At 57.8% G+C, this 83,944-nt stretch carries 79 protein-coding genes and 1 pseudogene; 31 read left to right on the top strand and 49 right to left on the bottom strand.

The features are described from left to right. Together ACR0CA_RS18660 and ACR0CA_RS18655 are read right to left on the bottom strand one after the other, a co-directional pair. Positions 1-280 (bottom strand): annotated as a pseudogene (locus ACR0CA_RS18660) (2-hydroxyhepta-2,4-diene-1,7-dioate isomerase); the annotation flags it as partial. A 16-nt stretch (positions 281-296) separates the two neighbouring features. Further along, positions 297-1,061, bottom strand: a complete 765-nt coding sequence (locus tag ACR0CA_RS18655; RefSeq protein WP_214648077.1) for an SDR family oxidoreductase — start codon at positions 1,059-1,061, stop codon at positions 297-299. Between the two features lie 267 nt (positions 1,062-1,328). On the opposite strand from ACR0CA_RS18655, the gene ACR0CA_RS18650 reads away from it, so the two are divergent. Beyond that, positions 1,329-2,123 carry an IclR family transcriptional regulator gene (locus tag ACR0CA_RS18650; protein WP_170775035.1) on the top strand — a complete coding sequence of 265 codons (795 nt, stop codon included), beginning with the start codon at positions 1,329-1,331 and terminating at the stop codon, positions 2,121-2,123. Positions 2,124-2,269: 146 nt separating this feature from the next. Here ACR0CA_RS18650 and ACR0CA_RS18645 read toward each other — a convergent pair whose 3' ends face one another. The 6 genes from ACR0CA_RS18645 to ACR0CA_RS18620 all read right to left on the bottom strand — a co-directional run bounded on the left by ACR0CA_RS18645 (position 2,270) and on the right by ACR0CA_RS18620 (position 8,358). Beyond that, positions 2,270-3,541 (bottom strand): MFS transporter, encoded by a 1,272-nt coding sequence (locus ACR0CA_RS18645; protein ID WP_480900643.1) that lies wholly within the window; start codon positions 3,539-3,541, stop codon positions 2,270-2,272. Between the two features lie 52 nt (positions 3,542-3,593). Beyond that, on the bottom strand, positions 3,594-4,403 hold the full coding sequence (locus ACR0CA_RS18640) for a hypothetical protein (RefSeq protein ID WP_480900641.1): 810 nt from the start codon (positions 4,401-4,403) through the stop codon (positions 3,594-3,596). Positions 4,404-4,417: 14 nt separating this feature from the next. After that, positions 4,418-4,891: a DUF3300 domain-containing protein gene (locus ACR0CA_RS18635; protein ID WP_480900640.1), complete on the bottom strand. Its 474-nt coding sequence runs from the start codon at positions 4,889-4,891 to the stop codon at positions 4,418-4,420. 72 nt (positions 4,892-4,963) lie between these two features. Beyond that, positions 4,964-6,064: an alpha/beta hydrolase gene (locus tag ACR0CA_RS18630; protein ID WP_170787237.1), complete on the bottom strand. Its 1,101-nt coding sequence runs from the start codon at positions 6,062-6,064 to the stop codon at positions 4,964-4,966. Positions 6,065-6,128: 64 nt separating this feature from the next. Next, positions 6,129-6,611: a hypothetical protein gene (locus ACR0CA_RS18625; protein WP_170775044.1), complete on the bottom strand. Its 483-nt coding sequence runs from the start codon at positions 6,609-6,611 to the stop codon at positions 6,129-6,131. 49 nt (positions 6,612-6,660) lie between these two features. After that, on the bottom strand, positions 6,661-8,358 hold the full coding sequence (locus ACR0CA_RS18620) for a sulfatase-like hydrolase/transferase (protein ID WP_170787235.1): 1,698 nt from the start codon (positions 8,356-8,358) through the stop codon (positions 6,661-6,663). 173 nt (positions 8,359-8,531) lie between these two features. Between ACR0CA_RS18620 and ACR0CA_RS18615 the strand changes: the two genes are divergently transcribed. After that, the gene (locus tag ACR0CA_RS18615; protein ID WP_480900638.1) at positions 8,532-9,830 is read left to right on the top strand and encodes a tetratricopeptide repeat protein; all 1,299 of its coding nucleotides are present in this window, start codon (positions 8,532-8,534) and stop codon (positions 9,828-9,830) included. Between the two features lie 250 nt (positions 9,831-10,080). Here ACR0CA_RS18615 and ACR0CA_RS18610 read toward each other — a convergent pair whose 3' ends face one another. The 4 genes from ACR0CA_RS18610 to ACR0CA_RS18595 form a co-directional block, all read right to left on the bottom strand. Beyond that, the gene (locus ACR0CA_RS18610; RefSeq protein ID WP_480900636.1) at positions 10,081-10,737 is read right to left on the bottom strand and encodes a lipid-binding SYLF domain-containing protein; all 657 of its coding nucleotides are present in this window, start codon (positions 10,735-10,737) and stop codon (positions 10,081-10,083) included. Between the two features lie 75 nt (positions 10,738-10,812). After that, positions 10,813-11,673, bottom strand: a complete 861-nt coding sequence (locus ACR0CA_RS18605) for a tyrosine-protein phosphatase (RefSeq protein WP_480877932.1) — start codon at positions 11,671-11,673, stop codon at positions 10,813-10,815. Positions 11,674-11,761: 88 nt separating this feature from the next. Next, positions 11,762-12,478 carry a hypothetical protein gene (locus ACR0CA_RS18600; RefSeq protein WP_480900634.1) on the bottom strand — a complete coding sequence of 239 codons (717 nt, stop codon included), beginning with the start codon at positions 12,476-12,478 and terminating at the stop codon, positions 11,762-11,764. Between the two features lie 108 nt (positions 12,479-12,586). After that, positions 12,587-14,203: a sulfatase-like hydrolase/transferase gene (locus ACR0CA_RS18595; RefSeq protein WP_480900632.1), complete on the bottom strand. Its 1,617-nt coding sequence runs from the start codon at positions 14,201-14,203 to the stop codon at positions 12,587-12,589. A 307-nt stretch (positions 14,204-14,510) separates the two neighbouring features. Here ACR0CA_RS18595 and ACR0CA_RS18590 point away from each other — a divergent pair, with 307 nt between their 5' ends. After that, on the top strand, positions 14,511-15,491 hold the full coding sequence (locus ACR0CA_RS18590) for a helix-turn-helix domain-containing protein (RefSeq protein ID WP_480900630.1): 981 nt from the start codon (positions 14,511-14,513) through the stop codon (positions 15,489-15,491). Between the two features lie 169 nt (positions 15,492-15,660). Here ACR0CA_RS18590 and ACR0CA_RS18585 read toward each other — a convergent pair whose 3' ends face one another. The 9 genes from ACR0CA_RS18585 to ACR0CA_RS18545 all read right to left on the bottom strand — a co-directional run bounded on the left by ACR0CA_RS18585 (position 15,661) and on the right by ACR0CA_RS18545 (position 26,517). Further along, the gene (locus ACR0CA_RS18585; protein ID WP_480900628.1) at positions 15,661-17,610 is read right to left on the bottom strand and encodes a multiheme c-type cytochrome; all 1,950 of its coding nucleotides are present in this window, start codon (positions 17,608-17,610) and stop codon (positions 15,661-15,663) included. A gap of 17 nt (positions 17,611-17,627) precedes the next feature. Then, complete coding sequence (locus tag ACR0CA_RS18580) at positions 17,628-18,956, bottom strand: hypothetical protein (protein WP_480900626.1); 1,329 nt, start codon at positions 18,954-18,956, stop codon at positions 17,628-17,630. Next, positions 18,953-20,482 (bottom strand): VWA domain-containing protein, encoded by a 1,530-nt coding sequence (locus ACR0CA_RS18575; protein ID WP_480900624.1) that lies wholly within the window; start codon positions 20,480-20,482, stop codon positions 18,953-18,955. The genes ACR0CA_RS18580 and ACR0CA_RS18575 overlap by 4 nt, the downstream gene beginning before the upstream one ends. Further along, entirely contained in the window at positions 20,479-21,465 is a 987-nt protein-coding gene (locus ACR0CA_RS18570) for a VWA domain-containing protein (RefSeq protein WP_170791484.1), read from the bottom strand. Before ACR0CA_RS18570 ends, ACR0CA_RS18575 begins: the two co-directional genes overlap by 4 nt. Continuing rightward, a complete protein-coding gene (locus tag ACR0CA_RS18565) occupies positions 21,462-21,941 on the bottom strand; it encodes a DUF4381 domain-containing protein (RefSeq protein WP_170787217.1) in 480 nt (159 codons plus the stop codon). Before ACR0CA_RS18565 ends, ACR0CA_RS18570 begins: the two co-directional genes overlap by 4 nt. After that, entirely contained in the window at positions 21,938-22,912 is a 975-nt protein-coding gene (locus ACR0CA_RS18560; RefSeq protein ID WP_480900621.1) for a DUF58 domain-containing protein, read from the bottom strand. Before ACR0CA_RS18560 ends, ACR0CA_RS18565 begins: the two co-directional genes overlap by 4 nt. Positions 22,913-22,922: 10 nt before the next feature. Then, positions 22,923-23,921, bottom strand: coding sequence for an AAA family ATPase (locus ACR0CA_RS18555; protein WP_480552506.1), 999 nt, complete (start codon positions 23,919-23,921; stop codon positions 22,923-22,925). Continuing rightward, the gene (locus ACR0CA_RS18550; protein WP_480900619.1) at positions 23,909-24,880 is read right to left on the bottom strand and encodes an HAD family hydrolase; all 972 of its coding nucleotides are present in this window, start codon (positions 24,878-24,880) and stop codon (positions 23,909-23,911) included. The genes ACR0CA_RS18555 and ACR0CA_RS18550 overlap by 13 nt, the downstream gene beginning before the upstream one ends. A gap of 71 nt (positions 24,881-24,951) precedes the next feature. Next, complete coding sequence (locus tag ACR0CA_RS18545) at positions 24,952-26,517, bottom strand: arylsulfatase (protein ID WP_174819508.1); 1,566 nt, start codon at positions 26,515-26,517, stop codon at positions 24,952-24,954. Between the two features lie 252 nt (positions 26,518-26,769). Here ACR0CA_RS18545 and ACR0CA_RS18540 point away from each other — a divergent pair, with 252 nt between their 5' ends. Beyond that, on the top strand, positions 26,770-27,804 hold the full coding sequence (locus ACR0CA_RS18540; protein WP_480900617.1) for a helix-turn-helix domain-containing protein: 1,035 nt from the start codon (positions 26,770-26,772) through the stop codon (positions 27,802-27,804). A 206-nt stretch (positions 27,805-28,010) separates the two neighbouring features. Continuing rightward, entirely contained in the window at positions 28,011-29,351 is a 1,341-nt protein-coding gene (locus ACR0CA_RS18535) for a hypothetical protein (RefSeq protein ID WP_480900615.1), read from the top strand. A 62-nt stretch (positions 29,352-29,413) separates the two neighbouring features. On the opposite strand, the gene ACR0CA_RS18530 is transcribed toward ACR0CA_RS18535, so the two are convergent. From ACR0CA_RS18530 to ACR0CA_RS18475, 12 genes are all read right to left on the bottom strand, one after another. Continuing rightward, on the bottom strand, positions 29,414-29,620 hold the full coding sequence (locus tag ACR0CA_RS18530; protein ID WP_480877963.1) for a hypothetical protein: 207 nt from the start codon (positions 29,618-29,620) through the stop codon (positions 29,414-29,416). A gap of 287 nt (positions 29,621-29,907) precedes the next feature. After that, positions 29,908-32,538 (bottom strand): Ig-like domain-containing protein, encoded by a 2,631-nt coding sequence (locus ACR0CA_RS18525; RefSeq protein ID WP_480900612.1) that lies wholly within the window; start codon positions 32,536-32,538, stop codon positions 29,908-29,910. A gap of 538 nt (positions 32,539-33,076) precedes the next feature. Further along, positions 33,077-34,597, bottom strand: coding sequence for a histidine kinase dimerization/phospho-acceptor domain-containing protein (locus ACR0CA_RS18520; RefSeq protein WP_480900611.1), 1,521 nt, complete (start codon positions 34,595-34,597; stop codon positions 33,077-33,079). A 29-nt stretch (positions 34,598-34,626) separates the two neighbouring features. Then, a complete protein-coding gene (locus ACR0CA_RS18515; protein WP_480900609.1) occupies positions 34,627-35,361 on the bottom strand; it encodes a response regulator transcription factor in 735 nt (244 codons plus the stop codon). An 11-nt stretch (positions 35,362-35,372) separates the two neighbouring features. Next, positions 35,373-37,409 (bottom strand): VIT and vWA domain-containing protein, encoded by a 2,037-nt coding sequence (locus ACR0CA_RS18510; protein ID WP_480900607.1) that lies wholly within the window; start codon positions 37,407-37,409, stop codon positions 35,373-35,375. 20 nt (positions 37,410-37,429) lie between these two features. Continuing rightward, a complete protein-coding gene (gene xrtT, locus ACR0CA_RS18505) occupies positions 37,430-38,851 on the bottom strand; it encodes an exosortase T (protein WP_480900606.1) in 1,422 nt (473 codons plus the stop codon). Positions 38,852-38,941: 90 nt separating this feature from the next. Continuing rightward, the gene (locus ACR0CA_RS18500; RefSeq protein ID WP_480860460.1) at positions 38,942-39,382 is read right to left on the bottom strand and encodes a hypothetical protein; all 441 of its coding nucleotides are present in this window, start codon (positions 39,380-39,382) and stop codon (positions 38,942-38,944) included. A 111-nt stretch (positions 39,383-39,493) separates the two neighbouring features. Next, complete coding sequence (locus ACR0CA_RS18495) at positions 39,494-40,225, bottom strand: MbnP family protein (RefSeq protein WP_170775083.1); 732 nt, start codon at positions 40,223-40,225, stop codon at positions 39,494-39,496. Next, positions 40,225-41,346 (bottom strand): cytochrome-c peroxidase, encoded by a 1,122-nt coding sequence (locus ACR0CA_RS18490; RefSeq protein ID WP_170775085.1) that lies wholly within the window; start codon positions 41,344-41,346, stop codon positions 40,225-40,227. Before ACR0CA_RS18490 ends, ACR0CA_RS18495 begins: the two co-directional genes overlap by 1 nt. Before the next feature lie 15 nt (positions 41,347-41,361). Continuing rightward, positions 41,362-42,648 carry a hypothetical protein gene (locus tag ACR0CA_RS18485; RefSeq protein WP_480900603.1) on the bottom strand — a complete coding sequence of 429 codons (1,287 nt, stop codon included), beginning with the start codon at positions 42,646-42,648 and terminating at the stop codon, positions 41,362-41,364. A 207-nt stretch (positions 42,649-42,855) separates the two neighbouring features. After that, entirely contained in the window at positions 42,856-43,368 is a 513-nt protein-coding gene (locus ACR0CA_RS18480) for a TetR/AcrR family transcriptional regulator (protein WP_170787187.1), read from the bottom strand. Positions 43,369-43,577: 209 nt separating this feature from the next. After that, on the bottom strand, positions 43,578-44,447 hold the full coding sequence (locus tag ACR0CA_RS18475) for a LysR family transcriptional regulator (protein WP_170787185.1): 870 nt from the start codon (positions 44,445-44,447) through the stop codon (positions 43,578-43,580). Between the two features lie 47 nt (positions 44,448-44,494). Between ACR0CA_RS18475 and ACR0CA_RS18470 the strand changes: the two genes are divergently transcribed. From ACR0CA_RS18470 to ACR0CA_RS18450, 5 genes are read left to right on the top strand one after another with little or no spacing between them, the layout of a single operon-like run. Next, positions 44,495-45,994 (top strand): aldehyde dehydrogenase family protein, encoded by a 1,500-nt coding sequence (locus ACR0CA_RS18470; RefSeq protein ID WP_480900601.1) that lies wholly within the window; start codon positions 44,495-44,497, stop codon positions 45,992-45,994. Then, the gene (locus tag ACR0CA_RS18465; protein WP_480900599.1) at positions 45,994-46,968 is read left to right on the top strand and encodes a membrane dipeptidase; all 975 of its coding nucleotides are present in this window, start codon (positions 45,994-45,996) and stop codon (positions 46,966-46,968) included. Before ACR0CA_RS18470 ends, ACR0CA_RS18465 begins: the two co-directional genes overlap by 1 nt. Then, a complete protein-coding gene (locus ACR0CA_RS18460) occupies positions 46,965-48,650 on the top strand; it encodes a hypothetical protein (RefSeq protein WP_480900598.1) in 1,686 nt (561 codons plus the stop codon). The genes ACR0CA_RS18465 and ACR0CA_RS18460 overlap by 4 nt, the downstream gene beginning before the upstream one ends. Continuing rightward, positions 48,647-49,276, top strand: a complete 630-nt coding sequence (locus ACR0CA_RS18455) for a DUF3726 domain-containing protein (protein WP_480900596.1) — start codon at positions 48,647-48,649, stop codon at positions 49,274-49,276. The genes ACR0CA_RS18460 and ACR0CA_RS18455 overlap by 4 nt, the downstream gene beginning before the upstream one ends. 13 nt (positions 49,277-49,289) lie before the next feature. Further along, entirely contained in the window at positions 49,290-50,297 is a 1,008-nt protein-coding gene (locus ACR0CA_RS18450; RefSeq protein ID WP_480900594.1) for an Ldh family oxidoreductase, read from the top strand. 71 nt (positions 50,298-50,368) lie between these two features. Here the strand turns inward: ACR0CA_RS18450 and ACR0CA_RS18445 are convergent, their stop codons facing one another. The 5 genes from ACR0CA_RS18445 to ACR0CA_RS18425 form a co-directional block, all read right to left on the bottom strand. After that, positions 50,369-52,141 (bottom strand): pilus assembly protein TadG-related protein, encoded by a 1,773-nt coding sequence (locus ACR0CA_RS18445; RefSeq protein ID WP_480900592.1) that lies wholly within the window; start codon positions 52,139-52,141, stop codon positions 50,369-50,371. Positions 52,142-52,541: 400 nt separating this feature from the next. Next, on the bottom strand, positions 52,542-52,919 hold the full coding sequence (locus ACR0CA_RS18440) for a hypothetical protein (protein WP_170791446.1): 378 nt from the start codon (positions 52,917-52,919) through the stop codon (positions 52,542-52,544). 81 nt (positions 52,920-53,000) lie between these two features. Then, a complete protein-coding gene (locus tag ACR0CA_RS18435; protein ID WP_480877987.1) occupies positions 53,001-54,344 on the bottom strand; it encodes a sensor histidine kinase in 1,344 nt (447 codons plus the stop codon). Next, a complete protein-coding gene (locus ACR0CA_RS18430) occupies positions 54,344-55,003 on the bottom strand; it encodes a response regulator transcription factor (protein ID WP_170775109.1) in 660 nt (219 codons plus the stop codon). Before ACR0CA_RS18430 ends, ACR0CA_RS18435 begins: the two co-directional genes overlap by 1 nt. Before the next feature lie 35 nt (positions 55,004-55,038). Continuing rightward, positions 55,039-55,479 (bottom strand): PepSY domain-containing protein, encoded by a 441-nt coding sequence (locus ACR0CA_RS18425; protein ID WP_480900591.1) that lies wholly within the window; start codon positions 55,477-55,479, stop codon positions 55,039-55,041. 293 nt (positions 55,480-55,772) lie between these two features. On the opposite strand from ACR0CA_RS18425, the gene ACR0CA_RS18420 reads away from it, so the two are divergent. From ACR0CA_RS18420 to trmD, 10 genes are all read left to right on the top strand, one after another. After that, a complete protein-coding gene (locus ACR0CA_RS18420; protein ID WP_170787165.1) occupies positions 55,773-56,807 on the top strand; it encodes a hypothetical protein in 1,035 nt (344 codons plus the stop codon). Positions 56,808-57,710: 903 nt separating this feature from the next. Next, positions 57,711-59,216 (top strand): signal recognition particle protein, encoded by a 1,506-nt coding sequence (gene ffh, locus ACR0CA_RS18415; protein ID WP_480900588.1) that lies wholly within the window; start codon positions 57,711-57,713, stop codon positions 59,214-59,216. Then, complete coding sequence (locus tag ACR0CA_RS18410) at positions 59,213-59,767, top strand: GNAT family N-acetyltransferase (protein WP_480900586.1); 555 nt, start codon at positions 59,213-59,215, stop codon at positions 59,765-59,767. Before ffh ends, ACR0CA_RS18410 begins: the two co-directional genes overlap by 4 nt. Further along, positions 59,764-60,060, top strand: a complete 297-nt coding sequence (locus ACR0CA_RS18405) for a chorismate mutase (RefSeq protein ID WP_480552482.1) — start codon at positions 59,764-59,766, stop codon at positions 60,058-60,060. Before ACR0CA_RS18410 ends, ACR0CA_RS18405 begins: the two co-directional genes overlap by 4 nt. A 66-nt stretch (positions 60,061-60,126) precedes the next feature. Continuing rightward, on the top strand, positions 60,127-60,516 hold the full coding sequence (gene rpsP / locus ACR0CA_RS18400) for a 30S ribosomal protein S16 (RefSeq protein ID WP_010437590.1): 390 nt from the start codon (positions 60,127-60,129) through the stop codon (positions 60,514-60,516). Between the two features lie 12 nt (positions 60,517-60,528). Next, entirely contained in the window at positions 60,529-61,164 is a 636-nt protein-coding gene (gene bluB, locus ACR0CA_RS18395) for a 5,6-dimethylbenzimidazole synthase (protein WP_480900584.1), read from the top strand. 4 nt (positions 61,165-61,168) lie between these two features. After that, complete coding sequence (locus ACR0CA_RS18390) at positions 61,169-61,315, top strand: hypothetical protein (protein ID WP_170356104.1); 147 nt, start codon at positions 61,169-61,171, stop codon at positions 61,313-61,315. Then, positions 61,308-61,811, top strand: coding sequence for a ribosome maturation factor RimM (gene rimM / locus ACR0CA_RS18385; protein WP_170775128.1), 504 nt, complete (start codon positions 61,308-61,310; stop codon positions 61,809-61,811). The genes ACR0CA_RS18390 and rimM overlap by 8 nt, the downstream gene beginning before the upstream one ends. Next, positions 61,811-62,626, top strand: a complete 816-nt coding sequence (locus ACR0CA_RS18380; RefSeq protein ID WP_480900582.1) for a hypothetical protein — start codon at positions 61,811-61,813, stop codon at positions 62,624-62,626. The genes rimM and ACR0CA_RS18380 overlap by 1 nt, the downstream gene beginning before the upstream one ends. After that, positions 62,623-63,420 carry a tRNA (guanosine(37)-N1)-methyltransferase TrmD gene (gene trmD / locus ACR0CA_RS18375; protein ID WP_170791430.1) on the top strand — a complete coding sequence of 266 codons (798 nt, stop codon included), beginning with the start codon at positions 62,623-62,625 and terminating at the stop codon, positions 63,418-63,420. The genes ACR0CA_RS18380 and trmD overlap by 4 nt, the downstream gene beginning before the upstream one ends. Here trmD and ACR0CA_RS18370 read toward each other — a convergent pair. Further along, positions 63,417-64,214 carry a glycoside hydrolase family 25 protein gene (locus ACR0CA_RS18370; protein WP_480900580.1) on the bottom strand — a complete coding sequence of 266 codons (798 nt, stop codon included), beginning with the start codon at positions 64,212-64,214 and terminating at the stop codon, positions 63,417-63,419. The genes trmD and ACR0CA_RS18370 overlap by 4 nt on opposite strands. Positions 64,215-64,581: 367 nt before the next feature. Between ACR0CA_RS18370 and rplS the strand changes: the two genes are divergently transcribed. Beyond that, entirely contained in the window at positions 64,582-64,965 is a 384-nt protein-coding gene (gene rplS, locus ACR0CA_RS18365) for a 50S ribosomal protein L19 (protein WP_170328369.1), read from the top strand. 11 nt (positions 64,966-64,976) lie between these two features. Continuing rightward, positions 64,977-65,198: a 50S ribosomal protein L31 gene (gene rpmE, locus ACR0CA_RS18360; protein WP_170775136.1), complete on the top strand. Its 222-nt coding sequence runs from the start codon at positions 64,977-64,979 to the stop codon at positions 65,196-65,198. Between the two features lie 65 nt (positions 65,199-65,263). Here the strand turns inward: rpmE and ACR0CA_RS18355 are convergent, their stop codons facing one another. After that, positions 65,264-66,151: an AEC family transporter gene (locus ACR0CA_RS18355; protein ID WP_480900578.1), complete on the bottom strand. Its 888-nt coding sequence runs from the start codon at positions 66,149-66,151 to the stop codon at positions 65,264-65,266. Between the two features lie 200 nt (positions 66,152-66,351). Between ACR0CA_RS18355 and ACR0CA_RS18350 the strand changes: the two genes are divergently transcribed. Beyond that, positions 66,352-67,161, top strand: a complete 810-nt coding sequence (locus ACR0CA_RS18350) for a division plane positioning ATPase MipZ (RefSeq protein WP_170775140.1) — start codon at positions 66,352-66,354, stop codon at positions 67,159-67,161. Between the two features lie 100 nt (positions 67,162-67,261). On the opposite strand, the gene ACR0CA_RS18345 is transcribed toward ACR0CA_RS18350, so the two are convergent. From ACR0CA_RS18345 to ACR0CA_RS18335, 3 genes are all read right to left on the bottom strand, one after another. Then, a complete protein-coding gene (locus ACR0CA_RS18345) occupies positions 67,262-67,705 on the bottom strand; it encodes a GNAT family N-acetyltransferase (RefSeq protein ID WP_480900576.1) in 444 nt (147 codons plus the stop codon). 324 nt (positions 67,706-68,029) lie between these two features. After that, positions 68,030-69,265: an adenylate/guanylate cyclase domain-containing protein gene (locus tag ACR0CA_RS18340; RefSeq protein ID WP_170787151.1), complete on the bottom strand. Its 1,236-nt coding sequence runs from the start codon at positions 69,263-69,265 to the stop codon at positions 68,030-68,032. A gap of 62 nt (positions 69,266-69,327) precedes the next feature. Next, complete coding sequence (locus ACR0CA_RS18335; protein WP_170791422.1) at positions 69,328-69,780, bottom strand: MarR family winged helix-turn-helix transcriptional regulator; 453 nt, start codon at positions 69,778-69,780, stop codon at positions 69,328-69,330. Positions 69,781-69,839: 59 nt separating this feature from the next. Between ACR0CA_RS18335 and hmgA the strand changes: the two genes are divergently transcribed. The 7 genes from hmgA (at position 69,840) to ACR0CA_RS18300 (ending at position 76,579) form a co-directional block, all read left to right on the top strand. After that, a complete protein-coding gene (gene hmgA / locus ACR0CA_RS18330; protein WP_170787147.1) occupies positions 69,840-71,195 on the top strand; it encodes a homogentisate 1,2-dioxygenase in 1,356 nt (451 codons plus the stop codon). A gap of 65 nt (positions 71,196-71,260) precedes the next feature. Continuing rightward, entirely contained in the window at positions 71,261-72,517 is a 1,257-nt protein-coding gene (gene fahA / locus ACR0CA_RS18325; protein WP_480900571.1) for a fumarylacetoacetase, read from the top strand. Between the two features lie 87 nt (positions 72,518-72,604). Next, positions 72,605-73,555, top strand: coding sequence for an MBL fold metallo-hydrolase (locus tag ACR0CA_RS18320; protein WP_480552472.1), 951 nt, complete (start codon positions 72,605-72,607; stop codon positions 73,553-73,555). Positions 73,556-73,684: 129 nt separating this feature from the next. After that, a complete protein-coding gene (locus ACR0CA_RS18315; protein ID WP_480900569.1) occupies positions 73,685-75,295 on the top strand; it encodes an FAD-dependent oxidoreductase in 1,611 nt (536 codons plus the stop codon). A gap of 5 nt (positions 75,296-75,300) precedes the next feature. Beyond that, positions 75,301-75,498 carry a DUF2783 domain-containing protein gene (locus tag ACR0CA_RS18310; protein ID WP_480552470.1) on the top strand — a complete coding sequence of 66 codons (198 nt, stop codon included), beginning with the start codon at positions 75,301-75,303 and terminating at the stop codon, positions 75,496-75,498. Between the two features lie 18 nt (positions 75,499-75,516). After that, positions 75,517-76,152: a maleylacetoacetate isomerase gene (gene maiA, locus ACR0CA_RS18305; protein ID WP_170791412.1), complete on the top strand. Its 636-nt coding sequence runs from the start codon at positions 75,517-75,519 to the stop codon at positions 76,150-76,152. A gap of 85 nt (positions 76,153-76,237) precedes the next feature. Next, positions 76,238-76,579, top strand: coding sequence for a DOPA 4,5-dioxygenase family protein (locus ACR0CA_RS18300; protein WP_480900566.1), 342 nt, complete (start codon positions 76,238-76,240; stop codon positions 76,577-76,579). On the opposite strand, the gene ACR0CA_RS18295 is transcribed toward ACR0CA_RS18300, so the two are convergent. Beyond that, entirely contained in the window at positions 76,576-78,204 is a 1,629-nt protein-coding gene (locus tag ACR0CA_RS18295; RefSeq protein WP_480900564.1) for an acyl-CoA synthetase, read from the bottom strand. The genes ACR0CA_RS18300 and ACR0CA_RS18295 overlap by 4 nt on opposite strands. A gap of 215 nt (positions 78,205-78,419) precedes the next feature. Between ACR0CA_RS18295 and ACR0CA_RS18290 the strand changes: the two genes are divergently transcribed. Next, entirely contained in the window at positions 78,420-79,811 is a 1,392-nt protein-coding gene (locus tag ACR0CA_RS18290; protein WP_480900562.1) for an aminotransferase family protein, read from the top strand. Between the two features lie 52 nt (positions 79,812-79,863). On the opposite strand, the gene ACR0CA_RS18285 is transcribed toward ACR0CA_RS18290, so the two are convergent. The 5 genes from ACR0CA_RS18285 to ACR0CA_RS18265 all read right to left on the bottom strand — a co-directional run bounded on the left by ACR0CA_RS18285 (position 79,864) and on the right by ACR0CA_RS18265 (position 83,719). Further along, complete coding sequence (locus tag ACR0CA_RS18285; RefSeq protein WP_480900560.1) at positions 79,864-80,847, bottom strand: hypothetical protein; 984 nt, start codon at positions 80,845-80,847, stop codon at positions 79,864-79,866. Between the two features lie 106 nt (positions 80,848-80,953). After that, positions 80,954-81,319 carry a 50S ribosomal protein L20 gene (gene rplT, locus ACR0CA_RS18280; RefSeq protein ID WP_008756009.1) on the bottom strand — a complete coding sequence of 122 codons (366 nt, stop codon included), beginning with the start codon at positions 81,317-81,319 and terminating at the stop codon, positions 80,954-80,956. Positions 81,320-81,333: 14 nt separating this feature from the next. Further along, positions 81,334-81,534, bottom strand: coding sequence for a 50S ribosomal protein L35 (gene rpmI, locus ACR0CA_RS18275; RefSeq protein WP_010443552.1), 201 nt, complete (start codon positions 81,532-81,534; stop codon positions 81,334-81,336). 182 nt (positions 81,535-81,716) lie between these two features. Beyond that, positions 81,717-83,267 (bottom strand): alanine/glycine:cation symporter family protein, encoded by a 1,551-nt coding sequence (locus tag ACR0CA_RS18270; protein WP_480552464.1) that lies wholly within the window; start codon positions 83,265-83,267, stop codon positions 81,717-81,719. Between the two features lie 14 nt (positions 83,268-83,281). Further along, on the bottom strand, positions 83,282-83,719 hold the full coding sequence (locus ACR0CA_RS18265) for a universal stress protein (RefSeq protein WP_170775177.1): 438 nt from the start codon (positions 83,717-83,719) through the stop codon (positions 83,282-83,284). Between the last annotated feature and the right edge of the window lie 225 nt (positions 83,720-83,944).

Raw genomic sequence — 83,944 nt, 5'->3', positions numbered from 1 at the left:
CGGCGGGCAGCTCCATGCCGCTTTCGGCGGCGTGGTCGGCATAGTTCAGGCCGATGCAGATGAACTTGCCCACCTGGCCCACACAGGCCCCAATGCGCGGGTTGCCCTCGACCAACGGCAAGGTTGCCGTGTCGATCGCTCGCAAAGCATCAAGACCGGCATCGGACAACACCTCGCCCGAGATGTCTCCAATCGTGCCCGACAAATCACGGATCGCGCCGTTTCCATCCAGCAGCCCCGGCTTTTCCTGACCAGCCAGGCCATAACGCAGCAGTTTCATCTAAGTCTCTCCTTGCTTACACGGTCCAGCCGCCGTCGATGGCGAAAGTCTGTCCAGTGGTAAATCCACTTTCATCGCTGGCCAGATAGGTCGCCAGCGCTGCAATCTCGTCTGCGTGGCCAATCCGCCCCATCGGTTGCCGCGCGATAAAGTCTTTCAGTGCCTGATCGTAGTCACCAGTTGCCCGCAAACGGTCATGCAAACTGGGGCTGTCTACGGTTCCGGGGCAAATTGCGTTGCAGCGAATGCCCTGTGTTACGAAATCCGCTGCAATTGACTTTGTCAGCCCGATCACCGCAGCCTTGGACGTGCAATAAGAGAACCGGTTCGGCACACCCTTAATCGATGACGCAACCGAGGACATGTTGATGATCGACCCCCCGCCGGCCTCCAACATGCCCGGCAGCACCAGCTTGGCCAGCCGGTACATTGCCTTGACGTTCAGATCAAAACTGAAATCCCACTGGCCCTCGTCACAATCCAAGATCGAGCCCGCGCCCACAAAGCCTGCGCAGTTGAACAGAACATCCAGAGGACCGGTTTGCTCCACCGCTTCTGTCACTGCATCCGCGTCTGTGACATCCAGCTTCAACGCGGTGACACCTTCGAGTTCGGCCAGTTCAGCCAAGGTGTCGTCGTTGATGTCGCAAGCTATCACCTGAGCGCCCTCGGCCACGTACCTCTCGACGCTGGCGCGTCCGATGCCTTGCCCCGCAGCGGTAACCAAAGCTTTTTTTCCGGCCATTCGGCCCTGAGTTGGGTTCATATCGATCTCGATCATTAGTTCAGATGTTATGTGTTGGCCGATGTGAGCGATCAAAGCCAGCCGTCTTTAGCCTGGGTTTAACATTGGACTTCAGCCTCGCTCAGACCAGCAGTGCGTCAGCGCTCTGGAATTTGGCTTGGGCGGTCTTTTCTACCACGATTCCTCCCCACTATATTATTTAAATGCAAATCATACTTTCATTTATAAATCAACATTGACTTCTGATTACGACCCAAGCGATGATCGAACGCTCAGACTCATCGGCCTGACAAGGAGGGCAAAGTGGCAAATTCGTCCGAGAAATACCGCGCTCCAGCGTTAGAAAAAGGACTTGATATTATTGAGCTTCTTGCCCTACACGGCGACGGAATATCACAAGGTGAAATTGCGCGAGCCTTGCAACGTTCGCAAAGCGAAATTTACCGAATGCTATCCACCTTGGTGCGGCGGGGGTATGTCGTTCGATCGAAGGACGGTGATCTTTACTCCCTAAGCCTGAAAATGTTCGCAGTGTCCCAGGGGCATCCACCAATTGAACGCCTGATGGAGGTTGCCTCCCCCAAAATGCGCGCAGTCACCAGACTTGCCTGGCAGTCTTGTCACCTTGGTATGGAAAGCAATGGAGACATCGTCGTCGTTGCTTCGGTTTCGGCCCCAGGAAATTGGGTGTTTTCGTTGCGCGTAGGCACCGTCATTGGCCTAAGCAACACAGGTACTGGCCGCGTTTTGGCTGCGTTTCGAAGCGACCAGCAGATCGAAGAACTTCTGGATATGCATCGGTTGGCACAGGGAGAACCGGAAATCGACCGCAGTGAGTTCCTAGAGCATGTGAGCCGTATTCGGGAAGTTGGTTACGAGCGTATGCCATCTGCAACAGCAGTGGGCGTCACGAACCTTGCCTTTCCCGTCTTCGACCGTGAACGTGTGCCAATTTGTGTCGTGAACTGCCCCTATGTCGAGCGTATCGACAAGTTAGACGTGCCATCGTTGGATGAAGTACATCTGTTGTATCAGTCTTTGGCCGACGAGCTTACCAATTTCTACTCTGGCGAAAGCAGTTTACTGACCGAGCATTGACGGGAAAGGTTATGTGACCCCATTGAAGCTCCGCTGACCCAACAACGGACGCAGGGTACCCGGTGCAGTAATTGCGGCAGCCCTCGGCCGACTGCCGTTGACTTGTTACCGGCTTAAACCGACGCAAAGTTTCCTTCAGAAATCGCTTAGAAACGCGAATGCTCGGGCCTTTTTGTTTCTGGGGATATGGACACCGACGTCGGAGACGCGGCTACCCCACTGGCTGCTTCAGCGTGGGGGACGCTCTCGCGCATTTTGAGGCGGACAACGGTGAACATACCAGCGACCAGCATCAGCACCCAACACATCCATTGGACCGCTCTGTCACTGCCAAGAAGAGATCCGATACCCCCAAAAATTGGCCCGACCACGCTGCCGACGGTGTAAACAAACAACAAGGTGACAGCTGTGGCGCCTACATAAACAGGAACTGTACGGTCCATGGCATGCGCAACAAAGACCGAATAGAGCGGCATGATCAGTCCTCCCAGAAACACAGAGCCGATTATCATGACAACTTGCAGCACGAGCCCGCTTTCCCCGGCGATTGTAAATCCCTCGTTGCGTGAGGCAATTGACAGGATCATGACGGTCAAGGCGGCGCTCAGTGACATCGCTGCGATCATATAGCGGCGGTCCATTCGATCTGATGCGTGGCCGATTGGGAACTGAAACAGAATACGTCCCAAGTAGAAGGCTGCCACGACAAACGCGATCATATTTGCGCTCATCCCTGCGACCGAAGCCTGATAAGGCAAAACAGTCAGCAGCAGCGCCAACACGAAGCCGTTCACGAACACGCCGATGAACGCGGTTGGAGATTCCCGGAAGGACGCGATAAGGCGCAACTGCGCGTGCGCAGGCACACTGGGGGGAGAGGTTCGGGTCGGCACCAGAACGATGATCGCAATCGAATAAAGTGCGGACATCATCACAAACGCTTCGGACAAATCGCCCGAGAACAGTATGATAAAGGCCTGGCTTGCGACAGACGTCACACCCAAAACGATGTAGTAGATGGACAGGATGCGCCCTCTGCTATTTGCGGGTGCAGAGTCGTTGATCCACGCATCCCCAATGGAATACAGACTTGCCGTAGCCAATCCGGTCGCAAATCGCGCAGCAATCAGGACAAAGGTGTTTTCTGAAATCGACAACAACAGGGCGCACAGGCTGCACAATGCCGCCGAGGCTGCAAATGCCCGTATGTGACCAATCCGGGCCAAAGGCCGAAAGATAAAGAAACACCCAAGCAAGAAACCCATAGAATAGCTTGCAGCGACGAAAGACGCTGCCTCTTGGCTGCCACCGGAATCCGCAATGCGCAACGACACCAAGGTGCCCAAAGCCGCCGTCGACAGATGGATCATTCCAATGGACACAAACAACGAACGCAGAGACACAATGGATATCGTCATTTCAGCCTCATATTGGTTTGCAAGCTACGGACTCGACGACAGTTATCGTTGTCTACAGCTTGAATTTCACGCCGATAAGCAAACCGTGCTGTTCAACGTCATAGACGAAACCGTCTCCATCCTCGCGATCGACAGAGAAGTACCGGTAGCCACCGACCACATCCACGGTTTTACTTACTCGGTAGCCGAAACCGCCGAACACATCCGAGGTAAAATCCGATCCCCCGCCACCAACGTATGCCCAACCCGTCACATACCAGTCTTCTGAAACACTCGATCGACCGCGAAGGCCAAAGATACCGTCAAGCCATTCGTCCCCTCCGCTGACCTCACGGCCCGGAACTGTTCCGGCCCTTAGCGAGCCGTCAATGGATACGTCATAATACCGAAAGCCAACAGCCAGTTTCAATTCGGATGCTTGAGTTGCTAGTGCCACGTATTCTGTGCCAAGCGTTGCGATCAGAATATCCGTGTCGATAACGGCTGAGCTAAATGCCGGGCCAGGTGTTGAAGCGTCCGAGTCGAAATCGAAATATTGAAGATCACCGAAGATACCGAACCTGTCCTTTGTTGCTGATCCAGCAATCATGAAACCGATTTCCAGCTCGTCCAGCAAGTCACTGAAAGACGCATCGACACCCAATGTCGGCGCTCTCGGCCCCGGAGATACGTCGCCATTCAGACTAGGCATCCAAAGATATGGGGTCAGTCCGAAATCCCACTCGGATGCCGCCTCCTGAGCCTGTCCGGAAAGAGGTGCAAAAGTCAGCGCCAAGGCGACTGCAGGCTTCCATGCTGCGATCTGGGTACGTTTTCCCTGATGGCTACTCCGGTGTGTTTCGGACAAATTTTTCCGATGCATGTTTCAATTTCTCCTCAACCAGCGTCATTTTGCATGTGACGGACTATCTGCGCCGCGGGTCGTCTGCACCACGCGTTGGCCGGGGTTGTGGCCCCGATCGTTTCGGTCCACTCGGTATGTGCGGCCATTTTCTTCAGTGTTTCCGGGAATGCGGTGGCCAACACTGTCACGTTGCCATCCCAACCCTGTTCTTCGATCAGCGTCTTACGGGCGCCCGGCTCTTGGTCCGCGTGATCCTGAACAAACTGATCTGCCTTGGCCACTTCAAGCGGGTAGATCGCCGCGACAAGGATCTGAATCAGCAGCGTATCCGGATAAAGCGCAACCGGAGCGGTAAGTTTCTGAAGCTCTTCCGCCGTAAACTGGGCCTCGTCCGCTGTTTCTGCCGCTTGCTCGGTCGTTGTGTTCTGCGCCGTTGCTCCGACGGGTGCAACCAACACGGCAGCGATCCATAGAAATGCCAAAAGAACGGTCAATCTTGTGCGCATCTCAGGGATTCCTTTTCCGAAATTCGCTAAAGCCGAGGACAAGGCAGTTACTGGCGCGACTGGATGGTCTAATCATCCGCCCACTCTCACAACTTGCAGCAGCCCGTCGATGCCGGTGCCAATTTTGCGACCCACAGGGAAACTGACATCCGATTCAAAACTTGAGTTTTCACTCAGGGCAGTGCCGATCAACTGCGCGATTTCGGGCGAGTCCTTGAATTTCGAATGTGCCAATGAGCCCGTATTTTTGACTGCGCTAAGGTCGATTGCATTAACGCCCAGTTCGGCCAAATCCTCGGCTGGGATCTGTCCCAGACGCGAGACACCGCCGGCGACCCGTTGGCTGGCCCTGAGCGCCTTGTCATCCTGAGACACAAGCACGACGAACCGTCGATACTGTTCCGGAAACCTGCGAATTTGCGTCAGAAACAGATCTATATCTATATCGGGTGCGGCCAGAACGACGTTTTGGGCCTTCCCCGTCGGGTTCAGCCCGGTCGTCATTGAAATCTGCCGCCCGGCCTCCATGACCAGGAATGTGCCCATCGAATGAGCCACTAGATCGTATCCTTCAATGTTGCTGCTTTCCATGACGGAAAACATGCTGACCAGGTGATCTCGAGCGATCAGGGCGCTGTTTATGTCGTAGACATATTTGACGGTCTGCCCGCTTGAAGCCCAGGTGAACAAGATCGGGACCCCCTTATATCCGGAATCTTCGACGAATTGGGCCATCTGCAAAACCGCGCTGGTCAGGTTCGTGTTATAGCCATGCACGAACAACAGCACTTCGTGATCATTGCGGGGCAAAGCTCGCACCGAACGGCTGACTTCTTGCCGGAATTGGGTTCCGTCACTGAACAACTGCGGTGCTGTGATCACGAAATGCTTGCGTGGGTCGGCAGGCAGGGATGACGGTCGTTCAATATTCCCTTTCTGATGATCCGGGGGGATGGTGACGTCGACAGCAGCAAAGCTCATGTCAGAGGCGCGGTCGCCTGAAAAGAACTCGGTTGGGTCGTCAGACAGAGCGCGCGGCGTCGCAATGTAGATCCTATGGCGGGTGAGTTCCGGAACGCTGGAAACCGGTATTGCGGTTTCGACGCCCACAAGGTTTTGGGGCCCGCCGCACCCCGCGCAAACACTTAGCAGCATGACGATCAAAAAGCGCATTGAAACCAGTCCTGTTACAGGTCTGTCGAGTGGGGCCGCTATATTGGGCGCCCCCCCGGAGGCGTCATTGGAACTGAATCTTTATGGATTGTTCGACCGGGGCCGACAGCTTTACACCCGTGGATTTATGGCGCGCAACGATCACTACGCACGCAGCGTTGACCAGCGTAATATCACCAGCCGATTGAACCGGGACAACACCACCGGCCACTCCGAAATATTGCCCAACAAAATCCAGCGGGTCGGTCAGACCATATACCTCACCCTCAATCTCGCCCACGCGAGCACCCGACTCCAAGGCCTTCACGCCGTTGGCCGAGAAGGGGATCTCTTGCCCGTCATTCAAGGTCAGAACACCTTTGCCCCATCGAACCCCAACAAGGATCGAGAAGCTTTGGCCGTTAAAGGTGATCTTTCCGGAAAGCGGCAGGTTTTCTCCGCAGGGGGCATTGGCCGTCTGCGCTGTGGCCGCAGGTATCTGAGTAAAGGAAAGCGCCAGGATGGCAACGGTATTGAGTGCTGTTTTCTTAGAAATAAACGGGATCATTGCGGTCTCCTACTCGGAATAGGGTTTCAAAGGATGTGTCTCGGGGGACTTATTGTTCGGGTGTTTGCCGCATGAAGAAGAACTCCTCGACAACAGCCTTGGTTTCGGGACGTAGGTTGACGATCCCGTCATAAGGGACACCGGTGCCCGGAGGCGTATCGGGGTATTTCTGTTTGCGTAGGAAATGCCGCTGGATCATGTTGACGAATTTCGCGCTGCCCCAGGCACCGATCTCGGTCGAGACGGGATATTTTTCCTGTGGGTCGCGAAACAGGTCGTAGAAATCCGCGAGGATCGCGTTTTCGATGTTTCCGCCGGGGATCGCCAGCTTGTATTGCTCTTTAACCACGGCCTCCAACTTGTCGATGTTGTAGAGGAACACGTAGTCCCGGCGGCCATGCGCCTCGCCATTCAGCAGCAGGGACGTCTGGTCAATGCCGTCGATAACCCGATCCCGCGGAATTGCATCGGTGGCCCCAGCCACACGCGCTAGCGTTGTGAACAGATCGGTGACATGGACCATATCGCCAACAACCGATCCGGCCTGGATCATCTCGGGCCAGCGAACAAAGGCGTCCACGCGAACGCCACCCTCGGTCGTGGCACCCTTGCCGCCCCGGAAGATCATGGGCGTGTAACCTGACTGAGGCGCGTATTTTGTGAAATGCCCGTTGTCACCCATAATGATGACGATGGTGTTGTCGGCGACGCCCAACGTCTCCATCTCGGCCAAAAGGTCGCCGATCCAGGTGTCCACCAGCTTCATTTTCTCGACATAGTGACCGCCATTGGGCGTCGTGTATTCGCTGGTTGTCGTGCGCGGTCCGGTTAACGGATAAAGCGGCCAGTATTGCAAGAAGAACGGCTCGTCCTTGGCGGCAAGGCTACGTAGCTGTTCCATTGCCTGCTCTTGATATCGCACGTTCATTTCATGGTACTTGGCTTCGTTCCAACGTTCGCCCGGCTCCATATGGACCTCGCGCACGTCCTCGTTGCGCACGCCTTCAACTCCAGTGGCCAAACGCGAAGCGTCAGTGCGCAACCAACGATCCATCGTGTAGAGATCGTCATAGTTGTTGTCGCCGATCCCAATCGAGACCTCCTCGTCGGCTGCATCGTCGTGATAGATCGTCAACTGACCCTGCTGATGGATCGGAAAAGCCGCAAAATCGAAACCTTGGTAATTTGGCCAGGACTCGCGGATATCGCCCATGTGCCACTTTCCGATATGGGCGGTGTTGTATCCGGCATCTGACAACAGCTCGGCCAGTGTCACCTCATCTTCAGCTAGGCCGAAGCCCGCTAACTCGACCTGCGTGTTGCCCATCCCATTCCGATGCGGCTGTCGGCCGGTCATAAAAGCCACGCGGGTTGGTGTGCAGGAAGGTTCCGTATACATCCGCGCCAGCCGCATACCTTCGGCGGCAAATTGATTGATCGCAGGGGTTTTGTATCCACGGATCATGTTCAGGGTTTCACTGCCCAGATCGCCAAAGCCGATATCGTCAATCAAGATATACAGAACATTCGGCGGCTTGCCGTCATTGGCGTCCTGAAATTGGGCCAGTGCAGCGTCGATTTCCTGATCTTCGCGCGCCCATTCTTCGCCGTTCTGCGCTTCGAGAATGTAGTATTCGGCGTCCCTGACGATCGGCCCGCTCTGCGCGCCGACTTGCGTGCCGGTCAACACCGAAATACCTGCGATCAGCGCGGTTGCGAGGGTGTGGCTATTGCGCGGCTCTGTCATGCTATCATCCCGTTTTCTGATCCAAGAACCCTGATCGCCCTGCGGGTCGGAAACTTCCGAAACAGCCTGAACCATCAGATGGTTGTGCAGACAATTGGATGATGCAAAACGCCACCGAACAATGTAACTTGGGGCGTGTAACCGTTACAGATTGTCTGTGAGGCGACCCGCCTATGACCGAAACCGAAATTGACAGAGAGGAAAAGCAAGCCGCTCTGCGTCGCGTTGTTGAAAGCGACGAATTCGGCGGGGCCGAACGCCTGAGGGCTTTCCTGACCTACGTGGTCGAACAGGAACTGGCCGGGCGACCAGACATGATTTTGGGAAAAAGGATCCTGGAAGAGGTGTACCACAAAGGCCCATGTGCAGATGGTGCGCCAGAAAACGTGGTCAGGGTCGATGCCACCAGATTGCGCCAAAGGTTGGATCTTTACTATGGCACCGAAGGTCGAGAGGACCCGGTGCGTATTTTTATCGACAAGGGGGGCTACACCCCTCGTTTCGAACTGAGGTCTAAGACGACCGAGCCGGCCCCTCGGGCTCGTCCCGCATTTCGGGTAAGATGGGTTCTGGGAGGCACTCTTGTTGCAGGGCTTGCGGCAGCGGTCTATTTCAGCTTCTTGCGCACGGACACAACCCCTGAAGCGCTATCGCCTGAAGCACGATCCGCGTTGTTCGAAAATAATCCCACCAACCTTTTGGCCAGAAACATGACCCAAGAGGCGCGGGGCTTGCTGTTTCCTGCGCCCGAACTGGTACGCGTTTCAGCCGCGCTGGACATGTTCGAAGAGGCAATGCGACTGGACCCGAACTACTATGGCAGCTACGCGGGGGCTTCGCAGGCGTCGACCATTCTTGCCGGGCTGTCCCCCAACGCGGAGATGCGTCAGGCCTATATGCAATCAGCTAATGAATTGGCGGAACGCGCGCTCGAACTGGATTCGACCAAATCATGGAGCCATTCCGCCAGGGCCTTTTCGCAAATGGTACGTCGCGATTTTGCTTCAGCGCAAACCTCCAGTCGCCGTGCCTTAGAGCTTGAGCCCGATGACCTATACGCGCTTGAAATCGATGCCATAATTTCGGTGTTTTCGGGCGATTTCGAACGGGCGATAGCCAACGCAAACCCAAAACTTCATCAACATCGCCCCGGGCGGGGGCTGCCTTGGCGCAACACATTGGGGAATGCGTATTTTCACGCGGGTGAATACCAAAAGTCGATCACTCACCTGACGCAAGCGGTCCGTTCTGGAGGTCCAATAAGCGAGATCAACACCGCCCATCTTATCGCTGCCTATCAGGCATCTGGACAGCATGAAAAAGCTAGGGAAATGGTTGTTGCGTTTCAAACGTCGTGGCCGGAAAGCCGTGTTTCGCAGGTCCTAAAAGCCTTGTTCGAGGACATAGCCGATGCCGAACGTGTTTTGCGACAATTGGCGGCTGCTGGATGGATCGATCCGGTCTCGCGATAAGTCCATTCGATTGTAGTATTGTTTTCTTTTTTGATTGCGTGGGTTGAGCTAGCGAGCGGAGATGGGTCGCGGCCAGTTCCGATCACACGGACTGCGCCTACATGCTTCGGAGCTGTGTCGATCGCGCAAACATGGTTTGGGCTTCACATAGGCAACAGCGGGCACACTTTTTTGCCGAAGAACAAAAGGGATGACCGAGATCGGTAGAACAACCAGCATCCGCTGCAAACCCAAGGCTTTAACTCCGCCTTTACTTGTCGATCTTGCTGATCTTTGTCCCCTTAAGACTAGTTCCCGCCATCAAACCTTCCTGACCGAACACTATTGGAACGATATCTCCTTGAAGGTCATTGGTGCCCATGGAAGCAGACCAGCCTTGATCACCACCAACCAGTGTCGGTCCGGTGCCTGCCTCCCAGCCATTGTTGTTGCGAAAATATTCAAGGGCAGCGTGGTTCATGAAGAACATTGCATATGAGAATTGCTGAACACCCGCCTGAAACCCGTATGAGGCACCCGCAATATTGTAGTAGCCCGTTGTGACCCCATTCTCGCGCATAGCGCCTTCACCGAATTGACCTCCGACGACCAAACCACCTGCGGTGACTTTCGGAAAAATCAAAATGGCTATCGCTTCTTCGGACAAGTCTCTGGCTTCGGATGAGTTGCTGTACAATTGATCAAGTGCGGCACTTGCCCCATTGTCGATTTCGGACGCGGTCAAACCACTGGTGGTGTCCAAAACAGCCTCGCTTGCAGTTTCAGCGACATCACCTGCCTTTTTGGCCGCGTCGGAAACGCCTTTCGTCACCTTGTCCAGAAGGTTTTCCGCATATGCGGATTGCTCGGTGGGAAACCCTAAAATGCCAACAAACAAAAATGCGGCGAAAAATACGAAACGCAACATCTTATCCTCCCTGTTCATCCGAAGTGACTTGGCAAAAAAGCACATGCTGTCACAGATAGCACAGCTGACTTCGGATTAGTTCAAGTATCTATTGCGCAGCTTTTCCAGATCCTGATCTGTCAGCCCAAGGCCCTCATGCAGGTAATTGTCGACCGAACCGTAAGTCTCGTTCACACTGCTATAGAAGTTATTCAAATACTCCATTCGAACACCCAACGAGGGCCAGACCGCTTCAGGGGTCATGCTCGTGCCGCGTTCAGCGTTCACTTGATCCGCAATTTTCACGGATGCGTTGCGGGCATCCTTGAGAACGTTGCTCATCATGAAATCTGCCTCGATGTCTTCTTGGGTGACGCCCAACGCGCTCAACACCAAGGCAGTGGCAACACCGGTTCTGTCTTTTCCACCCGAGCAGTGATACAGCACAGCCTCCCCCTCCGGTTGCTCGATCAGGACGTCAAACAAAGCACGAAATTCTTTTGTGTAGTCAGTGGCGATATATCCGAAGGCCTCGAAAAAGAGAGTGTCCGTTTGCGTCTCGGTCGCCGTCCCTGACTTGATGCTTGCACGCATGTCTTCGATCATCTGAGCCTCTTGTTCCATGACCGGGAAATTGTAGCGTTCAGGCCCTTGTCCATCCGGCCACAAAACAGGGTCAGCGGTCGATTCCAACGTGGTTCTTAGATCCACTATGGAAGTAACCCCCAGATCCTCGACAAGAGCCATTCCGTCGGCACCCATACGATCAATTTCACCGGAACGAATAAGTTGCCCGGTTCGAATGCTGCGCCCGTCTTTGGTCTGCAATCCGCCTAAGTCCCTGGTATTGGCCACGCCTTCAATCGGGATGGCGCGATCCTCGGAGGCTTGCGTTTGCTCAGCATCCCCCAACCCGCATAAGGCGAGAGCTACGATTGCCGCGCGTACAATGGTCATTTGTTTCTCCTTCCGGGTGGTCTTAGGGTGATGATGGGAATGACCGTCAAGGGTTTGGTGAGCCTCAGGTTTGGGTCACGTTTCGACCTTAGAAATCAAACCGAGCGCCGACGAAGGGACCGTCAAAGGTCAAATGCGAAATCGCCTGCGAATTACCGATGTTCCAATCGAGATACCGATAGCCCAGCACCAGGTCCCAATTGTTGATCTTGTAATTTGCTGCCAAGCTAAGCTGAGTTGTCAGGTCACTTTCTCCGGCACCAATATCCGCATAGTAGGACATCCCCCAACGATCACTGAACTGGCGTGTTCCACGCAGACCGACCACAACGTCCCAGTTGTTGATCTTACCCGACACACGTTGCGAGCCGCCGGAGACTTCGATGTCAACAGTATTGTCTAGGTTCAGGCTTCTTACCCCGCCTAAAACTGTGAAAAGGGTTCCTGGCGCATCAACCAAATCGTATCCAACCGAGCCCGTAAATACGGTCCCTTCGACATCGACATCCGAAGAGGCAGGGATACCCGGACCGACAGCACTATTTTGATCGTTGCTCAGGTTGAGATACAGTGCATCGACAAAGACCGAAAGCTTTGCGCGTCGCGCTTCGACAGCGCCCATCAACCCGAAGTCGAGATTGTCCAGAATGTCGCTGAAACTTACATCTATGCTGTTCCCAGTGGTTGTTTCACCGCTTAATGCGGGCGCCCAGAGATACAGGTAGGCGGTAAAATCCCAGGTCGGGTTGTCTGCCTTCGCGGGCAGAGCAAATCCGGCCCAAAACGCGCAGGCAATCGCAGACAAGCGCCATCTCTTTCCGGCGAAAAAGGTACTGTTCATTTTCAGGGCCTTTGTGAAATTTCTAAGTGCGGAGGGGCGCAGAGGTGCACGCTCTGCGCCCGGCTGAGTGGTTTATTGCCAGCTCATGAACACGTCGCGTGTTTCCTCGCTTTCAGGACGCAAGTTCTCAATACCGCCGTAGGGAATGTCTTTACCAATTTCCGAGTTGGGATATTTGGCCATCATCTTTTGATGTCGCTTGACCATGTCCTGGAACGAGGCGCCGGCCCAAAGAGAATACCCAACTAGCGGATGTTCTTCGCGCGGGTCCCTATAGACATTGTAGGTCGGCGCAGCAGCCCCCGGAGCACCCGGCGCAGGCAGATGCATCTTGAATTCCTGTTTGACGATCGACCGCAGCACGGGGCCTTCGTAGACGTAAACATAATCACGCCGCCCATTACCTTCACCCTCCAGCAGCAACGCTGTTTGGTCGACCCCGTCAATTACTCGGTCCCGCGGAATGAATTCTGTCGCCCCGGCAATGCGCGCGATCGTGGTGTAAATATCCGAGACGTGGAAAATGTCCCCTGCAGCGCTGTCAGCTTCGATCACACCGGGCCAGCGAATAAACGCATCCGTGCGCACCCCGCCTTCCAGATGCTGAGTTTTGCCGCCGCGATAGATCAATTGGTTCAGGCCAGAGGTTCCTTCGTAGTGATACATCAGGCCATTGTCGGCCATGATCATGACGATGGTATTGTCGGCCTCACCTGTCTCCTCTAGCTTGGCCAGAACGTCTCCGATCCATTCGTCCAAAAGCTGCAACTTGTCCGCATGAAACCCGCCGTTGCGCGAGAGGGCTTGATCCGGGTAGACAAAGTTCAACGGGTAAAGCGGCCAGTATTGCAGAAAGAATGGCTCATCCAGCGCCGCAACGCGCTCAAGCTGCTCCATAGCTTGCGCCTGATAGCGCTCATTCATCTCTTCATATTTGGCCTGTGTCCACTCTTCGCCCGGGGCCATTTCAACCTCGCGCGCGGGCCCGCCTGCTTCGGCCTCAACCCCTGTCACCAAGCCGTAGGGTTTAAAGCGCTCGTCCAGCAAAAATTGGTTGTTCTGACCCGAGGCATGGTATCCCAACATATTGTTGGCCTGCATTGCCTCGCGGGTCATCAGGCTTAGCTGCACCTGTTGGTGCAGCGGAAAGGCTGCGTAGTCGAAACCCTGATTGTGGGGATAGGCCTCTTCGATATCGCCCTGATGCCACTTGCCAACGTGAGATGTGTTATACCCCACCTCTTTCAGAATCTCGGGAAGCGTCACTTCGCTGGCAGACAGACCCTCACCAACCAGAGCGACCTTGACCTCTTCAACCCCGGCCCGGATCGGATGCCGACCGGTCAACATAGCTGTACGTGTCGGCGTGCAGGACGGTTCAGTGTACATCCGCATCAGCGACATTCCTTCGCGGGCAAAACCGTTGATATTGGGTGTCTCGATCCCCATCACATAGTTCATCTTTCGCTCGCCCATCTGGCCGAAGCTGATGTCGTCAATCAGAATATACAAAAAATTCGGAGGCTTTCCCCCGTTAGCCTCACGAATTTCAGCAAGTTTGGCGTCGATCTCGAAATCCTGCGCGTCCCACTCCTCTCCAAACTGAGCACGCAAAAAGCTGAATTCGCCGTCGTGTACAATGGGGTCGCTTTGCGCAACAACCTGCCCCCCGGTTAGGAATGTAAACATGGTTGTGGCCAACGCCATATATCTCAAACTAGTCGTCACTGCAGGCTCTCCAGTTGATGGTTACGTCTTGCAACGCCGCCACAAGAAGGTCGTGGCATTGGGCCGATAATGATTGATTGGACTGATGTGCCAGCTCTGTTAGGCGTCGGTACTCGGGCGGGGTGACAAAGGTCACAACCCTTTTGGAACGGGCGTCGGCATTTGGCAGGCGTGGTCTGCCCATGCGCGACTTGGAAGCTTGACGCGACACTTGACTTGGCCCCCCTCCAGTTTGTTTTCTTTACCGGTAAACTGTCAGGATGCTGAAATGGACCACATCAAAAATCGGCCAAATCCTCAGGAATACGATGCCAAGGCCGCTGAAGCGACCCCTTCTGCGATCGTGCTAGATCTGATGCATCCCAATGACCTTGCCGCGATGACGCCCTGGGAAATGGATTTTCGCCAGCTTGACCCCGGCCCTTTGTCCACACAAATCGCGGTGCGCTCTAGCCCGACATGTTCTGTTTTGAACATCTCGCTCAGCGGTGCGGTTCACCAACGCGGCGTCTCACCCGACGGGTGGAGCACATTCGGCATTTCCCGCAGAGGTACAATAGATTCCTGGCAAGGATGTGCGCTCGACGACGACGCCTTTCTAACTTTTGGTAACAAAGATGGTTTCGACGGCGTGTCTACGGGACGTTTCTTTGGCAATGTCGTTTCTTTTGACACCCGGCGGTTCCAGAAGCTCGCCCAGTGTTGCGGATATTCTATCGCAAGCGAAGGCCCGGCGCTGCGACTACAGATTTCCGATGGTAATGCGCGCAGAATGGATTGGCTGGAACGAGAAATCGCAAATCTGTTGAAACACTCGGATGAGCCATGGAACGAAGATGTTGAAGAAGCTCTGATGATCAAAGTGTTAGCCATCCTGACCAGCAGCGCAGTTCATCAAGACAAGAGTTCAGCCCAAACCAGACGCCGCGCCCTTAACCGGGCTTTGGAGATGATGAACGACAATGCGCTGGAGCCCGTTTCCATCGAAGACCTGTGCGCAGCAACCGGCGCGTCATTGCGCACCCTGAACCGCGCTTTCAACGAACGCTTCGGGTATGGTCCAAAAGCATATTATATGCGACTGCGATTGGACGGTGTTCGCGAAGATCTACTGAACGGGGCTGGAGCGAAATCAATTGCCGATATAGCCAACAAACATGGGTTTTGGCACATGGGGCAATTCGCCCGAGACTATCGGCTGTTTTTTGGCGAATTGCCGTCAGAGACGCAGATGAGACGCAGAGCGTGACGGTCTTCAAGCACCTCGGAATAAATTGTCCTATAAGAGCTTGAACACACGGGCCCGGCGATACCCACCACCCGACATCCAGCCCGCGACGCTCTAAAAGGGACACCATGAACATGTTTCCGGTGGCAAGCACCAACAGAGGAATTCTGTGCGCTTTGAACCTGTCAACTTATTCGTCCGGCTCGGCGGGTGGGGGCAACAGGTTCATCTCGGTTCCGGTCAGTTGGGCGATCAGGCTTTCAAGAGCAAAGTCGCCTGGGTTGGCGCGACTGGCAGCCGCGATGAGTTCTTCGACCTTTTCCTGCTGCCCGGAAACCGCTGCGATGCGGATACGCATGATCCAGGCGTCGACCAGCATGGGGTCCATTTCAACGGCGCGGGCAAAGGCCTGATCGGCGGCGGGAAGGTTGCGGGTGGTCAACGCAAAACCGCCCAGTTGCAAATGGGTTTCGGGAAAGTCCAGCCGCGCAGCCATCGCGCTTTGCCACTCGCCAATCGCCGAACGGAACGCGGCCGCAATCTTGTCAGGCAAATGCGCGATGGGCGCATTATAGAGCCCACGCGCCGCCGCAATTCGGACATTGCGTCTGGGATCATCCAGCATGGGCAACACTCGCTGTACCCGCTCATGACCGGGCAGGCTGTGCATGGCTTCGACAGCGGCGGATCGGATCACGGGGTCTGCCGCGTTGACCATATCCGAAATGCGCCCGATCTGTTTGGGGTCGCCGGTCTGGCCGATCAGCCAGATGGCAGTCGCCCGGATCAGTGCCGGGCTGCTGGCACTAAGGGCCAGGTCCACCAGATCGTCCGAGGCCAATGTGGGATTGATCTGCGCCCGCGCCAAAACCTGCCCGAAATGCGGCCCGCGGTTGGAACTGTCTGGGAACCAGTCGCGCAGCCGTGCTGCGGCCCAGTCCGGGGTCTGATCGGTGTGGCAGCTGGTGCAGGCATCCGGCACGCCAGTCTCGGCGCTCAGATCCGGGCGGGGGATGCGGAAGGAATGATCGGCCCGCCAGTCATTGCCCATATAGACCTGCTCTGTCATGTGACAGGACCTACATTGCGCCCCGGCACTGTCTTCTGGGTGATGGTGATGGGCGGGGCTGTCGAATTCGACCGGCGGCAGGCTGGGAAAGCGCGGGTTGCCATCGGGGTTATGACACTGTGCGCAGACGGCGTTGCCATCAGCTATGACTTCGGCGCTATGGGCATCGTGGCAATCGGAACAGGTGACGCCCTTTTCATGCATTTTCGATTGCAGGAACGACCCGTATACATAGACCTCATCCCGGATCTGACCATCGGGGTAATAGAGGCCGGGCCGCAGCAGCGATAGGTTGTAGGCGTCGTGATAGGCGGTGCCCGGTTCAGGGTTGCCATCAAAGAACGCCTCGCGTCGGGAATGACATCCGGCGCATTGTTGGATCAGCCCTTGCGGTGTCGACAGGTCAGCCGACAATCCAAAGTTCAAGGGGGGCTCGCCAGCGCTCTGAGCCCATCCCACATGATCACGACCGGGGCCATGGCAGGCCTCGCAGCCGACGCCAATCTCGGCCTGAGTGGTCTGATATGTATCCGAGGCCGGGTCGTATCCGGTGTCGTACCCGGTGGCATGGCAGACGCCACAGCGCGCGTTCCAGCTTTTGTACGGCCCCGTCCAGTGCAGCGCGTCCGAGGGTGGCACGTTCTGATCCGGGTAAAGGTGGAACCATTCGGACTTTTCCGTATCCCAGACCACGTCGAAGCTCTGCAACCGGCCGGGCTCGGTTTCCAGCAAGTATTGCTGCAGAGGTTCGACACCGACAACTGAATGCACCGGGTAGTCGGTTGTAACACCGTCGCGCTCAGTCACGGTAACGTGGTGGGTGCCGTCTGCTTCAATCCGAAACCGCGCGGTCATGTCGCCCAACGTGAAAGTTGTCCCGTTGAAATCCGCGCGGATGTTGTCGGGTACGGCCTCAGTCCAGGCCCCCGCGTGGTGCGAGCCTTTCCAGGCATCAGCCTCGGCGCGGTGGCATTCGGTGCAGGCGTCCGAGCCGACATAATCTGCGCTTTGAGCGATAGCCGGCACAGCAGGGCCAGTAAGGGTTAACAGGGCAGAAATGAGCAGGCGCATCAGAGTCCTTCGGTCGGTCAGGCAGGGCCCGTGGGATTCAGCGCGGGCAAAGGCTGTGCCGCGCGGGTCAGAGTGCCCGAGTGCCGGGCGGCGGACAAGGCCCTTGCAAGCGCAGCCCAGGCTGCCCCCGGCTCGCTGTCTTGCGGGCCATAGGCGGCGGCACCGATATTGGTCAGGGCAAGCTGGACGTCTGTGTGTCGACGCGGGTCGGCACCCTGTGTCATCGCCGCCCATCGGTCCAATGCACCATAGAGGTTGTGAAGATCCCGTGCCTTGACGGTGTGCATCAGGTCGCGGAACAGGCTGGCCTCGGTCGGGGGTGGTAGGGACGTGTCGCGCTTGCGGGCTCTGTGGCGGATCAACCCGATGGCAGCCAGCGTTCCCAGAAGCACGGCGAAACCCATATAGATCAGAGTCGCCCGGTCGGAATCGGCGACGCTGCGCAAGATCGGGCCATCGACGTTATAGGGGATGGCCTCGACCGACGTGGTTTCGATCTGTCCCGTGTTTGTGTTGAACCAACGCAGCTTGATGACAGGCAGGCTGCTTTGAGCGCCGCTTTCCGCCAAATAAACCGTGCGTTCTGAGCGAGTACCGACGGTCTTTCCCCGATTCTCCCGGTCCTGCACCGTCGGGCTGTCAGGATAGGCCGCCAAACCGGGCAAAGCGCCCGTGGGCGCAAGCGCGGGCAGCAGAATAGCGCTGCTTCCCGTAATTTCAGCAGTGATATTGCGGGTCAGAGTATCGCCGGGTTCCAGAGCCTCGGCTGATCCCTCGACGGTCTGCGTCAGGCTCAGCGTTTCAGCGGCGATGAAAGGGTCAAGCGACTCGGACCCGTCCGGCACCGTGGCGGTGAAGCTCTGTGCAGCCAGGGAGAGCGTCGTTTCAACAGGCGCGTTGGTCTCGGGGTCGGCCCATGTAACCGTGATCTCCAGCGACGGAATCCCGAAATTTCCCGCCACCATCGGCGTCACCTTGTAGCGTCTGCTAACACCCGACCAGTTGCTGGCGCCCACACGCTCAGTCACGGGGCCCGACCCGCCTTCAGGCAACGAGATCATCAGGTTCGGCTGATCAAAGGTCGGAAACACCGGAGGGCTGGGCATGTAGGTCGGCACCAAAACGGTCACCCGCATATCCAGCGCCTGACCGGGCACGACGTCCATGGCCGACATTTCGACCCGCGCGACGGGCTCGGTTGGCGTGGCGGCTTCACTGCCGTCGCGGGCGTCTTCCTCGGCCTTGATCTCGGCGTTGGATTTGAAACCTGGAAACGGGTCTTGCGCCGCCGCGACATCGGGTACAATTGATGTGCAAAGAGCTGCTAAGACAGGCCAGAGTTTCATTGCTCGCCCTCCGCAGCCGCCTGCGTCGCTTCCAGCAAGAAGCGACTTTTCAGGAAATCCCCAGTCTCGGTATCAACAGAGTTCATCCATTGTTCGGCGCTCTGCAGCCCGACAGCGGCGTCCTCTTGCGGCAGGTCGACCTGAAGCTCCTGACCTTTGTTTTCCTCGTTGTCATAGGTCACGTCATCGGCGCGCAGCTCGGTCTGGTCCTGCGTATCCTGCGCCTCTTGCGCGGCTTCGACATACGCGACGATCTGTTTTGCGATCTCCAGATTTTCAGCAGCACCCGGATAGTCCGGGTCGCGCGTCAGAGCGGTTTCGAACGACCGAACCCCGTCACGGTAAGCCCGATTTCGGATGTTTGACAGACCCTGGATCATGGCAGCCTGTGCGGTATCCACACGGTCCAGCACCTGCACGGCTTCGGCATAGCGGCCCGCCCGGTACATGGCCCATCCGCGCCACAGCGGGTCACTGAACAGTTCAGAGGCGCGCGTATAATCCTTGCGATCATAGGCACGCTGCCCCTGCTGGTCAAGCGTCCAGAACCAGTCAGCCAGGCCGTCGGCGCGCGCCTGCCCGGGCGCCACCAGCATAAGTGCAAAGACCGCGGCACCCCAATGCATAGTCCAGCCCCGCCGGAACCACAAAAGCAGCAACAGTGCCGCAGGCCAAGTCAGCAGCGGCCCACGATCCAGCCACGGGTCATCAGAGTTTTCCAGCAGACTTTGCCGGTATGAGGCATTCAGCGTCCGGTCCAGACGCCGGATATCGCTGCCATCGGGCTGCACAGCGATCACCCGATTGCCGAGCGCATCAAGCCCCCGGTCGCGCGTGCCTTCGGGCAGCATGGACAGAACCGCAACCGGCATCGAGGCGGTTTCGACCGCACTCACATCCGCCGGATCAAGACCATCGGCCACCAGCAACAATGCACCACCGCCTTCGTCCTCGATCAGGGCTTGAGCGCGGCTCAGGGCTTGTGCAAAATCCGCGCCCTCCTTGGGCATCACGTCTGGCGAAAGCCCTTCGAGATAAGGCAGGATGATCGAGGCATCCTCGGTCATTGGAACCACCACATGCGCGCTGCCTGCATAGGCCACCAACCCCGATCGCCCCCCTGCCCTCAGGTCTAGAAAATCGCGGATCTTTTGCTTGCCGCGTTCCAGACGGCTGGGTGCAACATCGATGGCGTCCATCGATTTGGTGACTTTCAGAACCACTGCCACCGGCGCGGATTGGGCCACCAGAGGGTTGGGTTGCCGTGACCAAGTCGGTCCTGCAGCCGCCGCGGCGAGCAACAACAAAGTCAGCGCAACCCCATCTATGGGCCGAATGCGGTGCGCCTGATTGCGTCCGACTTCCATCGCAGCTTGCAGATGCGGTGCGATGCCCTGAGACAGGGTGTTACGCCCGGACCGACGTCGTCGGGTGAGCCACCATAATCCGACGATCACTGGCACCAGCAGCAGCCAGAGCGGCCGTAGAAAATGGAACACCGACATGGCCAGTAGCAGATCGCTCATGCCTGCGCCCTCCCACTACGGTGACCCAACGACAACCATCCCATCGCGGCGCAACCCAGCAGCGCAGCCAACCCCAGTGGTATCCACGCCAAAGACTGGCGCGGGCGATAGGACAGAGTTTCGACCTGACGCGGGCTTTGTTCGTCGATTCGGGCATAGATGGCGGTCAGGGCGGACTGGTCGGCGGCAAAGAAGTACTGACCACCGGTGCGGCGAGCGATGTCTTCAAGCGTTTTGACATCCACCTTGTCCTCGCCCGAAGCTTCGGGATCGCCAACGCCGATGGTCATGATGGTCACGCGGTTGTCTTTGGCAATCTCGGCTGCGTTCACTGGGTCCATCCGGCTGGAGGTGTCGCTGCCGTCGGACAGCAGGATCAAGACGCGTTCGTCAATCTCACTGGCTTCGAAGGTATGGATCGCCAGCCCGATAGCATCGCCAAGCGCCGTTTGGGGTCCGGCCATGCCAACCTGCGTGCGGTCCAAAAGATCGGTGATCGTCTGCAAATCCTCGGTCAGCGGCGCCTGCAAATACGCCTTGGACCCAAATACGATCAGCGCCACCCGGTCGCCCTCTCGCCCCTGCACAAAAGCGCGTACAACATCCTGAACGGCCGAGAAACGCTGCCGTTTCTCGCCTTGTGCATCCGTGAAATCCACAGTGTCCATCGAGCCAGACACGTCGATGGCAAGGATCATGTCGCGGGCTGATTTTTCGATCTCGATGGGGCGACCGACCCGTTCTGGCCCGGCCAGTGCGATCACGATCAACCCCCAGCAGAACGCTGCCGTGATCATCTGTATCCGCGTTCGGGCCAACACCACAGATCCGGTGCGTGGTTCCTGCCCCAGCGCATGCGAGACCTGACGGAAGAAGGGCACCCGCAGCGCCGTCACGCGTTCTCTGTGCGGTGGCGCGAAACGCCAGATCAACCAGGGCAGTGGCAGAAGCAGAATAGCCCATGGAAACGCCAATTGGATCATGAGGCCACCTCGCGCTTATGTGCCTTGATCCAGCGGGCGACGCGCGCGGTCAGATCCGGCGAGGCTCCGGTGTTGCCGTGATAGGGTGCATCAAGCAAAAGCGGGCGCAGAGCGTCATTCCACGATGCACCCTCGGTGCGTTCCAGAAAGGCGATCCAGTCCATTCCCTGTAATCCGGCTACCAAGCGCCGGTCATAAGCCACCAGCGCCGTGCGACGCAGGATTTCGGCGACCTGCGCGGGGTCATCCGCGGCCTGCGCCAGCTCTGCCAGCGCTGCGCGGCGATAGGCGTTGACGCGGTACCGGGTAATCATGCGCCACAGCACAAGTACCGCCATCGCTGCTAGAAGCGCGCCCACAACGGCCCAGCCGACCGTTTGCGGCATCATCGACACGGGCGGCGGCGGATCTGGCACAACCAGTTGATCCAGCAGGTCGACCAGCGAAGTGCCGGTGGGGATTTCCGTTTCGTTCATTTCGGTCCCAGCCCCATCAGATGCCGGATCTGCGGCAGGGTTTCCTCGGCCGCTGTCAGCGGCAGAACGGGCACGCCGAACCTGCGCTGCCAATCCAGAACCTGCGCCACGCGGGCGCTGGCGAATTCTCTCAGCGCCGCATGTTGTATTGAGTCGGATGTTTTGATTTCAGCCTGCAACGCTCCGTCCGAGATGATCAGTGACAGATCGCGAGGCAGGTCCTTGGCGAAGGGATCCGTAATCAGTCCCAAGATCAGGTCGTTGCGCCGTGACAGGCCTGAGACCAACCGTTCGGTTTCTGCATCAATCACATCGAAATCACTAAGCACCACAATCAGATGATCGCGCGGTGCGATCCGAGCGACGGCGCGCAGCACGTCGGTCAGGCGGATCGGATCGGTCTCGGGGGCCTCGGCGTGCAATTGTCCGTTCACCTCCGCCAGAATGGCCATAAAGCGCGACAGCGTGGCCCGGCTGCGCGCGGGTTTGATTTCGGCGATCTTGTCGTCGGTAAAGACGATGCCGCCCACCCGGTCGCCCTGATCGAAAATCCGATAGGCCGACAAGGCCGCAGCCTCAGCCGCGGTGACGGATTTCATGTTCAGGACCGAGCCGAAGAACATCGACATGCGCTGATCCACCACGATCAGCGTCGGACGGTCGCGTTCCTCGGTCATGACGCGGATATAGGGCTCACCGGCGCGGGCGGTTACTTTCCAGTCAATCGCGCGGATATCGTCGCCGGGCAGGTATCCGCGCAGCTCTTCGAAATTCAGCCCACGCCCGCGCAGACGTGAGGCATGGCGGCCATTCAGCACCGAGTGCGCAGGCTGGCGCGGTAAAAACCGCAGCGCCTTGGCACGTGTCTCAAGCGCCCGCAAATGCGCGATATCAACCCGCACGCGCGGGTCATCGGTTGCGGCAGGCGGGGGCTTGACGCGCCCCAGCCGAAGGGAAGCGTTTCGGTTCATCATCTACGCCTCACGGCAGGGCGACCTGCATCAGGATTTCGGCGATCACTTGATCTGCGCTGATGCCTTCGCCATGGGCCTCATAGCTCAACCCCAACCGGTGCCGCAGCACATCGGGGGTAATGGCGCGGACATCCTCAGGGTCGACATAGTCGCGCCCGTTCAGCCAGGCATGGGTGCGGCTGCATTTATCCAGCGCGATCGAAGCGCGCGGGCTTGCGCCCACCTCGATCCAGCGGCGCAGATCGTCGCTATAGGCCTCGGGCGTGCGGGTAGCCTGCACCAGATCGGCGAAATAGCGGTCGATAGCGTCCGAGACATGGATTCCACCGATCTGGGACCGGGCGTCAAAGATCGCCTGTTGCGGGATTGGGGCGGGTTTTTCGCCTTTTGCTTTGCTCTGGGCGGCGATCTCTTCTGCGCGGACCAGCCGCACGACCTCAACCTCATCCTCGACCGGAGGGTAAGTGATGAGCACATGCATCAAAAACCGGTCCAATTGCGCCTCAGGCAGGGCATAGGTGCCTTCCTGCTCCACCGGGTTCTGGGTCGCCATGACCATGAACAATGGGGCCATCTTGTGCGTGGTCCCGCCCACCGTGACTTGCCGTTCCTCCATTGCCTCAAGCAAGGCGGCCTGCACCTTGGCGGGGGCACGGTTGATCTCGTCGGCCAGCACGATATTGGCAAAGATAGGCCCGGCCTCGAACCGGAATTCGCCGCCCTTTTCGGTCTGGTAGTAGACATCCGTGCCAGTCACGTCCGAGGGCAACAGATCGGGTGTGAACTGGATGCGACTGAAATCGCTTTCCAGGTTCTTCGCCATCGCCTTGATCGCGCGGGTCTTGGCAAGCCCCGGCAAACCTTCGACCAGCAGATTGCCATTGGCCAGCAAACCAATCAACAGGCGCTCGATGACGTCGCGCTGACCAATTATGGCCTGACCCATGCGTTCGCGCAAGGCGTCGATATGCGCGCGGGGGTTGGGAGTGTCGCTCATTCCGGCCATACCTTCGCCCAATCCTCTTTCATGTCGATGATCACCCATCCACGAGCGTCGGCCTCATCCAATCCGCGGACCAGCCTACCGATGTGGCTGTCGCGGTCGTAGGCGTATTCGCGGTCGGCATCGGTGTGATGAACGATCACGCCTAGGGCAGGTCTGTCGCCAGCGGTGGCATATTCCAGCATTTGGAAATCACCGTCCGAGTTGCCACTCACAAAGATCGGACGCTGCCCGATATGCGAGTCGATCCCAACAGGCTTGCCTGCCTTGTCATCCACAAAAGCAATTCCGGGGCCCTTGATAATTTTGGGCACACCTTCCACCACCTCATAGCTGGTCGGCGTGACCGAGCCTACGATCCGGTTGATCGGGATACCGTAGGTTTCGTTGGCAAAGGCGCGCATGAAGTGGATGCCGCCACCCGACACAATCCACGTCTGAAACCCTTCGGCCTCGAGGTAATCCAGCAGTTCCAGCATGGGCGCATAGATCATCTCGTTGTATGGCCGGTTCGTGTCCGGGTGTCGGGCGGTGGCGATCCAGTCTGCGACATCGGCCTGAAACGCATCGACGGATATATCCGAATGCGAGACGTTCAGGATTTCCATTAAACCAGCCTCTCCCCCGTCGGCGACGGCGGCCATATCGCCTGCAGCGGCAGCCTTTAGGACATCCGAGGTCAGGATCGACGGGTCCGCCTCAGCCTTTTCCTTCAGGCGGTCGAGTGCGTAGATAAGCTGAAAATAAACCGGCTGTTCACCCCAGAGCGTGCCGTCATTGTCAAAGGTCGCAATGCGGGCCTCTTCGGGGACGAAATCGGAAGAGTTCGGATCGCTCACCCGTTCGACAAAGTCGATAATGGCGGCTTTGGTGGCGGTGTCGTTCCAGGACGCCAGCGGATCGGCCAGCGCGGGAAAAGAACCAAACGGCAAGGCAGCCACGGCAAAAACATAGCGTTTCATGAGAAATCTCTTTTGGTGCGAAAATGGCGCGGCATCGCTCCGCGCCATGAAGTTTTGTCCGGTCTGGGCCGTTACTGACTGCCGGCTGTTTGCAGGCTTCTCAGGACCTGATCAATTGAGAAGCTGGCCGGTTCCTGACGTGGCGGGTAGTCCTGGAACGTGCCAAGGAACTGCGCCACAATGGCCTGCGCGGGTACCAGCAGATAGGTCCGGTCCAGACGCCAGCGGGAATAGCCGATGGATTCGTCCTGCGCCCGCTCGAACGGGTCGGAATACAGGTCGATGATCTTGGGTAGACGCAAGAAAGTCAGCGGTTCCTGCCAGACGTCGAACCCATGGGCGCGCTGTTCGGCAAAGACCACTTTCCAGCGGTTGTAACGCAGGTTCACCAGATCGCCGCCATCCGAGAAATAGATGAACTCGCGCCGCGGGCCGACCTCAGTTTCCCCTCGGAAATACGGCATGAAGTCATAGCCATCCAGATGGACGGGCTCGTTTTCTTCGCCAAAGGGGGCCTCGGTGAGCATGCGCTCCTTCATGTCAGGATCGCCCAGCGCGGACATGAAGGTCGGGAACCAGTCCAAATGGCTGATGATCTGGTTTGACTTGCGACCGGGCTCAATAACGCCGGGCCATTTGATCATCATTGGAACGCGATAACCGCCTTCCCAGTTGTCGTTCTTTTCACCTCGGAACGGCGTAGTGCCACCATCGGGCCACGAGAACACCTCGGCCCCGTTGTCGGTTGAATACATTACGACGGTGTTGTCGGCGATGCCAAGCTCATCCAGCTTGTCCAGCATCTGGCCGACCATGCCGTCATGTTCGACCATGCCATCAGGATAGACGCCCAGCCCGGTCACGCCCTGACTTTCTTCCTTGAGATGCGTGTGGATATGCATCCGCGTGGTGTTGTACCACAGGAAGAACGGCTTACCCTGATCATGGGCGCGCTGCATGAAGTCCAGTGCCCCGGCTGTGACTTCCTCATCTATGGTCTCCATCCGTTTGCGGGTCAGCGGGCCGGTATCCTCGACCGAACCGTCCGCTGATGACCGGATCACACCGCGCGGGCCGAACTGTTCGCGGAAGGCCGGATCTTTGGGATAATCCTCGTTTTCAGGCTCTTCTTCGGCGTTCAGGTGATAGAGGTTGCCGAAGAACTCATCAAATCCGTGGTTGGTGGGCAGGTGTTCGTCCAGATCACCCAGATGGTTCTTGCCATATTGCCCGGTCATATACCCCTTGGAGCGCATGTATTCGGCAATGCTGGGATCTTTCGGCGACATGCCTTCCTTGGCCCCCGGCAGACCCACTTTCAGCAGACCTGTGCGAAACCCTGACTGACCCGTGACGAAGGCCGCACGCCCTGCTGTACAGGACTGTTCCCCGTAGCTGTGCGTGAACAACATCCCTTCATTGGCAATCCGGTCGATATTGGGGGTTTCATACCCCATCATGCCCTGATTATAGGCGCTGATGTTCCAATACCCGATATCGTCGCCCCAGATGACCAGGAAATTCGGCGTGTCGTTCGCGCCCTGGGCCAACACCGGCGCGCCCAGAGCGGCCAGCGCCAGAACCCCACCGCTGAGCGGACGGGCGGCCCGTTTGACTAATTGTCGGAATAAAAGCAATGTTTGTCTCCCTGAACTCGAAATAACCGGGGGTAGTGCCTTCGGCTTGTGGACATGGATACGATGTCACGCCCCCCCCCCCGGCTGCCCGAGACGCCTCGGGCTGTGTGATGACAACTTACATCCTGTCCACGCGTATCAAGTGATAGCACATTTCACTTGTCATTTCACGCCAGAGCCGTGCAAAAATTTATATACCTCAATATTTTGCTCCGTCTCAAAAGTAATACATAGATAAAATCAGCATTAACGATGTCAAAACTAAAAACCGCCACCACGACCGCAGCCGGGATGGGACATTTGCCGGACCGGCTGCAAAGCTGCGCCGGACCGGCAGCGGTTGAGCGAGTCTTTGAACGAGCCAACATTCCGATTGATGTGCTGAACGATCGGTTTGTCCGAATCCCGCTATCGGCAATGGTCGGTGTTTTTGCCGAGGCTGAACGCGTGTCGGGCCACCCGTTTTTCGGATTGCATGTCGGGCTTGGAATGTCCGGGGCGGAAATTGGTCCGTGGTTCGAATTTGCCGGTCAGGCCCCTACGTTGCGTCAAGGGATTCATCGTCTTGCGCGGGCCATGCCCCTGTTCCAGAACGGCCCCCGCGTTTGGTTGGTTGAAATGCGCAGCGGCGGAATCATGCGCTATTTCGTCCCGCGCGGTGATGACGTCCCCATCTGCGCCCACAGCGACCACAACATCCCATTGATGCTGGGATTTGTCCGACGCTTCCTTGGTCCTAGCTGGCGACCGCGGTGGATCGAAATTGACTACCCCGACCGAGGCCAAGGGGATGAATTACGCGATTTGTTGCAGTGTCAGCCGCTTTACGACCGCTCGGCGCTGTCCCTGCCGCTGACCGCTATTGAGTTGGATACGCCGCCATTGCCACACAGCATGGCTGGGGCGTCGATATGCTGGGCGGATGTTCAGGCAAAAATGACAGCGCCCGGCAGCGACTTCATTATCGCGTTGGAGGCCTGCATCCTGCTGGATATGTTTGAAGGCACCCCTGAACTGGACTCCGTTGCACGTCGCATGAGCATGAGTAAGCGCACTCTTCAACGGCGCCTGACGCTTGAAGGGCAGTCCTTTCGAAAATTGCTGAGCAAGGTCCGTCATCGCCGCGCCTTAAGCTTGTTGCGCGATACGGATTTGGGCTTGACCGAGATCGCCCACAGGCTGGGGTATAGCGACATGGCCAACTTTACCCGAGCGTTCAAAACTTGGGTGGGATACGCGCCATCCATTGCCCCGCGCACCAAGGCAACTACGGGCACCAATTCATAAACGACAAGGGGCAGTCGGGGCAGTCGGCACGGCTGATACAATTGATACAACATGCGACACAACCCGGACACCTAGACCACATAGCTTACCACTATTAAACGGCAGATCGACTCAGTGGCGGCCTCGTTTTGCACGCACCCGCAGGAGGATGGCGGGAAGATGCCCTCTGATCCCATTTTGCCAGCTGGTTTGGAGAGGAACGCTTCGTGATTTGGATTTCGCATAAGGCAAAGGACGGCGACACGCTGGCTTCGATCGTAAAGCAATATAAAATCAAGGATCAAAACGCGATCCTGAAATATTCCAAGAACAAGAAAGTCTCGGTGCGTCTGAAGAAAGGTGAAGCGCTCAAAAAGGGAGAAGTCGTTTGGGTTCTTAACCCGAAAACGAAGGCTTATGTGGTCTCGGACGGTAAGCGCAATGTTCTGCTGGATGAACGCGGTTACAAAGCTACGGTCAAAGAGGTCCATCGCGTAATGGACCGCGCGCTGGAACATCAGCGGATCAATTTTTATGCTGCCTGTGATCGTCACAATGCCCAGATCGAGATCAACAACCAACAGCGCTATGTCTACACGTTCATCAACGCGGTAAGCCGCGCCGAAGATCCGCGCCCCTACTACACCAAAGCAGCGGCGGCCTACAAAACATTGGCAAAAACCGTCAGCGGGCGCGACTACAAGGGGTTCAAGAAAGCCCTGGTCGCCTGCGACGCGGCTGTCGTGAACTACAACAATGCCGTCATCGCATGGGTTCATGGCCTGATTGATGCCACGGCGAAAAAGATCAAACAGGCGGGATATGTGCGAGCGGCGGGTGAATTCGCGACCTGCGCACTTATTCTGACCGCCTGCCCTCCGGCCGGGTTGGGCGCAGGGATCGTTCTGAACGCCACAGCCGCCACCGTTACAGGGTTGGCCTTTGACGGCTACGACGCCATTGGCCGTGAAATCGCAGGCGAAAAGCAGATGTCGACAAAAGAAATCAGCGAAAGAATGGTGAAGAATGCGATCACCGGGGCTGCTGCAGGGTTGATCGTGGGTGGGGTAGTCAAGCTTGCGCGCCCCTATATCACAACCAGTGCCCTTAGCCCGGCCTTTTTGAAAACGTGGTCGGAACGCGCGGCACCCAGACTCGTGCCCAAGGGCATAATCAACGCCGAATTGAAGATAGCGGCCAAGGTTCTGGAAAAACGCGGCGGGCAGCTTGGCCTTGAAGTCTATATCCGTTCGGTCGCGCCCGAGCGTCTGCTGCCTCTGGCATTGCGCCGTTTTGCAACCCAGCTTGGAACGTCAGCAATGCTGAAGGTTCTTAGCAAAATGGAACTTGAGAAACTGCTTCTGCCATGGCTCAAAAGCGGCCCCAAAGAGCTTATGGGCGAGGACAACGTCAAATTGGGCAAGGCTGCGGCGAAATTCTTAATGGACGCTGGCCTGGGTAGTTCGTTGATGGAAACCTTGCTCAAACGGAACATGGATAAGTTCCGCGAAATCCTGCGCGTGCTGATCATCAAGGAAATGGAAAAAGAGGAGAAAGCCGCGGCGTGATATTCGTACGTCCGTGACAAACCACTTAGGCTTGGCGACCAGCCCAAAGCGGGCTGGATGCATCACATCAGAACGGAAACGTAGTTTTCGACACTGGCTTTGTGCAGGCAATAGGCCAGCAACAGAAAGAAAACAGATGCAGGAACAGCCAGTTCCAGCCCTAGCCGGATGGACTTAGAAGAGCCGTCTCCGGTCGTTTTCAACCCCGGAATATAAGACTTCCATTCGACCGGAAACAGCTCTGTCAGATATTTGTTCAGCTTAACCATGCTCAACTCTTTAACAACTACACCTGCAATTTACCGGGGGCCAAATTAACCCAATGTTAATCCGTGAACATTCCCCGTTTTTGGCTGTTTTTTGATCCAAATCTGCGGATAATTTTTTGATAACGGCTTGCATTGTTCCGCTTGGCGCGACGATCAGCACCTTAAACACCGCAAATCACCCCCAAATTCCCGAATGCACGATTCAATAAAACTGTCGGCGGGACTTTTTCGTTAAATCGACGAGCAGAGGCGGCCAGTGTAAACTGACCGCCTCATTGGATTTTGTCTTAAACAATTGAGAAGACGGAATCTTCGTCGGTTCCATCCACGTATATCGTGAAGCTTGCCGGGCTTCCGTCTGCGACGTCACCGTCACCGGTTGGGTCAACGCCGTCCACGGCGTCTTCAGCGGCCGCCAAGGTAAAGTCCAGTTCGAAGTCGTCGATTTCGATTGTTGTCAGCGTCTGGAAATTGTTGATCCGCAGCTTGTCGTTATTGTCGACGCCATCAAACGCGAGGTAGAGCGTGTCATAGGTGCCGCTGGGCAGGATCAGAACATCTTCCACCGTCTTGTCGGTTGTGGTCATCTGGGTCAGGTCAATCCGCCCGCTGTCGATCAGGACAGGTGGAACGACGCTGGTATCCCAGGCCTCCCAAACCAGATCCAGTGGATCATTGCCCTGTACGCCACCGCCATTGCCGGTCACGTCCAGTTCGAACCCTGTGGTTGATGCCGAGTTGATGTTGGTGATCTCGATGACCTCGTTGATCTCGATATTGCCGTCACCCATGCCAAAGCCACCGCCGCTGTTCGGGTTCAAGCGATAGTCGCCATCGCCCGCTTCGGTATTGAAAGAGGCCCCCAGATTGTATGAGGTCTGGCCATTGGTCATACCTTCAACAACACTCCCGGAACCGCCGTCAAACGTGAGATTGCCGATATTGGTAAAGACAAACTCATCCTGTGGCGAACCCGCACTCACGGAGTCAAAATCGAGATCCAGAAGATCCGAAGGCGGATCAAGCAACATAGTAAGCTGGTAGGACCCGGTATTGGACCCTGCGCTTTCGTTCAGCACCAGAGTGTACAGGTCCTGATCATCCAGCGTTCCGCCGTCTATCGTCCCCGTTACGGTTTGTGTCATCGGATCATAGACCGAGTCGACATAAACCTCGCCGCCTGGCGCATCGGGATCGCTGTCATACAACATGAAACGCGCGGGGACCGCTGTCACCGACAACGTCGCCTCATCGGCTCCTTCGAAATAGTCGAACGTATCCGAAGTGGTGTTGTTTGTGTCCGACGAGAATGAGACCGGAGCACCCACTGTGTTGCCTTCGACGTCATTGTCACTGGCTTCATCCGCAACCGGGGAATTGCCCAGATAGGGGCTGTCATCCTTGACGTCAATTGTCACCGTCAGCGCCTTGGAGCCTCCATTTCCATCCAGCACATAGACGGTGAACATTTCCTGTTCGGTCACGCCGTCGGTGTCATGTTCGGCAGAGCCGGTCAGCGTATAGGTCACCGTTCCGTTATTGTTGATCGCCAATGTCCCATAGAGCCCCGCAATCTCGTCGCCGGGGGTATAGTTCATCGCGGTTGACGTGCTGGACAGAAACGGCATGTCATTTGCGTCCGGGTCACTGATGTTTAGGTCAATCGTTTGGACAATGTCTGAATTGCTCCCCGAGTCCGGTATTGTGTTCGGTTCGGGCTGTGTTCCGGTGGACAAGCCACGTTCATAAACCGTCGCCGACCCGTTCGAACCGTTCGGGCCGTCATTCTGCCCCTGAACCTCGATCGTGACGGTCGCAGAGTCCGAGGCGCCCTCTCCGTCATAGGCAATGTAGTCGAACTCGATATAGGCGGTTTCGCCAACACCCAGGCTTTCAAACTCACCATTGGGGTCATAGTCGAAGGTACCGTCTGCGTTGAAATCGACCAAAATACCGGTGTTGCCCGCAATGGGGGTGCCCATGTCATCCACACGGGTCAGGGCGCTGCCGATATCTGTAGACAATTCAGCAGCAATCAACGGCGCGTCATCGACATCTGTGTCATTGCCCAACACAGTTGCCAGACTGGTTTCACCTGCGTCTTCGCTGATGGTCCGCGTGTCGTCCACAGCGTCGGGCGCCTCATTGCCGGGCAGAACAGTGACGCGGACAACGCCGGTATCTTCGCCGCCATTGCCATCGCTGACCGTGTATTCAAACGTATCAATGCCAAAGAAGCCTTCGGCGGCGGTGTAGACCAACTCGCCAGTGCCCGCATCCAGTTGAACTGTGCCACCGGTATCGGTCGTGATCATCAACCCGTCGCCCAGTGAATTGTCCGAGCCACCTGCCGGGCCGCCTTCATCCGCGATGTCGGCAATTCCGATGACCTCAAGGTTATCCTTGTCAGCGGTCGGCCAGATATCCACATCCGTGTCGTTGAACACGACATCAATACTGACGTTGTCGGTCGTGTCCTGATCGAACTGGGCCGCGTCATCGACCGCGTCCGGGTCATCGTTTTCGCCGACGATCATGACGCTGACCGTCGCCTCGTCCCCGTCCTGGCCGTCATTGGCCTCGTAGGTGAAGGTGTCGTAGACGATAGCCCCTGCCCCCAACGAGTCGAACCCGTTGGTCAACGTGAAGTCACCATCGGCTGCGTCACTGAGCGTTGGGTCGGTGCCATCGGTGTCTATATACAAAACGCCATGATAGCGGGCGTCATAGGTGAACGTTCCATTCGTCTTAAAGTCGAACAGCGGGTTCTGAGGATTGCCGGTGATACTGGCCGCCAGGCCATCCCCATCGGCGTCAGTATCGTTTTTCAGAACACTGTTACTTGGATTGACCTTCAAAACATCGTCTTCGTTGACAGAGAATAAACCGATGTCGTCGATTGCATTAGGAATAGCCATTATTTTGCCCCCAAAATAAAAACAAAAGCAGTCTTGGCCGCACAAGCTACCAAGCCGTACAGCGCGCAATTCGCCAAACTCGTGACGCGCAAATTTTGTGACTGTGCCGTTCAACATCTGACGCGATGTCAATAAACTCCAGTAAACGGCACCCTGTTGGCTCTTTAGGTCTAATTACCCAGCCTCGCCCCGAGAGTATCAAAAAATCCATTTCAATTCAAATGATTGCAAGCGCAGGTCGAGTTGACAGGCCTTGCAAATAACGCTTGCTCTATACGTTACAAACCATTCAGGGTTCAAATAGGCCCAATCTGAATACCAAGCCAAATTAGGCGCTTACCCCAAACTTCCCGTATCAGACCATCTGCAATTTCGCGGTGCTTCTCAATCTATCCCCGGTTTAGGACTGCCGAACCTATAGCCTAATTATTGCCACAATTTTGCCCAATTTTTGCCGAATTTCTCGAGCCCATAGTCTCAAGTTGATTCGAAACACTGCGCGTTACTTTATGCCTTTCACACGTCGTGAAATGTCTGGTCAGTATTGCTGTAAGCCGGGCCTATTATTCGCGAATTCAATTCGGAATTCTGCCCCCATATCTGAAGGCTCAACCTTCAGCGTGGCCCTATAGCCTTCGAGGATCGCGGCAACGATCGCAAGACCCATTCCAGTGCCGCCTTCTTCGCGGCGCGTTGTGAAGAAGGGCTCGGTTAGCCTGTCCGCGTCGTTTTGTGAAATCCCTTCACCGTTATCCAGAACCCGCAGGACACTATTGGAATAAGACAAGATCACCTCGGTAGCACCGTGGGACCTTGCGTTCTGAGCCATGTGCAGTAAAACAACCCTCCCGTGTTCCTCTGACAACGGCAGCATCAAGTTCTGACCCTCGGCAATCCGGATTTCCAGCCCGTCTACAGCGGGCAGCATGGCAGGCAACAGGCCCGGACCCGATTTCGGGGCTTGCCGCAATTTACTCAGCTCACGCAGCCGGCCCAGCAGAGTGTTCATGCGCGCAGCTTCGGTCTGGATATTGTCCAGCAGCCCTGCGCGATCTTCAGGCGACAGCGCAGGTTCGGACAAAAGCTCGGCGGCTCCAGCGATCGAGGTGACTGGGGATTTCAGTTCGTGCGTCACGTGATCGGTATAAATCGCAATCTCACGTGATCGGGCCTGCAACGTATCGGCCATCGACAACATGCTTTCACCAAGATCGGCCAGTTCCCGCATCCCGTAATGTGCAAGCGGGTCCGAGACAGGGGTATCCCCCGAAGCCACTCGGCGCGCCTCATCCCGCAGGCCCCGAACCGGACGGGACATCAGTCGGTGCAAAAGCCATCCGATCAATGCAGCACCGCTAAGCGTGAACAGCGCCATTATGATCAGCGCGTCTCGTTCGCGGTACAGAAATTTGCTGAGGTTCAGCGGCGTGCGGGACAGCAGCACAACCCCGATCACACGATTCTGTGCCAGAACGGGATAGGCCACGAACACCCGAAACCCCGTATCCCTACTGATCGAGGTCAGCGGATGGCGGTCAAATTCATCTGCACGCGCCCGCAACGCCGTACCGACACGACCAGTCAATGCTTGCTGCACTTCGGCCAAATCGGCGAAAGCACGCAACCCCGCCTCGCCGGTGCCCTGCCCCTGATGGTCCAGAAAAATCACCCCGGCCAGTGTGCTCTTGCCCGCAGACCGGGCCAGATCGGCCATGCCCGGCAAAACTGTTTCATGACGCGGATCGGATATCGCCCCGACCTTTGGTCCCTCCGGCAGTGGCGGAAGAACCCGGTCGCGGCGCACGTTGATCTGGGCCCGGATGGGGCGGACCTCGGCGGCCCAAAACTCTTGCATTTCGGGCGCAAGTTCGGGGCCGATCTCGGGTCCGTCCATGGCCTGAAAGCGGGTGCGATAAATCTCGGCGTAGACTGCAGCCTGTTTCAGCAGCACCTGTTCGGTTTCCCGCACAAACTGGTTCGAGGTTAGCTGCACCGTCATCATGGCCGCCAGCGGTATTGAGACCAAAGCTACACAGACCAGCGCAACGACAAACGCCATCGACGGGCGCCATTTTCGGCGGATCGCGCCTATCCGTCGCACGTACATGCGCCCAGCTTGATACCGACGCCGTGGACCGTCTGGATGATATCGGCGCACCCGACCTGAGACGCTTTGGCCCGAATGTTACGCACGTGGCTATCAATCGTGCGCCCGGATAATTGCGTGCCCGTCCCATACAGTTTTTGGGCCAGCGCATTTCGGTCATGCACCTGATCGGGACGCTCTGCCAGAGAATACAGCAACTGAAATTCGGTCGCCGTCAGATCGACCGGCGTGGTCTCGATGCGGCAGGTGTGACCGGCCATGTCCAGCTCCAGCCCGCCGGTGCGCAATGGGCGCGAGGCCGAGCGGCGACCACGGGACAGGATTGCCTTGATCCGCAGCACCAGTTCGCGCGGGCTAAAGGGTTTGGCGACAAAATCATCGGCGCCCAGTTGAAATCCCAGAACCCGGTCGATTTCGTCATCTTGTGCGGTCAGGAACAGGATCGGCAGATCCGATCGCGCCCGAATGGCCTTGCAGCATTCAAACCCATCCATCTGAGGCATTCCGATATCCAGCAGCACCAGATCGATCGATTCACGTCCGACATGGGTCAGCGCAGCCTGCCCGTTCGCGGCTTCGGTTGTGCGCATACCCGCCCCTTTCAGGGCGATGCGGATCACATCGCGGATCTTGGGATCATCATCAACAATCAGGATATGCGCTTCCATAGGAAGGTTCTGACAAGCGATCCGGGCGATGTCCATATCAACCTGCATGATCAGCGACCTCATACCCGTCGCGCCCGCCGAGGACGCAGACCCAATGCGGTCATAGCTGCGACCATGATCAGACCCAGAATCGCCTGTGGCTCGGGCGAGGATGACCCGGCAAAGCCCTGCGACGGATAGGCCGCGGCCGTCACACCGGACACCACCGGCAGGGGCACATCAGCTTCGACAGCCTCTTGCCCGCTGTCATTGACGATTTGCTGCGACACGGCCACGAATGAGGTATTTCGAGTTTGCAGCGAATAGGCCAGCCCAAGACGCGTGATCTCGGCATCCGCCTGCCCGGCGCGGTCCCCGACCGCGATCTGTCGTTCCAGCACGCCGATCCGGTCGCGGGCCCAGATCAGCGGCAGCGCGGCATCGCCCTCGGTTTCGGTCAGTGACAGCTTGACCGGCATCTGCGCGGGGCGGCCCTGCACCAGTCCTTTCAAAGTGATTTCGCCCTCAAAAGCACCGTCGTAGCGCGCCATCAAGCGCAGGCCGTTGCCCGCAAACAGATCGGGCAGACGTGCTGGCGTAACATCCTGCACATCAAATCCGCCCCAGTCGATCTGCAAGTCGGTCAGCAGAGGGGACTTGAGGTTTGCAGCCAGAGTCTCTGCCACCTCAAGCGCGTCTTCGTCCAGCGCGACATAGCGGGAATAGCCGCGCCCCTCTTCCGCCATGGCATCCAGAAGATAGCGGTTCACGGCGTTGCCCACCCCGAAAGCATAGATACGGGCCTGACCGATTTGGCCGCGAATGGTTTTAAGAACCCGCGCCTCATTGCCGATATAGCCGTCGGACAGAAAGACCACGATGCGGATCGCGCCCTCGGGCGTGTCGGTCGCAAAGGCAGCGCGAACCGCAGTGTCGATTTCGGTCCCGCCCCCCGTAGACAGGCCGTGCACAAAATCGCGTCCCTTGCGGATATTCGACGGGGTTGCCGGGGTCGATGTGTTCGAAAAATGCCGCGCCGTGTTGGAAAACGGGATGATGCGGAAATGATCCCCCTTCCGCAGCCCTTGCAAGGCAGCATCCATGAAACGTTTACTGGCCTTCATCGGCTCCCCGCCCATCGAGCCGGAGGTGTCCAGCACAAAGACCAATTCGCGCTGGGTTGCTGTGGCCTCGTCCGGGACCGCCGGGGGTTCGATCAAAACCGAAAGGAAGCCACCGCGCTCGTCATGATGGGACAGGGTTGCCGCCTGCAACTCCGCCCCACCCAGCGTATAGCGCAGCACCAGATCGCGGTTGTCCATGACTTTGCCTTCGGCAAACCGGGCAGTCAGGCTGTCTTGCTCCTGATCGATCAGCAGCGGATGGGTCGGGCTGTGAAACCCCGAAAGCTCAACCCCGGCGATCAGAGAGACATTCAGCGCGACCCGCTCGGACGTCACAGTATCGGGCAGGTCTAGCCCCGCGACCGGAGGATAGGCAGGAACCAGACTGACGGACCACGTGGCATTTTTCAGCGGAATGTCCTCGGCACTGGCCAGTTCAGGCCGAGGAGCGTCCAGCGGGCTTTGATAGCGCGGGCCGACGATCAGAGGGATCACCATCTCATGCTGGCCGTCGATCTTGGGCACCATCTGGACGTAGCGCAACGTTACCTCGACCGGACGCCCCGGCATCAGGTTGGCAATCCTCTGCGTGAACATGTTGGGGCGGTGCTGGGTCAACAGCGCAGCCGCCTTGCCCTCGGACGCGGCCTGATCGAACTCTGCCTCGGCCTGTGCTTTTTCACGGATCACGGCGCGTACCAACTCATCGCCTACGCGCATCTCCATCCCGTAAACGGCGGCTTTTTGATTCAGGGGGAACAGGTATTCGGCCTCGACCGGAACCATCGCTGGGTTCTGGAACGTCTGCCGCAGTTCAACTGTCGCCATATCGCCCTGAACGGTGACATGCAGGGCGCTGTCCAGCAGGGGCAGATCAAACACCCGGTCGCCTGCGTGGGCGACAACGCGCCCGGCCACGTCGGCGGGGTCGGGTTTGGCCGTCGCGATCATCGGCCAGAAAAGTAGGATCATCACTGGGAAAAGGGCACGCATTTGGATCTCCTGAGCAAGGGTTACAAATCAAGGGCGGCCAGAACCGCAACCTCATAGGCGGCGCGGTCCGGATCTGACATGGATTTCGGGGTAATGCGCTGGATCGAGCGCCATTCGCGGGACGAGCCGTTCAGCCAACTCCAGACGGCTTCGCCCACACCTGCCGTGCGCTGACCATCGCCCGAGACAAAGCTGACTGCGACGGTCCAGACCTGCCCGTCTGGGCCCGTTGCTTCGTAAACCGAGCTGGGCAGAGGATCGAACCGGGTGCCTAGAAACCGCACTTGGTAGCCCATACCAAGCAGGCAGGTGGCCGGCGAATGCAGGTGGCGAAGTGGGGATGTAGTCCGCACTACATTCACCCCCATCGGGCCGAACTGCACCTTGCGCGCCGTGCCGCCATAGGTGGCGAAATAGGCGCGTTCAACGTCAGAGAGTGCGACCTCTTGCGCGGGATGCCCAAGCAATTGACCCGGCAGCTCGGTCGGGGGCACGGGTGCCGATTGATCGACGGGCGCACGCGGCGCGCTGATGATTGCCAGAGACAGACCCAACGCCGATACAACCGCTGGGAAATGCAGGACGCGCGGCAGGGAAAACGTCGTGATCCGCGCGGGGCTGAGCCGGGCCGGTTTCGGACGGTACAGCAGCACAATGGTCAAGGCGACCAGCGCCAGTGTCCCCAGCCCGATAAGGCTGTGCAACGTAGGAGCCATCGTGTCGATCCCTTGCGCCAGTCCCGCCGCCAGCAGGGTGATGCGCAGGCCATTGCCCAGCACCGTTGCCGCTGCGATCAACAGACCTCCGCCCAGCGCAGGCAAAAGTGCCGGACGGTAGAGCGCATTCAGGCAGGCCCAAAGGCTGACAAGCTGCAACAGCCCCACCGCGCCCGAGCAGGGCAGATCGACCAGAACATCCACGCCACCCACACGCAGCCGAACTCCTTCGCATAGCAGGTCCGGGAAAAAGGGCGACAGCATTGCGCACGCCACGTGGGCGGACATCACCTGCAACGGAAACCCTGCCACCCGCTCAAGGATCGGTCCAAGCGGCAGGCAGAACAGAAACAGCGCCGCCAACCACATGGGCGACAGCGCAATGCGTCGCTGATCCAGTCGCAGGAAAACGGCCAACGCAAAGACATCCAACGCCAGAGCCAATGCGCTGAGGATATTGACGGCCAGCACCTGCCCCCCCAAGCGAACGCAGGCCGCACCCAGGAAGACGGCAAAGACCCGCCCGCGCCGGTCCGGCCCCTGCGGGCGAGAACTTGTCAGAGACAGAAGCACCAGACCGGCCAGCAGCAGGCCGTACAGCGCGCCATAGGATTGGTAAGACGGATCGCGCCAGCTTTGGATCAGCCACAGGACGGGCTCGATCGCCAATACGGCGGATGCAAGGGCCAACCCGGCCCACAGTAGGTAAGATCGGTTATGTTCCATACCGCCTTGTCACACCTTGATGTGCAAACCAGCGGCGGATGTTGTGCAGGATTTGTGCAGATCAGGCGGGGGTGCCGCCTTGGGTCATGACTATGCCCGACGCTGGGCGCCAACCCAAACAGGAACTGGTTGATCGACCGCTGTAGCTGCCCGCATGGATTGAACCGCCAAGGTGGCCCAGCTACGCAGTTGCAACAAAACCATTGCACCTCCGATCACAATGGTCGCGCCGATCAAAGGTGAGGCCGCAACCTCGTAACTTTGCGTGCCGGCGACCCAAACGGCGAAACCCAGACGCGTTACTGCGACAGCATCTGTCACGCGGGCTAGTTTGGGCAGAAAATACGTGGACACAGCCGTCGCGAACACGATCATCGACATATATAGCAGCCCGGTGAACACCGGCAGGGGCATCCCGAAACGTGTCACCTCGATATGGGAGTACAGGACATATCCGGCAGCAAACGCCAGAAACGCAATCGCGTAGAGTCGCCTTTTCTGACTGTCGATATGTCCAATGATGCGCTTCACAGCAAAGACCCCCTGAACCTTCATGAAGATCTTTGTGCGCCCTGATTTTGCGGATCATCTGACCTAATAAGGGCGGAAATTTGGCTTTATGCCGCGAACCCTGCGAAACCGCTAATAGGATGCCGATATCATGTCCGCGTAGTTGTCTGCCAGCATTCGCGCATCGGTGCGGTCGAATTTCACCGTCGGCAGGGCTTGCATATCAATCAGCGCCGCGTTGTCGAACAGTTTGGCCAGATCGACATCAAGATTTATCTGCGTCTCCCCTGCCCGCGTCATGTCTGCCGGAACCAGCACCGAGACCTCGCGGGCATTCTCGGAAAACCCAACATGATAAACCAGCGGAGAAATGGCTCCATCCACATCCAATGCACCCTCGAAGAGAACGAATTTATACCCAACCTCCCAGTTCCACGCCATCTGGCTGTTGGGGTCCAGATCGCCCCGCGCAAGGATCGACCCGTTGGCGTCCGGGTCCACGCCGATCAAAAAGCGCAGTCCCTCGATCCGGCGCAGTGGCACATCGGACAGAGTGATCACATAAGATCTGTCCGCATTGTCGAACCGGGCAAGGTAATAGCTGTCGGGCTCCACGAACTCTTCATCGCCCGAGGTCAAAACCAGATTACTGAGGTAAAACCGAAAATCTCGTACCCGAAACGCGCCGGGTCCAGCGGGGTTGTCATACATGAACTGGTCGAAGGTCAGCGGGGCCCCATCCATGGTCGCCCGCAGCGTGACGGTGACATCGGTCGTGCGTTTGGGGCCAGGGACGAACACAATCCATCCGATGGCAAGCAACACCAACAGACCAAAACCGGACATGGCTTGCAGGCGGGACATCATGAGCCTCCTTCAAACGGATTGGAAAAGGCAGGGTCGGTCAGAAAAACTTCGTCGGTCAGCGTATGTAGAAAAGCGATGATTGCGTCGATTTCCTCGGGTGTCATGCGCAGGCCCACCGTATCCGACGGGGTGTCAGGGGCGTTATCGGCTTCAAGGATCAACGGGCTGAGCGTGTCGCTGACGACAATGCCGTCATTATAGTGATTCATGACATCTCGCAGCGTCTCGAACCGGCCGTCATGCATATAAGGAGCGGTCACGGCAATATTGCGCAGGGTTGGAACCTTGAAGAACCCTTTGTGAGCAGGGTTTCCCGTGACCGCCATCAAACCAGGTGCCAGCGTGTCCTCTGGGTCGAGCCCATTGTTCGAGAACCCGTCCAGCGCGTCCCGAAACCCCGAGGTCAGGAACTGACTGTGGCAATCAATGCAATTCCCGCCGCGCAGGGACACTTTGGTGTCAGGATGGGCCATGAACAATTTGCGCCCATGTTCTTCTTGCGCGTTCAACCGCACCTCACCGCGCAGGTATTTGTCGTATTTGGAATTGTCCGAGATCAGCATCCGCATGAAACTGGCCAACGCCCGGGCGATGTTGTCGGCGCTGACTTCGCCATAGGCGCGGCGAAACATGCGACGATAGCTAGACGAGCTGGACAGCTCTGCAACCAGCACGTCGATATCCTGCCCCATCTCTTCGGGGTGCTGGATCGGCATCAGCGCCTGCTCTTCAAGCGAGGTCGCGCGGCCATCCCAAAAGAACCTCTCCTGCCCCCAAAGCAGATTGACCAGGCTCATGGCGCTGAACTCCAGCTCACCGCCCGACAAGGCCGGAGATCGGGCACGCCCGTCGGTGAAAGCCATCGCCTGAATGTGGCAAGTGGCGCAGGACACTTCGTTGTTCGCGGATAGAATAGGGTCGTAGAACAGGTGCCGCCCCAAGGCGAAACCTTCCTGAGTCAGCGGGTTATCAGGCGGCACGGCAAACCGCCCGAACACAAACGGCGCCGAGAAGTCGGCGATGGGTGTCGCCACCGGATCGCGGATGAAGTCCCGGATCAGCCACCCCGCCGCGACCAGAATCGCAGCGGCGGCCAGCAGAACGATCACCCGAGGCATGGGCCACCCGATCCGTTAGTGGTGATGCACAAAGCCCGAACCAAACAGACCCTCAACGTTGTCCACGCCCTTGTTGTAGCGTTCCTTGAAATTGACTGTCCCGATACGTTCACCGGTTTCCAGATCATGCACCGAAATCGTGTGCGCGTTCAGAGAAGCGATGAAATCCACATCGGTCGGGTCATTGTCCGCACCGTTGCCCAGATTGAGCAGATTGTTCTGAATCGCGATCAACTCGCGCCCTGAGGCGGAGGTGAAAAAGATCATGTGATGTGCACCGGGATCGGTCACGATGTCGGGGCCGCTGGACACCAGTTCAGGCAGTGCGCCCAGTTCGTACCGTTTCACCACACCGGGCAAAGCGTGCGAAATGAACAGCTCATCCTCGGTGCCATAGAATTCCAAGGGCACGGCAGTGTCATTGGCGACACCGCTATAGATGACCTCGGGCGCGCCAAAGGTCTTGGCCTTGGCGTCATAGGGGATTTTCCACGTCTCGAACCCGAACATTGTATTGGCCAGAATGGCCGGTTCGATATCGGGGTGAATGCTGGGCCGCGCGAACAGAACCTCGACCGGAGAAGACGGGAAGTTCAGCGGCTTTTCATTCTCGACGGTGATGTTCTGGATAGGCTCTAACGTGTTCAGATCAATGATCGTCAACGCGTTCCCAACACCAGTAGCCAAGTCAGGATGCACGGTCGATGTCACCACCATACGATCCTCGAAAGCCGAAATGCCATGCGGATACATGATATACGGGGCACCTTCGCCGACCTGACTTTTACGGGCTTCGATGATTTTGACCACCGCGTTGGTTTGCGGATCAAACACCCCGACCGAGCCGCCATCATCACCTCCGGTGCCCCCCATGAAGGTAACAAACATGTATTCCTGCCCGTTCGAATTGGCCCACATGATATCTTCGCCCACGATCTGGCCCTGTGTGTCCAGACAGGTGATGCCTTCGATCACCGGCGCACCGCCAGCGTCCCTCGACAAGCCAATCTCGGCCAGACTGCACGCCGGATCAAGCCCGGTGGAATACAGCCTGCCATTCGGGCTGTAGTAAAGGTGATGCAGAGGGTGCTCGATATCGGGTTGCTCAACCTCGCTGAGAATTTCTCCAAAGCGATCAGATTCCGGGTCCAATTCAACAATGGCAACGCTGTGATGGGTATCCAGCGTCGGCAACCCGCGCAGCAACACCATGCCATGGCTTTCTTCACGGGTCTGCGCGTAACTGGCTGAAGTGCTGACGACCAACCCTGCCGCAAACAGAATGGTTGCTCCAAATCCCATGTATTTCATAGCTTTCCCCCTTGTTGCACAGCCCTAAAAAGTTCAGGGTTAGATGTATCTTACGTAACGTCATATCACAGTGAGACGCCTGCACCAAACACCCCGGCGCTTTACCGGAAATCAGTATGCGGCAGTAAGGAAGTCATTGTGTTTCAAAACAGTTTGACCACTGCGTGAACATTCCCCAAGCGTGGCCCGAAACCGCGCCTAGGGATCACCGAAAACCCCGCGCAGAATTCGGCGAATATCCTGCGCGAACGCCTCGCGCGAAGACGCAACAACCAAAGCGCCCCGTGTGGCGGTTATCAAAATATGCGCCAGATCCTGCGCCCGTTCCGGCGTTGCAGCCAGGTCGTGGCGCAAGATAAATGCCCCCAGCTTCTGGGCATACAGGCTGGGCCAATTTTCGGGCTGGGCGCTTGCGACGGCCAGAGCATCCTCGAGCAGCTCGGACCCGTGCCTGGATTCAGCCAGTTCGACCGAATCTCCGACGACAGAAATCAGCGCCGTTTCCACTACAGCCATCGGCGCGTTTTCAGCCTGATCGAGCATCGCGAAAACATGCTGGTACAACGCTTCTGTATAGGCCCTCAGCGCCCAAGCGTAACACGCGTCCTTCGATCCGAATTTCTTGTAGATCGACTGGCGAGACAGACCCACCGCGCGCGCAATGTCTTCCATTGACGTTTTGCGAAATCCGTACTGGGCAAAGGCGGTCATGATATCTTGTGGGTTCACGCCGGAAATTGTGTTCGCAGTCGCCAAAAATACCCCACTTCCCGGTCAGGCAGGGCACAAACACAAAGTACCGCCTTTGACCAATCAATCACATTTTTACATTTCTGACAATGTTCGTGAAAAATGACAACTGGTCAGCCGCAGCCAATAGGGAACGCCCTATCCTTGGGAACCACAGCGTTGACGCCACGCTAAGCGTTTTCCGCCAAAATGATCTTCTCGGTCGCGCGAACCAGGTCAGGAAACCGTGATCGTTCGTGGATATATAGGAATACCTGCCTGTGATCTGGCAAGTCGCGGATCAGTCGAAATGCGGTGGCTTCCGGAATGAACCCTGTCACCGTTTGTGGCAAAACCGTCACCCAATCACCGGTCCGAACCATCGCAATCAACGAATGCGTGTTGTGGATGGTCACTCCCGCCCGGTCAATCGCGGCGTGAAACTGCGGCGACTCGATCAGGTCGCACAATGCGTTGCGAATGAATGGAACCGAGGCGATTTGGGCAAGGGTCGGCGGCGCCTCTTGCGCGATCAACGGATGCTCGGCAGAGCAGACCAGCCCGAATCGGTCCCGCAACAGCGGCACCGCGCGAATACCATTCAACGCATGATACCCCGAGGCGATCCCGATATCGGCTCTGCCTTCGACAAGCGCGTCAAGAACCTGCTGCGTATCGGTGTCGCGCAAATCGACTTTCACGCCGGGATACTGCCGCGCAAGATGCGATAACACGCGCGGAAAAATCAAAGCCGCAACCGACGGCACCGAGGCAATGCGCAACAGCCCCTGCTCGGCGATCGCGGCCTCTTCGATGTCCTGCACGGCCTGATCGAACTGACGCACTTGTTTCAGCGCCAGTTCAAACACTTGCGCTCCCAACGGGGACAAACGGCTCTTGCGCTCACCTTCAAACAGCTTTCGACCCAGATGGTCCTCAAATTGTTTCAATGTCATCGATACCGCCGACTGCGTGCGCCCCAAGCGATCCGCGGCCTCGGTCAAATTGCCGGTTTGGGCAACGGTGCAGAAACAACGAAGGGTTTCAATCTTGAGTGCCATATTTCAGTTTTCCTGAACTTTTGTTCATTCGTTTGAATTTGACTGATATGCGGCGGAAAAGCCATCCTGAGCGCGACTCTTATTTTGCTCTGGGGCGCATTGTGACCAAACTGAACCTGATCGCTGGCGAATGGCTGGCGGGTGATTCTGAAATCGAAAACCGCAACCCTTCGGATCTGAGCGATCTGGTCGGCATCTTTACGCAGGCCAGCACGGATCAGCTTGAGGCGACACTGGATCAGGCGCGTCTGGCTCAGGCCGAATGGGCCGCTTACCTGCCCGAACGCAAACAGGCCATTCTGAACGCCATCGGCAATGAATTGATGGCCCGCGCGGAAGAGCTGGGCACGCTTTTGTCCCGCGAAGAGGGCAAACCGCTGGCCGAGGGCAAAGGTGAAGTCTATCGCGCCGGTCAGTTCTTTACCTACTACGCCGCTGAGTGCCTGCGCCAGATCGGTGAGAATGCCGATAGCGTTCGACCCGGCGTTGAGATTGACGTGCGACGCGAGGCCGTGGGCACTGTCGCCATCATCAGCCCATGGAACTTTCCCACCGCGACCGCCTCGTGGAAGATTGCACCAGCGCTGTGCTACGGCAACGCCGTCGTATGGAAGCCTGCGAACATCACCCCGGCCTCGGCCGTAGCCCTGACCGAGATCATTGAACGTCAGGACATCCCCAAGGGCCTGTTCAGCCTGATGATGGGCTCGGGGCGCAGCATCGGGCAGCGTCTGGTGGAAAGCCCCAAGGTGAACGCGATTTCATTCACCGGGTCGGTGCCGGTGGGCAAAGGGATTGCGGCAGCGGCCATCCAGAACCTGACCAAGGTACAGATGGAAATGGGGTCCAAGAACGCGCTGGCCGTGATGGACGATGCCGATCTGGACCTGGCGGTAACACTGGCGCTGGGTGGCGCGTTTGGCGGCACCGGGCAGAAATGCACTGCCTCGTCGCGGCTGGTCGTTCATGCGGGCATCCATGATGCGTTCGTCGAGAAACTGGTCGCCGGCACACAAGCCATGAAGGTCGGGCACGCGCTGGAAGACGGCACTCAGATGGGGCCGGTTGTCAGCGAGCAGCAGTTGCAGGAAAACCTCGCCTATGTCGATCTGGGCAAGTCTGAGGGCGCTGAGCTAGCTTGTGGCGGCGCGCGGTTGGAGATGCCGCATGACGGGTTCTACATGTCGCCCGGAGTGTTCCTGAACACCACCAACGACATGCGCATCAACCGCGAAGAAATGTTCGCGCCGCTAACCAGCGTCATCAAGGTCGGCAGCTATGATGAGGCGCTGAGCGTCGTCAACGACACCAAATTCGGCCTGACTTCGGGCATCGTGACCCAAAGCCTCGCCCGCGCCACCCATTTCCGCCGCAACGCGCGCACTGGCGTAGTCACGGTGAACTTGCCGACAGCGGGCACCGACTATCACGTACCCTTCGGCGGACGCGGCGACAGCTCATATGGCCCGCGTGAGCAGGGAAAAGCGGCAGCTGAGTTCTACACCACCATCAAAACCGCCTATATCAGCGCCGGGACGCCGGTCTGATGCGTATCGACGGGCTGCAATATGCCAACTGGTCGGAAAAGATTTTCCGGCAACTGCGCGAAGGTGGCGTGGATGCAATCCACGTCACCATCTCTTATCATGAGAACTTCCGCGAAACCGTCCTGAACTTTGAAAAGTGGAACCGTTGGTTCGAGCAATTCCCCGACCTGATCATGAAAGGTCGGTGGGCCAGCGACATCGACACGGCGCGCGAAACCGGGCGGACGGCGGTGTTCTTCGGCTTTCAGAACCCCTCGCCCATCGAAGACGATATCGGTCTGGTCGAAATCCTGCACGATCTGGGTGCCCGGTTCATGCAGTTGACCTATAACAACCAATCCCTGCTGGCCACCGGCTGCTATGAGGCCGAAGATACCGGCATCACCCGCATGGGCAAGCAGGTGATCAAAGAGATGAACCGCGTCGGCCTTGTCGTGGATATGAGTCACTCGGCTGACCGATCCACAATCGAGGCTGCTGAAATGTCCGAGCGTCCCATCGCCATCACTCACGCCAATCCGCATGACTGGTCGCCTGCACTGCGCAACAAGCGCGACGCAGTGATCCGCGCGGTGACGGAAAATGGCGGGATGCTCGGCTTTTCGGTCTATCCGCATCATCTGAAAGACAAATCCGCCTGCACGCTGGATAGTTTCTGTCAGATGATCGCCCGCACCGCCGACAAATACGGAGTCCAACATCTGGGGATCGGCACTGACCTGTGTCAGGACCAACCCGACAGCGTGGTCGAGTGGATGCGCGTCGGGCGCTGGACGAAAGAAATCGACTATGGCGAAGGCTCGGCTTCGGCGCCCGGTTTTCCGCCCATGCCAAACTGGTTTCAGGACAACCGCGATTTTGGGAATATCGAATCCGGACTACGTTCCGTGGGTATGAACGAAGATGAGGTCTCAGGTATCATGGGCGGCAACTGGTATCGTTTCTTTGCTGAAAACTTCGGACCACGCGCATGATCGATTTGCACCGCGATATTGCACGCCGAGACCCCGCGCAGGTCATGCGGCTGTCGCGATTGGGGTCGCTGCACCAATGTCGCCTTAGTTTCATGCGGCAATTGACCCGGCGGATGGCCCGCGAGAACTGGCGTTTTACCCGGCCCGTTTTTGACATCGACACGAACGGGGTGGGTCATGCGGTCTATACCGCGCACGGCCCTGAACGCGCTTATTCACTGGTTGCTTTCGCTCATGACCTGCCGCCCGAGCAACGCTCCGACCGCGTGATAGCCGAGGCTTGGGACGCCACATTTACCCTGTTCGATGGCATCCCCACGACCGAAGACATTGACCGCCTGTCTCAAAACGTCCCCTTGCAAGAGGCCGGGCGGATCAGCGAAAGCGAGTTGTCTCTGTCTCGCGCCAACCGTTCGGTCCGGCTTTGGGCGCATGTGGTCGACGCGCTGGCAGCAGGCACACAGCCGGACCCCGAGCAGATCTATCAGGTGGGCTACCTGATGCGCACCACGGCTGTTTATGGATCGGGCAAGTTCGGGGCGGCTGATCGTGAGAAAACTGCCGACCGCCCGGAACTGAGCGCCCCTTTCCAAACCGAGATGCTGTCGGTTTATCTGACCCGCACCTTCGTGCGCGATCTGGTGCAGCACATGGCACAGGCCAAAGGGGGGAACCAAACCGCCAGTCTGGACCCGACGATTGCGCAATGGCTGGGCATTGGCAATTCGACCGGTCTGGGCATGGCGCCCTTTATCGTCAACCATCCCGTGCTGTTCAACAACTGGATCTTGGTGCGCGAAGAGGCCATCGCGCGGGTGCGGTCCGTGCCGCAAGCCACACCTGACCGCATCGCGCAGTTCCGCGCGATTTTCGAACGCAGCAAGCTGTCGGTGTCGTGGTGGCGCTCGGATCATCCCGTTCAAATCGACAAGCTGGCCGTGCTCTGGGCTGATCTGGACACGCTCACCGCCGAACTGGCCCAGCGCGACCTGACCGAAAACCTTCCCTGGGACGCCCTGATCCGCTGGTCCGAAGATCATCTGAGTGAAGAGGGGCAGGAATTGCTCGCCTCGCTGATCCTCGAACCTTACGGCGATCTGGTCGACGGTTTGGTCGATTGCATGGCCGACAGCAACGCCGGGGCGCAGGTGATCGACGGCAGTATGAGCGTCGCACAGGTTCGCGCACTGATCCGGCAGAGTTTTGACTGGGCGCTTGATCTTGACTGGAAAGCACCGGCCAACTGCGCCCGCGCCTGGTACGTGTCCGAAGAAAAGCTGGAACCCCGTCTGGGCGAACGGTTCGAAGAGCCCATCGCGGAGTACGAACAACCCTTGGCCCCGGCCCGCGATGCGGCGACGGCTTACGACGCCCTGTCCCACTGGCCAGACACCACCTCCATTGCCGCGTTTCTGTCGCAGCACCCCGAACATCGCCACACGATCCGGCGCGCGCAGATGGGACAGGTCGCACCATATGGTGAAATCCGCGACAATACGATCGGCGCGGATGTCATGCCCATCGACATGCTGCGAGCGAAACTCTCGTTCTTCGGTGCCACGCATTTCGATCCCCGCTCGGACCGTTGGGTGCGGATTTGCATGTATGCCGGTGCCCCCTACCCCGAGGATCTGTCCGCAGATACCGCTGATCACTGGGTCTACCCAAGGGCAATGACATGAGCTTTTCATTAAACGAGGTCGAGGCCACCGCCAAACGCGCCACGCGCGGCGCGGGCTATGGCTGGGGCCTGTCCGAAGAGGCCGGAAAGGCCACCCGCTGGCTATGTGCCGCGGGACTGGACGGCGCGCAGATTCTGGCCGATCTGTTGGACCGGGGCTTGGCACATGCGCCGGGCCGACACCGCCCGGCATGTCAGGGCAACGAATGGGGCGGGGATGAAATCCTTTGCCCTCTGGCCACCGGGGCAGCCTTGTCCGACCATATGGGCTCGCTGCGGACGGGCGAAATCACACTGACCAATGTCACCGCCCCTGCCCTGTTGCTGCCATTCGCCGCGAACGTTGCGCGCAATTTGAAAACGCCCGTCACAATCACCGTGGATGGCGTTGAGGTCGTCACAGATGGGCCCTCTCTGGCCGTGAACCCAGCGCTGCCCAGCGACGCCGCTTTGGTGAAGGTCGCGCTTGGCGGAACCTTGACCGCACCCGCTGCCTGCGCCTCACGCGCGATGCCCGATCCGGCCGCATGGGCCGTATTGAACCGTTTTGCCCACCGCACCTATGCCCCCGCGACCGAGGCCTCTCGCCTGCTTGGGGCCGGGTCTGGCCTGTCCGACAACGATTGATGAAAGCGACACGATGGAAACCCGCACTCTGACCCTGACCGAAATCGAAGACCTGGCCTTTCGCGCCCTTGTTGCCGCTGGCACGACCGACGCCAACGCCCGCCCGCTGGCCGTTGCCACGGCGGCAACCGAAGCGGATGGGGTGGCCAGCCACGGTCTGGCCTATATCCCGATCTATTGCGAACATGTGCAATGCGGAAAGGTCGACGGTGCCGCAAAGCCCGTCTTGGACCGGCCTCGCTCTGGCCTGATCACGGTTGACGCGGCAACAGGATTTGCACATAGCGCAATTGACATGGGGTTTGACGCCCTCATCCCAGCCGCCAAGGAACAGGGCATCGCGGCCTTGGCCATCCGCAACAGCTATAATTGCGGGGTCCTGGGCTATCACACGCACCGGTTGGCGCAGGCGGGTCTGGTTGGGTTGGGCTTTACCAATGCACCTGCCTCAATCGCGCCATCGGGCGGGTCGAAGCCGGTTATCGGCACCAACCCGTTCTCGGTCGCGGTACCCGGCACAGATGGACAGCCCGCCGTTCTGATCGACCAAAGCGCTAGCACCATCGCCAAGAGCGAGGTCATGAAACATGCCCGCGAAGGCAAACCAATCCCTGTGGGCTGGGCGCTGGACGCGGATGGGAACCCGACCACGGACCCCAATGTCGGGCTCAAGGGCTCGATGGCCCCATCGGGGGGCTACAAAGGCGTGGGCATCGCTTTGCTGACCGAGATCATGGCCGCAGCCCTGACCGGCGCGACGCTCGGCATTCACGCTTCGCCATTCTCGGGCACAGCCGGAGGGCCGCCCAAAACCGGTCAATTCTTTATCGCCATCGACCCGGTCGCTACGGCGCAAGACATGTTTGCCGAAAATATCAGTGCATTGGTTGGCGCGATCCATTCTCAGGACGGCGCGCATCTGCCGGGCGACGGACGGCGCGCAAAACGCATTGCCGCCCAAACCGAAGGCGTCGCGGTCAACAAGGCGACCTTGGACAAGATCGAGGCTATCCTGGCCTAACGCTGCGCACTCCCGACGGAACAAAAAAGGGCGCCTTATTGGCGCCCTTTCTCGTTCTCGACCACATTGGGTTATTGGATCAGGCGCAGCTTCTGGATCGAGCCTGCAATCGACACGAAGGAGTCGATGATCTCTTCACCGGTCACTTCATAGTAGTGCGACCAGGACGAAGCACAGGTTCTGATCTCGGATGCGGCCTGCTCCGTGGTTTCGAACGCGACGGTATAAACAACGGCACCTTTCGTTTTGGCCAATTCACACTGTTCTTGGAACAGTTGCAGGTTGGTCAGCTGCGACGAGGCGATGGTCGTGTCGTCGCTTGGGCGCGCAGTCAGCTCGGTCAGGCCGTTTTCCTCTTCCATCTCATCGGCGGGGCGCACCTGCGGGGTGGTTTGTCCATCGGTCATGATCACAATGATCTTCGAGCTGTTTTCGTGATCCCAGCTCAGCGGGCGGTCTGCGAACTCGGAGGGAACTTCCCCGGCTTTGCTGAGATAGGCAAACTCATCCTGACTTGACGGGTCCAGCAGGGCCAGCGCGTATTTCAGGCTGTAGTTGGTGCCGGTTCCATCGAACAGGCGCAGACCGTCGATGAAGGTGTGCAGTTTGGTTTCATCGTTCTGTGCGTATTGGATGCTCATTTCGTCTTCCGGGCACCAACCCCAATTCTGGGTAGTCTCATCATATTCCCAGTTCACGAAATAGGGCGTCTGATCGATCGAACCTGAAGGCAGGCTTGTATTCAGGAAATCCGAATAGGTCATTTCCAAGCAAGACGAGGTATTGTTCGGAATGTTGCCCACATAGCTGTGGAAATCAGAATACTGCAGTTCGATGTCCACGTTATTGAACTTGGTTGGGCCCGAAGCCTCATCATAGACCGTCGTTGTCCGGTCAATGCTGTAATACATCGTCTTCTGCTTCCCGCCCTTGATGGATGCACCCACCAATTCGGCGCTCTCAGGCAGCTGGGACGAGTTGTTGATGATAAAGTCCCGAACATAGTGGTAGTAGGTGTCGACGTCATCCTTGTTGAACAGATCGGTCTCGTTATCCGGGAAGCTGTCGATCTTGACGGAAAAATCGGGGTCAGCATTGCCGTCTGTATCAAACCAGAACACGACGTTCGAGATATCCTGCTGCCATTCCGGGAAGAAATCGTCGTCGGTGGTCGTGCCAAACCGCTCGCCACCCAAATATTCGAACATAACCGAGCCAGGGTTGGTTTGACCCGCAAACGGGATAACGCTGACCGAGGTCGCACACTCGGTGCCTGGGTCGTCGTTATGCTCCAGAGTTTTTGTGATAAAAGCTTTGGCAGCGGTTTGCATTTGGGTCAGGCGTTCGTTGTTGCCCATACTACCCGAGATGTCCAAAACCATGGAAATCTCGGTGCACGGCGCCGCCTCATGCGCGGCGGAATTCACGTCCAATGAAATCGTCTCAACACCGCTCAACCGCATGAAATTGGTGTCAAAACCAGATGTCAGGCTGGCACGGACAGTACGGTCCAGATATTTGTCTTCGACAGAAATCGAACTTGCGTACTCACCCAAACCGGCGGCCGCCAGATGTGCTTCGACAACTTGCGCAGGATCGAGGGTTTGCTCAAGGCTCGCGGCAGAGAGGACAGCGTTGTCCAGAGCCCACTGCAATTTCGCGCGGTCGCGCTCATAATTCATTACATCGACGGCAATACCCGCCGCAGCCAATAATAGAAAAAAGGCAAACAACGCGAAAATCGTCAAACCACCTTCTTCGCGTTTCGCAAACCAACCAACATCCGCAACCGAATTTCGGAGAGTTTTTGAAACGGCTTTCTTCCGTGAATTCAGATTAAACATTTCTTTCTCCAGACATCCTTATTCGCGAATAAGATGCCCAAAGAAGTTGTCTCTATTTTGCCGTAATGTTGCTATTTGGGTTACCGGAGGTGAACCCATTTTTAACTCAAAATGAACGCGCGGGTGACGTGGAAAACACGGAACTGTCACGAATTCGAATAAAAATATTTAAAATCAATATGATATCACACACCCGTGAAAACGGCGCTTTGCACGAGGACCACTGACCGAAAATTAACAGACCGAGTGACCCTGGGTAACCTTGCCACATTCCCTTATTTTTAGGCCTCCGAGTCGCGAACCTGGAAATTTCATCGCGGACACCTCACGTCAGGCCTTGCCGCCCAACGGTTCTACTCGGCCAACACACACGCCTAAAATTACCGTGAAAATTGGCCTCTCAGTACTCGTCTTCATACGGAAAACCGGACCAGCGCATGGCTTCTTCCTCGGCCCGAGAAAGGTCCAGTTTCTCCATCCCCATGTGCAAATGATCCAGAAGCTTTCCGCACAAAATTGACATATTCAACGCAAAATCCGCGCGGTTGACCGCCGCCGTCACAACATCCTCAGGCGCATTTTCTAGGACATCCACGGTGGCCCGCACATCATGAGAAATAACCCATTCTGCACAGGCCTGCCCTCCGATGACCAAGCTGGAGACACGCTCCAACTCTCGACCGGACCGTTCATCATACCATTGATAAAGCGGCAGGACCGCAGCAATTGCCGCGCCTATGACCGTGCCTTTTTCAATGATGTCCAAAGTTATCCGCATATGCCCCACTCCAAGCTATCAGAATGAGCCAAGATTACTTAAGAAAAGCCGTTTGCCCTAGTTGCACCCAACCGACGCAATCTAAGGTCTTTTCCAGCCCGTCGGAATAACGATACGACACTCCAGCCCGCCCAGGCTCGTTGAACGGCCAAGGTCGAGTTTTGCCCCATACGCGTTCAGCAGATCGACCGCAATCGCAAGACCAAGCCCACTGCCGGCAACCGATGTGTCCAACCGCCCGCCCGAGCGCAGGGCCTCGCGCCGGTTGTCCTCGGGGATGCCGGGCCCATCATCCTCGATTAGAACCTCGACGTTGCCTTTTCTAACCTGCGCCACAACCCGAACAGTCTTCTGACACCATTTAACGGCGTTATCCATCAGGTTGCCCAGAACCTCTTCGATATCCTGAGGGTCCATGCGCACCCATAATCCGGTTTCGCGAGTGACTTGAAATTGTTTGCCTTCCCGTTCGGTCATTCTCGAGAACAAGCGCGCAAGACGGTCGACCGAATTTGAAAGATCCGTACGGGAATGGGTCAGTTCGGCCGTATTCATCGCACGCATCCGCGCCAGTGAGCGGCTGAGCTGCGCATCGATCCGGTCCAGTGCCTCTTGCGCCGTGTCTGTCGTGGCACCTTGTTCGGAAAGACTGGTTAGTTCATTGCGCAATATGGCCGTCGGGGTCTTGAGGGCATGAGCCAGATCAGCGGTCTGCCGTCGGGACCCGAAGACGATGTCCCGGTTGCGTCGCGACAATTGATTAAGGTCTTCAACCAACGGCGAGACTTCTTCGGGGTAATCATCCGGCTTCAACCCCTCATCCGTGTCCCAGCGATGGGACACATCTGTGCGTAGTTTGCGCAGCGGCCCCAGAATAGCCGACATCAGGAAAAGCGACCCAGCCACTCCGATGAGACCGACAAGCGTAAAGACCGGCAGAAGGTTCCGCTGGGCCGCGCGGCGTTCGCCCATCAATTCCTCGCGGCTTTCAGCCACGCTGACACCCCAGACCGTTCCGTCTTCGTAAGATATTTCCTGGTAGATACTGCGCACGGCCTCATCTTCGGGGCCTTGCGTGTTCCAAAAGGTAGGCGCGTTGGGAAGGCCCCGGGGCTCGGCCAGCGTTTCATCGAACAACGAGGCCGAGGTAAATACCGACCCATCACTACCGGTGACCTGCCAATAGCGCCCGGAAAACGGTGTGCCATAAGCCGGGTCGAACATTAGGTTGCCAAGCGCATCGGGATTGTCTGTCGTGACGCTCAACCCTACCACAAGTTGGGTGTGGCGATCCCGCAACGCGGTGTCAAACTGGTCCGAGACCCTTGAGTTGATGTAGGAAAACACTGCCAGAGTCCCCACGCCAACCGACACCGCCCCAGAAGCGATCCCCCCCAGCAATGCGCGCTGACGCAGGGAAAGCATCAGTCCGTGTCAATCATATAGCCGCGTCCTCGTACCGTCTTGATTAGGTCCGATCCCAGCTTTTTGCGCAGGCGTGTAATGAAAACCGCAATGGTGTTGGAATCCCGATCACCGTCATATTCATAGATATGCTCAGAGAGTTCGGTGCGTGAGATCAGCCGTCCGCGATTGTGCGACAGATATGTCAGAACCGCGATTTCCTGCGCGGTCAGGTCCACCGGCACATCCTTGACCGTCACCCGCCCGTTCTTTGTGTCCAACGCCACATCGCCCATTTCGATGACAGCGCTCAGCTGTCCGCTTTGCCGGCGCAATATCGCGCGCACCCGCGCGGCCAGTTCAGGCATATGGAAGGGCTTTATCATATAGTCATCCGCGCCTGCATCCAGCCCGTCGACCCGATCGCTCCACCCATCGCGCGCAGTCAGGATGAGAACCGGCGTCGAAACCCCGGCCTCACGCCATTCCCGCAAAACTGTGATACCATCGCGTTCAGGCAGGCCGATATCGAGAATGATCATATCGTAAGGCTCGGTCGACCCCAGATGCAGGGCCTCCAAGCCGTTTTGAGCGGTGTCCACGACCCGCCCTTCAGCATTCAGCAATCTCTTGATTTGAGCGCTCAGATGCGGCTCATCTTCTGCCAGAAGTACTCTCATAACGCGAATTTACAGCTATTCAGTTGCGTATTCATCTAGTTTTTCTTGCCGCCGCCATTTCCGCCGCCGCCGCCATTTCCGCCGCCGCCACCGTTGCCGCCGCCACCGCCGTTGCCGCCGCCGTTGCCACCACTGTTGCCGCCGCCATTGTTGCCTGAATTTCCGCGGTTCCCTTTATTGCCATTGTTGCCGTTATTGGACTTGGCATTGGAAGCACCGTTGGACTTGGCCGTTGCAGAATTGCCCGGTGAAGTCTTCGCTGCCTCTTTGATCTGCCGCCCGATACTGGACCCGTTTGAAATAACCGCGCCCGTCTGAGCATCGACGATCACGCTGATGATCCGGCCGTTCGGCTTTTTGACCAGAATGCGGTAGTAAACCTTGTCATCCTTGAATGCGCGCGCATCCACGGGGGTGCCGCCAAAGACCTTCTCAACGCCCTTGATGACTTTTTTCAGGCGGATCGCCCCGCCCACAAGCGTCGCTTGCCGCAATTCGGACTGCTTGAGTTCGCGCACAGCAGACTGCCCTTCTCCGGTCAGGAGAAGGGACGCCACAAATGCCGTCGCCAAAAGCTGTCTCATCACTGTCAACTCGTTCTCGCGCGAAACGGTCTAAAGCCTAATTTATTCTATGTGAACCAGTGATGAACAAACGGTTTTTCGTGTGTTCAGGGTGCATCAGTTCAAATGAGGTCGTGGGGTGATTCTGTCGCGCGTTTGTCGTGCCGGAAAACATGGATGCAAACACATGACCCGTGAGGACTGATATGAAGACCAAAACCAACATCCTGCTGAAAGCTACGGCAGTCGCAGTCGCTTTGGTCGGCTCCACCGCAATCGTGACGACACTTGCTGTCCCTGACGCTGCCTATGCCAAAAATGGCAATGGTGGCGGCAACGGGAATGGCGGCGGCAACGGGAATGGCGGCGGCAACGGGAATGGTGGCGATAAAGGCGGCAATGGCAACGCCAACAAAGGTGATGGCGCAAAAGCCAAAGGCAATGCCGGTCGCGGCAAAACTAAGTCCGGCAGCTCCGGGAAAAAATCCGGTGGCGGTTTTTCCCTGAAAGAGCTGTTCAACGGGAACAAGTCGAAAAAGAAATCCGCCCGCGTGGCCAGCACGACGACCTCAACCACCGAGGTAGAGGAATCCGTCCGACCAAAGGGCCGCAAGAAGGGCAACAAGGCTTCGGCTGAATTTGGTGCGCACCCGTCCGAGTTGGGCGCGTTGAACGCCGCCAACGCCAGCGAGACGGCCCTGCAAAACGCATCGCCGAATTCACGTGTGGGTCGCATCGCCACCTACCGTGACACGGTTCTGGCCGGTCAGGCACTGAGCGAGGAACTGGAAGAAGCCCAGGAATTCCTGGATGGCTTGGAACCTCCTGCTCGCCCCACCGAAGACATTGAGAACGACCTGACCGATGCTCAGCAACAAGTTGAGGAAGATCAAGCGCTTGTGGATGATCTGACCGAGCAACTTGAAAATGCCCCGGACGACGAAAAGGAAGCGCTTGAAAATGAGCTTATGGAAGCTGAAGAGGCGCTTGAAGCCTCGCAGATGGCCGCGTCCGAACTTGAAACAGAACTCGCAGACGCCGAGGAATATGAAGACGCTGTCGAAACGGTCGACACCCTGACGGAACAGGTCGAGGCTCAGCCCGAACTGGAACGTGAAGCGTTGGAGGCTGCGGCGAACAAACCCGTCACGGATGAGGTCGAAGCGACCGTAAGGGCAATGTTGGGTCTCGACCCGGTTGAGGAACCTTTTGAAGAAGAAGAGGTATCCGAAGTCGAATAAGAACCAATCACCGATCTCGGTGCCCTTACACTCACGGAGGCATGGGGGGCCGGGCCAGCCATTTCATCCACCTACATGAGCCTTTGGCTGGCCCGGAACAAATTCACAGAACCCCACGACGTTCTGCCCAGTACCAGGTATCGCGCACCTTTTCTCACTCTAGCCGCGATAAAAAGCCCGCTCTATTTTGAGCGGGCTTTCCCTTTTCACCGTACCTATTCCGTATGTCTTGTCCTGATGCGTTCTACTTTGTCGGAACGCTTCTTTTTGCCTCGATAAGCCGCATCTCATCGATGATAGAAGACAGTGTAATGTTAATCGGAGGAAAGCGGTTTCCGCGCGTCTTATCGCACGGTGTTTTTCCGTCACGCTGAACCAAATTCCGGGACCGATTAGCAGCGGTGGTCCGAGGTCCGGCAATCAGGATGGCAGACTTTGTCATGCGTTTCCCCTTTGCATGAATTCGGGTAAATACTCACTTTCGTTAAGAATCGATGCCGCGATTATGCAGATTTCCGTTGAACACACAGCAAATACATTGTTCAGCTTGCGTTAATGTTGTCGCGAAAATCGCAACAAAACCAAATAGGGCGCGCGAATCGCCTCGGGTCAGATCCTTGTGTTTTCGAGCCATTCATCCGTTCTGCACCCCTGCGAACCCAAGCCCGAGTTGACAGTCGGCAGCGTCTCGGATAACACCCGCCGCAACATCCGGAAGCGTCTGATCTTCCGGTCCCTTGAGTCGTTCAGGGATCGCCCCCCACCAGCGAGTTTCGCCCGTGGGGGCAATGCCACTTGGCATGACCCCCACGTCAAATTCAGTGGGAGGGGGCGTTTGTGCATTTAACCGACGCATCCTATCTAGGAGGCGCCACCAGATAACCGGCTAAGGAGGCCGAAGGCATGTTTGAAAATCTATCCGAACGCCTTTCCGGCGTCTTTGACCGGCTGACCAAACAGGGCGCGCTGTCCGAAGAAGACGTGAAAACCGCCCTGCGTGAGGTTCGCGTGGCCCTGCTTGAGGCCGACGTCTCGCTGCCCGTCGCCCGTGCTTTCGTCAAGAAGGTGCAGGAACAAGCGACCGGTCAGGCCGTCACCAAGTCGATCACCCCCGGCCAGCAGGTCGTCAAGATCGTGCATGACGCGCTGGTTGACACGCTGCGCGGTGAAGAAGACCCCGGCAAGCTGAAGATCGACAACCCGCCTGCGCCGATCCTGATGGTCGGTCTGCAAGGCTCGGGTAAGACGACCACGACCGGTAAGCTGGCGAAACGCCTCAAAGAGAAAGAGGGCAAGAAGGTTCTGATGGCTTCGCTCGACGTCTATCGCCCAGCGGCGATGGATCAGCTGGCCGTGTTGGGGACGCAGGTCGGCGTTGATACGCTGCCGATCGTACCTGGTCAAAAGCCGGTGGATATCGCCAAGCGCGCCAAGCAGCAGGCAACGTTGGGTGGCTATGACGTCTTCATGCTCGACACCGCGGGCCGCCTGCATATCGACGAAGTCCTGATGGACGAGGTCGAGCAGGTCCGCAACGTGGTTGACCCGCGCGAGACCCTGCTGGTCGTCGACGGCCTGACTGGTCAGGTTGCCGTGGAAGTGGCTGAGGAGTTCGACGCCAAGGTAGGCATCTCGGGCGTGGTCCTGACCCGTATGGACGGTGACGGGCGCGGTGGTGCGGCGCTGTCGATGCGCGCAGTCACCGGCAAGCCCATCCGCTTTGTCGGGCTGGGCGAGAAGATGGACGCGCTTGAGACCTTCGAGCCGGACCGGATCGCCGGTCGTATTCTGGGCATGGGCGACATTGTTGCCCTGGTCGAAAAAGCCCAGGAAACGATGGAGATCGAACAGACCGAGCGCATGATGAAGCGCATGGTAAAAGGTCAGTTCAATATGAACGACCTGAAGATGCAGCTGGAACAGATGATCCAGATGGGCGGTATGCAGGGCATGATGGGCATGATGCCCGGCATGGGCAAAATGGCCAAGCAGATGGATCAGGCCGGTCTGGACGACAAGATACTGCGCCAGCAGATCGCCATGATCCAGTCGATGACCAAACGCGAGCGCGCCAACCCTCAACTGTTGCAGGCCAGCCGCAAGAAACGGATTGCGGCGGGTTCGGGGATGGAGGTCAGCGACCTCAACAAACTGCTCAAGATGCACCGGCAGATGTCGGACATGATGAAAAAGATGGGCAAAATGGGCAAAGGCAAGATGCTGAAACAGGCCATGAAGGGCATGTTCGGCAAAGGCGGCCCCTCGCCCGAAGACATGGCCGCAGGCATGGACCCCAAGGCGCTGGAACAGGCCGCAAAGGCCATGGGCAAAATGCCCGGTGGCATGCCTGGCATGGGCGGCGGCATGGCTCTGCCTCCGGGCCTCAGCGGGTTCGGTAAGAAAAAGTGAACCTGATCGCCGATCATATCCCCCGGCTTGAGACCGAGCGCCTGATTATGCGCGCGCCGTCCGAGGCTGATCTGGATGCGGATGCCGCGTTCTTCGCCAGCGAAGCGTCGCAGTTCGTTGGCGGCCCGTTGCGGCGGGATGAGACATGGCGGCTTGTCGCCAGCATCCTTGGCCATTGGGCGATCCGGGGCTATGGGTTCTGGAGCGTTGAGGAAATAGACACCGGCACCTATGTGGGCCGTGTCGGCCTGTGGTTTCCCGAAGGCTGGCCCGAGCCGGAAATCGGCTGGACCCTGATGAACCACGCCACCGGCAAAGGCTACGCGACCGAGGCCGCAATGGCCGCGCGCGCTTACGCCTATGACGTATTGGGCTGGGACACCGCGATTTCGCTGATCGACCCCGACAATCACGCCAGCAAGGCCGTGGCCAACCGGCTGGGGGCCACGATCGACTATCACTATGACCACCCGAAATTCGGCAAGACAGAAGTTTGGCGGCACCCCGCCCCCGCCGATCTGGTGAATGGTGGCATGGAGGCTTACGCATGACCGACCCCGTAGCACAGGCTGCCGCGCTGCTGAAAGAGCATCGCGAAAGCATCGACCGGCTGGACGCGATCCTTGTCTACACGCTGGGCGAGCGGTTCAAGCACACGCAGGCCGTTGGCAAGCTCAAGGCGCAACACGACCTTCCCCCGTCCGATCCCTCGCGCGAGGCTGCGCAGATCGCTCGGCTTGAAGACCTGGCGAAAGAGGCCGATCTGGACCCCGACTTCGCCAAGGCTTTCCTGAATTTCATCATTCAGGAAGTCATCCGACACCACCGGAAACATCAGGAATGACCCGTCGTTTCCACCCATAGAATACCCGGTCCGCGACCGGTCACGCCATCTTAAGGAGATACCACCATGGCAATGAAAATTCGTCTCGCCCGCGGCGGCTCGAAAAAACGTCCCTTCTATCGCATCGTTGCGGCTGACAGCCGTATGCCCCGCGATGGCCGTTTCATCGAGAAACTGGGCACCTACAACCCGCTGCTGCCCAAAGACAGCGAAGAGCGCGTGAAAATGAACATGGAGCGCATCCAGTACTGGCTGGATCAGGGCGCTCAGCCCACCGATCGGATCGCTCGTATGCTGGAAGCTGCTGGCGCCCGCGACAAGGCCGAGCGCAACAACCCCAACAAGGGCACCCCGGGCAAGAAAGCCCAGGAACGCGCCGAAGAAAAAGCAGCCAAGGCTGCTGAGGCGGCAGAAGCTGCTGCTGCTCCGGCTGAAGAAGCGGCTGCAGAAGAATAAGCAGGAAAGCGCGTGCGGGATCAGACTTTCACCGACGATTTTCGCGCGCAGTTTGACCTGTTGCTGCGACTCCGGCGCGATGTGCGTCGGTTTCGCACCGACGCGATTGACGAGGCAGTGCTGACGCGCTGCCTCGACGCGTTTCGGCTGGCCCCTTCGGTGGGGCTCAGCGAACCCTGGCGCGTGATCCGCGTCGAAAGCCAGCCCGCGCGCGACGCGGCGCTGCGAAATTTTCAAACCGCCAATGCGCAGGCATTGGAAGGGTATTCCGGCGAAAAGGCGCAGCTCTACAGCCGCCTGAAACTGTCGGGGATGCAAGAGGCCCCGGTGCAACTGGCCGTGTTCTGCGACGACACCACCGACAAGGGGCAAGGTCTGGGCGCAGGCACGATGCCCGAGATGCGGCGCTATTCCGTGGTCTCGGCCATCACCCTGTTCTGGCTGGCCTTGCGGGCCGAGGGTCTGGGGCTGGGCTGGGTGTCCATTCTGGACCCTGACCAGATGGCGCGCGACCTGGACGTGCCCGAGGATTGGCGCCTGATCGGCTATTTCTGCGTTGGCATGCCGGAAACGCAATCGGACACGCCTGAACTGGAACAGGTCGGCTGGGAATGCCGCGACGACAGCCTGCCCATTGAGGTGCGATAGGCGCATGTTCGGGTTATTACGCCTTCCCATCCTGCTGATGATCGCCTTTATTGTCGGCGTGTTCTTCGAACGCTCAAACCAGCGCGAAGCCTGCGAAGGCATCGGGCAATGGGATGACGGACTTTGTGTGACGGATGGGGCAAATGAGTGATCTGATCTGCGTCGGCAGCATTGCGGGATCATATGGCGTGCGCGGTGAGGTGCGGCTGAAAAGCTATTGCGCCATCCCCGAGGATATCGAAGCCTATTCCCCCCTGACTGATGAGGCCGGTGGAGAACGCTATCCACTGATCCTGACCCGGTCGATCAAGAACGGCTTTGCGGCGCGTTTGGGCGGAGTTGAAACCAAAGAACAGGCCGATGCACTGAAAGGTCTGCGACTGTTTGCGCGGCGCGATCAACTGCCCTCGTTACCCGATGATGAGTTCTATCACACTGACCTGATCGGGCTTGAGGTCTATGACACAGGCGGCACCCTGCTGGGCCGTGTGAAGTCTGTGCAAAACCACGGCGCTGCCGACCTGCTGGAACTGCACGGGCCGGGGCTGAAGGCCACCGTTCTGCTGCCCTTCACGCTTGAGGCCGTCCCCACGGTCGATCTGGATCAAGGCCGCATCATCGCCGACCCGCCCGAAGGGCTGATCTGATGCGCCGCGTCCTGCTGCATCTGGGCCTGCACAAGACGGGCACCACTGCGGCACAGTCTTTCCTTTATGAAAATCGCGAGTTGATCTGGCCGCATTTCGCGCTGGTTCTGCCTTATCGCACGCGCAATTCGGGATTGTCGCGGGCAGCAACTAACCATTCCGTTTATGGCACCGTTGGCACTTTGTCCGAATTCGGTCGCCAGATGCGCGACTTCCTCGATACGCTGGATTTTGGAGAAAAGCGCGGCTTGATCCTCAGCGAGGAAAACTTCGCGGGTCTCCGCCCCAGTCGCAATCTGGAACAGGGCTACGCGGCGGCTCCCGATCTGGCCGCCTGTCTGGTAGATTCGATCCACCAGAGGTTTTCAGGGCAGGAGGTCGAGATCACGCTTTACCTGTCTTTGCGCCAACGGGGCAGTTGGCTGCGCAGCCTGTGGGCCCATGATTTGCAGCGGATGCGGCAGGTGCAAGATTTCGACACGTTCCGCGACAGCATCGACCATTTGCCCTCCTTGCAAGAGACCGTTGACCAGATCCGTGAGAAACTGCCCTCGGTCACCGTGACCACGGAATGGCTGGAGGAACTGCAATTGCGTCAATTCGGGCCGGGTGCGCCCTTTGCCGAGTATCTGGACTTACCCTATGACAAGGCGCAACGGCTGGTTCCGCCCTCCAAATCTAACACTCGGTTGCCCGAGAACGTTTTGACGGAATTGCTGAACCTGAACAGATCACGTCTGGACGAAGCCGCCTTGATCGCGCAAAAGGCCGCCGTAGTTGAACGGGCGCAGCAGGCGCTGATGGGTGCGACATGACCGAAAAACCGTCGAAATCTCATGGGCGCAAGGCGATCCGCCCGACCCTGAAACCGCGTGAGTTGCTGACCCCAACGCCCGACCTGCACGGAGTGTGGAAGGCTAAGATCATCACTCTGTTCCCTTCAGCTTTTCCCGGTGTGTTGGGCGAGAGCCTGACGGGTAAGGCACTGCAAGAGGGCCTCTGGCAGTTGGAAACCGTCGATCTGCGCCAATTCGGCGTCGGAAAGCACCGCAATGTTGACGACACGCCTGCCGGTGGCGGCGCGGGCATGGTGCTGCGCGCCGATGTACTGGGCGAGGCGATTGAACACACGATGGCGGGGGTGCGGGGTAACTGGCCGCTGATCTACCTCAGCCCGCGTGGCCGCCGGATGGATCAGCGCATGATGCAGAATCTGGCGCGCTGTGACGGTATGACCCTGCTGTGTGGCCGGTTCGAAGGCGTCGATGAGCGGGTGTTGGAGCATTACGGCGTGCAAGAGGTCTCCTTGGGCGATTTCGTCATGACCGGCGGCGAGATTGCCGCGCAGGCTCTGATCGACGCGACTGTGCGGCTGATCCCCGGCGTATTGGGCAATCAGGCTTCGGCTGAGGAGGAGAGCTTTTCCTCAGGTCTGCTGGAACACCCGCAATACACACGCCCCGCCGAATGGAAGGGCCGTCCGATCCCGGACATTCTGATGTCGGGCCATCACGGCCGTATTGCCAACTGGCGGCATGAGATGTCCGAGCAGATCACACAAGAACGCCGCCCCGACTTGTGGGATGCTTACACCAAAGACAAAGACTAGCCGTTCTTCCACCGCGCCCAAATCTCGGGTGGGCCGTTGAAGGTGTTGATGTCCACGGGTCCCTGCACGCCGGGCACCAAACCAGTGCCGGTATATTGCCAGAACCGCCAAACCGCCTTGGGATAGACGTTGCGGGGGTGGCCTGCCACTGACCTCAGCCAGAACTCGGTCTTGGGCAGGCGCCCTATGTCGGTGTCGCCGTAGAAATCCACGGTGGTGTAGACAATCGGACGCCGCCCGTAGTGACGTTCGAGAATATCCAGAAACCGCCTTGCCTCGGCTCGGACAGTCGCGCCATCGGGGCGTAGGGTGCAGGTCTTGGAATGCGGCGTCCACTCCATATCCAGAACATGCGGCAGGTCCGATCCTTTGGGAACGTTCTGGATGAACCACCGCGCCTGCTCGCGAGCTGGGCGGCAGAAATAAAAATAGTGATAGGCACCCCAAGGCACCCCGGCGGCCTTTGCTCCGCTGCTGTGACTTGCAAACATCGGATCAGCTACATCACCACCCTCAGTCGCCTTGATGAAGACAAAGCTAACCCCCGAAGCCTTGGCCTTGTGCCAGTCAATCGGCCCTTGCCAACGCGACACGTCCAGACCGTGCACCGGATAGTGGCCAGGATGGCGCCCCTCCCACGGGTGCGGATCAGCATCGCCAAAAGCCGGGAAGATCACCGAAGGTGAGGTCGTGTCCAGAAACGCGTTGGCCTCAACCTGTTGCGGCGGCGGGCTGCTGCGACCGCAGGACAGGATGGCAAAAGCCGCGACAGCAAGCATCAATGCAATGCGCATGTTCTGTTCCTGTTTGAAATGACTGCTCTTGTAATTACCCTCAGAATGCCTGATCGACGGATCAAAGCAACGATGCTGTTTTGAGGCGGCGGAATCCCACCGTTTCACAGCATTTTGGGCTTGATCCCTGCACATAATGCCCTTAAACGACCGCAATCCGGTGCCGCGTCATGCGACTCCGGTGTTTTGGTTTGGTCCATGTCGTGACGCCCGGCTTTCTTCGGCCACGGCGCGGCGGAACAAACTGGACTAAGGAACATTCGATCTGACCTCTGGCGGGCTGCATGCAGGACCCGGTGAAGACCAAGAGCTCTCAGCCCGTGCCCAAACTTCGTGGACCAACCACGAGCAGATAGGAGTGAATGCGATGGACCTGATCGCACAGCTTGAGGCGGAACAGATTGCCGCCCTGGGGAAAGACATCCCCGATTTCAAAGCCGGTGACACCATCCGTGTCGGCTTTAAAGTGACCGAAGGGTCGCGTACCCGTGTGCAGAACTACGAAGGTGTCTGCATCGCGCGCAAAGGTGGCAGCGGCATCGCCGGTTCGTTCACCGTCCGCAAAATCTCGTTCGGCGAAGGCGTGGAGCGTGTATTCCCGCTGCATTCGACCAACATCGACAGCATCACCGTTGTCCGCCGTGGCCGCGTCCGTCGCGCCAAACTGTACTATCTGCGCTCGCGTCGTGGTAAATCCGCGCGTATCGCCGAAGTCACCAACTACAAGCCCAAGGCAGGCGCCGAGGCGTAAGGAGCGGAAAGATGAAAAAAGACATCCATCCCGACTACCACTTCATCGACGTCAAACTGACCGATGGCACCGTGATTCAGATGAAATCCACCTGGGGCAGCGAAGGCGACCAGTTGGCCCTGGAGATCGACCCCTCCGTGCACCCCGCATGGACCGGTGGCGGCGCGCGCCTGATGGACGCCGGCGGCCGCGTGTCGAAGTTCAAGAAGAAATACGAAGGTCTGGGCTTCTAAGCCTGACCTGGATCAGATCCGAAAGGCCGTCCCTTGGGGCGGCCTTTTTCTTTGGGCTGGCGCAATCAGATCCAATAGGATAGCGCCACAGGCAGAACCAGAATGGTTGCCAGGGTCGAGACAAGAATGAAACCAGCCACGTCAGGGCCGTATTCCGGCAGATGCTGGTCGACAAACAAATAGGTCGCCACCGAGGACGGCATCAGGCAGCACAGGATCACCGCGCCACGCTCGGCCCCCGTAAACCCAAAGACCCAGACGAGGCTCGTTGAGATGGCAAACGCCATACCCAGATGCAATGCGGTCAGGCTCACCGCACGCCCCAGACTTTGCACCCTTAGGCTGGCTAGCGTATGGCCCAGCGTCAGCAGCATCAGCGGGATCGACAGCCCACCGAGGATGTCAAAGGACTTGGCCACGGGTTGCGGCAGGCTGTACCCGGTCGTCATCAGGATCAGTGAGATGACGACAGCATAAATAACCGGAGAGGTGAGAAGCTTTCTGGCCGAGAACTCTCCGGCCGGGATCCACATTCCAAGGGTAAAAACGCTGATCAAAACGACGACCACAAAACCCATCGTATAGGCCATCCCGGCATCGCCCAACGCCAGCAGAGTAATCGGCAGGCCGATATTGCCTACATTCCCATGCATCAATGGCGTCAAGAACGCCCGAACCGGCAGGCGCATCGCCTTCAGCACGACAAAGCCCAACATGCCAAACGCCGCAATCGCCAACGCTGCGGCGGCCATGACGTCCAGAAAGGTGCCAACCGCGATCTGGGTCGTCGAAAGATGCGAGATGATCAGGGTCGGATACCCAACGCGCGAAACCACCCCTCCGATGACCTTATTGTCAAAGGGTGCTTTTGTCAGCGCCAACACGTACCCGATCCCGGCGCAGATCAGAACCGGCAGGACCACGTTCAGGACATTCAGGAAAAGTTGCTCCAATTCACGCCCTTCCAGCGTAGCTCTTCAAGCAAGAGTGAAATAGAGGACCGCTTTTGGCAACCGCCCCCTCGGCCCAGGGTCTGAGTTTTCGCAACAGCGCCCTAGAATGGCGTTTCGGGTCCTTCCCTTCCTTCGCTCCACAACATATAGTGGCACGCAACAAACTGTGGTCAAACACGGCGGGACTTGGGAATACAGGCATGGCACATATTATCGTAGTGGGGAACGAGAAGGGCGGCGCAGGCAAATCGACCGTCTCGATGCATGTGGCCACTGCATTGGCCCGACTGGGACACAAAGTCAGCACGCTGGATCTGGACCTGCGACAGCGCAGTCTGGGACGGTATTTCGAAAACCGGGCCAACTTCTTGAAGAATTCGGACCTGACCCTGCCGACCCCGCGCCACCACGACCTGCCCGAGATTGACGCAAGCAAGCTGAAGCCCGGCGAGAATATCTATGACCATCGCCTCTCGGCCGCGGTGGCCGAATTGGAAAGCGATAGTGACTTCATCCTGATCGACTGCCCCGGCTCGCATACCCGCCTCAGCCAGGTGGCACATTCGCTGGCCGATACGCTTGTCACGCCACTGAACGACAGTTTCATCGACTTTGACCTGCTGGCGCGGATCGATTCCAAGGGTGAGAAAATCCTTGGTCCTTCGGTCTATTCCGAGATGGTCTGGAATGCCCGCCAGTTGCGCGCGCAGGCCGGGTTGAAACCGATCGACTGGGTCGTCGTGCGCAACCGTGTCGGTACGCAGCGCATGGTCAACAAGGAAAAGATGCAGCGCGCGATCGAGATGCTGTCGCAGCGCATCGGGTTCCGCGTCGCTTCGGGATTTTCCGAGCGTGTGATCTTCCGCGAGCTGTTCCCCCGTGGCCTGACCCTGCTGGACCTAAAGGATATCGGGGTCAAACAACTCAACATCTCGAACATCGCTGCGCGACAGGAATTGCGCGACATGATGAAAGAGTTGAACCTGCCGGGTGTTGAGATCGACTTTTAGGTCGCCGTCGCAAGTCCGCTATGCGGGACGAAGCTGATTTTTCCGTCAAGGCAACTGAGAGAAACTGGCCCGTCCGAAGACAGGCCAGCAGCCTGATAAGTCAGTTTAAGGACTTCCAGAAGACGATTTTGTCATCTCCTGTCGCCCAAAAATCCCTGATACGGGCTTCCTCGGTGTAGCCATTCTTTCGGTAGAATTCGCGAGTCTGCTTGAACTCTTCCGTGCCTGACGTGTCAACTATTAGGATGCGCTGCCCACGCTCTTTAAGCTCGGTCTCCAGATGCCTTGAGATTGCACTACCTAAACCGCCTCCTTGCTGCGTGGGCAAAACTGCAATGGCGAGCATATTCCATGCCCCTTCTGCAAGCTCTTCTGGAACTGCGTAGCAAAAACCCACTGGGTTTCCGTCCACTTCGCATGTTAGCCAAATTTCAGAGCTTTCTTCATCGGATAGAAAACTGTTCACCATGTCAGGCAGCATCTCACTTGGGAAAAGTTCGGTGCCGTTAAGTACTTCCTGTAAAGCGGCGACATCGTCGCGCATTGTTGGTCGTATTTTCATTGGTCCTTCGTCTTTCGTTGTATCGCCAAACGAGCAAAAGCTATCGATATGGCGGACGCAGAACCCGTGCCATTGTCATTCACAGTTATGGTTGTTTCGACTGTTCACGAGCCATACGTCATTGGAAGCCTGAGAAATTATAAACAGGCTTTATTTGGCTTAGTCGTCCTTCCGTTCAGGACTCAGCGGTTTCCCGCAATCGCAAACATAAAATCTCCATCGCCCTGCGAGCATGCCGAGCGTGCAACTGGGGTATCACTGCGACGACTTACGAGCAAGGACAGGTGTATTGCCGCACCCCAATACCTAACCCCCCGCCCGATAGACCGTAAACAACTCTTTCGGTTCGGGCACACCGCGCAGCATGTAGCGTCCGACCGAGATCAGGTCTTGCCCACAAGGCTGCGCTGCCTGCGCAACATCGTCCGAGATCAGGATACGCTGGCCCAATGACCGGTGCATCCCTGCGATCCGCGCGGTCTGGTTTACCGCTGGGCCGATGACGGTGAAATCCAAACGGCTTTCGGACCCGATATTGCCATAGAGGATTTCCCCCGAATGCAGCGCCAGCGTGAAATTCGCCACGGGTAGACCGTCGGCTTTTCGCGCAGCGTTCAGCTCTTCAATACGCGATTGCAGCATCGGAACGGCCTTTAGCGCGGCCCTTGCATCCTCATCAATATCCCCGACATCGAACATGGCCATCAGCCCGTCGCCCATGAATTTCAGGATATTCCCGTCATTGTCATGGACCACCCCAACCGCCACCGCCAGATAGTCGTTCAGCATGTCGATGATCTCGTTGCCGGGCAACTCTTCGGACAGGCTGGTAAATCCCTCAAGATCGAAGTTCCAGATCACCGCGTCGATCTGCTGCAACGACCCGCGCCGGATCTCGCCCGACAGCACACGACGGCCCGCATCTCGGCCCAGATAGACGCGCATCAGGTCCTTGGATATCCGCGCGTTCGAGGCTGATTTCAACGCCAGCCCCAGATGCGGCAAGGCCGTATTGATCAGGTCCAGATCGCTGTCCTGAAACCCGTCAGGCGCGTTGCTGGTCCAGGACAGCAAGACCCCATCTACCGCCTTTTTCGCATCGAGTGGTATGTTGTTGGTCGGCATGTCAAAGGGCACACTGGTGGCGTAATAGTCGGTCGCACCGACCTCGCGCAGGTCGTTGATCAGAGGATATCGGCTGGGTTCGTTCTGATCGACGATCCGTTCATGCACGAAATCGAGGTCTTCGTTGAGGATCGCGTATAATGGGCTGTTCTGCCAATCCTCACTGACATCTTCCGAGTATTTGAATTTCTGATAATCGCCGCCCTGCCCCTGATACCAGCTATAGCCGGTGCCGCCATAGACCGGGTGCAGGGCCGATTGGGCCGCATGAAACCGCATCAGCGGCACGCCGAGCTCAACCAGCCGAGTGCAATACCCGTCCAGCAATTCTTCTTTGTCCGCGCCTTCAAGGCCGCGGGCAACAATCCAGTTGATCAAATCCGTTGATTTCGCCGCGTTCTTTTCCGGGGCTGTCATTCTTTGTTTCCTATGTCCGCTCTGAACGTCATCTGGGGTCAATGGATGACAATTACCAGAGTTCACCTCATCTCGGCCAGTTTCTGCAACATCTTGCGCAGCAGGGCGGCTTCATCCTCATCAAACATTGCGGCCAGTTTGGCATCATATTGCCGGGCTATGCCGCAGAGCTCTCGGTAGGCAGCCTTGCCCGTTGGGGTCAGTTTCAGATGCTCGACCCGGCGGTCGCTTTCGTTGGGCGTGCGTGTCAGGAATCGGCGGAGTTCAAGCTTGCTGACCGCCCGACTGATCTTGGTCTTGTGGATACGCGCTCTTTCCCCGATCTCTTTCGCGGTTATCTCACCATAATTTCCCAGATGAAACAGCACACGCCATTCCGTGCGCAACATCCCGTAGCGGTCCTTGTAGGCACGCTGAAATTCCAACGAGCTTTCCTCGGCTGCGCGGTTCAGCAGATAGGGCAGGAAATCCTGCAAATCAAACGCATCATTTTTTGCGGTGTCTGTCTTTGTCATGCTTGTTAGTTACAAAATCAACTATTATCCCACAAGCAGCAAAACAGGAGGAGTACGGGATGAACCGTCCGGCTGATCCGCATCAGATGACCCAGGCCAGCAGCTCTGTTGGCACACACGAAGGCTATATGCCTGGCTGGGCAAACGACTTTGAAACAGAAGCTTTGCCCGGCGCGCTGCCGCAAGGGATGAACAGCCCGCAACGCTGCAATTATGGCCTCTATGGCGAACAGCTGAGCGGTACGGCATTCACCGCCAATCCGCCGGAACGGACGTGGTGCTATCGCATTCGCCCCTCGGTCAAGCATTCGCATCGATATGAGAAAATCGACCTGCCCTATTGGAAATCGGCCCCCTGCGTTGACCCGGATGTCATCAGCTTGGGTCAATACCGCTGGGACGCGGTTGCCCATTCCGGTGACGGCCTGACCTGGCTGACTGGCATGCGCACCATGACCACGGCGGGGGATGTCAATACGCAGGTGGGCATGGCCAGCCATATCTATCTGGTGACGGACTCCATGGTGGATGACTATTTCTTCTCGGCCGATTCCGAGCTGTTGGTGGTCCCTCAGGAAGGCCGTCTACGCTTTGCCACCGAGCTTGGGATCATTGACGTTGAACCCAAAGAGATCGCCATCATCCCACGCGGTCTGGTCTACCGGGTCGAGGTTCTGGAAGGCCCTGCGCGCGGCTTCGTCTGTGAGAACTACGGGCAGAAATTCGAACTGCCGGGCCGAGGTCCGATCGGCGCGAACTGCATGGCCAACCCGCGCGACTTCAAGGCGCCCGTGGCGGCGTTCGAAGACCGCGAGGTCCCCTCGACTGTCACCGTAAAGTGGTGCGGCCAGTTTCATACCACCAAGATCGGGCAAAGCCCGCTGGATGTGGTCGCCTGGCATGGCAACTACGCGCCTTACAAATATGACCTGCGCACCTATTGCCCGGTCGGCGCGATCCTGTTCGACCACCCCGATCCGTCGATCTTTACTGTCTTAACAGCGCCTTCGGGCCAGCCCGGCACGGCCAATATCGACTTCGTCCTGTTCCGCGAACGCTGGATGGTGGCAGAAGACACGTTCCGCCCGCCCTGGTACCACAAAAACATCATGTCCGAGCTGATGGGCAATATCTACGGCCAGTATGACGCCAAGCCACAGGGATTTGTTCCCGGAGGGATGAGCCTGCACAATATGATGCTGCCCCACGGGCCGGACCGCGAAGCGTTTGACAAAGCGTCAAATTCCAACCTCGGCCCGGACAAGTTGGACAACACCATGTCCTTCATGTTTGAAACCCGTTTTCCGCAGCACCTAACGGCATTCGCCGCCAATGAGGCCCCCTTGCAGGATGATTACATTGACTGCTGGACCTCGCTTGAGAAAAAGTTCGACGGAACACCCGGCAAAAAATAAACACCTCGCGGGTCCAAGATTTTTCGACGAAAAATCTCGACCTGCACAAAAGGTCTGGAGAAAGAATGTCCTTGATGAATTCCTGGGTGGCTTCGGCCAACGCCGCCAACCATCCGTTCCCATTGAACAACTTGCCTTACGGTGTGTTTTCCACCGAAGACGGTGAACCGCGCTGCGGAGTGGCGATTGGAGACATGATCCTCGACATCACCACGGCCGAGGCCAATGGCCTGATCGTCCTGACGGATGAGCCCTTGTTTGACCTGCCCTTTTGGAACCCACTGATGGAGCAAGGCCCGGCCGTCTGGGCTGCCCTGCGCGCGCGCCTGAACAGTCTTTTGGCCGACGGATCGGAAGAACAAGGGCAAGTCGAACCCCTGCTCGTGGCTCAAAGTGATGCCGAGATGCACCTGCCTTTCGCAGTCAGCGAATACACCGACTTCTACGCAGGCCGCCACCACGCACAGAATGTTGGCACCATGTTCCGCGGGCCCGAAAATGCGCTACCACCCAATTGGCTGCACATTCCCATCGGCTACAACGGCCGCGCCTCGTCCGTTGTTGTGTCGGGCACGGATATCCGTCGTCCGTGGGGCCAATTGAAGTCTCCCGATCACGACCGCCCGGCCTTCCTGCCCAGCCGCCGCTTTGACATTGAGCTTGAGATGGGCGCCATTGTGGGCACACCGTCGGAAGGCCCGATCTCGGTGCAGGAGGCGGACGACAACATCTTTGGTTATGTTCTGCTAAACGATTGGTCCGCCCGCGATATCCAGGCCTGGGAATATCAGCCATTGGGTCCCTTCCAGGCCAAGGCCACGACCACCTCGATCAGCCCCTGGATCGTGACCAAAGCCGCGCTGGAGCCATTCCGCTGTGACACCCCAGCCCGCGAACATGAGCTGCTGGATCACCTCAAAGATTGTGGACCCATGCTCTATGACATCGACCTGTCCGTTACGATGGCCCCCGCTGGCAAGCCCGCCACTACGATCGCGCGTACGAATTACAACCAGATGTACTATTCTGCAGCCCAACAACTGGCCCATCACACGACCTCGGGCTGCCCGATGAACACCGGCGACCTACTGGGATCGGGCACGATATCTGGCCCCACAAAACCCGAGCGCGGCTCACTTCTGGAACTCAGCTGGGGCGGTAAGGAACCCCTGACCCTCGACACTGGCGAGACCCGTAGCTTTATCGAGGACGGCGACACTCTGACCCTAACCGGATCCGCCATAGGCGACGGCTACACAATCGGCTTCGGAGATTGCACCGGCACCCTTCTGTCCGCATTGGACGACCCCTATAAAAGGTGAACCCAGCCCTTCTTCTCGTCAAAAATACGGCCGCCGGAGGCGGTGCAACACCGCAATCCGCACACGGCTCGGAAAAAGGAACCCAACATGGCCAAGGCTTTCGCGTCCCAAGGGGACATGTCCGAAAAAAAGATCAGCTTCACGGAAATCGGCGAAGGGCTCTATGCCTTCACCGCCGAGGGCGATCCCAATTCCGGCGTCATCATCGGCGATGACAGCGTCATGATTATCGAGGCCCAGGCCACCCCCCGTCTGGCGCAGAAGGTCATCGACTGCGTCCGCTCGGTCACCGACAAACCGATCACCCATGTGGCGTTGACCCACTACCACGCCGTGCGCGTGCTTGGGGCCAGCGCCTTCGGAGCGCAGCAAATCCTGATGTCGGATATGGCCCGCGCTATGGTCGTGGAACGCGGACAAGAGGATTGGGACAGCGAATTCCAACGCTTTCCCCGCCTTTTTGAGGGGCATGAAAGCATCCCCGGCCTGACGTGGCCCACCACCACCTTCAGCGATACGATGACGGTCTATCTGGGCAACCGCCGGGTCGACCTGATGCATCTGGGCCGCGCCCATACGGCGGGTGATATCGTCATCCATGTGGCTGATCAGAATGTCATGTTCACAGGCGACATCGTCGAATACCACTCGGCCTGCTACTGCGGCGACGGGCACTTCGGCGACTGGGGCGATACGCTGGATGCGATCAAATGGTTCGACGTGGACGCCATCGCGCCGGGACGCGGAGACGCTCTGATCGGTAAGAACATGGTCAATGCCGCCATCGAAAACACCCGCGATTTCGTCGACAGCACCTACCTTCCTGCTGCAAAGGTCGCGGCGCGTGGAGGATCGCTTAAAGAAGCGTGGGACGCCGTACGTGCCGAGTGTGATCCGAAATTTGCCGATTACGCGATTTATGAACACTGCCTGCCCTTCAACGTCGCCCGCGCCTATGACGAAGCCCGCGGTATTGACACGCCGCGCATATGGACCGCCCAACGGGATCTGGAGATGTGGGAGGCCCTGCAAGCCTAGGGACATAGCGTCGCATTTGATCCAGATCGTTTTGCGGCCGGAGTTTCGATGGAACCATTCGGGAAGACCCTCTGGCCCAGTCCCGCCAGAGACACGGAGTTTCGCGCCAAGGCACCGGGGAGAGAGCCTATGAACAAGATCTTCGAAACACCCCTTTATGCGTATGATCGCAGCCCGGATCAGGACACTGCAACGCCTGTGCGCCACAAGGTGATCGTTGTGGGCGCCGGTCCCGTTGGCCTGAGCGCCGCCATCGATCTGGCGCAGCAAGGGGTCGAGGTCGTGGTGCTGGATGACAATGACAAGGTCAGTTTCGGCAGCCGCGCGATCTGCTTTTCACAACGTACATTGGATATTGCCGACCGGCTGGGCTGTGGCAAACCGATGGCAGAAACCGGGGTTCAATGGGAAGCAGGCAAGGTCTTTTTCGACGACCGCAAAGTTTATGAGTTCGACTTGCTGCCCGAAAAAGGCTTTGCCAACCCCGCCTTCGTGAACCTGCAACAATATCATCTTGAGAAAATTCTGGTCGACCGTGTCCGCGCTTTGCAGGCCGAAGGCGCACCGATCGAAATTCGCGGCCGCAACAAGGTCGAGGCGATCGGCACCCATGACGATCACGTCAAGCTTGAGGTCGAGACGCCAGAGGGCCCCTATAACGTCGAAGCCGACTGGCTGATTGCGTGCGATGGCGCGCATTCTCCCACCCGCCGGATGCTGGGGCTGGATTTCGAAGGCCGCGTGTTCGAGGACAACTTCCTGATCGCCGATGTGGTGATGGAGGCTGATTTCCCGACCGAGCGCTGGTTCTGGTTCGATCCACCTTTCAACCGGGGTCAATCCGCGCTGCTGCACAAACAGCCCGACAATGTCTGGCGCATCGATCTGCAACTGGGATGGGACATCGACAAAGAGCGCGAGAAACGCCCCGAAAACGTTATCCCGCGCCTCAAGGCAATGCTGGGCGAGGATGTGGCGTTCGAACTTGAATGGGTGTCGATCTACACGTTTCAATGCCGCCGGATGGAACGGTTCCGCTATGGCCGTGTGCTCTTTGCAGGGGACAGCGCCCATCAGGTCAGCCCGTTTGGCGCGCGCGGGGCGAATTCGGGAATTCAGGACACCGACAATCTGTGCTGGAAGTTGAAGCTGGTCATCGACGGTCGGGCACCCGAGCTGCTATTGGACAGCTATAGCCGCGAGCGCGTGCAGGCAGCGGATGAGAATATCCAGAACTCCACCCGCTCGACCGATTTCATCACGCCGAAATCCGAGATGTCGCGCCTGATGCGCGATGCAGTTCTAGACCTGAGCGAGCACTACGAATTCGCACGCCCGCTGGTCAATTCCGGGCGGCTGAGCACGCCGTGTACCTACGAGGGATCGTCGCTCAGTTCGGCTGATGCGCTTAGCGGGCCGGACCTGACCTGCCCCGGCGCGGCCTGCCCTGATGCGCCATTGGGCGACGAATTCTTGTTGTCAAAACTGGCGGGCAAATTCACTTTGCTGACCATCGACGCTGACGCTCCTGACCGGATCGAAGAAGACGGAGTCGAGGCCACACGACTCGCACTTTCGGTCAAGGATGACCTGACGCTTGAGCTGAAGCGCCGCTATCTGGGCGATGCGACCAGTGCCGTCTATCTGATCCGCCCAGACCAACATGTGGCGGCGCGGCGGGACAATTTCGAAGAAAACGCGTTCCGGCAGGCGATGCGCCGGGCCACAGGAAAGGAGTAAGCAGGATGGCTGATCTGATCCTCACCCCCAATTTCGACAGCGCAGACGACTTCTATGCGCAGTTGTTAGCCTCGCATGAAGGGCTGGGAAAGGACCAAAGCGACGCGTTGAATGCGCGGCTGATCTTGGTTCTGGCCAACCACATCGGTGATGCCGAGGTGTTGTCACAAGCTTTGAAAACGGCCACGCTGCCTGGGGATTGATCTAGTAGGGAGATCCGGATGAGTGTGATCCTATATGATTATTGGCGGTCTTCGGCCAGTTATCGGGTGCGTATCGCGCTGAACCTCGCCGGGATTTCGTATCAGGCAGTTTCGGTCGACCTGGTGGCGGGCGATCACAGGTCCGACGTGCATCTGGCCCGCAATCCGCAAGGCCTGGTGCCTGTTCTTGAGATAGACGGGCTGCGTCTGACCCAGTCGTTGGCGATCATCGACTATCTGGATCAGACCCGCGGTATGGGCTTGCTGCCTGCCGAGCCAGCGGCTCGCGCGCAGGCTTTGGCATTGGCGCAATCCATCGCCGTAGATCTGCATCCGGTCTGCAACCTGTCGGTCGCGCGCCACGCAACGACATTAAGTGGCAGCGCCGAAGGCATGCCGGGCGATTGGATGCGCCATTTCATCCGTCCCGGCCTACTGGCGTTCGAAGCATTGCTGAACGGTTTCGAACAAGCCCCCTATTGTACCGGCACTCAGCCCGGTTTGGCCGATCTGTGTCTAATCCCGCAGATGTATAATGCACGTCGCTGGCAGGTCGATCTGACCGGGCTACCCCGTATCTTGAGTGTCGACGCTACCTGCGCAGACCTGCCCGCTTTTGCGCAGGCTCACCCGGACCGGCACGCGCCTGACTGACTGCACAGGGTCTGTGTACCCATGCGGATAGGGAAAGACGCGACGCTGGTTTATTAAGATCGTCTCAGCAATGATGGAGACCCCTATGCCCGAAATCACCGGCTATCACGCCCATGTCTATTTCGATGCTCATTCTCAAACAGTCGCGCAACAGCTTTGCGAAAAGGCGGGCCGCTTGTTCCCTGTTGAGGTCGGCCGAATGCACGCCAAGAACGTTGGCCCACATCCGCGCTGGAGCTGTCAGCTGGCATTTGCGCCCGACGCGTTTGATCAGGTTATTCCATGGCTGATGCTGAACCGACACGGGCTCACCATCTTTACGCATCCCGAAACTGGCCAGCATCTTGAGGATCACCGGGATCGTGCCATCTGGATGGGCGAAATGCTAATGTTGGACCTGACGATCTTTGATCGAACGGGCACTTAGCCCAGAGCCTTGGCCTGATCGCGCAGCTTGAACTTTTGCACCTTTCCCGTCGAAGTCTTGGGCAGCGGCCCGAACACCACCGTTTTGGGTGCCTTGAAATGGGCCATGTGATCGCGGCAAAAGGCGATGATGTCTGCGTCAGTCGTCTGTGCATCGGGTTTGAGTTCGACAAATGCGCACGGTGTCTCACCCCATTTCTCGTCGGGGCGGGCAACCACGGCAGCCTCCATCACAGCGGGGTGTTTGTAGAGGATATCCTCGACCTCGACCGATGAGATATTCTCGCCTCCCGAAATAATGATGTCCTTGGACCGGTCCTTGAGCGCGATATAGCCGTCGGGGTGCATCACCCCCAGGTCACCCGAGGCAAACCAGCCGCCGTTAAACGCCTTGTCGGTGGCATCGGGGTTCTTGAGATAGCCCTTCATCACCACATTGCCCTGCATGAAGATCTCGCCCATGGTCTCCCCGTCGGAAGGGACCGGCTCCAGCGTTTCAGGGTCGGCCACCATCAGACCGGACAGTGCCGTGTAGCGCACCCCCTGCCGGACCTTCAGCGCAGCGCGCTCATCGGCCGGTTTTTCGTTCCACTCATCTTTCCAGGCGCAGACGACCGATGGACCGTAGGTTTCGGTCAGGCCGTAGACATGTGTAACCTCGATCCCCATCCCTTCCATATTCGCAATCACGGCGGCAGGGGGCGGGGCCCCTGCGGTCATCACCTTGATCTTCTGGTCGAAATCCTTGAGTGCCTCGGGTGCGTTGGCCAGCATGTTCAGCACGATGGGAGCGCCGCAGAAATGGGTGACTTTTTCGTCGCGGAAGGCGGCATAGATCGGTTCGGCCCGCACCGCGCGCAAACAGACCGAGACGCCTGCATTGGCCGCCATCGCCCAAGGGAAACACCAGCCGTTGCAGTGGAACATCGGCAACGTCCACAGATAGGTCGAATGCTTGGGCATGTCCCAATCCAGCAGGTCCGACTGTGCGTTCAGGGCCGCACCCCTGTGGTGATAGACAACCCCCTTGGGGTTGCCCGTGGTACCAGAGGTATAGTTCAGCGTGATCGCGTCCCATTCGTCACCCGGCAGAGACCACGCGTATTCGGGATCCCCCTCGGCCAGCAGAGCGTCATAGGTCAGCGCACCCAGCTTCTCGCCCCCCTCATAGCTGTCATCTTCGATATCAATGATCAGCAGATCGTGATCGACCTGCGTCAGCGCCTCTTTCACGACGCCCGAGAACTCGGGATCGACCAGCAGTACTTTGGATTCCGCGTGGTTCAGGATGAAGGCAATGATCGGGGCATCCAGCCTTGTGTTGATGGCGTTCAGAACGGCGCCGGTCATGGGGACACCGAAATGCGCCTCGTACATCTCTGGGATGTTAGCCGCGATGATTGATACGGTGTCGCCCTTGCCAATCCCCCGTGCAACCAAAGCACCGGCCATTCGGCGACAGCGCGCGTAGGTTTCCGCCCAGCTATAACGTCGCGCGCCGTAAACGACGGACGGGTAGTCTGGGTAGATCTGAGCCGTGCGGTCGATGAAGCTCAGCGGTGACAGGGGCGTGTAGTTCGCCCTGCCCTTGTCCAAATGACGCTCATAGATATTTGCCGCGGTCATCAGCGCATCCTCCCTCAGTATCTGTCGCGCGACTTGATCACAAAGACGCGCGCCTGACAAACCCGTATGAATACGACATAGACTGGCAATACGCGATAGTGCAATCTGGCCCTATCTACCGGTGGTCTTTCGCGGTGATCTGAGCCATCGAATAGTCAAGGGCCGGGGCTCCTGCTCCGCCGCTTACGCACCCACACTTTGCGAAAGGACATGTCATGGACGGCACGTTCAACGAAAACGATCTTTCCCGCGTAGTCGAGGCCGACCGCGCCCATATCTGGCACCACCTGATCCAGCATAAACCGTTTGAAACCAACGACCCGCGCATCATTGTCGAGGGCAAGGGGATGCGCGTCTGGGACCAGAAAGGCAAGGAACATCTGGATGCCGTATCCGGCGGGGTCTGGACGGTGAATGTAGGCTATGGCCGCGAATCGATCTGCAAGGCGGTCTATGACCAGCTGATGAAGCTGTGTTATTTCGCCCAATCGGCTGGCTCGATTCCGGGGTCGATCTTTGCGGAAAAGCTGATCGACAAAATGCCGGGGATGAGCCGCGTCTACTATATGAACTCGGGCTCTGAGGCGAATGAGAAAGCCTTCAAGATGGTCCGTCAGATCGCCCACAAAAAATACGGCGGCAAGAAGACCAAGATCCTGTACCGCGACCGCGACTACCACGGCTCGACCCTGGCGGCAATGTCGGCGGGCGGTCAGGATGAGCGTAACGCGCAATACGGCCCCTTCGCGCCTGATTTCGTGCGGGTGCCCCATTGCATGGAATACCGCAAGCACGAGTTGGGCGGCGCACCCGAAGAGAATTTCGGCGAATGGGCTGCTGATCAGATCGAAGAGGTCATCCTGCGCGAAGGCCCCGACACTGTAGGTGCCCTGTGCCTTGAGCCTGTGACCGCCGGTGGTGGTGTCATCGAAGCCCCCGAAGGGTATTGGCAGCGCGTGCAAGAGATTTGCAAGAAATACGACATTCTGCTGCATATTGATGAAGTCGTCTGTGGTGTTGGCCGCACCGGTACTTGGTTCGGCTATCAGCAATATGGCGTGCAGCCTGATTTTGTGACCATGGCCAAGGGCGTTGCTTCGGGCTATGCGGCGATTGCCTGTCTGGTCACAACCGAGGAAATCTTTGACATGTTCAAGGACAACGCGGACGACCCGATGAACTATTTCCGCGATATCTCGACCTTTGGCGGCTGTACGGCCGGTCCGGCAGCGGCGATCGAGAACATGCGGATCATCGAAGATGAGAACCTGCTGCAAAACTGCACCGATATGGGCGCGCGAATGATGGGCAACCTTCAGGCGCTAATGGAGAAGCACAAGGTCATCGGCGACGTGCGCGGCAAAGGCCTTTTCCTTGGGGCCGAGCTGGTCTCGGACCGGTCAACCCGCGAACCGGTGAACGAAAAGATGGCACAGGCCGTTGTGGCCGACTGCATGGCGCAGGGTGTGATCATCGGCGTGACCAACCGCTCGGTTCCCGGCAAGAACAACACGCTGTGTTTCTCGCCAGCGCTAATCGCGACGCCGGACGATATTGACCAGATCACCGACGCCGTCGACGGCGCGTTGGGGCGTGTGTTCGGGTAACACCCTACTGTTCGGAATACCTGAAAACCGGCGTATCTCGCGCCGGTTTTTTTTATTCACCCGTCATTTCCGACCATAAACGATCTACATAAGCCTTTGCTTCTAGGACAGCTGCCTCTTCACGCCCCGGCACAATTTCGCTTATTGACAGGATCGTTCGGATATCATGCGCGACTAGAAAATGAACTTTGCAATTCACGGTTTTTGGGTGGTATCGGCAACGAGCGCGTAGGTCAGGAATGGGGCTGGACAGCTTTAAGAGAGGAACATCGAGATCTTCCTCATTTTGTTGTTTAGGGTCGCTTCGCATTTTTACCGCGATTTCGCGCTCGCCCCAACACCAAGCGCTATCAGCCAAATCTGTACGTCGCGAACACCATTCCTCGAACTGCTCGCAATTGGCCTTGACCCAACAATCATTACCGGGATTCCGAATGACCAACCAAGAAAAGTCCAGGTCCGTCGCCTCAAATCCTTGGAAAAACTCATAGGTATTCGGTTGGCCAAAGCTGGCATTGCAAGTGTTAGGGCTTTGGCCCTGCTCGACTTTGCACCGCGTTCCAATGGAAACGATGGGGGATACTGGTATCGTGACTACATTCGAACCAAATGCTCCAGACACGTTCGTTAGCTCCATCTCAGCCCGGAAACGCTCCTTCGTGCGTTCAACGCTCTCGTTCTGCTGATACATTATCAAGCCCACACCAATCGGAAGGGACGCAGCCACGGAGAGAATGACCACCTGAGTAACTCTACTTCCCTCAAAGTACCCAACCAAACTCGCAACCGCCATTCCAAGTCCAACGCTAGAAACGGGAACCAAAAGAAAATACGCCGTGGCCAACTGCGAAATTTGGGCACTGAGATCGTCGGGAACGCTACGCGTCATGCCAAAGGCTATTGCTCCTGCAACAACTGCTAAAAGTATTCCCAGAAAGAACAGCCCACCTTTAAGCGAGCGGCCTTTGCCAAGCGAATAAGAAACCGAAAAAGCGATGAAAAAAGCCAAGTAGCCTATGAAAAAAATAACAACCATTCGAAACCAAATTTTGAGAACGATGGTAAGTTACAATCGATAGATGAAAATAAAAAGCCGCCCCGAATGGGACGGCCTTTCCTTCACTGTCTCTGTATTCAGAGGATCAGGCAGCCAGAGCGGCCTGAGCTTTGGCGACGATCGCGCCGAACGCTTCCGGTTCGTGCACGGCCAGGTCGGCCAGAACTTTGCGGTCCACTTCGATGCCGGCCAGGTTCAGGCCGTTGATAAAGCGGGAATAGGTCAGAGCCTCGTCATGCGAACGGACAGCAGCGTTGATACGCTGGATCCACAGCGCGCGGAAATTGCGCTTGCGGTTCTTGCGGTCGCGGGTTGCGTACTGGTTGGCCTTGTCGACGGCCTGACGGGCAACCTTGAAGGTGCTCTTGCGGCGGCCATAGTAACCTTTGGCGGCCTTGATGACCTTCTTGTGACGGGCGTGAGTTACGGTTCCACCTTTAACGCGGGACATGTTGGTATCTCCTCTTAGCGGTCGTAGGGCATGTAGCCCTTGACGATCTTGGCGTCGGGGGCGGACAGGGTGGTGTTGCCACGGGCGTCGCGGATGAATTTCTTGGTCCGCTTGATCATTCCGTGCCGTTTGCCGGCCTGGCCAGCAAGGACCTTACCGGTCGCAGTCACCTTAAAGCGCTTCTTGGCGCTCGACTTGGTCTTCATCTTAGGCATTTCCGTCTCCTATTCTCGGGTTCGGTTTCAGACGCGACTCGGCATGCCATCTCGGCCGGTCACGCAACAGATGCGCCGTTTACGCAAGTTCGATCATACTGGCAAGGGGGTTTGGACCAGAATCTGCTTATTTTGCGGCTGGTCTGGCACCGGGGCGACGCAGGCCGCCCCGGTGAAAGGATTTAGTGGCCGAACTTGCGGATTTCGCCGCTTTTCAGCCGGGCCGCATAGCTCGCCAGCTCCTGACGTACAATCTTCATCAGGAAATACAGCGCGAAGACGTTCACAACCGCCATGGCGAAGATCGCCGCATCCGAGAAGTCGATGACCGGGCCAAGGTTGGCCGCCGCACCGATCACCACAAACACACAGAAGATGATCTTGAAGATCAGCTCTTTAGTGTGGCCTTCGCCGAACAGATAGGTCCAGGCCTTAAGGCCATAGTAGGACCAGCTGATCATGGTCGAGAAAGCAAACAGCACCACCGCAATGGCCAGAATGAACGGGAACCAACCAAACGCACTCCCGAACGCTGCCGAGGTCAGGCTGACGCCCGTATTGCCATCTACAGTTGCAATCGCGTTGCCCGCTTCGTTCAGCATGTAGTTGCCAGTTGCCGGATCGACGATCAGCTGCTGAGTGATAATGATCACAAGCGCAGTCATGGTACAGATCACGACTGTATCGATGAATGGCTCGAGCAGTGACACAAAGCCCTCTGTGATCGGTTCCTTGGTCCGCACAGCCGAGTGCGCAATCGCCGCAGAACCCACGCCTGCTTCGTTCGAGAACGCCGCACGCCGGAAGCCTTGGATCAGCGCGCCGACCATGCCGCCAGCCACGCCGAGACCGGTGAAGGCACCTGCGAAGATCTGACCAAAAGCCCAGCCGATCTGATCCGCGTGCATGATGATGATGACCAACGCGGCCAATACATACATGACACCCATGAAGGGCACGACCTTCTCGGTTACGCTGGCGATGGATTTCAGGCCGCCTACGATCACGGCAAAGACGATACCCGCAAAGACCAGACCTGTGATCCAACCCGGATAGTCTCCGACAATGCCAGCGATCTGCTGGTGCGCCTGATTGGCCTGGAACATATTACCCCCACCCAGCGCGCCAAGAATACAGAAGATCGAGAACAGAACGGCCAGAATCTTACCGCCCGGCAAGCCCAGTTCACTGAACCCCTTGGACATGTAATACATCGGACCGCCCGAAACGGTACCGTCCTCGTATTCGTTGCGGTACTTCACACCCAGCGTACATTCGGTGAATTTCGAGGCCATTCCCAGCAGACCTGCGACGATCATCCAGAACGTAGCACCCGGCCCGCCGATACCGATGGCCACCGCCACGCCGGCGATGTTTCCAAGGCCGACTGTACCCGACAGCGCCGTTGCAAGCGCCTGAAAGTGGCTGACCTCGCCTGCATCATTGGGGTCGGAGTAGTCGCCTTTGACAAGGCTGATCGCGTGGCTGAAGAAGCGCAATTGCACGAAGGCAAAATAAACTGTGAACACCGTGGCGGCGATCACCAACCAACCTACGATCCACGGGAAACCGGTTCCCGGAAACGGTGCGAAGATGAAGCTGACGAAGGGGCCGGTGAAATCGGCGAACGCCTGATTGATCTTTTCGTCGAGACCCGGAGCCTCTTGCGCCAGGGCAGGACCAGCGGCAAAGGCTCCAGCGGCGAAAGCGCCAAATTGTTTGAGCATTCTCATTCTTGTCTCTCCCATCAGTTCACGACCGTGACCGGCACATCGGCATGCATGACCAGATTTTGGGTCGAGCTGCCAAACAGGCGTTTCTTGAACCCATCGGCGGAGGCGCGTCCTACGATGATCTGTGTGCCGCCGTTTTCGACGGTGATCTTGTTGAGCGTTTCTGCAACGTCGCCGTGACGCACGATACCATGTGCCTCGAACCCGGCGGCTTTGAGCGCATCGACCGCAGGCGCGATGATACGCGTCGTGGCCAGTTCAACCTCTTCCTCGCGGCGCTTGTGACGCAGGGCGTTTTCTTCCGGTGTCTGAAATGTAAACGGGGACCATTCGATGACATAAACCACCAGCAATTCACACGTCCCGATCCGCTCAGCCAAATCTTTGGCAAATGCGATCGCGCGTTCTCCGGTTTCTGTCCCGTCCAGTCCGATGACAATCTTGGTTGTCATGGTGTTCCTCCAATTTTGTTGATTATACCGAGGCCCGTGCCCCCGGCCGGGCAGTCGGAGTCTGGAACTTTTTAAATTGACCGCCCACGCGAACCAGTAACCGGGAAAAACACCAAAAAATAGAGGGGAAACTGAAAGTTTCCCCTCCTATTTTTCTATATTTATGTTTTTTATATTCTTTTTTTACCCAAAATTAAGGCTAATCTCCTATCACCCGGGACCTGT

Source organism: Ruegeria sp. F12, from assembly GCF_056533885.1.
Note: the sequence above shows the minus strand (reverse complement) of the source record. Positions and strands in the feature narration are given on the sequence as shown.

Excerpts from the sequence above, each read along its gene's own strand:
- ACR0CA_RS18315 (WP_480900569.1), top strand. The coding sequence starts at position 73,685 with ATGAACAAGATCTTCGAAACACCCCTTTATGCGTATGATCGCAGCCCG.
- ACR0CA_RS18615 (WP_480900638.1), top strand. The coding sequence starts at position 8,532 with ATGACCGAAACCGAAATTGACAGAGAGGAAAAGCAAGCCGCTCTGCGT.
- ACR0CA_RS18465 (WP_480900599.1), top strand. The coding sequence starts at position 45,994 with ATGCGTATCGACGGGCTGCAATATGCCAACTGGTCGGAAAAGATTTTC.
- maiA (WP_170791412.1), top strand. The coding sequence starts at position 75,517 with ATGAGTGTGATCCTATATGATTATTGGCGGTCTTCGGCCAGTTATCGG.
- ACR0CA_RS18530 (WP_480877963.1), bottom strand. The coding sequence starts at position 29,620 with ATGGTTAAGCTGAACAAATATCTGACAGAGCTGTTTCCGGTCGAATGG.
- ACR0CA_RS18630 (WP_170787237.1), bottom strand. The coding sequence starts at position 6,064 with ATGCGCTTTTTGATCGTCATGCTGCTAAGTGTTTGCGCGGGGTGCGGC.
- ACR0CA_RS18580 (WP_480900626.1), bottom strand. The coding sequence starts at position 18,956 with ATGAAACTCTGGCCTGTCTTAGCAGCTCTTTGCACATCAATTGTACCC.
- ACR0CA_RS18590 (WP_480900630.1), top strand. The coding sequence starts at position 14,511 with ATGGACCACATCAAAAATCGGCCAAATCCTCAGGAATACGATGCCAAG.
- ACR0CA_RS18335 (WP_170791422.1), bottom strand. The coding sequence starts at position 69,780 with ATGACAAAGACAGACACCGCAAAAAATGATGCGTTTGATTTGCAGGAT.
- ACR0CA_RS18485 (WP_480900603.1), bottom strand. The coding sequence starts at position 42,648 with ATGGGATTTGGAGCAACCATTCTGTTTGCGGCAGGGTTGGTCGTCAGC.
- ACR0CA_RS18440 (WP_170791446.1), bottom strand. The coding sequence starts at position 52,919 with ATGCGGATAACTTTGGACATCATTGAAAAAGGCACGGTCATAGGCGCG.
- fahA (WP_480900571.1), top strand. The coding sequence starts at position 71,261 with ATGTCCTTGATGAATTCCTGGGTGGCTTCGGCCAACGCCGCCAACCAT.
- ffh (WP_480900588.1), top strand. The coding sequence starts at position 57,711 with ATGTTTGAAAATCTATCCGAACGCCTTTCCGGCGTCTTTGACCGGCTG.
- ACR0CA_RS18490 (WP_170775085.1), bottom strand. The coding sequence starts at position 41,346 with ATGCCTCGGGTGATCGTTCTGCTGGCCGCCGCTGCGATTCTGGTCGCG.
- ACR0CA_RS18635 (WP_480900640.1), bottom strand. The coding sequence starts at position 4,891 with ATGCGCACAAGATTGACCGTTCTTTTGGCATTTCTATGGATCGCTGCC.
- ACR0CA_RS18585 (WP_480900628.1), bottom strand. The coding sequence starts at position 17,610 with ATGCGCCTGCTCATTTCTGCCCTGTTAACCCTTACTGGCCCTGCTGTG.
- ACR0CA_RS18565 (WP_170787217.1), bottom strand. The coding sequence starts at position 21,941 with ATGAACGAAACGGAAATCCCCACCGGCACTTCGCTGGTCGACCTGCTG.
- hmgA (WP_170787147.1), top strand. The coding sequence starts at position 69,840 with ATGAACCGTCCGGCTGATCCGCATCAGATGACCCAGGCCAGCAGCTCT.
- ACR0CA_RS18555 (WP_480552506.1), bottom strand. The coding sequence starts at position 23,921 with ATGGCCGGAATGAGCGACACTCCCAACCCCCGCGCGCATATCGACGCC.
- ACR0CA_RS18640 (WP_480900641.1), bottom strand. The coding sequence starts at position 4,403 with ATGCATCGGAAAAATTTGTCCGAAACACACCGGAGTAGCCATCAGGGA.
- ACR0CA_RS18300 (WP_480900566.1), top strand. The coding sequence starts at position 76,238 with ATGCCCGAAATCACCGGCTATCACGCCCATGTCTATTTCGATGCTCAT.
- ACR0CA_RS18350 (WP_170775140.1), top strand. The coding sequence starts at position 66,352 with ATGGCACATATTATCGTAGTGGGGAACGAGAAGGGCGGCGCAGGCAAA.
- ACR0CA_RS18430 (WP_170775109.1), bottom strand. The coding sequence starts at position 55,003 with ATGAGAGTACTTCTGGCAGAAGATGAGCCGCATCTGAGCGCTCAAATC.
- ACR0CA_RS18550 (WP_480900619.1), bottom strand. The coding sequence starts at position 24,880 with ATGAAACGCTATGTTTTTGCCGTGGCTGCCTTGCCGTTTGGTTCTTTT.
- ACR0CA_RS18270 (WP_480552464.1), bottom strand. The coding sequence starts at position 83,267 with ATGAGAATGCTCAAACAATTTGGCGCTTTCGCCGCTGGAGCCTTTGCC.
- ACR0CA_RS18540 (WP_480900617.1), top strand. The coding sequence starts at position 26,770 with ATGTCAAAACTAAAAACCGCCACCACGACCGCAGCCGGGATGGGACAT.
- ACR0CA_RS18520 (WP_480900611.1), bottom strand. The coding sequence starts at position 34,597 with ATGGCGTTTGTCGTTGCGCTGGTCTGTGTAGCTTTGGTCTCAATACCG.
- ACR0CA_RS18570 (WP_170791484.1), bottom strand. The coding sequence starts at position 21,465 with ATGATCCAATTGGCGTTTCCATGGGCTATTCTGCTTCTGCCACTGCCC.
- rpmI (WP_010443552.1), bottom strand. The coding sequence starts at position 81,534 with ATGCCTAAGATGAAGACCAAGTCGAGCGCCAAGAAGCGCTTTAAGGTG.
- ACR0CA_RS18655 (WP_214648077.1), bottom strand. The coding sequence starts at position 1,061 with ATGATCGAGATCGATATGAACCCAACTCAGGGCCGAATGGCCGGAAAA.
- rpmE (WP_170775136.1), top strand. The coding sequence starts at position 64,977 with ATGAAAAAAGACATCCATCCCGACTACCACTTCATCGACGTCAAACTG.
- ACR0CA_RS18495 (WP_170775083.1), bottom strand. The coding sequence starts at position 40,225 with ATGTCCCGCCTGCAAGCCATGTCCGGTTTTGGTCTGTTGGTGTTGCTT.
- ACR0CA_RS18450 (WP_480900594.1), top strand. The coding sequence starts at position 49,290 with ATGGAAACCCGCACTCTGACCCTGACCGAAATCGAAGACCTGGCCTTT.
- ACR0CA_RS18610 (WP_480900636.1), bottom strand. The coding sequence starts at position 10,737 with ATGTTGCGTTTCGTATTTTTCGCCGCATTTTTGTTTGTTGGCATTTTA.
- ACR0CA_RS18460 (WP_480900598.1), top strand. The coding sequence starts at position 46,965 with ATGATCGATTTGCACCGCGATATTGCACGCCGAGACCCCGCGCAGGTC.
- ACR0CA_RS18340 (WP_170787151.1), bottom strand. The coding sequence starts at position 69,265 with ATGACAGCCCCGGAAAAGAACGCGGCGAAATCAACGGATTTGATCAAC.
- ACR0CA_RS18510 (WP_480900607.1), bottom strand. The coding sequence starts at position 37,409 with ATGCGTGCCCTTTTCCCAGTGATGATCCTACTTTTCTGGCCGATGATC.
- ACR0CA_RS18525 (WP_480900612.1), bottom strand. The coding sequence starts at position 32,538 with ATGGCTATTCCTAATGCAATCGACGACATCGGTTTATTCTCTGTCAAC.
- ACR0CA_RS18575 (WP_480900624.1), bottom strand. The coding sequence starts at position 20,482 with ATGAGCGATCTGCTACTGGCCATGTCGGTGTTCCATTTTCTACGGCCG.
- ACR0CA_RS18480 (WP_170787187.1), bottom strand. The coding sequence starts at position 43,368 with ATGACCGCCTTTGCCCAGTACGGATTTCGCAAAACGTCAATGGAAGAC.
- ACR0CA_RS18295 (WP_480900564.1), bottom strand. The coding sequence starts at position 78,204 with ATGACCGCGGCAAATATCTATGAGCGTCATTTGGACAAGGGCAGGGCG.
- ACR0CA_RS18605 (WP_480877932.1), bottom strand. The coding sequence starts at position 11,673 with ATGACCATTGTACGCGCGGCAATCGTAGCTCTCGCCTTATGCGGGTTG.
- ACR0CA_RS18405 (WP_480552482.1), top strand. The coding sequence starts at position 59,764 with ATGACCGACCCCGTAGCACAGGCTGCCGCGCTGCTGAAAGAGCATCGC.
- rplS (WP_170328369.1), top strand. The coding sequence starts at position 64,582 with ATGGACCTGATCGCACAGCTTGAGGCGGAACAGATTGCCGCCCTGGGG.
- ACR0CA_RS18625 (WP_170775044.1), bottom strand. The coding sequence starts at position 6,611 with ATGATCCCGTTTATTTCTAAGAAAACAGCACTCAATACCGTTGCCATC.
- ACR0CA_RS18645 (WP_480900643.1), bottom strand. The coding sequence starts at position 3,541 with ATGACGATATCCATTGTGTCTCTGCGTTCGTTGTTTGTGTCCATTGGA.
- ACR0CA_RS18455 (WP_480900596.1), top strand. The coding sequence starts at position 48,647 with ATGAGCTTTTCATTAAACGAGGTCGAGGCCACCGCCAAACGCGCCACG.
- ACR0CA_RS18620 (WP_170787235.1), bottom strand. The coding sequence starts at position 8,358 with ATGACAGAGCCGCGCAATAGCCACACCCTCGCAACCGCGCTGATCGCA.
- ACR0CA_RS18265 (WP_170775177.1), bottom strand. The coding sequence starts at position 83,719 with ATGACAACCAAGATTGTCATCGGACTGGACGGGACAGAAACCGGAGAA.
- ACR0CA_RS18290 (WP_480900562.1), top strand. The coding sequence starts at position 78,420 with ATGGACGGCACGTTCAACGAAAACGATCTTTCCCGCGTAGTCGAGGCC.
- ACR0CA_RS18370 (WP_480900580.1), bottom strand. The coding sequence starts at position 64,214 with ATGCGCATTGCATTGATGCTTGCTGTCGCGGCTTTTGCCATCCTGTCC.
- xrtT (WP_480900606.1), bottom strand. The coding sequence starts at position 38,851 with ATGGAACATAACCGATCTTACCTACTGTGGGCCGGGTTGGCCCTTGCA.
- ACR0CA_RS18285 (WP_480900560.1), bottom strand. The coding sequence starts at position 80,847 with ATGGTTGTTATTTTTTTCATAGGCTACTTGGCTTTTTTCATCGCTTTT.
- ACR0CA_RS18435 (WP_480877987.1), bottom strand. The coding sequence starts at position 54,344 with ATGCTTTCCCTGCGTCAGCGCGCATTGCTGGGGGGGATCGCTTCTGGG.
- rpsP (WP_010437590.1), top strand. The coding sequence starts at position 60,127 with ATGGCAATGAAAATTCGTCTCGCCCGCGGCGGCTCGAAAAAACGTCCC.
- ACR0CA_RS18470 (WP_480900601.1), top strand. The coding sequence starts at position 44,495 with ATGCGGCGGAAAAGCCATCCTGAGCGCGACTCTTATTTTGCTCTGGGG.
- ACR0CA_RS18420 (WP_170787165.1), top strand. The coding sequence starts at position 55,773 with ATGAAGACCAAAACCAACATCCTGCTGAAAGCTACGGCAGTCGCAGTC.
- ACR0CA_RS18390 (WP_170356104.1), top strand. The coding sequence starts at position 61,169 with ATGTTCGGGTTATTACGCCTTCCCATCCTGCTGATGATCGCCTTTATT.
- ACR0CA_RS18445 (WP_480900592.1), bottom strand. The coding sequence starts at position 52,141 with ATGTTTAATCTGAATTCACGGAAGAAAGCCGTTTCAAAAACTCTCCGA.
- ACR0CA_RS18320 (WP_480552472.1), top strand. The coding sequence starts at position 72,605 with ATGGCCAAGGCTTTCGCGTCCCAAGGGGACATGTCCGAAAAAAAGATC.
- rimM (WP_170775128.1), top strand. The coding sequence starts at position 61,308 with ATGAGTGATCTGATCTGCGTCGGCAGCATTGCGGGATCATATGGCGTG.
- ACR0CA_RS18595 (WP_480900632.1), bottom strand. The coding sequence starts at position 14,203 with ATGTTTACATTCCTAACCGGGGGGCAGGTTGTTGCGCAAAGCGACCCC.
- ACR0CA_RS18475 (WP_170787185.1), bottom strand. The coding sequence starts at position 44,447 with ATGGCACTCAAGATTGAAACCCTTCGTTGTTTCTGCACCGTTGCCCAA.
- rplT (WP_008756009.1), bottom strand. The coding sequence starts at position 81,319 with ATGTCCCGCGTTAAAGGTGGAACCGTAACTCACGCCCGTCACAAGAAG.
- ACR0CA_RS18345 (WP_480900576.1), bottom strand. The coding sequence starts at position 67,705 with ATGCGCGACGATGTCGCCGCTTTACAGGAAGTACTTAACGGCACCGAA.
- ACR0CA_RS18560 (WP_480900621.1), bottom strand. The coding sequence starts at position 22,912 with ATGAACCGAAACGCTTCCCTTCGGCTGGGGCGCGTCAAGCCCCCGCCT.
- trmD (WP_170791430.1), top strand. The coding sequence starts at position 62,623 with ATGACCGAAAAACCGTCGAAATCTCATGGGCGCAAGGCGATCCGCCCG.
- ACR0CA_RS18515 (WP_480900609.1), bottom strand. The coding sequence starts at position 35,361 with ATGCAGGTTGATATGGACATCGCCCGGATCGCTTGTCAGAACCTTCCT.
- ACR0CA_RS18310 (WP_480552470.1), top strand. The coding sequence starts at position 75,301 with ATGGCTGATCTGATCCTCACCCCCAATTTCGACAGCGCAGACGACTTC.
- ACR0CA_RS18380 (WP_480900582.1), top strand. The coding sequence starts at position 61,811 with ATGCGCCGCGTCCTGCTGCATCTGGGCCTGCACAAGACGGGCACCACT.